The sequence below is a fragment of the Mycolicibacterium komossense genome (assembly GCF_025822605.1).
Lineage (GTDB): Bacteria > Actinomycetota > Actinomycetes > Mycobacteriales > Mycobacteriaceae > Mycobacterium > Mycobacterium komossense.
Genome location: NZ_JACKTY010000040.1, coordinates 1 through 115,343 on the forward strand (window position 1 = coordinate 1; position 115,343 = coordinate 115,343).

Consider the following 115,343-nt stretch of genomic DNA (forward strand, 5'->3'; position numbering starts at 1 on the left):
GTCGTGGGACGAGTTGACCGGTCCTGACGTGGTGCAGGTGTTGGTGCGGTTGGACACGCTGACGCGGTGTCAGCCGGTGATCGAACACCGCTTGATCGGGACAATGGTGCGCGACGGGTCGGCGAAAGAGTTGGGTGCGAAGAATTTCAGCGATGTGTTGACCACCGCACTACGCATCAGCCCCANAGACGCCAAGCGGCGGCTCAGGGATGCCGAGGAGTTGGGTGAGCGTAGGTCGTTGACTGGTGAGCTGTTGGCGCCGCGGATGCCGCACGTCGCGGCCGGCCAAGCTGCCGGGGTTATCGGTGGCGAGCATAGTGCGATCATTCGGGGATTCTTCACGGATCTGCCGGTGTGGGTGGATACGCCGATCCGGGAGAAAGCCGAAGCCGAGTTGGCTGAGGTGGCCGCCGAGTTCGGGCCTGAGGAGTTGCGTAAAGCAGCAGCGTTGATTGCTGCGCTGGTCAATCCCGATGGGGAGTTCTCCGATGCGGACCGGGCCCGTAAACGCGGGGTCACCATCGGCCGGCAGGGCCCGGATGCGATGTCCACCATCTCCGGGCAGATCACCCCGGGAGTTGCGGGCCACGGCCCGTAAACGCGGGGTCACCATCGGCCGGCAGGGCCCGGATGCGATGTCCACCATCTCCGGGCAGATCACCCCGGGAGTTGCGGGCCACGGTGGAGGCGGTGTCCTCGAAATGGGCCGCGCCGGGCATGTGCAACCCGGACGACGAGTCGCCCTGTGTCAAAGGCCGACCCAGCCAGGAACAGGTTCAGACTGATCGCCGCACCCCGGCGCAGCGCCAGCATGATGCACTGACGGCGATGGGCCGCGTACTGGACCTGGGTCGCAGCAAGCGGATCGCCTCGGCCGATCAACGGATCGTCCTGCACGCCAAAGACCGCGGCTGCACATTCCCCGGCTGCACCGTCCCCGGGTTTCTCACCGAAGTCCACCACGCCGAATGCGACTGGGCCGATGACGGCCACACCAACATCAACGACCTCACCCTGGCCTGCGGCCCCCACAACCGCCTCGTCGAATGCGACTGGGCCGATGACGGCCACACCAACATCAACGACCTCACCCTGGCCTGCGGCCCCCACAACCGCCTCGTCACACCCGGCGGCTGGCGCACCCGCAAACGCAAAGACGGCCGCACCGAATGGATCCCACCACCACACCTCGACACCGGCCACGGCCGCATCAACAAACACCACCACCCCGAGGAACTCCTCCACCCCGAGACAGACGACGACGCGCCGAACTGATCACAGTGTCTCGGCCAGTCGCAGCCGCAGACCGGTGGCCCGAACCACCCGGCGGTCAAGGGCGGCGCGGACCTCGGCCTCGGTGCCGACCACCCGGATCTTCGTCTTGGCCCGGGTGACGGCGGTATAGAACAATTCTCGTGACAGCAACCGCGAATCCTGCGGCGGCAGAAGCACAGTGACCTCGGTGGCCTGACTGCCCTGGCTCTTGTGGATCGTCATCGCATGCATGGTCTCGACGTCCGCGAGACGGCTGGTCGCGAAATCCAACGGTCCGGCCGCCGCGGAGATCGCCACCCGCAACGCACCGTCGGACAGCACCGTCACACCGGTGTCGCCGTTATACAGCCGCAGGCCATAGTCGTTGGCAGTGACCAGGATCGGCCTGCCGACATACCATTGCGTCCACAACCCTTCGCCGGTCTCCTCGGTCAGCCAGCGTTCCACCTGACGGTTCCAATGCCGGACACCCCACGGGCCTTCACGGTGCGCACACAGCAGGCGGTGCTCGTCGAGCGCAGCCAGTGCACCGGCGGTGTCCCCGGCGGTGGCCGCCGACCGGACGGCCAGGGCGTGCGGGACGAGGACCTGCCGTAACCGCTCGGCCGGGTTGTCGTCCTCGACGTACTCGATGTGCTCACCGCCGGCGCGCAACAGATCGAGCACCATGTCACCCTCGCCGCGCCGGATAGCCTCGGCGAGCCGACCGATCGACTCGCCGAACCGGTGCGAAGTGGTCAACGCCGCGACGCGAATATCGTTGCGCGTGCCGAGACCCTCGACCAGGTCGGCCAGTACTGCGCCCGCCTCCACCGAGGCCAGCTGATCAGGATCACCGACCAGGATCAGCCGCGTCGCCGGGCGTACGGCTTCCAGCAGCCGGGCCATCATCGTCAGCGGCACCATCGAGGTCTCGTCCACGACGATGACGTCGTAGGGCAACCGGTTAGCGCGGTGGTGCCTGAATCGCGCCGACGTATCGGGTCGGGACCCGAGCAACCGGTGCAACGTCACGGCCTGCAGACCCGACAGCCGAGCCTGGTCGGCCGCCCCGAGGTTGTCGATCTCGGACTGTACGGCCTGCTGTAGCCGGGCCGACGCCTTCCCAGTCGGCGCAGCCAGGGCAATCCGGGGCCGGGTGCGCCCGGCCAGCGCGGCCTGTTCGGCAAGCAGAGCCAACAGACCCGCAACCGTGGTGGTCTTTCCGGTGCCGGGGCCGCCGGTCAGCACAGTCGTCCACTGCGACAACGCAATCTGTGCCGCCGCGCGTTGCTCGGTGAACCTCGGCGCGGGGAACACCCGGTCCAGGCCGGCGGCCAGGGCATCCGGGTCCACCGGCACGTCGACGCCGCCCACTGCCAACAGGTCTGCGCAGACCTGCTCCTCCTCCCGGTAGTACCGGTCGAGATAGAGCAGCCGATCGGCGTACAGCCGCAACGCTGGCGGGGTCCCCAGTAGGGGGCTGGCCCGAACCACTGCCAACCATTGCGCGGGGTCCGGCCACGGCAGCTCGAGACCGATCTCCTGCGCGACGGTCATCAGGTCGACGCAAACCGACCCGGCGCGCAGTGCACGCACCGCCAGCGCAGTGGCCAGCAGCACCCGCTCGTCCGCCTCAGCGGTCAGCGCCGCCAGGCGGGTCGCGACATGCACATCGGCCGCTTCCAGCACTCCGGCTTCGTTGAAGGTGCGCAGCAGACCCGTCGCTCCGCGCACCCGCCGCCAGTCCTGCGGATCCGTCACCTCGACACTGGTCACCGGACCCCTTCGTCGAGCAGATCGGACAGCGCGGTGACCAGGGCCGCCGGCGGCTGCCAGCTGAACACTCCGGCCGGGTGCCCGTCGGTCAACGGCGTCGCCGGCCCGCACATGCCCCGCAAAAACAGGTACTGCACGCCGCCGAGGTGGACCGCCGGCCGGTAACCGGGTTGGCGCCAGCGCAGGAATCTATGCAGCACAACGCAATACAACAACGCCTGCAACGGATAGTCGGAGTGCAGCATCGCCTGGGCCAGCTGCGGCGGACCGTAGTCGGCGGCACTGAGCGGGCGACCCGGCTCGCCGAGTCGGTTCGTCTTGTAGTCGACGACGACATAGCGATGGGCAGTCCCGTCCGGGATGCGCAGCACCACGTCGATCGAGCCGGTCAGATAGCCACGCAGAGACTGACTCCCGAGGACCGGGCCGACCAGCCGGTCGGCATACCCAGCCAGGGGGTCATCAGCAGGCAGGTGCCTCCGCAGCAGCTCACCGACATCGGCCAGGGTGGTCTCTGTCGCCGACTGATCCGCCAGATCGCCACCAGCCAATGGGATTTCGAAATCCAGTTCGCGCAGTCGATCACGCTGGGCGATATCGCGCAACGTCAGACCGGGTGCCAACGGTCCCAGCGGGGTGTCGTGCACGGCCAGCAGCGCCGCCGCGAGCTCATCGGGATCGGCCGCCACCGACCACCAACCGGCGTGCCGGCGGATCTGCTCGGCCAGCTCGGCGGTCAGATCCGCCGCCGCGGGATCGGCCGTCTCGAGCACTGCGTGGACCAACGACCCGAAATCGGTGCCGCCGGGAAGGTTGCTCATCGGTGACTCCACCTGTGCGCCCGGCGAATCGGGCGCGGCGGGGACCGGAACATCCTCTACTTCGTCGTCCTTACCCGCGGTTTCCGGTTCGCTGGTTACGCCGGGCGATGCCGCCTCGATAACGGCGGAACCGGTCGACCCGGCAGCCCGGATCAGCCCCGAGTACGACGTGCGGCGCCACCGCGTGTCGATACCGCGATGGAAGTGGCGCACCGCCAGCCCGGTCGGCGGGGACACCGCGGGTACCTCGGGCACTTCGCCGGTGACGGCCCGCTCGATCACCGGTCCACCCTCGGCGGACCAGGCTTCGAAACAGGCAAGAGCATCGGCATCGGTTATCCCCCTGCGACATTCGTCGAGGACATCGGCATCACCTCTGGCCCGGCCCCGTAACAATCGCGACAGTCCACCGTTGATCTCATCCTTGGTCGGCGCCCACCACGCGACAACCTGCGACTGGGCCCGGGTCAACGCGACATAGGCCAGCCGGAGTCGTTCCCTGGCATCTTCGGTACGCCCAGCCCTGGCGGCGTCGTCGAAGTCGACCGCCGTCTGGCCGCCGATGTGCAGGCAGCGCCGGCCCCGGGCGTCGTGGTAGGAGATCACTTCGCTGCCACCGACGTACCGGTTGAAATTGAAGGGCAGGTAGACAATCGGATATTGCAGTCCCTTGCTCGCCCATACCGTCATCACTTGCACACCGGCCGCGTCACTGTCCAGGCGCCGGTTGCGCTCCGCTCGCCGCTGCTCGATGCAACGCTCGCGCAGCCAGTCCCGCAACGCGGGCACCCCGAGGCGCTCCCGGTGCGCAACCTCCTGCAGGAGCTGACCGATGTGCGCGAGATCGGTCATCAATCGCTGACCGCCGCGGTCGGCGAGTATCCGCCGACTCATCCCGGCGACGTTGGCAACTTCGAAGACGGCGGCAACCCCTCGCTCCCGCGCGTAATCCGCCCACTGCCGCAGTGTGTCGGCCACAGCGTCGGTCAGCGAGTCACCTTGTCGAACAACCTCTTCGACAGTGTATCCGAAGAATGCCGTGGTGGCTACGGCCCGCACCAGAGTGCTGCGATGGGTTTGGTCGAAACCGTCGAGCAGACAGAGCCATTCGGCGGCCGCCGCCGAGGAGAAGATATTCGAGTCACCGGTGTACACCGCGGGCACACCCACCGCGACCAGTGCGTCGTAACATCGGCGCGCATCGGCATGACTCTCGACGATGACGGCGATATCTCCGGCACCGAGGGCTCTGTCGCCGAACGTGACGTCCGCCGCCAGCGTGCCGGCGATATCGGCAGCCAGGTCGCGGGCTATGTGGGCGCGGACCTCGTCGATCGGAATACTCTGGGTACGTTGGTAACCCATCATCGCCCGGTCGACCACCCGCAGCCGAAACGGCACGTTGCGAGGTGCGCCGGCCAGCCGGTGACCCTGGTGGGCGGCGTCCACGTCGTGCACGACGATGGCTGGATCACCCAGCGCAGCTCCCCCCAGCACGCTGTGCAGGCTGTGCACCAGGGCACTGTCGCTGCGCCAGTTCGTCCCCAGGGTGAAGCGGGTGCCAGCGGTACGCGCGGCATCGAGGTAGGCGTCGATGTCGCCGCCACGAAACGCATAGATGGCCTGCTTGGGGTCGCCGATCAGGATGAGGGTCGAGTGCCCGCGAAACGCCCGGTCAACCACCTGCCACTGGACCGGGTCGGTGTCCTGGAATTCGTCGATCATCACGATGCTCCAGCGGCTGCGCATCCGGACGCGCGCCGGCGAATCCTCCGGTTCCAGGGCCTCGGCGAGCCGAGACAGCAGGTCGTCGAAGTGCAGGATGCCGAGACGTCTTTTTCGGATATCCATCTCCGCCAGCACATCCCGCGCGAACCCGATCCGCTCCGCAGCCATCGTGCCGGTCGGCGGGTCGATGGGCCGCAACTCAGTCCCGGCCTTGTCGACCACCGCGTTGGCCAGCGCCAGCGCTGCGGCCCGATCGAACACCGGCACCTCCGGCCGGCCGCCGAACCGGCGCAGATAGACGTCGTCGACGATTTCACGCACCAGATCGCCGAGATCCTCCACCAGGGTCACCCCGGCATCGCTATCTCCGGCCACACCAAGCGATTTCAGCACCAGCTGGCAGAACTCGTGGGTGGTGGTGATCGTGGCGGCGTCGAACTCGGCGAGCGCATCACGCAACCGGGTGTGCCGGGCCGCCCGGTCGGCGTCGGTGCCGGAGAGCAGATAGTCGATCAGCTCATTGCCCTCGGGCGGACTGCCAACCCCAAAAGCGGCGACCGCCTCGACGATCTGATGGCGCACCCGCTCGCGCAATTCGGCCGTGGCGGCGCGGCTGAAGGTGATGAGCAGCATGTCGTCGAGCGTCGCCGCGCCGTCGGCGAGATAGCGGGTGACCAGCCCCGCCAGCACGAACGTCTTACCGGTACCGGCGCTGGCCTCCAGCACCGTTGTCGACCCCGGTGCAGGCAGCGGCCCGAGCAGATTGAATCGGTCCATCAGCGTGCCCGCTTCTCGGCACGCAGCAACGGCAACCACAACCGGGCCGCGAACGCCCCCAGTCTGGTGTCCTCACCCGCCACCTCTTCGCCCGCGCGCGGCGGGATCAGGAGTGCCTCGAACGGCGCCGGTGGCCCGCCCCACACCCGGACATGCGCCGGTTCGCTGTTATCGCCACCGTATTTGCTTGTCCAGGTGCGACGCGCGGGTACCTCGGGGTCGCGGCCCCGCAGCCGGGTGCTCGCCCAGGTGTAGGACGTCTTGACCGGCAACGGAATCGGCTCGGCGCATCCCGCGTCATACAGTGCGATCAGATCCCGCAATACGACGGCAGCACCCCCGGTGGGCAGGCCCAACGTCCTGGTCAACGCGGGTTCGTCACCGTCGCGGCCGATGCAGACCGCCGACCAGTCGAGACCAGGTTCGGTGACGGCCAGGGCGAGCAGCCTTACCCACGGGTCGAGTAGGTGCCTGCCGTCGAGCCGGGAAAAGGTCACCGACACCACCCGGTCGCCGTAGACCGGTGTCACGGTCCCCGTCAGCCGGCGGTCACCGCCAAGGTCGATATCGATGTCGACCGCACGGGGTGCGGAGTCGCGATACGGTGCCTCTGCGTTGGCGAGTTCCTCGGCGCCATCCCGGATCGCCTTGGCCTGGCGCCAGCCGAGCTGACCGGGCGGCATTGTGCCGCGGCGCCATTCGGCGTCGAGCACCCAGCGCCGGTCCTTCCCGCGGCGCAGATCACCGAGCATCTGCTCGCCCACCTGCCAGCGCGCCAACCCGTCGAGCTCGATGGGCATCGCATCGTCGATCCCCTCGACATCGCGCGGCAGCGCCATATCGACCATACGGAAGAAGTGCCGGACCGGGTTCTTGACGAAGGCGATGAGATCGGCGAGCGCGATATCGCCGGCCGGCCGCACCAGCAGCGGGCCCTGCGGAAAGGCTTGCGGTTCGCGCAGCTCCCCCGCCGCGGCCCTGGCCGCGGTGAGGACCGTCGGATCGAAGGTGAACGGTGCAGGCACCCCGAGCGCCCCCGGGGTCACATTGCGAATATCGAAGGGCTGCAACGGGTGTTCGACGAGGATTTCCGGCCGCACTGGCGCCTCCGTAGTCTGGTCCAGCGCGTCGAGCAATTCCGCCAGCGGTACCGCCGGCGGCCTGCGGTGTCCGCTGTATTCGTCGGCGCCGGTGTAGGTGATCACCAGCTTGTCGGTCGCCGACATCACCGCGTCCAACAGCAATTGGCGGTCCTCGGAACGGATATCGCGTTCGCCGGTCATCGGCCGCCGGGCCAGCACGTCGTCGCCGTCGACCGCATCGAGGCGTGGGAACACGCCGTCGTCGAGACCGACCAGACACACCACCCGGTGCGGGATGGACCGCATCGGCACCATCGTGCAGACCGTCAGGGTCCCGGTCCGGAAGTTGGCCCGGGTCGGGCGCCCGGCCAGCTGGCGATTCAGCAGAGCTCGAATATCGTTGAGCCGCATCGGCATATCCCCGTGTGCACCGGCTCGTTCGATGGTATCGGCGAACTCACGGTACAGCTGTGCGGTCTGCCAGCCGTCGGGGCCGTCGGCGCGGGTCAGCAGACCGACGCCGTCGCGCAGGGTGTCGATCCAGTCGCGCAGCGGCCGGGTGCCCGACAGCGCATCGATCACCGCGGTCAGCCGGTCGACGTATTCGGCCACGCGGCCGGCGAGTTCCACCTTGTTGCTGCCCACATCGTCGAGAGGCAGCGTGGCATCAAGCCAGGCCTGGGCATCGTCGGACATCGCAACGCCCGACAACACCCGGTCCAGCCCGAAGCGCCAGGTGTTCTGGACATAAGTGTCGAGCTGATAGCGCGCACGGTGGGCATTGTCGATCCCCCAGCGGATGCCCGCGTCACGCACCCAGCCGGTGAGGGCTTCGAGATCGTCGTCGGTGAAGCCGAACCTGGCCCGGACCGGTGCGGCTTCAGCGAGGTTCAGCACCTGGCTCGCGGTGGCTCTGCCGTCCGCGAGGGCGAGTACCTGAGCCGCCACCCCGAGCAGCGGGTTGGTCTGCACCAGTGAGCGATCGGCCAGACGCACCCGCAGCCGGTGCGCCGGATGCTGTTCGCCCACCACATCACCGAGCCCGAACCCGGCGACGATCAACGGCGCGTAGGTCTCGATATCGGGGCACATCACCAGGATGTCGCGGGGTTCCAGTGACGGGTCGTCGGCGAGCAGACCGAGCAGCACCTCGCGGAGGACGTCGATCTGGCGCACCGGCCCGTGGCCACTGTGCACCTGTACGGACCGGTCATCCGGAACCAGCCGGCGGCCGGCCGGCCGCACGGTGTCGGCGCCGATATCGGTTTGCAGCCAGCCCAGCAGGCTGTCGGGCCGGGCGGGTGCACCGCCGACATATTCGTCGAGCACACCCGAGGTCGGCAGGCTGCGTCGCAGTTCGCGAAGGTCGCGGCCGAGGGTCGCGAGCAGCGGATGTCCGACGTGCTGGCGGTCGCCGTCCTCGGCGCGCGGGATCGGCCCGGCCTGCCCCGGCAGGCAGCGCCACAACCGGTCGCTGGAATGCGGAAGCCAGACGTGCAGATCGTGGTGGGCGGACAACGCCTCCAGCAGACCGATGTCGGTGCTCGACAGCCGGGTGTGGCCGAACAGTGACAGCCGGGCCGGCAGGTCCGTCGGTCCGGCCAGCAGCCGGTCGACGGTCTTGGCGTGGCGCTCGGCCGGAGTGTCCACGGCCAACCGCGTGCTGACCGCCCGCCACAGGTGTGGTTGCCAGCCCAAGTCCGGATCCAGGTCGCCGCCCGCCCCGTCGGTGGCGGCGCCGGCGCTCCAATCGGCCAGCAGCTGCGGGCGCTGGACAGCGTAGGAAGCGAACAGCCCGGCGATGCGGCGGGCAGTGGCGAACCGCCTCCCCTGCCGCAGCACCGCTTCCTCACCGGTGTCGAAATGACCAAGGTGCGCAGCCAATGTCGTACACCACGGCTCGTCCAAGCTGTCGTCGACGACGTCGAGCACCGGCCACACCAGAGCGTCAGGAGACCACGGATCTTCCGCCCCATCCGTCCCGCGGGACATGGTCAGCTCGGCGATCAACGACCCTGGCGAACGGAACGCCACACCCGCGCACACTCCGTCGGCCCCGCCGGTGGCTCCCCGGCCCAGGACATGAGACAGCCGTTGACTCAGCCAGCGTTCGACACCCCGGGCAGGCACCAGGACGAGTTCCTCGGCGAAAGGGTCGGCCAGCGGGGTCGCGAGCAACGCGGCGAGGCCGTCGGCCAGCAGGTCGGTGCGCTCGGCGCGGTGGACGTGAAATGCCATCGGTGACCACCCTAGGGTCAGGGTCCGACGAGACAGACAGCAATGCTTGCGAAAGCTGACGGCCGCCTGACAGGCCCGGCCGATATCGTCTGCCCGTGTCCCGGTACGAGCCACCCGAAGACGACCGTTTCTATTCCGAGCAAACCCGTGGGGCGAACTACGGCGCCCCGCAGGGCCCCCCGCCCCAACCGTGGTACCGCAGCGCGCCGGTCCTGCTGGGTTTCGGCGCCCTGGCCGTTATTGTGCTGGGCGCGTTAGCCTTTGCCGTCGTGAAGCTGTCCTCTCCGGCGACGTCACCGACGGCGGCGACCTCAAGTCCGACCAGTTCGACGGTGGCGACCAGCAGCGCCGCCCCCACCAGCACCCATCACAGCGGTGGCGGTGGCGGTGGCGGCGGTGGCGGTAACGGGCAGACCATCATCACCGAAGCACCGCAGGCGCCGCAGACCGTGACGGCCACCGACACCCCGACGGCCACCGACGCCCCGGTGACCACCGACACGCCGGTCACCACGGCGGCGCCGAGCACCGAGACCAGTACGAGCACCAGCACCGTCACCCAGACGGTCACGGCAACGCCCACCCGGCAGAACTATGGCGACAACGGTGGCGGCTTCAACAACGGTGGCGGCTTCAACAACAACGGGGGCCGCAACAACAACGGCCACTGATCGGATCAGACGTGCGGCAGGCGGACTCCGGACGGTGGAGTCCACGCGACGGGTAGCCGCTTGATGCCGTGGATGAACGCCGACCGCAGGATGGCCGGCTCGTCGGTGGCCACCAGATCCGGTATGTGGCGATGCAGTTCCTCGAAGGCAAGCCGGATCTCGCGCCGGGCCAGGTTCGCGCCGAGGCAGAAGTGGGCACCACCACCGCCGTAGCCGAACTGCGGATTGGGGCTACGAGTGACGTCGAAGCGCCACGGGTTGTCGAATTTCTCCTCGTCGCGGTTGGCCGAGCAGTACCACAACGAAACCTTGTCCCCGGCTCTCATCTTCGTGCCGCGCAGCTCGACATCCTCGCTCAGCGTCCGGCGCATGAAGTTCAGCGGCGACGCCCAACGCACGATTTCCTCGACCGCGGTAGGGGCGATGCCGTCGAAATCCGCCCACCACCTCTGGCGCTCGTCAGGGAAGTGAGTCAACGCAACCATGCCGTGGCTGATGGCGTTGCGCGTCGTCTCGTTACCTGCCGCGGTCAGCAGGATGAAGAACGAGGCGATCTCACTTGAGCTCAACCGTTCGCCGTCGACCTCGGCGTGCACCAGCGCGGTGGTGAGGTCGTCGCCTGGGGTCTCCCGCCGGCTCTCGGCGAGCTGGAGTCCGTATGTGGCGAGATCTGTTGTCACCGCCACGAGTTCGTCGTGCTGAACGGACACCTCGTCGTCACCGACACCCAACAACACGGTGGTCCAGTGAAAGACCTTCGCGCGGTCTTCCTCCGGGATGCCCATCATGTCGCAGATGATCGCCAGCGGCAGCGGCGCTGCCAATTCCGCGACGAAGTCGCACTGGCCGTCGGGATGGGCGGCGATCATCGCGTTGACCAGCCCGCGCGCCTGGTCGCGAACACTCGACTCGATTCGGGCCAGCACCTTCGGCGTGAAGGCGCGGTTAACGATGGTGCGCAGGCGCAGGTGCCTCGGGTCGTCGATCGAGATCATCGAACCGAGGAACTCGGCGATCTCGGGCGCGACATCCATCAGCGATGTGCTGGTGGGCTCCGAACTGAAGATCTGCGGGTGCCGGCTGGCGAAGTGCACGTCCTCATGAGTGGTCAGCGCCCAGTGTCCCGCCCCGGCCTCGAAGCCCGGGAATTCCGGGGTGGCCCAGAACGAGACGGGTGCCTCGCGGCGCAGCGCGGCGAAGCACCCGTCGCGCATGTCCTCGCTCTGATCCCAGAACTCCAGCGACTCCAGGTGGACATCCGAGATCGGCACGCGCGGCGGCGGTGCGCCGTTCTCCCGCGGTGCGATACCCGTCCTGCCGACAGTCACAGTCATCGTTGACCTCTCCAGGGAAAAGTGTGACATCTGTCACGTCGTGGGTCCAGGGTTTTCCCGTCCGCCCCGCTGAGAGTGTTTTCGGACGAAATGACAGCCGTGTAATCCCAGCCGCATTATCATCCGGGGGTCGAATTACGCTGCAGACACGCCGCAGGTAGTCGACAATCTGGTAACAATGGCCACTTTCGCACCATCTCCCAGCCGGCCACCCGCCCGGCGCCGCTGGCTGATCATTGCCCTGACGGTTGTCGCTGTCGTCGTCGCAATCGTCGCCGTCACCGGCATCAACCGCGCCCGGATGTCGTTCGAAGAGCGCACCGCCCAGGCCTTCACGGTCGGTGACTGCGTGGTGGTGCCGTCAGCGGCACCGAACGTGGTGCGGGCCGCCCGGGCATCGTGTGCGGTCGACCCGAGCTATACGATCGGCGCCACCACCACCGCGTCCGGCTCCTGCCCCAGCGCCGAATACCAGCAGTTCCCCGCCTCGGCCGCCGACGCCCCCACCGCGACACTGTGCCTGGTGCCCAACCTGGTCGCCGACCACTGCTACCAACTCGAGATGCCGGTCGGCGTGGTCAAACGCGCCGATTGCGCTGCAGCCCCGAAGGGCTCCGCTGCCGGCGTACTGGTTCAGGTCACCCAGCGGCTCGACGTCCGAGACCAGGGTGCGTGCCCGACCGAGAGCGGCCATTTCGCCTGGCCCTACCCCGCGCCCGCCCGGACCTACTGCACGCAGACGCTGTCCTAGCTACCCCGGCAACCGGCGGTTGATCAGCAGCCCCGCGAACGCGGCAAGTGCGACCAGGACGACACCGATGCGCAGCCATCCCGCGGTCGCCTCACCCGGGATGGTCTCGTAGCCGATCTGCTCCTGCAGTGTGGAGTAGACGCTGTTGAGCTGGTCCAGGCTGGACGCGCGGAACGCTTCTCCGCCGGACAGATCGGCTACCTGTTTGAGGTCCTCGTCGTCGACCGGCACCGGCTGTGCCACATTCTCGATCTCGACCGTGCCGCTGGCCGTGCCGAAGGAGATCGTCGAGATCGGCACACCCTGCCCCTTGGCAGTGCGAGCCGCGGTGAACGCCCCCTTGGGATCGTCGGGATTCGTCGGCACCGTCTCCTTGCCGTCGGATTCCAGCACGATCCGCGCCGGCGGAGGCTGATCCCCACCGCCCATCATCGCGCCGACGGTCGCGATCGCCTGCAGGGCGGTGAAGATCGCCTCGCCGGTGGCGGTCCGATCCTCGGGCTGGAGTTTGTCGATCGCCGCCTTCATCAGCGCGCGGTTCGTCGTCGGCGACACCAGCACAGTCGCGGTGCCGCCATAGGCGATCAGCCCCAGATTGATACCCGGCGTCAATTCGTCGACGAACTTCTTCCCCGCCGCCTCTGCCGCCAGTAGTCGAGTCGGCGCCACATCGGTGGCCCGCATGGACTCGGACACATCGATGACGAGCATGACCACCGCGCGGTTGCGTGGGATGCGGATATCGCGGGTCGGGCCCGCCATCGCCACCGTCAGGACCAACAGCGCGCAGACGATCAGGATCGCGGGCAGATGCCGCCACCGGCCGTGGCGCGTGGGCGCGACCGAGACCAACAGGTCCATGTTCGCGAACCGCAATGCGCGGTGGCGGCGCCGGCGCTGCACCACGACGTAGAGCGCTGCGACACCGACCGCCGCCAAGGCGAAAAGGAAGAACCAGGCGTGCGCGAAATTCGACAGTGTCATCGGCCCCAGTAAGGGCAAGGTCACAGGGCCACTCCGTCGCAGGTCATTTCCTCGAAACTAGAAAGTGGAGCTGGGAAAAGGGCGTCCATCAGGTGCCAACCTGCTGTGCATCGCCTGCGCGCGGCAGGGATGGCGGCAGCACGGCTCCATACTGGCGCCATGCATCCGGCGACAACGCCGCTGACGCTGGCCACCGCGCTGAGTTCGTGGCGCCTCGACGTGTCATCGGCCGTAGCAATTCTGTTGATCGGCGGTTTCTACCTCTGGGGAACGCGGGTCCAACGCCGGCGCGGGGTCACTGTCGCCGCCGCTCCGCTGTGGTGCTTCGGGATCGGGTGCAGCCTGTGGGCCCTGGCGACGATGAGCATGATCGGCGTCTACGCGGGCGTGCTGTTCTGGGTCCGAGCCCTACAAGTGCTGACGCTGTTGTTCCTGGTTCCGTTCTTCCTCGCGATGGGCCGGCCGCTGACCCTGCTGCGAGACGTGCTGACCGCCCAGGGGCGCGCCCGCCTCGATGCCGTCCTCGCCGGGCCCGCGGCCCGCGTGGTGGCGCACCCGGTTTCGACGTCCATCGCGATGCTCGGAACGCCGTGGCTGCTCTACCTCACGCCGTGGTATCGCACCGCACTGGAAAGCGCGCCAGTCGGGGCGGCCACCAACGCGGCGCTCGTCCTGATCGGTTTCGGCTACTTCTATGCCCGCCTGCAGACCGATCCCGTGCCGAGGCGGTACTCGCAGTTGATCTCTGTGGTCATCAGCATCGTCGAAACGATCGGGGACGGCCTGCTGGGGCTGGTCCTGTGGCTCGGACCGGTGATCGCCGTCGGCTACTACGACGGGCTGCAGCGCACCTGGGGACCCAGCCAGCGCCTCGACCAGACGATCGGCGCCGGCGTGCTGTGGATCCTCGGCGACGTGCTGGGGGTGCCATTCCTGATCATGCTGATGCACGGGCTGTCGGTCGACGAGCGGGCCCGGTCCGTCGAGGTCGACGCGGCCCTCGACGACGAAGAGTCGGCCCGCGCCGATCCCCAGCCGGAGGCGGCCACGTCGCGGTTGTGGTGGGAGGACGACCCGCAACTCAGGGACCGGTTCAACCGTCTCAGTTGACGCAGGGGATGCCGCCGCCGTCCACCGGCGGACCGTTGTCCGGCGTCGCGCTCGTGGTCGTCGCTGACGTCTTCGAGGTCGTGGTGGTGGTCGGGGTGGCATAGCCGATGTCGTCGGGCACTTCCGACATGGTCGTCGCGCTCACCTCGAGATCGGTGGGCATGGTGAAGCCGGTACCCAGCACCACGCGGATCTGCCCGGCCGGCAGTGCCGAATTGGGATCGGCGGGAATGTTGTCGAGCAGGGTGCTGATGTCTTCGGCCTCGGACTCCGATCCCGAGCCGTACTCGATGGCCGTTGTCGTCGCCTCCTCTGATGTCGCGTCGCGCACCTCCATCATCGAGTAGCCGTGGCTGGCGAGTCCGCGGGAAATCTTGGATGCCACCCCAGCGCCCTGGCCGGCGTTGACCACTTCGACCATGCTCGACGGCCGACTCGCTGCGCTGGAGGTCTCCTCGCCGTCAGAGCCGTCGGAGAAGGCCGCGCGGACCTGGGCCTTGATCTGCTCAGGATCGACGATGTTCACGTCGCCCCCGTTGACGACGTCATAGCGGACCACCGGCAGCGTCTGGAACTGAGCCTCGCCATCGGCCAGCGCACCCAGCCGTTTGAACTGGTCCACATCCCAGCCCGCCGAGAACACGATGTCCTTGCGGGCGATGTCCATCAAGTTGTTCAACTTGGTCAGGTCGGAGAACGTGCCCGCATCCTGCAGCTGGTGCACCACCGAAACCAGGAAAGCCTGCTGGCGGTGCGTGCGATCGAGGTCGCCGTTGTCCAGCCCATGTCGTTGCCGGACGAAGGCCAACGCTTGCGACGCGTTGAGCCACTGTCGGCCAGCGGGCAGGTCAACACCCGAATAACTGTCCTGCACAGGATGATTGAGGCACACCTCGACACCACCGAGCGCTTTCGCCAGATCGTAGAAGCCCGCCAAGTTGACTTCGGCGAACGCGTCGATCGGCACGCCGACCAGGTTGCGCACCGCACTGAGCGTCGCCGCCCGGCCCGCTTCCCTGCCCTGCTTCTCCAGCACGGCCTGATCGGCTTCGCCCTCATCGGCGAGCTTCTGTTCGGTGAAGAACTTGGTGAGCCCGTAGGCCTCTTTGATCTTGATGTGGTGGTAGCCGGGGACCCGGTTGAAGCTGACCCAGTCATCGCGCGGAATCGAGAACGCGCTGACGGCGTTGTCGGCGCTGATGTGCACCAGGATGAGAGTGTTGGTGTTGTAGCCGCCCGAGTCCGAATCGCCGGCATGCAACTGGTCGAGGATCTCCTGCGGCAGCTCGTTACCCTCTTGATCCTTCCTCGAGTCCAACCCGATGAGCAGGATGTTCATGGCACCGCCGCCGGAGCGCTCGGCGTTGACGGGCAGTGCATCGGAGACGGTGAAACCGCCGAGTACATCGCGAGTGGTCCACCACGTCGTCCCAGTCACCGCCACCGCCACCGCCGACGCCAACCCGATCAGCACTCTGCCCGCCCGCAACGCCCACGACGGACCCGTTCGAGGCATCCGGTGACTGACCGGGGCGTGTTGGGTCACGGTCGGGCCGGTGGCCCCATTGGCGTCGCCCTCGGGCCTGTCCGCGTCCAACACGCACCCACTACAGCAGGCGAACGCCCGCTGAGCCAGTCCGGGGAGATCAGGCCGCTTCGACCACAGCCTTGATCCGCTTCAGAGTCTTAGTCATATCCCGGACATTGCGACGGGTGCGCAGCTGGCCGCCGAAGAGCCCGAAGATGGTCGTCATCAGCCCTTCCGTCATCCGGAATGACTCGGTGACATCGGTTCCGTCACCCGCGGGCACGAAGGCGTAATGCCAATTGTTGACCGGCTTGCCACCGAGGATCACCTCGAAGCCGAACTCGCGGCCTGGGTCACACGCGGTGACCCGGCAGGTGGTCCAGTAGACCGGCCCGATCTCGTTGCGCTTGACGTGGCCCCGGAAGGTGGCGCCCAGTGCCGGGCCGGTGGCGCCGTCCAGCCATTCGGCTTCGAACGTCTCCGGCGAGAACCGGCCGGTGTTTCGGATGTCGGCGACGAGGTTCCAGATAACGTCGGCGGTCGCGGCCATGTGGACTGTCACCGAGGCGTGCATGTGGCGATCATAGGCATCGCCTCACAGCAACTGCTCCAGAACTGTTCCAGCGTGATGGGCAGGTCGGTACTGCCGGCGAGGCGCACAGGTCAGGACACGCGGACCGGCCTCAACTGAGCAGTCGGGCGATCGAGCGCAGCGGAATGGGAAGCCAGGCAGGACGGTGCCGAGCTTCGTACCCCGCCTCGTAGACCGCCTTGTCGAGCTCGTAGGCCACCAGCAGGACGTGCGCAGCGCGCGGATCGCGACCTGAGGCCGCCGCGTAACCGTCACAGAACGCCGTCGTATTGCGGTCGATCCATTCGCCGGCGGCGGCCAGCTGTTTATCGTCCGGCTCTTCGTTCTTCCCTGAGCCCTGCCCGATCAACGGCTGATACGCCGCGTACTCATACGATCTGAGCATCCCGGCGACGTCGCGCAGCGTCGAGTCCGGCCGGCGCCGGTCCTCCAGCGGCGTCCCCGGCTCGCCTTCGAAGTCGATGAGCAGCCACGTCTCGGACGTCCGCAACACCTGGCCCAGATGCAGGTCGCCGTGGACGCGCTGCACCGTCGTCGGCTCGCCCGCGAGGGCGTTGAACCGGGCCTCGATCGCAGGAACCAACGGCGCCAGATCCGGCGCGGAGGCGGCGGCGACCGCGAGCCGGGCCAGCGCACTGTCCACCGGAAACTCCCCAGCGGTCGAACCCAGCTGGTCAGCCAGGACGGCGTGTACCGACGCGACGGCTTGACCGAGCCGATAGGACTCCCCGCAGAAGTCGCTGTCGCCCTCCGAATACAGCTCGCGCGCGCTGGCAGTGGCCATATCCCAGCCTTCGGCGGAGTTCGGCGCGAAGGCGGCCATCATGCCCAGCGGACATGGCCGCCCGTCCCAGGTGGTGGAGTAGGAGCCCATCAGGCGCGCAACATTGGGGTTGCCGGCCCGGCCGAGGACCCGGTTCAATTCGATGTCGGGGTTGATCCCGGCGCTGATTCGCCGGAACGCCTTGAACATCGCGGCCTGCCCGAAGATGACGCTGGTGTTGCTCTGTTCGGCGCCGGACACCCGCGGCGAGGCGTCGACGGGCAACTGGACCCCGGGCTCCTTGGTGAAGACCACCTGCCCGCGCGTCGCCGACGAATCGAAGAGCGCCATCAGGTGCCGCGCAGCCGACGGATCGTGCAGGGCGTCGTAGCCGAACCGGCCGGCGTCCTCGCCGATTGCCGCAATCGGATTGCCATCGGTAACCGGTTCCGACGTCCACTTCACGAGCACCTGGTACCGCTCGGACGAACCGTCGGCGTATGTCGTGTCGACCAGGATCAGGTCAATGTCCTCGTGCAATGTCACGTCGACAGCGGGTCGGGCCGATATCAGCTTCTTGCTCCGGCCCGCGTACCACCTCTGCTTCGGCAGCCACTCGATGAACGGCAAGGTCACGTCATCTTCTCCCGATCTTCAGCAGGACTGGTCAGTTCGGCCCGATCAGTCCTTGGTCCCGTACCCGAAGACGTGGGTCCCCAACCTAGCCGCGCGCCAACACCAGTACCGGGGTCGGATCGATACCGACAGCGACCTGCGCACCCGGACTGAACGCGGTGGCTCGCGCGCTCGCCATCTGCGCGGAGACCAGCGTGCCGTCGGCCAGCGTCGCGGTGACCGTGGAGACCGGACCGAGGAAGGCCACCGCGGCAACCGTCGCGGTGCCGCCGGCATCCGCGGTGATCGTCACGGATTCCGGCCGGACCATGGCCAGGCCCGCTCCCCTCGCGATCGAGCCCGACAGGACGGGAACCGAAACGCCGAACACCCGAGCCGAGCCGTCGGCGACGTCGGCGGGCACCTTGTTGCTCAGACCGACGAACTCCGCGACGAACGGGGTCGCGGGATTGCCGTACAAGTCTGCCGGCGCTGCGATCTGCTCGAGTCGGCCCTGGCTCATCACCCCCACCCGGTCGGCGACGGCAAGCGCCTCCTCCTGGTCATGGGTGACGAAAAGCGTGGTGGTGCCGACTTCCAGCTGAACCCGCCGGATTTCGTCACGCAGTGCGACCCGGACCTTCGCGTCCAGTGCCGACAGTGGCTCGTCGAGCAGCAGCACCTGCGGTTCGATGGCCAGGGCGCGCGCCAGCGCCACGCGCTGCTGCTGACCGCCGGACAGCTGGTTGGCGTACTTCTGCTTGTGTTCAGTGAGCCCGACCAGCTCCAGCATGTCCGCGGCCCGCGCGGTGCGCTGCGCCTTGGCCGTTCCGCGCAACTTCAGTCCGAAGGCGACGTTGTCGAGCACGGTCAGATGCGGGAACAGGCTGTACGCCTGGAAAACCATGCCCATATCGCGTTTGTTGGCGGGCACCCTGGTGATATCGCGGCCCCCGACCGCGACGGTGCCCGACGTCGGGTCATCCAGCCCGGCCAGGATGCGCAGCGCGGTGGTCTTACCGCAGCCCGACGGGCCGAGCAGGGCTACCAGTTCACCCGGCTCGAGATCGAGAGTGAGGCCGTCGAGTGCTTTCACCGTCCCGTACACGCGGGTGAGGTCGGTCAGGGCGACGGCCACCCCGGTGCGGGTGGGTGCGGTCATGTCGATACTCCAGACGGGGTGGCGGGTGCGATCGGATCGGAGTCGGTGGCGCCTCGGCGGCCCCGCCGTGTCAGCAGCGACAGCGCCAGCAGCAGCACGAAGCCGAAGAGCAGCACTGCCAAGGATGCCGCCACCGAGGTGGGCCCGTCACTCTTGCCGATCAGGACGATCTGCACCTGGAGGGTCTCGAACCCGCTGAGGGAGGCGATCGTGTACTCGCCGAGGACGACGGCGATGGAGATGAAGGACGCCGACAAGATGCCCGACCAGATGTTCGGCACGATGACCCGAAGGATGGTGCTCGCCCAGCCCGCGCCCAGTGATCGGGCCGCTTCCGAAAGTGTCTGCAGGTCAATCGAAGACAGTGCGCCGTCGAGCGCCCGGTACGCGAACGGCAGGACGATGACGACGTAGACGAACGTCAGGGTCAACGCCGATTCACCCAGCAGATAGGTCACCCACAGATACACGTTGCGCAACCCCACGACGATGACCAGGGCGGGGATGGTCAGCGGTAGCAGGCAGAGGAATTCGATCAGCCCCTTGGCCCACGGCGCGCGCAACCGCACCCAGATCAGCGTCGGCACCAGGATCGCCAGCATCGCCAGCACGGTGAAAGCGGCCAGCCCCAACGAGATCAGGATGGACTGATACAGCGCGTCGTCCTCAATGAGGTTGAGCCACGGCTGCAGGGTGCGCCCGCCGCGCAGTAGATCGCGGGTGCTGAAATCGGCCATTGCGTACAGCGGAAAGAGAAAGAACACTCCGAACAATCCCAGCAGTGCGCCGCGGAAGACCTTGCCGCCGAGCGTGTTTTGCTTCACTGCAACCACCGCGAGGTACGCCGGACCAGGATGTTGTAGGACACCATCACGATCGCGACGACGACGATCATCTCGCACGCCAGCGCATACGCGAAACCGGCCTGCCCGAGCACCACCTCGCTGGTCAGCGCCGACCGGATCAACAGCGGCAGAATCGGACTGCCCTGACTGACCAGCGCCGCGGCGGTCGCGTACGCCGCAAAGCCATTGGCGAACAACAGCAGCACCGAACCGAGGAACGCCGGCGTCAGCAGCGGGAAGGCCACCTGACGCCAGTACTGCCAGGTCGATGCACCGAGGCTGACCGCCGCCTCCCGCCACCGCTCGCGCAGGCCCTCGAGGGCGGGCAGGAACACGATCACCATCAACGGGATCTGGAAGTAGGTGTAGACAAGTACGAGCCCAGGCAGCCCGTACAGCCAGCCGTTGCCTGCCAGATTCCAGCCGAAGTGCTCCTGAACCCACAGCGTCAGCACACCGTTGAGGCCGATCGTCGCCAGGAATGCGAAAGCCAATGCCACACCGCCGAATTGGGCAAGAACGCTACACAGCGACAGGGCCGCCCGGCGAAACACCGACGATGGCGGGCGATTCACGATCAACCAGGCGAGCACGGCGCCGAGGAACGCACCGAGAATAGCGGTGATACCCGAGAGCAGCACGCTGCGCCACAGCGCGGTCAGTGCGGTGTCCGAGAACAGCGCACCGATCCGCTCGAACGAGAAGGTCCCGTCCAGATAGAACGCGCTCACGAGCACCGTCACGGTCGGGATGATCAGGAATACGACAACGAACACCAGAAACGGGAGCAGCGGCAGACCGTCACGCAGTCGCTTACTCAATCCGGAACCTCCTGCCGAGATCAGCCGATCGCCTTGGCCCAATTATCGGCCAGATACTTGGCGGCGGTGTCGCTCTGGGCCTGGGTCAGGATCGTGGTCGGCCCGTCGATGGCGGGCAGTTCGCGCGCCGCGGCCGCATCGATACTGCCCGACTGGATCATCGCGTCCGCCCGCACCGGGCGCACACCGCCGGCGGCATAGAGGTTCTGGCCTTCGTCGCTGAACAGGAACTCCTGCCAGAGCCGGGCCGCCGCGGGATGCGGAGCGTCGGAATTGATGGCCTGGCTGTAGTACCCGGCGACGGCGGCGTTCTCCGGCACGAGAACCTGCCAGGTGGGGACCTTCTTCGTCGCCCCCGCGTTGAGGTAGTTCCAGTCGATGACGACCGGCGTCTGACCTGATTCGATGGTCGCCGGGGTCGGATCGACGGGCACGAAGTTGCCCGCCTGCTTGAGCTTGGCGAAGAAGTCGACACCGGGGGCGATGTTGTCGGCCGAGCCGCCCTGGGTCAGCGCCATCATCACGACGCCCGAGAACGCCGCACCGGCCTGCGTCGGGTCACCGTTGAGCGCGACCTTGCCCCGGTATTCGGGTTTGAGCAGATCGTCGACATCGGTGACGGGCGGCACCTTCGCGGAATCGAAGCCAATGGACATGTAGCCGCCGTAGTCGTTGACCCAGGCGCCTGTTGCGTCCTTCATCTTGGCCGGCACGTCGTCGAACGTCGCCACCTTGTAGGGCGCGAACTTTGCGGCGTTGGCCAGCGCAACGGACTGACCGAGGTCGAAGACGTCGGGCGCGGTGCTCTTGCCCTTCTGCTGGGTGGCAGCGTTGATTTCGTCCTGACTGGACGCCTCGGGCTGCGCAGAGGTCACCTTGATGCCGTACTTGTCCCCGAACGCCTTGATGACGGCCCCGTAGTTGGCCCAGTCCGGCGGCAGGGCGATGACGTTGAGCTGCCCCTCCTTCTTGGCGGCCGCGACGAGACCGTCCATCCCGCCGAAGTCAGCCGCCGAGGTCGCCTGTCCGGCTTTGACACCGGATGAGGTGTCCGCACCCGAGTTGTCCTTGGCCGGCGGCGCACAGGCGGCGAGTGCGGCGACGAGGAGCAAGCTGGTGGTTGCCGCGATAGCTCTGTTCATGGGCCGAACCTTCCGGTGGGCAGACGACGCGGGCGTGACGAGCAGGTGGCCGGGCGGCCAAATAACGGCGACGCGCCGGGGTGAAGCTATCCGCTGTGGCCAGTCAACAGGCCGGAAAGCACGAAATCCCCCAACTCAGGTTGGGGGATTTCGTGGTGGTCACACCGATCAGAGCAGGTGAGCGATCAGATCGGGCTTCATCTGCTGCAGTTGCTGGCCCCAGTAGGCCCAGTTGTGCGTGCCGTTGTCCGGGAAGTTGAAGACGCCGTTCTTGCCGCCCGCGGCGATGTAGTTGTCGCGGAAGGTCTCGTTGGTGCGGATGGTCAGGCCTTCGAGGAAGGTGGCGGGCAGGTCGCCGCCGCCGAGCTCGTTGGGCTGGCCGTTACCGCAGTAGATCCAGATGCGGGTGCCGTTGGCGACGATGGTCGGGATCTGCACCATCGGGTCGTTGCGCTTCCACCCGCTGTTCGGGTCTTCCGTCGGACCCCACATGTCGTTGGCCTTGAAGCCGCCCGCGTCGCCCATCGAGATATTGATCAGGAACGGCCACGAGCCCTCGGAGGGGTTCAGGAAGCCGGACAGCGACGCCGCGTAGGTGAACTGCTCCGGGTGGTACACCGACAGGATCAGCGAGGCCGAGCCGGCCATCGACAGACCGACCGCGGCGCTGCCCGTGGACTTGACGTTGCGGTTGGCGGCGAGCCAGTTGGGGAGCTCGGACGTCAGGAACGTCTCCCACTTGTAGGTCTGGCAGCCGGCTTTACCGCAGGCCGGTGAGTACCAGTCGGCGTAGAAGCTGGACTGGCCGCCGACCGGCATGACGATCGACAGGCCGGACTGGTAGTACCACTCGAACGCCTGGGTGTTGATGTCCCAGCCGTTGAAGTCGTCCTGCGCGCGCAGGCCGTCGAGCAGGTAGACGGCCGGTGAGCCGTCGCCGCCGCTCTGGAACTGGACCTTGATGTCGTGGCCCATCGAGGGCGAAGGGACCATCAGGTATTCGACGGGCAGACCGGGACGGGAGAAGGCTCCCGCGGTCGCTGCTTGGCCGGTGAGGCCGATCAGTCCGGGCAGGGCGAGCGATGCCACCGCGGCAACTCCGAGTCGGCGGGCCCACTTGCCTCGCAACTTGTCAACCAGTTTCATGCATTCCAGCCAATCTGTGATTGCGACGCCCACGCCGTCGCGACTTAGTATCCGCTGGGCTATACCCAGCGGACGCCATGTTCAAGCGCATATTTCTCAGCACGTAGAGCTCCCCTGAAGGGTGACCCTACATTGCGACACGGAGGACACGGTAGTGGAACACCCGTGCGGAAGCTGGTAAGTACCGCGACACCCACGACTCCCCGACGTGCAGGTTTTGTCAATCATGACGTTCTGCGCATGCGCACAGGGGTGGCAGTACCGTGTACCGAATGGCTCGAGCTGCGCAAACAGCCCGCAGTGAGCGCACCAGGGAGGCGCTCCGGCAGGCCGCACTGGTGCGGTTCCTGGCACAGGGCGTCGAGGACACGTCGGCTGAACAGATCGCCGCCGACGCGGGCGTGTCGCTGCGGACCTTCTACCGGCATTTCACCTCCAAGCACGATCTGTTGTTCGCGGACTACGACGCCGGCCTGCACTGGTTCCGGACCGCGCTGGAGGCCCGCCCCGCCGGTGAGCCCCTGATCGCGTCGGTTCAGGCAGCCATCTTCGCGTTTCCGTATGACGTCAGCGCCGTCGCGAAAATTGCCACCCTGCGTTCCAGCGAGCTCGATCCGGAGCGGATCGTCCGGCATATCCGGCAGGTAGAGGCTGATTTCGCGGCTGCCGTCGAGGCCCGCATCACTGGCGAGAACACCCCCGCTTCGGCCGGGCTCGGTTCGGTGGACCACCGCCTGGGAGTCAAAGTCACCGCACGCTGCATCGCCGCGGCGGTCTTCGGCGCGATGGAAGTCTGGATGCTCAGCGCAGACCGGTCACTGGCCGAACTTGCGCGGTTGTGCCGCGCCGCCCTGGCGTCTCTGGAATCCGGTCTCGAAACCGGTCCGGCAGACTCCAATGTTTTGTCATAATTGACAAAACATTGCGGCTGCGCCGAAAGGGCGACTATGTCACATTCAGGTTCCAACGCCGGTCCGGTCAGCAGCTTCGACGCCATCGTGATCGGTGCCGGACACAACGGCCTGACCGCAGCAGCCATGATGCAGAAGGCCGGTCTGCGGACGGTCTGCCTCGACGCCAAGCTCTACGCCGGCGGGATGGCGTCGACAGTGGAGCTGTTCAAGGACGGCGACGCCGGCTACCACTTCGAGATCGCGGGCTCGGTGCAAGTCCCCACGTCGGCGGTGGTGAGCCGTGAGCTCGGACTCGACACCCTGCCGACCGTCGACCTCGACGTCATGTCGGTATCCCTGCGCGGCGTCGGCGACGAACCCGTCATCTACTACACCGATCCGATGAAACTGCTGACCCACCTCAACGACGTGCACGGTGCCGAGGCGGTCACCGGGATGGCGGGGCTGATGGCCTGGTGCCAGGCACCGACGCGGGCACTGGGCCGCTTCGAAGCCGGCCGGCCGCCCAAGACTCTGGACGAGATGTATGCCTGCGCAACCAACGAGTTCGAGCGGTCGACGATCACCGACCTGCTGTTCGGATCGGTCACCGACGTCCTGGACCGGTACCTGCCCGATCGCGAGAAGCACGGTGCGCTGCGGGGAATGCTCTCACTGCTGGCCGTCAACACCACGTACCGCGGTCCTGCGACGCCGGGCACCGCGGCCGCCCTGGCGTACGGGTTCGCGGTTCCCGACGAGAACACGGTCCTGGTGAAGAAACTGCGCGGCGGTATCGGCGCGCTCACCACGCACCTCCTTGAGCTGTTCACCACGAGCGGCGGCGAACTGCGACTGCGCAGCAAGGTCGGCGCGATCACGGTCGCCGACGGCCGGGTCACCGGAGTCCGCCTGGACGACGGCACAACGCTCAGCGCGCCGATCGTCGTCTCCAGCCTGGCGCCCGACCTCACCGTCAACGGTCTGGTGGACGCCGCGGCGCTGCCTGCGCAGGTGCGCGAACGCTTCACCAGGATCGACCACCGCGGGAGTTACCTGCAGATGCACTTCGCGCTGGACGGTGTACCGGAATTCGCGGCGCCGTATGAGATTCTCAACGATCCCGCCATGCAGTCGAACATCGGCATTTTCAGTACGCCGGAGGAGCTACAGCAGCAGTGGGAGGACTGTCGGCGCGGGATCGTGCCCGCCGACCCGGCCATCGCCCTACAGATTCCCTCGGTGAACGATCCGGGCCTGGCACCGGCAGGCAAGCATGCCGCGTCGGCGTTTTCGCTGTGGTTCCCCATCGAGCAATCCGAGTCGAGCTACGGCGAGATGAAAACCGAGATGGGTCAACGGGTTATCGACAAGATCACCCGGCTGGCGCCGAACTTCGAAAGCCTGATCTCCCGGCATACGACGTTCACACCCAAGCACATGGGCACCATGTTCGGCGCTCCCGGCGGTGACTACTGTCATGGTCTGCTGCACTCCGACCAGATCGGACCCAACCGGCCCGGCCCCACGGGGTACATCGACCAGCCGCTGCCGATCGACGGCCTGTACCTGGCGAGCGCGGGCTGCCACGGCGGACCGGGAATCACCTTCATCCCCGGCTACAACGCCGCCCAGCAGGCGCTGGCCGACCACGGGTAGGGATTTCGGCGTGCCAATCGCCGGTCACCGCTAATGAGCACACCGAAATCACGGGGTAGTGTCCGGCGAGTGGCAGCACGCGATCACGGCGACCCCGGTGACGCCCCGTCGGTTCCCCCACCACTGACCCAGGTGGCCAACCCGGTCCGGCCGTCGGCAGCCGAAGAGGCGCGCACCATCGCCGCGTCGACCAACACCGCGACGCTGGCCAGCCTCACCGGCGACGGCGATCCCTGGGCGTCCTTCATCACCTACGGACTACTCGACGGCGCGCCGGTGCTGTGTGTCTCGCAGATGGCCGAGCACGGCCGCAACCTCGCCGGCGACCCGCGCGCCAGCATCGCGATCGTCGCGCCCGCCACCGACTCCGACCCCTTGGCGAACGGCCGCATCACCCTGGCCGGGGTGGTCGAACATCCCGCAGGCGACGAGCTGGCCGCCGCCAGGGCCGCCCACATCGCCGCGGTCCCCGCCGCCAAGTACTACGTGGACTACAGCGACTTCGCGCTGTGGGTGCTGCGCGTGCAGCGAGTGCGCTGGGTCGGCGGCTATGGCCGCATGGATTCCGCGACGGCCGAAGCGTATTCGGCGGCCGCCCCCGATCCGGTCCAGCCGCAGGCCGCCGGCGCGATCGACCACCTCAATGCCGACCACGCCGATTCACTGGCGTTGATGGCCCGCGCACTCGGCGGTTTCCCCGACACGGTGTCGGCGGTCTGCACCGGTGCCGACCGCTACGGGCTCGACCTCAAAGTCAACACCGAACGCGGTATCGCCTACACCCGCGTCGGCTATCCAGAGCCGATCCACTCGATCGGCGATTTGCGTTCCGCCACAGTCCAATTGGTCGAACTCGCACGAACATGATGCTCAGCCGACAGATGCAGGGCAGGTTCGCGGATGCACCCGTGGCCAGACTCGCCACGGCTACCCCCGACGGGGTCCCACATCTGGTGCCGATCGTGTTCGCGGTATTCGGCGACACGCTCTACACCGCCGTCGACGGGAAGCCGAAATCGACGCACCGGCTACGCCGGCTGGCCAATATCGAGCAGAACCCCCGGGTGAGTGTGCTCGTGGACCACTACGGGCCGGACTGGAGCCGACTGTGGTGGGTCCGAGCCGACGGTATCGCCCGCGTGCATCGCGACGGCACTGCCGTGGAGGTCGGAACCAGTATGTTGCGGGCCAAGTACCCGCAGTACCAATCAGTTCCGCTCGACGGCCCGGTGATCGCCATCGAGGTGACCCGTTGGTCGTCGTGGTCGGGGGGACCGCGCGGCTAGCCTGTTTGGCATGTACACGCCCGCCTTCAACAGCGTCGAGGAAGAGACCGCCATCCGGGCGATGGTCTCCGCTATCGGGTCGGCGCAGTTCGTCACGGTCGACGATGACGGCTTCCCCACCGCGACACTGCTTCCCATCATCTGGGAACGCGACACCGTGATCGCGCATATCGCCCGCGCCAATCCGCAATGGGGCACCGTCGCCGACGGCAGCCCGGCGTTGCTGATCTGCGCTGGGCCGCAGGCCTACATCAGCCCGTCGTGGTACGCCGCGAAATACGAGCACGGCCGGGTGGTGCCGACCTGGAACTACACCGCGGTGCACCTGACGGGCACGGTGCGCGTCCACCACGACGCGGACTGGCTACACCAGGCGGTGGATCGGCTGACCATCACACACGAAGGCCCACGCGAGCTGCCCTGGCAGGTCACCGACGCGCCGGAGGCCTTCATCCAGGGCCAGCTGCGCGGCATCGTCGGCCTGGAGATCACGGTGACACGTGTCGAGGGCAAGGCGAAGCTCAGCCAGAACCGGTCAGCGGCAGATCGTCGCGGTGTCGTCGAGGGGCTGCGCGGGGAGGCTGCGGTGGGCGCCGAGGCGGTCGCCTCCGAAATGGAAAGGGCCATGGCGACCGGCCTGAGCGAGTGAGTCGGAAGCGTGTGATCTGATGGCGCAATGGCCCCGACGGGATGCAGTATCCGAGGCCGCGTATGGCGCGCCGGCCAGCCGCAGGACGATTTCGACTTCGACCGCATCTCCGACTATCTCCTCGAGGATGGCGCGCTGTTCTGGGTCGACATGTACGACCCGGACCATGACGCACTCTCGGCGCTGGCCGGCGAACTCGGCCTCAACATCTGGGCTGTCGAGGATGCCGTCGCACCGTCGGAGCGCGTGAAGGCGACGGTCTACGGCAGCCACACATTCTTCACCGTGTACGCCGTCGACGTGGTGAACGCGGACGCGGCGGGCGACGCTCAGTCCACGCTGACCAAACACCGCATCTCGGCGTTCGTCCTGCCGCACGGCCTGGTCACCGTCCGATTGCGGCCGGACTGGGACATCGACCAGGTGTCGCAGCGCTGGGATGAGCTCGGCGGGCAGCAGTACGGCGTGGGTGCGCTGGTACACGGGCTGCTCGACGTCGTGGTCGACGGGCATTTCGACGCCATCCAGATTCTCGACGACTCCATCGAGGCGATCGAGGACGAGCTGTTCGACCCGCCCTCACAGAAAGCCGGCATCCAGCGCCGCACCTTCACCCTGCGCAAAGATCTGGTCGCCCTGCGACGCGTGGTCCTGCCGATGCGTGAGGTGGTCAACGCCATCCAGCATCACCGGCTCGACTCCAACAAGGCCCCCGAACTAGACCCGCTCTACGTGGATCTCTATGACCACGTGCTGCGCGTCTCGGAGTGGACCGAATCGGTGCGCGACATGGTGACCACCGTGTTCGAGACCAACCTGTCGCTGCAGGACGCACGGCTCAACACCGTAATGAAGAAGCTGACGGGGTGGGCGGCCATCATCGCCGTCCCGACGGCGATCACCGGGTTCTACGGCCAGAATGTGCCCTATCCGGGTTTCGGTGCGACCTGGGGTTTCGTCGTCAGCAGCGCGTTGATGGTGGTCATCGTGGTCGTCCTCTACGTCAGCTTCCGCCGCCGCGACTGGTTGTGACCCGGCCCGCTAAAGTCCCGCTCATGGCTTTCTCCCGCTACGTCGCGATCGGCGACAGCCAGACCGAGGGGCTCTGGGACGGCGCCGATTCCACCCTGGTGGGATTCGCGGACCGGCTCGCCATCCGGCTCGACGAGCTTTACCCGGGACTGCTGTACGCGAACCTCGCCGTCCGCGGCCGCCGTGTCGGTGATGTGCTCAACCACCAACTGCCACAGGCATTGTCGATGGAAGCCGATCTGATCACAGTCTGCGTCGGCATGAACGACGCGACTCTGCCCGGGCGCTCCTTCGAACGCGCCCTGCTTCAACTGGACGTCTTGCACGAACGACTCGCCGCCTCCGGCGCCGCGGTGGTGACCACGACGTTTCCGAATGTGGCCAAGACGCTGCCGGTGGGCCGGCTGCTGGCGGCGAGAATCATCCGCATCAACACCGCTATCCGCAGCGCCGCAACGCAATACGGGTTCCACCTGGTGGACCTCTACACCGCACCGTCGATGATCGAGCGCGACACCTGGAGCACCGACCGGATGCATGCATCGACCAAAGGCCACATCCTGTTCGCGGCAGCTGCCGCCGAGGCTCTCGGACTGCCCGGCAGCAGCCACGACTGGGCGCAGGCCGCCGGCGCCGGTGCAGCGCCGGGCCCAGGGGCCCGCGCGTTCGCTCAGCTGCAGTGGACGCGAAACATGCTGGCGCCGTGGATCTGGCGGCACCTGCGCGGGCGCTCCGCGGGCGACGGCCGGGCACCGAAACGGCCTGTCCTGCACGGCGTGAGATGAGTCGGGTGAACCAGACGCTGGAAGTAGTCGACAAGGGCGAGGCCGGCGATCGGCATCGGACGCCGCTGTTGTTCGTCCATGGCGCCTTTCACAGTGCCTGGTGCTGGGACGAACACTTCCTCGATTTCTTCGCCGATCGCGGGTACCGCGCGGTGGCCCTGAACCTGCGGGGCCACGCAAACAGCCCGTCGCCGACACCGTTGAGCCGGTGCACGGTTGCCGACTACGTCGACGACGTGCACGCCGTAGCCCAGGGCCTGCCGACACCGCCGGTGGTGATCGGCCACTCGATGGGCGGATTCGTCGTGCAGAAGTACCTTGCCGCGCATGTCGCCCCCGCCGGAGTCCTGGTCGCTTCCGCCCCGCCGCGCGGCCTGGTGCCCGCCGTCGCCCGCATCATCCGGACGCACCCGCGGCACTCCGCGCGAACCAGGTCGCTGGACAAGCCGCTGGAATTCTTCGGTACCCCGCAGATCGCCCGGGCGTTGTTCTACAGCCCTGGCACTCCCGACGAGCTCGTCGACCGCTACGTCGGCCGGCTGCAGGACGAGAGCACCCGGGTGCTCTACCGCGACCTGACGTTCGGCGACTTGGCCCAGCCGAGGCGGGTAAGCGCGCCCATGCTGGTTCTCGGCGCCGAGCTGGACGGGTTCTTCAGCATGCGGGAAGTACGGGCGACGGCACGGGCGTACCGGACCGTGGCCGAGTTCTTCCCCGCGATGGGCCACAACATGATGCTGGAACCGGGTTGGGCGGCGGTCGCCGAACACATCGATACCTGGCTTACCGGCCAAGGCCTGTAACGGAACCGCCGCAACCTGCGACTCTTCTGGTAGCAACGGGCTGTTAGCTGTGCAAACGAACGGTGCCCACTAGGATTCGGTGGTCGGGTTTGGTTTGCCAGTTTTGTCTTTGAAGGGATGGTTCCGAGGATGATCAAGGCACCGCGAGCTCTACGATCTGCCCTCGTCGTGTTGGGGGCCAGCACCATCGCCCTGGCTTTGACCACCGGGCTGACGACCGGTACCGGCCAGGCGGCCGTCCCGACCCCGCTTCCCGGGGTGGCCGCGGTGAGCCCGTCCGCGGGCGAACGTGTCGGTGTCGGCATGCCGGTGACCGTGACCTTTGCCGGACCCGTCGCCGACCGCGCCGCCGCCGAACAGTCGATCCATTTCGTCTCGCCGAAGGACGTCACCGGGCGCTTCGCGTGGACCAGCCCGACCAGCGTCCAGTTCACCCCGGACACGTTCTGGCCGGCGCACTCGGAGATCAAAATGCTCGCGGGCGGAATTCCGATGAGCTTCGGCACCAACGCCGCGGTGGTCGGTGTCGCCGACCTGTCGGCCCACACCTTCACCGTCAGCATCGACGGTGTGGTCGCCAGGGATATGCCGGCGTCGATGGGCAAACCCGCGCACCCCACCCCGATCGGATCCTTCACCGCGCTGGAGAAGCAGTCCCCGGTCGTCATGGACTCCCGCACCATCGGCATCCCGCTCAGCGACCCGGAGGGCTACAAGCTCACCGTGTACGACGCGGTCCGGGTCACCTGGGGTGGCGTCTACGTCCACGCGGCCCCATGGTCGGTGGCCTCACAGGGCAACTCGAACGTCAGCCACGGCTGTATCAACCTCAGCAACGACAACGCCGCCTGGTACTACAACACCGTCAGCATCGGCGACCCGATCATCGTCCAGGCCTGATCAGCGCTGCGACCGATGCGGAGCGAGAACAGTGCGATGAGGCGGAGCCGCGCAATCGGGCTCAGGTTTCTTTGATCGCGTGTTCCGGGCAGGCCCCGATCGCCTCCCGGACCGCGCCCTCGAAATCCGTGGGGATCTCGTCGGTGATCGCCTCTGCGTAGCCGTCGTCGGTCAGGGTGAAGACCTCCGGGCAGACGCCGACGCACACCCCGTGCCCGCCGCAGCGATCGTCGTCGATGACGACTTTCATCAAGCCCGGCCGTCCACCGGGATGACGTCCAGGTTCAGTTCGGTGAGGCCGCGCAGGATGAAGGTCGGCACATAGCTGAACCGGCGCGCGTCGGCGGGGCCGTGGTGCTCCTCGGAGATGGTGATCTCACTGGTCCGGGCGAGCAGCCGTTCGATGCTGACCCTGGCTTCGGCGCGGGCCAGCGGCGCGCCGGGGCAGGTGTGCACACCGCGGCCGAAAGCGATGTGGCGGCGGGCATTTGAGCGCGCGACGTCGAACGTGTCCGGATCCTCGAACTGGCGCGGATCGCGGTTGGCCGCACCGTTCATCACCATCACCGTGGTGCCCGCCGGGATGTCCACCCCGCCGATGGTGATCGATCGCCGCGCCAACCGGAAGTCACCCTTGACCGGGCTCTCCAGCCGCAACATCTCTTCGACGAAATTCGACACCCGGTCCGGCTCGCTACGCAGCAGTTGTTGCAGGTCCGGTCGCTCGGCGAGCATCAGCAGGGCACCGCTGAGCAGTCGGACGGTGGTCTCCTGGCCGGCGGTGTAGAGGTTGGCCGCGATCCGTACGACGTCCATCACCTCAGGCGTCGAGCCGTCGGGGAAGGTGGCCGCAGCCATCTCGGTGAGTGCGTCGGCGCGCGGCTCGCGCCGGCGATCCTCGATGTAACCGGAGAACTTCGCGTACAGGTACTCCAGCGGGCTGTGCGTCATCGAGGCCGAACCGGTGGCGCCGACGCCGCCCTGGCGATGGTCCATCCGGGTGGCGAACTCGGCACGATCCTCTTCGGGCACCCCGAGCAGGTCGGCGATCACCGCGAGGGTGAACGGAGCGGCGAACCCGCGGATGTAGTCACCGCCGCCGGCGGCCAGATACGGATCCAGATAGCGGTCGGCGTGGTTCCACATGAACTCTTCGTTCAGCTTGAGTCGCTTGGGGGTGATGAGCCCCATCAGCAACGCCCGGTGCGCGGTGTGCGTCGGCGGATCCATCACCGTGACCTGATCGCTGAACGGCAGCTCGCTGCGGTGCTTGTCGATGAGTTCGGAGACCTCGTCGTCGGAGCGGCCTTCGAGCGGCACCGGAAATCCGGGGAACGGACCGGTGACCGCCGAGCAGGACGAGAAGTTCTCCGAATCGCCGAAAACTGCGAGGGCCTCCTCGTAACCGGTCACCATCATGACGTTCTTGTGGGGTTCGCGCCGCACCGGGCAGCCCGACCGCATGGCCTCCATATAGGGGTACGGGTCGGCGACCAGGGTCTGGTCGGTGAAGAAATCAAGCTGCTCAAGTTCGCTCATCGTCATTCACTTCCACGTCGTTGGGCCGGTGTCGTTGGGCCGGGCACTCCTCGTTCACTCGCTTGAGGCTAGCCGATCGTAAAGCATAAGACTTTACGATCGGCTAGTCCGCTACTATACGATCGACAAGTGATAACGAGGAGGACGGGATGGCTACCGCTGCAGCACTGGCGACCGACGGCGTGACCGACACGCGGCAGCGTCTCATCGATGTCGCCGTCGACCTGTTCACCCGCCACAGCTTTGCGGGAACGTCGTTGCAGATGATCGCCGACGAGCTGGGATTCACGAAAGCCGCTATTTACCACCACTTTCGGACTCGCGAGCAGCTTCTCGACGCGGTGGTCGAGCCGATCCTGGAGCGGCTGCGGGTGATCATCGGCGAAGCCGAGGAACTCCGCGGTGTCCATGCCCGCGCCGATCACATGCTCACCGGCTTCGCCGCGCTGGCAGTCGAGAACCGGGTGGTGGCGGTCCTCGCCGCCGACCCGGCGGTCTCCGAGATGCTGCGCTCACGCCGGGTCTGGGACGAACTGATCGACCGGCAGATGGCACTGCTCGCCGATGTCGAGGGCGGACCGGCCGGCATGGTCAAGGCCGCCGTGGTGCTGGCCGGCATCTCGGGCGCATCCGGACCGAACTTCGCCGGAATCGAGCGAGCCGATCTCCACCGCTATCTCGTCGAAACCGGCAGGCGCGCACTGGGGTTGCGCGCGCCTCGCAGTAGTCGCACCACCGCATCCGAAGAGTCGTAACGGGCCAGTCCGCCCTGAGGGAAGGAAGTGTTTCATGTCGAAGTCCAGCGCTGCCGAGAAGGTCGCCGTGGTGACCGGAGGCGCGTCAGGTATCGGGAAAGCCGTTGCCGAACGACTGAGCAAGGACGGCTATCGCGTCGCCGTCTTCGACCTGAATCCCGGCGACATCCCGCACTCCTACGCCGTGGACGTCACCGACCGCGCACAGATCGACACGGCACTGAAAAGCATCCACGAGGAGCTCGGCCCGGTTGCGATTCTGGTCAATGCTGCCGGGCTGGACGGTTTCACCCCCTTCCTCAAGATCTCGTTCGAGGAATGGCAGAAGGTGGTCAACGTCAATCTGCACGGCGTCTTCCACGTCATCCAGGCGGTGCTGCCGGACATGATCGACGCGGGCTGGGGTCGCATCGTCAACATCTCGTCGTCGAGTACGCACTCGGGCACGCCGTTCATGACGCACTACGTCTCGGCGAAGTCCGCCGTCAACGGGCTGACCAAATCCCTGGCCCTGGAGTACGGGCCGAAGGGCATCACGGTCAACGCGGTGCCGCCGGGCTTCATCGACACCCCGATGCTGCGCAAAGCCGAAGAGCGCGGCAACCTCGGCGATATCGAGAAGACCATCGCCGCAACGCCGGTGCGGCGCATCGGCAAGCCCGAGGACATCGCGGCGACGTGTGCGTTCCTGATCTCCGAGGAGGCCGGTTACATCACCGGCCAGATCGTCGGCGTCAACGGCGGCCGGAATACCTAGCGCCTCGGCGTGCGCCGAGCACGCGGGGTGCCGGAGTGACGCAATCAGCGTTCAGAAGCCGCTGAAGATCATCAGCTGACAGTCGGCGGCGGCCTGCCGCAGCGGGACGGCCTTTTGGTAGTCCTCGGAGAAGTACCAGGCCTTGGCGGCTTCCAGAGACTCGAACTCCATCAGCACCACCTGCCCCTTGCCGTCGCCTTCGGCGAACTCGGCGCCGGGGTCGATGGCCAGAATTTTGATGCCGGGGGTGACCGACTTCGCAACCTCGGCCATGTAGGCCTGCATGCCCTGGGGATCCTTGATGTCTTCGGTGACGACGACGTAACCCTTGGCCATGACTCTCCTGACGCTTGACGCGGGTCTCCGGAATGAGAATTCCGCTCTCATAGTTGCAACATGAGGTTCTCAGAAGGGTGCGCGATCGTCAACGGTGGGCAATGCCTGAAAGGAATCCTCGGCCAGCCATTACCTATCCGGAACCACGCCGGGCTGATTTGTGTAAACGGGGCCGCTCGACTGGGTGACAGACAGACCATCTGCCGTGCACAGGTGCGAGCACAGTGGAAACATCTCAGGACGTGTCCACCGACCCAGCACAGACGATCGCTTACCCAGCACCGGGCGCCCGGCCCTCCAGACGCGATGAGGAGAGCCTCGAGCCGCACGTCATCGTGCTGTTCGGCGCTACCGGTGACCTTGCCAAGCGCAAGCTACTGCCCGGAATGGCCTACCTGGTCCAGTCCGCGCTGGCGCCGGCGATCAGGGTGGTCGGCACGTCGCTGGAGAATTTCACTGACGACGAGTTCCGCGCGCTCACCAAGCAGGCCGTCGACTCCTTCGGCACGCACAAGCTGACCGACGAGCAATGGGCCGCGTTCGCCAGCCGGATCACTTACGTGCCGCAGGGCGAAGGTCCGGAGGCGCTGGCGGCGGCAGTGGCCGAAGCCGAGGCCGAACTGGGCCCGAAAGCCCGGCGATTGCACTACTTGTCGGTGCCCCCGAAAGCCGCGAAGGCCGTCATCACCATGCTCAAGGAGGCCGATCTCGTCGAGCGGTCCAGGGTGGTGATGGAGAAACCGTTCGGCACCGACCTCGCCAGCGCGATCGAGCTCAACGATTTCGTGCACGAGACCTTCCGCGAGCGGCAGATCTTCCGCATCGACCACTTCCTCGGCAAGGAAGCCGCCCAGAACATCCTGGCCTTCCGCTTCGCGAACGGGCTGTTCGAGCCGATCTGGAACCGCAACTTCATCGACCACATCCAGATCGATATCCCCGAGACCCTCGGCCTTGACCAGCGGGCGAATTTCTACGAGAGCACCGGTGCGTTCAAGGACATGGTGGTCACCCACCTGCTCCAGGTGATGGCGTTCGTGGTGATGGAGCCGCCGACGGCGCTGGAACCGCGCGCGATCAGCGAAGAGAAGAACAAGGTCTTCCGCTCCATGCTGCCGATCCAGTGCGACCACGTGGTCCGCGGGCAGTACGCCGGCTATCGCGAAGAGGCGGGCGTCGCAAAGGATTCCGATACCGAGACGTTCATCGCAATGAAGGTCGGCATCGACAACTGGCGCTGGGCGGGTGTGCCGATCTACCTGCGCACCGGCAAGCGGATGGCCGAAGGGCTGCGCATCATCTCGATCGCCTTCAAGGAGGCGCCGCGCACGATGTTCCCCGCCGGCTCCGGCGTCGGGTCACAAGGCCCCGACCACCTCACCTTCGACCTGGCCGACAGTTCGAAGGTCTCGCTGTCGTTCTACGGCAAGCGGCCGGGGCCCGGCATGAAGCTCGACAAGCTCTCGATGCAGTTCTCCACCCAGGAGACCGACTCCCAAGGCGATGTGCTCGAGGCGTACGAGCGATTGATCCTCGACGCGATGCGCGGTGACCACACCCTGTTCACCACCGCTGAAGGCATCGAGTCGCTATGGGAGCGGTCCGCGCAACTGCTGGACGATCCACCCCCGGTGAAGGTCTACCCGACAGGCACCTGGGGCCCCAATGCCATCCACCAGCTGATCGCCCCGAACGCGTGGCGGCTGCCGTTCGAGCGGGCGTGGCGCGAGAAGAAGGACGAGAAGAAGGAGTAGCCCGCCAGGCCGACGGGGAGACACTGCCGCTGCTGCGAAGCAGCGCTGGACGCCAAACTAGAACGCGTTCTAGATTTGGGATAGGGATTCGGCTAGCCTGCGACGAACCCCGGAATCCAGGAGCGCAATGACCGTCAGCTTCAATCTGTCGACCGTCTTTTCGACCGTCGCCAACGCCATCCCGGACCAACCGTTCCTGATCTGGCGCGACAAACGACTGAGCTACGCGCAGGTCGATGCCCGCATCGACGGGGTCGCGCACTATCTGGCGGCAGCGGGCCTGGGCTGTCACACCGAACGGACCGAGTTGGCCGGGCATGAGTCGGGCCAGGACCATCTGGGCCTGTACCTGCGCAACGGCAACGAGTACCTCGAAGCGATGATCGGCAGCTACCGCGCCCGGGTCGCCCCCTTCAACGTCAGCTACCGCTATGTCGAAGAAGAGCTCCTCTACCTGCTCAACGATTCCAAGGCGAAGGCGCTGATCTACAACGCGGAGTTCGCGCCCCGGGTCGCCGCCATCCGCGACAAGCTGCCGCACCTGCGGGTGCTGATCCAGGTCGCCGACCAATCAGACAAAGAGTCCGGCACCGCGCTGCTGCCGGGCGCGGTCGATTACGAGTCGATCACCACGACGCCGGCTCCGGCGACCGGTCTGCCCACTCCCAGCGGCGACGATCTGTACCTGCTCTACACGGGCGGGACCACCGGCATGCCCAAAGGGGTGCTGTGGCGCCAGCACGACATCTTCATCTCGGCGATGGGCGGCAAGCCCTTCGGCAGCGATACCCCGCACAGCTCGTACGACGCGATCGGTGTGCAGGCGCAGCAGGCCGCCGGGGCGATGTCCATGTTGATGATTCCGCCGTTCATGCACGGGGCGGCGCAGTGGGCGGCGTTCCACGCCGTCACCATGGGTGGCCGGCTGGTCATTCCCGACGACGTCGACCGCCTGCGCCCCGATGCCGCGCTGCGGCTGGCCGAACGGGAGCGCGTGCTGAGCATCCCGGTGGTCGGTGATGCGATCGCCAGACCGCTACTCGACGAGATCGAGAGAGGCGACTACGACCTGTCCGGGTTGGTCACCTTCAGCAACGGCGGAGCGCCGCTGTCTCCGACTGTGCGGCAACGCATCCTGGCCGCGCTGCCGCACATCATGTTGCTCGACGCCGTCGGATCCTCGGAGTCCGGCATGCAGATGACGACGATGGCCGCCGCCGGCGCCGACTCCCGGACCGCGACGTTCACCCCACAGGGTGACACCACCGTCATCGCCACCGACTACAGCCGCGTCCTCGATCCGGGCGACGGCGAGGGCTGGCTGGCGCGGCGCGACCTCATCCCGTTGGGATACCTCGGCGACGAAGCCAAGACCGCCCGCACCTTCCCCACCATCGACGGTGTGCGCTGGTCGGTGCCCGGCGACAAAGCCGTCATCCTCGACGACGGCCGCGTCGAACTGCTCGGACGAGATTCGGTCACCATCAACTCCGGTGGCGAGAAAGTGTTCGCCGAAGAAGTCGAACGCGCGGTGGCCGCGCACCCGAACGTGTACGACGTCGTCGTGGTCGGCCGGCCCTCCGAACGCTGGGGCAGCGAGGTGGTGGCGATCGTGCAGTTCGCCGAGGGCACCTCGGCTGCCGACGACGAACTCGTCGAGGTGTGCACGCGCACCATCGCCCGCTACAAGATCCCGAAGGCATTCATCCACACCGACACCGTGGTGCGCTCCCCCGCCGGGAAGGCGGATTACCGCTGGGCGAAAGCCGTTGCGGCCGAGAGTCTTCAGACCAGCGAGCCGGTAGCCTGATGCCCGCGCAGCGCTACACCGACCGCCGGGTCCTGATCACCGGCGGCGGGTCGGGCATCGGCCAGGCCACCGTCCTGCGCATCCTCGACGAAGGCGGCCGGGTGGTCGCCGCCGACATCAGCGAGTCGGGATTGGCCGACACCGTCAGCAAGGCGCAGGCTCACGGTGACCGCTTGAGCACCGTCGTGATGGACGTCGGCGGCGAGCAGTCGGTACGCGACGGGGTCGCGTCCGCCATCGCGAGCCTCGGCGGGCTGGACACCCTGGTCAACGTTGCCGGGATCCTGCGCTCGTCACACTTCCTGGACACCACTCTGGCCGATTTTGAACAGGTGCTGCGGATCAACCTGATCGGTACGTTCCTGGTGACCCGCGAGGCGCTGCCGGCGCTGCGCACCGGGGTCGGGCCCGCGGTGGTCAATTTCAGCTCCACCTCGGCGGCGTTCTCCCACCCCTACATGTCGGCCTACGCCGCGTCCAAGGGCGGCATCCAGGCCATGACACACGCCCTCGCGCTGGAGTTCAGCAAGGACGGCATCCGCTTCAATTCCGTTCAGCCAGGGTCGATTTCGTCGGGCATGACCGACGGCACCGGCGAATCCAAGCAGAGCGTCGGTCCTGGCCTGCCCGAGGACGCCGACTACACGCTGTTCGGCAAGATCATGCCGGTGCTGCCGCAGCCCGACGGTGCGATGTTCGCCAAACCCGACGCGGTGGCCGCCGTCGTGGCCATGCTCGGCTCCCCCGACGCCTACTTCGTCACCGGAACCGAGGTGCGCGTCGACGGCGGAACGCATATGTAGTCGGCGGCGTAGGTTGGGGCCATGGCCCTTGCTCCACCGTTGTCCCGCGAGCTGACCGCCATCAGGACGGCCCTGGGGCGTGGCCTGTTCGGGCTGGTGGCGGGCCCGGACGGCCCCGCGAATCGGGCTCGCATCCACGGCGCCCCGGGAGAGCGCTGGTTCGCCGAGGATCGGCCGATCCGGCAGGTGCACGGCGATGCGTCGATGTTCGTCGGGGGTCTGCGCGCACTGCTGTTCCAGTCACTGCACCCGCTGGCGATGGCCGGCGTGGCCGAGCATTCGGACTACCGGGGCGACCCGTGGGGCCGCCTGCAGCGCACCAGCACGTTCCTTGCCATCACCACCTACGGCCCGGCCCTGGAGGCTGCGCGGGCCGTCGACAAGGTGCGCGGTATCCACAACCGAGTGCGCGGCGTCGCACCTGACGGCCGGGCGTATGCGGCGTCCGACCCACATCTGCTGGAATGGGTGCACATCGCCGAAGTGGACAGCTTTCTCCTGGCGTATCAACGCTACGGCTCAGGCCATCTCGACCAGCAGGGCCGCGACGATTACGTGGCAGATACCGCCGTAGTCGCGGAAGCGCTCGGCGTCCCAGCTCCCCCGCGCACGGAAAGGGAACTACGGGAACGTATTTCCGCCTACCGACCTGAACTGCGCGGCACTGCCGCCGCTCGCGACGCGGCACGATTCCTGCTTCTGACCCCGCCACTTCCCGTGCTGGCCCGCGCGCCCTACGCGCTGGTTTCCGCCACTGCGGTGTCGATGCTGCCCGCATGGGCACGGCTGCCCTTGCGGCTGCCTTATCTCCCGCTCACCGAGGCGACCGGAATCCGCCTGGCCGGCGGCACTCTCGTCGGCGGCATCCGCTGGGCGATGACAGCCGGGCCAGACGAGTGAGCTGACGTCACAGTCCGACCATCGCCATCATGGCCGGGGTGTAACGGTCGCCCTGCACCCCGACGCGGGAGGCCAGCGCATCGAGATCGGCGACCTCGTCCGCTGACAGTGCCACTGCCGTTGCGCCGGCGTTCTCGTCGACCCGGTCGCGCCTGCGGGTCCCCGGGATCGACACGATCCACGGTGCCTTCGCGAGCAACCACGCCAGCGCGACCTGACCAGGGGTGGCGCCCTTGGCGTCGGCGAGGGTCCGCACCTGGTTCACCAAAGCCTGGTTCGCGCCGATGTTTTCGGCGGTGAACCGCGGCAGCGTCGTCCGGATGTCGCCGGCACCGAACTCCGTGGACGCCGCGACGGTTCCGGTCAGGAACCCTTTTCCGAGCGGGCTGAAGGGCACGAACCCGATGCCGAGCTCAGCGCAGGCGGGCAGGACCTCGGGTTCGGGGTCGCGGGTCCACAGGGAGTACTCGCTCTGCACGGCGGTCACCGGGAAGACCGCGTGGGCCCGCCGAATGGTGTCTGCCCCGGCCTCGGACAACCCGAAATACCGGACCTTGCCCTGGGCTACCAGCTCTGCGACGGTGCCGGCGACATCTTCGATCGGGACGTCGGGGTCGACGCGGTGCTGGTAGAACAGGTCGATCACGTCGGTGCGCAATCGCTTCAACGACGCGTCCGCCACCCGCTTGATCTGCTCCGGCCGCGAATTGGTGCCGGCCATCTTGCCCTCGACGATGTTCCAGCCGAACTTGGTGGCGATCACCACCTGGTCGCGCACCGGTTCGAGTGCTTCGCCGACCAGTTCCTCGTTGACGTAGGGACCGTAGACCTCGGCGGTGTCGAAGAACGTGATCCCGGCCTCGTCGACGCTGTGGCGGATCACGCCGATCATATCGTCGCGGTCACCGGGATTCGGGCCGTAACCCATGGACATTCCCATGCAGCCAAGGCCGATCGCAGAAACCTGCAGGCCTTGACCGAGAGTGCGTGTGTGCATGAATCCTCCTCAGGATTAAATGATTTCGATGCCTTCGGCAATCAGCTTCTCGACTGTGGGTAGGGGTCCGTGTCGATCGTCTCCTCGGGCGGCGTCTGGATGACGCCGAAGCCGAGCACGGGCATCTCGGCGCCGTTGGTCAAGGCTTCAAGGCTTGAGGGCTTGAGGGCTTGAGGGCTTAGGCGGGGATGCTCATGTGCTCCACGCTAGGCCCGATCACGCCGACGCGGGGGTGCCTGCCGTACCAGGTACCCGCAGTCCCTCCCACATCGCGGCCGGCGCCTCTACCGTGGACGGGTATGGGCACGATGGACTCGCGTGGCGAGATTCGCGAATTCCTCAGCTCGCGGCGCGCCCGGATCAATCCGGAGCAGGCCGGGCTTCCCGCCTACGGCGGCAACCGCCGGGTGAAAGGTCTGCGGCGCGAGGAAGTGGCACTGCTCGCCGGCGTCTCGGTCGACTACTACGTCCGCATGGAGCGGGGCAGCCTCGGGGGTGCCTCCGACGGTGTTCTCGAGGCCGTGGCGTCAGCGCTGCAACTCGACGAAGCTGAACGGGAGCACCTCTATGCCTTGGCCAGGGCGGCGGGGACCGGCAGCAGCCGGCGCCGGCGCCGGCCGTCGACGACCATTCGGCCGGTCCTGCAGCAGGTCCTCGATGCCGTCACCGAAGCGCCGGCGTGGATCCGCAACGGTCGCCACGACGTGCTCGCGATGAATCGACTCGCCCGGGCGCTCTATTCGCCCGTCCTGGCCGACCCGCGCCGCCCTGCCAACACGACACGTTTCGTCTACCTGAACCCCGAGGCCGCCGAGCGGTTCTTCGTCGACTACGACCAGATCACCCGCGACGCCGCAGCCATGTTGCGCCTCGAAGCGGGACGCAATCCGCATGATGAGGAGCTGATCGCGTTGATCGGCGAATTGTCGACGCGCAGTGAGCTTTTCCGGCAACGATGGGCATCGCAGGACGTCCGGTTCCACCGCTCGGGCCGCAAGCGGTTGTGCCACCCTGTCGTCGGCCAGCTCGATCTCGACTTCGAGGCCATGGAGGTCCCCTCCGAGCCCGGCCTGCAGCTCAACATCTATACCGCTGCTGCGGGAACACCGACATCCGACGGCCTGAAGCTGCTGGCGTCCTGGGCGGCGAGTAACGAGAATCTGCCGTCGGAGCAGCAGGTGCCGTTGCGCTGACGCCGTTACGGACTCGAGTGCGGCGGACCCAGGTATGGAAACCCGGTCAACGTGTCGGTATGCGGTGAAAGTCCACTGGGCGGGATATCGCCCTTCGACAGAAATGCCAGGCGATAGTCGATGACGTCGTCGGTGAACACCCGCCCGTTCGGATACTTGGCCGGCTCGGAGGGGTTGAAGCGCAGCATGTCGGGCAGGGTGCCCTCGTGGTCGATGGCAGCTTCGGCTTCTTCGTCGGTGTAACCACCGGTGTGGCCCATCAGGTGTACGAACTGGGCAGTCCAGCGCTGCTTGTCGTTGACGGGCTCGCTGGCGTTGTACTCCAGCTTCGTCTCGTCGGTGTTGAAAAAGCTGCTGACCGACGGGTGTCCGGCCCGGTCGACGTGTTCGAGTTCACCGTCGTGGTGCAGGCTGCACCGACCCCAGATCCGGATGTCCGGGTGCGCCCCGAGGAGGCTGGTCGGCACTTCGATGACGGTCGAGAACACGTTGGCCTCGGTATTGGAATCCGTTCCCGTCCAAGGAGATTCACCCGGCAAGGTCAGCGCGGTGAAATTGCGGCCGCCGGAGGTGTCGAACAGGTTCTTCACACCGTCGAAATCGAAGAAGAAGGCGTCGCTGCGAGCGCCGGCGAAGAAGGTCAGGTCACCGGAGGTGGCGATATTCGGCTCCGGGCCGAACGACACCTCGACGCCTTCGAAAACCTTGTCGCCGACGGCTTCGACGTCGCGGGCCTGCTCACCGGTCGCCAGGTACACATCAACGGTCTGCCGGCCGTCGACGGGAGTGGAGAACACGTAGCTGAACGCGATGTCGTTGAGGAGGTCCCCGTCGTTGTCGACGGCCAGTCGGTAGATCGCATCGGGATGCAACGGCCCCGCGGTGGGGTTGGCGTTGAGGATCAGCACCGTCCGGCCCGGATCGCTCGGCGACTGGAAGGCGTAAAGGTCGCACAGGTCCAGGCGCTGATCGCCCAGCGGCGGACCCAGGTTCAGCCCGGTGAAGTGATTCGACATGAGGACCCTTTCCCTGACCGACCGACGGCGCCGTCAGGATATCCGGCTCCGGTGTACTGGGGACGACGTTTACGAGGCGTGATAACCGATGTTTACGAGGCGCAGTAACACCGGCGAACCGACCGGCGACAAGCCCTGTGACAGCTGTGTCCAGTGTTACCCACGGGACACTTGACAGGAGGTCGGGGTATGACCGCTAAGAGTAGGTACCTGGCAACGTTCGGCCGGACGCAGTGCTCACGCCTGCCCGCCGCCACCGAAGAGGCCTGGAACTGGCAGCTGCAGGGAAAGTGTCGCGGCGAATCGCCCGAGATCTTCTTCCCTGACGACAACGGCCGCGCGGATCGGCGCAGGCAGGAGAACATCGCCAAGTCGATCTGCCGACAGTGCCCCGTTCTACAGCAGTGCCGCGAGCACGCCCTGCGCACCCCTGAGCCGCACGGTATCTGGGGCGGGATGACGGCCTCCGAGCGCACCAGGATCGGCGGCCGTCAAGAGACCGCGTGCGCGGGCACCCCGGCCACCAGCGGCCGGCCCGCGGTCTCGCGCACCGTCAGGATCGTCGGTAGCGAAATGCCCTCTGCGTCCGCACGCTGATCCGCGTCAGGGTAGGGCCCTATCCGGGGTGCGGTAGGTGCCGGCGCCGGTGACGAACGGCAGGCTCAGCGTCGTGCTGATACCCGCGGGTGCTTCGAGCACCGCCGGGATCGCGTTCACGATGCGACCGGCCGCGGCCAGGATCGCCGCATAGGGGGCGCCGCCGTTTTTGCTGGTCGGGACGATATCGACGAAATACGACGGTTCGCCGGTGATCTCGACCCGGTACGAGCCGCCCGGGTGAGCGGGCTGCGCCCAGTCTGGCCGCAGGTCCGCACGCAGACGCGTGACGTGCTCGACGACGATGGCCGGATGCCCGTCGACCAGCCCTTCGATCTGGAAGCGCAAGGCCGCGACGGTGCCTTTCGCGATCCGCCCGACGGCGACGTCGAAGTCCTCCGGCGCCGGCTCTTGTTCGACCGAGTCCCTGATCTCGTCGACCTCGATGCCCAGGCCTGCGGCGAGCTGACGGATTGCGGTACCCCAGGCGATGCTCAGCACGCCGGGCTGGAACAGGATCGGAAAGTCGCCGATCGCGTTGCCGAAGCCCATCACGTCGAACATCACCGTGGCACCGTCATAGGTGGCGTAGTCGGCGATCTCCATGGTGCGCACCTGCTCGATGCGCTGGCAGGTGCTGGCGATCGCCAGCGGAAGTAGGTCGGTACCGAACCCGGGATCGACACCGGTGATGAAGATGGTCGAATTACCCTGCCGCGCCGCATCTTCGACGCGATCGATGTATTTGTCCGGGATTACTCCCCAGGGGTACTGCAACACCCCAGGCGCCGATCCGACGACGTTGATCCCGGCGGCGAGTGCGCGCATGACTTCGGCCATCGCCTCGGGCATCCGGGTGTCGCCGTCGGCGGTGTAGACCAGGCAGTCCGGCGCGGTGTCCAGCGCGGCGTCGACGCCCTTGGTGGCGATGATTCCGGTGGCGACGTCCATCCCGGCAAGCTCACCGGCATCCGTGCCGACCTTGGCCTCGGCCGACACGCCGACCGCTGTCAGCTCGAACCGGGGGTCCTCGATGAGTTGCGCCAGCGCAAGGCTGCCGCAGTTACCGGGACCGATTAACGCAACACGGATGGCCATGGAACGAAGTATGCGTGTCCCGCCGCAAAATTGGAACAAGTTCTAGTTCGGATTTCGGCTTGCGGTAGCCTGACCCGTCATGGGACGCGTGGACGGAAAAGTCGTACTGATCAGCGGCGGTGCACAGGGGATGGGCGCCTCGCATGCACAGATGCTCGTCGCCGAGGGCGCCAAGGTCGTGATCGGCGACATTCTCGATGACAAGGGGCAGGCGCTGGCCGACGAGATCGGCGATTCCGCGCGATATGTCCACCTCGACGTCACGCAGGCTGATCAGTGGGATGCCGCGGTGGCCCTGGCCAACAGCGAGTTCGGCAGCCTGACTGGGCTGGTCAACAACGCAGGCATCGTCGCGCTGGGCAAGATCGGCAAGTTCGACATGGCCAAATGGCAACAGGTCATCGACGTCAACCTCACCGGCACCTTTCTGGGCATGCAGGCGACCGTCGACTCGATGAAGGCTGCGGGCAACGGGTCGATCATCAACGTGTCCTCGATCGAAGGCCTGCGCGGCGCCCCGATGGTGCACCCGTACGTGGCGTCGAAGTGGGCCGTGCGCGGTCTGTCCAAGTCGGCGGCAATCGAGTTGGGCAAGTTCAACATCCGGGTCAACTCGATCCACCCCGGTTTCATCCGGACCCCGATGACCAAGCACTTCCCCGAGGACATGGTGACCACTCCTCTCGGCCGCCCGGGGCAGTCCCCCGAGGTGTCGACGTTCGTGGTCTTCCTGATCAGTGACGAGTCCTCCTATGCCACCGGCAGCGAGTTCGTGATGGACGGTGGTCTGGTGACCGACGTGCCGCACAAGGACCTCTTCTGACCGTTCGCACCGGAATTCAGCGATAGCGCTGGGCAAGTCGTCTGCGGTGTGCGGCGGGTGAGCCGAACAACGCGCGGTTCAGTGCTGCACGTTTGAGGTAGACGTGCACACCGCTTTCCCAGGTGTACCCGATGCCGCCGTGCAATTGCATCGCCTTGCCGACCACCTCGACGGCAGCGCTGCACGCGTAGGACTTCGCCATCGACACCGCGGTCCCGGCATCGGGCCGGCCGTCGGTCACGGCGTCCACCGCGGCGCCGACCAGTTGCCGCGACATCGCGATCTGCACCATCATGGCCGCACACGCGTGCTTGACGGCCTGGAATGAGCCGATCGGCCGGCCGAACTGTTGCCGCACAGCGGTATACGACACGGTTGCGGCCAGCATCGCCTCGCTCAAGCCGAGGCTGTCGCAGGCGATCGCCAGTGCCGCCCGGTCCGTCAACGCACCAACCGCGGTGTGGGCATCCCCCTCGAACGCCCACACCGACGATTCGGTGACCGACACGTCCGCCGCGGCCACCGCGGCAAAGCTGCGGGTGTCGTCGAGCACCGGCTGGGCCGTGACATCGAGCTCCGCGACATCGGCGGCGACGATCACCGGTATTCCCGAGGGGTCCCCCGCGAGCAGTAACAGGCGCTCGGCCTCGCCGGCGTCCGGCACGAACTCCGCCCGTCCGGACAGCTTCAGCCCGCCTGCGGAGGTGGTGATCTCGAAACCCGGATCGACCACCACCGCCAACCGGGCCGTGCCGACGGCCACCTGCTCAAGCAGTTCGTCGCGGAACACAGTGGGCTGCAGCAGGTTCAGCGCGCTCACCCCGAGCACCGCACCACCGACATAGGAGGTGCTGGCCGCGGCGCGTCCCAACTGTTCCAGGATGACGGCCACTTCGGCGAACGTCGCACCCGCACCACCGAGGGTGTCGGGCACCTCCAGTCCGGTCCAGCCCAGCTGAGCCAGGACTGGCCAGGCGACGTGCGAGCCGGCGTCCCCCTTGGCGAGCAGATCGACTGCCACCGCCCGGAGTTCGTCGTGGAGTTCGCCGAACTCCGAGGATTCGCCCGCCATCAGACGGGGATCGGCTCTCGTGGCATCCCGAGTCCGCGCTCGGCAATGATGGTCCGCTGAATTTCGCTCGCCCCGCCGGGGATGGTCCACTCCCAGGATCCGATGAAATCCAACACCCACGCACCGGACTCCCAGCCGCTCGACATCGGCTTGGTCAGAACCGTGTGGGCGGCCAACCCACCCACCTCGGCACCGAAATCGGTCAGGCGTTGCAGTAATTCGCTGTAGCAGAGTTTGACGATCGACGCATCCGCCGGGCCGGCCGTGCCTGTGTGGCTGTGCTCGACGAGCTCACGGCACAACCCACGCAGGCCGGCGATCTCGATCTCGAACTGCGCCAGTCGGTCCGCCACCGCGGCATCGTCGATCGGGCGACAGGTTTCGACCAGCCACCGGAAGCCCGCGTTACCGAGACGCTCAGCCAGTTCCAGCATCGTCATACCACGCTCGGCGCCCAAGGTGGCCTGCGCGACCTGCCAGCCGGCGTTCTCGGCGCCGACCAGGTTCGCCGCCGGTATTTCCACGTCATTGAGGAAGATCTCGCAGAAGTGCGAATCCCCGACCGCGTTGCGGATCGGCCGGACGTCGACACCAGGTACGCTCATATCCATCAAGAAGTAGGAAATACCTTTGCGTTTCGGGGCCGCCGGGTCGGTGCGGGCCAGGAGCAGACACCAGTCTGCGTGCATTCCGCCACTGGCCCACAGCTTCTGGCCGTTGACGATGAACCGGTCGCCATCCCGACGCGCAGTGGTCCGCAGTGCGGCGAGGTCGGATCCGGCCTCCGGCTCGGAAAAACCCTGCACCCAGATCTCACCGTCGCGGATGGCCGGCAGATGCCGTCGGCGTTGCTCGTCGGTACCGGCCACCAACAGCGTCGAGGCCGCGTGGTGGATGCCGACGAACGCCAACACCAAGCGGGGCGCGTCATGGGCGGCCAGTTCCTGATACAGCACGACCTGTTCATCGACGGACATGCCGCCGCCCCATTCACTCGGCCAGTGCGGCACTGCGTAACCCGCCGCGTTCAGTTCGGCGAACCACGATTTTTGGAACGCGACGAACTCCTCGCCGCTGACTCCGCTCTGCGTCCGGCGCCAGTCTGCCGGGGTATGCGCCCGGCACCAGTCCCGTACCTGGGCCCGGAACTCGCCGAGATCCGTGGCGGTCACGCCATCACTCCCACATCGCTGAACAGGCCGGTCAGGCCCCGCCGTCCGGCACGCTCGGTCAATCGGTCCTTGGTGGCAGACAAGCCGAACGGCAGCCGCCGCAACGGCTGGCTGTACCGCGACAGCCACGACAGCGCGGTCTCGTCGCAGAAGCCGACCGCACCGTGCAGTTGATGGCAGACGCGGAAGACGATCTCGGCGGCTTCGATCGCGGCCAGCCGCAGCGCAAGCGCATCCTCGACCGCCTCCGGCCGGTCGGTCCCGATGCTCCACAACGAATATTTGGCCAGCATTTCCAGTCCGCTGCGCTCCACCTCGGCGTCGGTCAGCTGGAACTGAACACCCTGAAATCCCGACAGCGGCTGGCCGAACTGTTGGCGCAGCCGGATGTGGTTGATTGTGAGGTGCATTGCCCGGTCGAGCATCCCGAGCAGCGTCCAGCACGGCAGCACCAACCCGAGGGCGATGTCGCCGGTTCCTGCGTCGTCGAGCGGAGTCAGCTCCACCGAGCTGACGAAACCGGCTCTCTGCGTTCCCAACCCGGTGACTGAACTGCGCACACCAGCGAGTGTCACTGCAGCCCAGCGAAATTCAAGACCGTAGAGCGGAGCGGACGGCGCGTTATCGGCGACGACGATCAACCCATCTACGTCGAGGCCGGCGGGACGAGCCAGCCGCTCGGCCACCGGATAGGGCAACGCCCAGTACCCGGAGCTACGGCACAGCGCCGCGGCGGCTTCCAGTGCGTCGTTGTCGGTGCGAGGGTCGAGGTCCCAGGCACCGAGGCCGGCGAGCGCCGGCCCGACGAGCGCCGCCCTGGTCTCGGGCCGGGCCTGCGCCCGCTGGATCAGGCTGTCGCCGCCGGCCGCTTCGAATGCCCGCAGCGCCTCGCGGCCGTAGTCGGTCGCCTCGTCACTCAGGTCGAGTTTCACGATGCCGCCAGCAGCGCGCGTGATAGCAGAATACGTTGCATCTCAATGCTTCCCGAGGAAACAGTGGAGGCCTGCGAGTACTTCCAATGGTCCTGCACCTCGCCACGGAACCACTGCGCGACGGCGGTCCCGGCGTGCTCAGAGGGGATCTCGGCGAGGATTTCCATCAGTACCTCGGCGCTGTCCTGATCGAGTTTGGTCACGGCGATCCGGTAGCTTGCCGCGTCGCCGGGGGCCACCCGGCCCGAGCTTTGCAGCGATACCAGCCGGTAGGCGAGCAGCCGGGCGCGGCGGCAGTGCAGCAGCATTCGAGACCAGCGGGCGCGCAGTTCCGCCGGCAACAGCTCCCACCCCTCACCGAGTGCCTTCGGGGCGGCCTGCAGCAGTCGTTCACATCGTGCGTACCGTGCGATCCCCACCCGTTCGAAGGCCAGCACGTCCTGCACGATCGACCAGCCGTCGCCGATGGTGCCGAGGACATCGGCGTCAGTGACCCGCAGATCGTCGAAGAAGACTTCGTTGAGATGGTGCGGGCCCATCATGCAGTCGATCGGCCGCACCGTGATCGCCGGATCCGACATCGGCACCAGGAAGATGGTCAGGCCCTGTTGTTTCTTCTCACCTCTGCTCGTCCGTGCCAGCAGAAAGCACCACTGGGCCATGGTGGCGTACGACGTCCAGATCTTCTGGCCGCTGACCAGCCAGCCGTCTCCGTCGCGGCGCGCCGTCGTACGCAGCGACGCCAGATCCGAACCCGCCTCCGGTTCCGAGAAGCCCTGGCACCAGATGACCTCACCACGTCCGATCGGTGGTAGGTGCTGCCGCTGCTGGCCCTCGGTGCCGTGGCGCATGATGGTCGGGCCGACCCAGTTGACACCCATGTACTGCGCGCCGCGCGGCTCGTGGTGTGCCCACATCTCCTCGCGAACCACTGTCTGCTCCCAGGCTGACGCACCGCCGCCGCCGAACTCCGCGGGCCAGGACAGGCACAGCAGCCCTTTGTCGGCGAGTAGTCGGCAGAACTGTTGGGCCACTTCGAGATCCGCAGGGTCATCGGTGAAGGCGCCCAGATAGTCAGCGGGCACGTGGGCGTGCACCAGATCGCGTAGTTCGCGGCGCAGCTCCGCAGCCCCATCGCCCATATCGAAATCCACCGTGATCCTCTATCCCGAGCCCACGACGGGCTCGACCCCGCCGGCCTGCCCTAGTTCGTCGAGCACGGCAGCGGTGTCGGCACCCAGCTCGGGGGCCGGTCCGGCGACGTGTCCCGGGGTTCGCGAAAACCAGTTCGGCACACCGGGAAAGCGCACCGGGCCATACCGTGTCTGTACCGTCTCGAACAGCCCGACCGCGTTGAGGTGTTCGTTGTCGAAGAGGTCGTCGGGCGTGTTCAGCGCGGCGGCAGGGATCTGCAGTTCACCGAACAGCGCCAGCCATTCTGCAGTGGTCCGCTCCTTGAGGGTCTGCGCCACCAACCCGTAGACCGTGTCGATGTGGCGGGCGCGGCGCTCCAGGGTGGCGTACAACTCCCCCGCCCACGGCGGTCGGACGGCGTTCACGAAGGCGTTCCAGTGCTTGTCGTTATAGATCAGCACCGCGACATATCCGTCACTGGTCTCGTACGGCCGCCGGTTCGGCGCCACCGTCCGCGGATAGATCGCCGGACCGAGCGGCGGGTCGAACATGGCACCGTTGGCGTGTTCGACGAGCATGAACGACGCCATGGTCTCGAACATGCTGACCTCGACCTCTTGGCCCTCCCCGGCCCGTTCCCGGTGGAACAGCGCCATCATGGTGGCGTACAGCGCGGTCAGCCCGCCAACCTTGTCGGCCATGATGGTGCCGACGTAGTTGGCCTCCCCGGTGAGTTGCTTCTGCACAGCCGGCAATCCGCATTCGGCCTGGATGGTGTCGTCGTAGGCGGGCCGGTCCGCTTCGGGTCCGCGGCGGCCGTAGCCGTAGCAGTTGGTGTAGACGATCCCGGGGTTGATGGCTGCGACGTCGTCATAGCCGAAGCCGAGTTTGACCACGGCCTTGGACCGCATGGAGTGGATGAACACGTCGGCGGTCTCGATGAGCGCGCGCAGGGCCGCCGCGCCGTCCTCAGTCCGTAGATCCAGCACCACACCGCGTTTTCCGCGGTTGACATTCTGGAAGACGCCGCTCATTCCCGGCGCGGGACCGACCGAGATGTAGCGGGTGTTGTCGCCCGCCGGCGTCTCGACCTTGATCACGTCGGCGCCCATATCGGCCATGATCTGGGTGCAATACGGTCCCATCACCATCGCGGTGAGGTCGATGACTCGCACGCCGCGCAGCGGGCCTGCGGCGTTGGCGCGGCTATCCATGCGAAACCTCTCTGGCGGCCATCGCGAAGCTGTACCGGATGTGATCGCCGTGCCCGCTTGGCACTACCGGGAAGATGATCGGGGTGGCGGTATCACGTACGGCGGCCATCTGTTCGGCCACCTCCTCGATCGACCAGGACGGCCGGTAGACACCGGGTGTTTCCGCGATCACCGCCCGTGCCACCCGCCCGGCGATCGCGATCAGCATCTCGCCGGTGATCGAGCACGATTCGTGGGCCAGCCACCCGACCACGGGTGCCACCAGTTGCGGGTCCATCGGCGGATAGGCCGAGATGTCGATGCCGTCAGCCATTCTGGTGACTGCGCTCGGGACGATAACGTTGCATCTGACGCCGTGTTCGGCGCCCTCGAGCGCCACCACGTTGGACAGCCCGATCAGCCCGGCCTTCGCGACGGCATAGTTGGCCACCTCGTGGTTGCCGTAGAGGCCGCCGATCGACGATGTCAATACCACTCGGCCGTAGCCGTTTTCGCACATCAACGGGAACGCGGGCCGCACCACGTGGAACGCACCACGCAGGTGGACGTCCAGGACGGCGTCGAAATCGTCGTAGCTCATCGCCGCCAGCGATCCGCGCCGGACGTTACCCGCGTTGTGGATCAGGATGTCGATGCGGCCGAATGCGTCGAGCGCGGTATCGACGATGGCCTGCCCGCCGCCCGGTGTCGTCACCGAGTCCGTGTTGGCGACGGCCTGGCCGCCCGCCGCCGCGATCTCGTCGACCACCTGATGGGCGGGGCTCACGTCAGAGCCGTCTCCGGTCAGGCTGGCACCGGGATCGTTGACGACCACCCTGGCGCCGCGGGACGCCAGCAACAGGGCGTAGGCGCGGCCGAGTCCGCGTCCCGCGCCGGTGATCACCGCGACGCGGTCGGTGAATTTCACGTGCCGAGTTCCAGTCCGTCCAGATCACCCTGATCACGCCAGCCCGCCAACAGATCGCCGAAGGCGTAGAAGCCTGGGCCGTAGGGCTCACCGAGATGTGATCGAATACCTTCGCTTTCGGCGCCGCTGCCGCCTCCTTCGTTGTTGTAGTAGCCCGGTGTGCACTCGGAGTCGAACGCCGAGTTGTCGATCAGATTCTCCCTGATCGTCGCGCACCAGGCGTCCTGCGCATCCTGCGTCGGCTCCACCGTGGTGGCCCCGCGCTTGAGTGCTTCGGCGATGACGTAGGCGATATGTTCGCCCTGCAGTTCGTAATTCGCGGCGATATTCGCCGAGATGCCCACCTGGGTGAACCCGGTGAAGAACTGGTTGGGAAAGCCGCGACTGGTCAGGCCGTGCAGCGTCTTGTAGCCCTCGGCCCAGTGGTCGTACAGCGACAACCCGTCCCGGCCGGTGATCGCGTCGATGGCGTACCGCCGGCTGATCTCGGTGGTGATCTCGAAACCACTGGCGAAGATGATGCAGTCGACCTCGTACTCCGTGCCGCCTGCGACGATGCCATTGACGGTGATCTTCTCCACACCCTTGGCGTCGGAGACGTCGACCAGGGTGACGTTCGGCCGGTTGAACGTCGAAAGATAGTCGTCATTGGAACACGGCCGCTTACAGAGGAATCGGTAGAACGGCTTGAGCGCCTCGGCGGTCTCGGGGTCGTCGACCAGGCCGTCGATGCGGCGGCGCAGCCGTTCCATCAGTTTGTAGTCCTCCTCCTCACGCAGACCCATGAACTGCTCGGGGGTCATGGAGGCGGGGTCCTCCAGCGCGAGGACGCGCGCGGCAGTGTTGCGGCCGAGTTCGGTCCAGAAGTCGCAGACGTAGTCCGGCTGGCCCAGGGCCATGCCCTCGAAGGTCCAGGCATGAAAGTTGCGTTGCCGCTCCTTCTGCCAGCCGGGCCGCAGCGTCTTGACCCAGCTAGGGTCGGTGGGGGTGTTGTTGCGCTCGTCGACGGTCGACGGGGTGCGCTGAAAGACGTACAGGTGCTGGGCATCCCGGCCGAGGAAGGGCACCAGCTGAACGCCCGTGGCGCCCGTGCCGATCAGCGCAACTTTCTTGTCGGCCAGCTTGTCCAATCCGCCGGTCGCATCGCCTCCGGTGTAGTCGTAATCCCAACGCGAGGAGTGGAAGAGGTGGCCGCCGAAGTCTTTGATGCCCGGGATCCCCGGCAGTTTCGGCCGGTTGAACGAACCCGATCCCAACACCACGAAGCGAGCCCGGATATCGTCGCCGCGATTGGTGCTGATCCGCCAGCGCGCGATGTCGTCGTCCCAGTTCAGCTCGCGCACCTGGGTGGAGAAGACGGCGCCGTCGTAGAGGCCGAAGTGCTTGCCGATATTGCGGCAATGCTGGTAGATCTCGGCCCCGTCCGCGAACTTCTTACTCGGGATGAAGCTCAGCTCTTCGAGTAGCGGTATATAGCAATATGATTCGTTATCACACTGGATGCCCGGGTAGCGGTTCCAGTACCAGACGCCACCGAAGTCGCCGCCCTGTTCGATGATGTGCACATCCTCGACGCCGGCCTTCTTCAGCGCCGCCCCGCACAGCAGGCCGGCGAACCCGCCGCCGAGAACAGCCACGTCGATATCGGTGTCGAGCGGGTCCCGTTCGACATACGCTGTGTGTGGATCGATTTCGGCGAAGCCGGCGAATTCGTGCTCAGTCTCGACGTACTGCCGGGAGCCTTCCTTGCGTAGCCGCTTCTCGCGCTCGATGCGGTACTTCTCGCGCAGCGTCGGAATGTCGACATCGGTCGGGGTATCGGTGGGGCCGCAGGTCATGCCAGCGCCTCCGCGGGCAGTGCGGCCTCGTGCAGGGGGGCGGCCATCGCGTGCACCGCGGGCAGGACCTCTCGGGCGAAGAGCTTCACGCTCTCGATGCCGTCGGCATAGGACATGGTGCCGAACTGCGGGACGATGGTCACCTCGGAAAATGAGCAGGCCTCCTGGGCTGCCTTGAGCTTCTCGAAAATGGTGTCCGGCGTACCGATCAGCAGATTCGAGGCGTGATAGCCGGGGAGCTTCTTGGTGCCGGGTTCGGGCTGCTTGCCCTGTACACCCTCGGCGAGGATCGCGGTCGCCGTGGCTTCGCGGTCGGCGTAGGCCTCATACCCCTTGATGCCCTTGAAGTTCGACGCATCGGCGAAGCCGTAGTGCACGTTGACGTCCCGGTTGGCGGTCCAGATCCATTCGTCGGTCTGCGCCGCTAGATCTTCTTCCGGTACCGATCCGTCTGTGCAGTACATGAACATCACGTTTTTGGGCTGGCAGGGCTCGAAGCCCTCCTCCTTGCGGAAGGTGTTCACCTTCTGTACCTCGGCGCCGGCATCCCAGATCGGCTTGTTGCCGACGAACAGCGGGACCATGCCGCGCCGCGACAGGATCTCCAGCGACTCGGCCGTCGAGGAGGAGCTGTAGATCCGGGAGAACAGGTCCGTGCTGTACGGCTCGGGGCGCAGCGACATCTCCGGGAACGAGAAGATCTCGCCGTCGTAGGAGAACCGCTCACCGCTGAACGCGAGTTCGAGGACGTCCAGACACTCGTTGAACCGCTCGCGGCTTTCCTCCCGCGGCACGCCGACGGCGTCGAATTCGGACTTCGACACGCCCCGGCCGATGCCGATGGTGTTGTAGCGCCCCTTGGAAAGGATATCGAGATAGGCGATCTGGTGCGCCAGTCGGACCGGATTCCACCAGGGCGCGACGGCGACGAACGTGCCGAGGCCGACCCGTTCGGTGCGACCGGCGAAGTAGGTCAGCGCCTGGATCGGGTTGGGCGTCATGCCATACGGGGTGCCGCAGTGCTCGGGGAACCAGATCCCGTCGAAACCCAGCGGCTCGGCGAGGTCGCCGAGGGCGAGGGCACCTTCGACGCACTGCCAGTCGGGGGTCTCCGGTGGACTGCTGAAGTTGCCGGCCAGCACGCGATCCCAGTCGTGCGAGTTCTGCGCCCCGGTCCCTAGATTAACTTTCACAGCTATTCCTTTCCGATTTCGGCGTGCTCAGTCGCGCTGAGCGCAACTGAGCACGCCGAAATCACGTCAGATCGTGGGGTTCGCCGGTGCCCATGTATTTGGACAGCTGGTAGTGCAGGTTGACGGTGCTGCGTTCGCGATACGGGTTGGGCTTGGTGCCGGGGAAGCCGAGGGATTTCATGCCCTGCTGGACTGCGGCCATATTGGAGAAGTCCTGCGGCAGCACCGAGAGCCAGTTGGGGTCGCCGACCGGGGTGTACACCCATTCCGTCTGCGGCTCTTCGCCTTTCGGGTACAACTCGAACACCGCGACCTCGAAGATGCACTTGTCCGGGTGGTAGCTGGGGTCGGGGCGGGCGCTGTAGCACAGCGCACTGGTCAGCCCCTGACCGATCTGGAAGTTCGGGAAGATCTGCCACGCGGTACCACTTTGACCGAGGATGTCCGCGGGAATGGTGGGCCAGATGACGCCACGCGCCGCATCGTCGTTGCGGGCCGAGGTCAGCCAGTGCTCGAGGACCTTGTCGGCCGGGGTGCCCTCGGGTAGCTCCTCGACGAGGCGCTTGGCGGCATTCACCAGGGTCGCCGTGGTGGTGGCGTTGGTCTCCTCCATGGTGTACACCTGCATCTCCGCTGTCGAGATACGGGGATCTCCGGAACCCAGCCGGATCTTGGATTTCGTCTCGTCCAAGCCTTTTGGTGCGTCGTAGCCGATATTGCTGTGCCTGCCCTGCGCCTTGGCCCAGCCCTTGAACTCACCGAACTTGTTGAACTCCGGGTGCGTGGTGAACACGTGGTAAGTCTCGTTGAAGGCCTCCAGCGCGACCTTCCAGTTGCAGTCGAAGTTCAGCCACTTGCGCCATTTGAAGCGCATGTTCTCCAAGCCGAACGGATCGAGGATCTTCGCGGCCGGAAAAAGGTAGTCGGCCAGGGGTTCCGGGTCGGTATCCATGTTGATGAACAGCCAGCCGCCCCAGGTGTCGACGTTGACATGCGCCAGGTGCGTGTTCGCCGGGGTCAGTGCGCCCTGCCAGTCGTCCTGCTCGCGGATATGCGTGCACGCGCCGTCCAGACCGTAGGTCCAGCCGTGGAATCCGCACACGAACGACTTTCGCGTGCGATCGCAGGCGTTCTTGGCCCCCGGCGGAACGTCGACCAGGCGCCGGCCGCGGTGCATGCAGACGTTGTGGTGGGCAGTGAAGTTGTCCGCCGCCGGGCCGGTCCCGGTGCGGACCACGATGATCGAGTCGTCGAGGATGTCGTAGGTCAGGTAGCTGCCGACCTCGGGGATCTCTTCGACGCGGCCGACCTGCTGCCAGACCTTGCGCCACAACTTGTCTCGCTCGGCGCGGGCATATGCCTCTGAGATGTAGGCCTGTACCGGAATCGTCGTCGGTGCCGAAAGTTCCTCGACCGCCTCGGCGACCACATCGTCTTTCGCGTCTTTGATGTCCGTCGTGTCTGTCATCAGGTCCTCCTGATCTCCGCGCGGAAGGTCTCGTCTTTCAAGAACAGAGACGTGTGGTCGGGAGCCAGGTGGCTCCACTTGAGGTTCATGCCGCCGTCGACCAGCAGCGTCTGCCCGGTGATATAGCTCGACAGGTCCGAGAGCAGAAAGAGAACGGCGCCCGCCTGCTCCTCGGGGCGCCCGCGGCGGCCCATCGCGATCGCCGCGCGGTCCCGGTCGGGGTCGGGGTCGACGTAGGTGGCCGACGCAGCGGTCTCCGTCACGCCGGGCGCGATCGCGTTGACCCGGATGCCGTCGGTGGCCAGCTCGAGAGCCATCGTGCGGGTCATCGCGACCACTGCGGCTTTGGCTGCGCCATAGGCAATGTGGAACGGTGCGGTGTTCATCCCGCTGATCGATGAGATCGACACGATCGACCCCGGGTTTCCCTGCGCCCTGATCTCGGCCGCGACGGCCTGACTGGTGAAAAACGTCGTTTCGAGATTCGCGGTGAACAGATCGCGCCAGTCGGACCGCGACACTCTGGTGGCGGGCATCCACGTGGCCGGTGCCGCCCCGCCAGCCACGTTCACCAGCCCGTAGAGCTCTCCCTCGGCCTCCCGGGCCCGGTCCATGATCGTCGCGATGCCGTCATCGGTGCGGGCGTCGGCCGCAACCGGCACCACCGGCAGACCGCGCCGCGCGAGCGGGCCCACATGCTCGTCGAGATTGTCCTGCGAGCGGCTGACTGCGATCACGGTGGCACCGGCTTCGGCTGCCAGCGCGGTGATCGTCGTACCGATCCCCCCGCCTCCCGCGCCGGACACCACGACGACGCGACCGGACAAGTCGAGCAGGCCTTCCAGCACAGCCACGTCTCACTTTCTATTTGTCCGGACAACATACGCTGTTCTACCAATTGAAGAACACTATTCCGCAGCGGCGATAGACCCGTCAAGGGTTCTAACGGCCGCTGCCCTGTCTATTGTCTGGACTACTTCGAGTTGATATCGTCCGACGCGTGACCGGCGGACCGAAGACTCGTTACGCTGCCCCGCTGTCGCCGACGCTCGCGCCAGGGTGGCGCCTCGACCGCCTCGTCCCGCCGAGCCGACTGTTCGGCGCCAACGGTCTGCGGACCGGCCCGGACGGCCGGATCTACATCGCGCAGGTGACCGGGAGCCAGATCAGCGCGCTCAACCTGGCCACCGGGGAGCTGGAAACCGTCAGCGCCAAGGGCGGCGAGATCATCGCGCCCGACGACGTCGCATTCGACGCCCAGGGCAATCTGTTCGCCACCGAGGTGATGGATGGCCGGGTCAGCGTGCGCGACACCGACGGCACCACCCGCGTGCTGCGCGACGACATCCCCTCGGCGAACGGCATCACCTTCCACCGCGGGCGGCTGTTCATCGGTGAGTGCCGCGAGGGCGGCCGCCTGATGGAGTTCGACCTGACCGGTGGTGCACCGCGCGTGCTCCTGGAGAACGTGCCGTCGCCCAACGCCATGGAGGTCGGACCCGACGGGCTGCTGTACTTCCCCGTGATGGGGGCCAACGAGATCTGGCGCATCGACCCGGACGGGCAGCGGGACCTTCGCCCAGAAGTGATAGCGACCGGGCTCGGCGTGCCCGACTCGGTCAAGTTCGACGCCGACGGCTGCATAGTGTCGACTCAGGTGGCCAGCGGCCAGGTCCTGCGCATCGACCCGCGCACCGGTGGGCAGACCGTGCTCGCCCAGCTGACTCCCGGCCTTGACAACTGCACCATCGCCGACGGCAGGCTGTTCGCGTCGAACTTCACCGGCGAGATCACCGAGATCCTCGGCGACGGCACCACCAGAACCACGCTGCCCGGCGCCCTGAACTGGCCGCTGGATCTCGCCGTCGGCGCCGACGGCCGCGTCTACGTCGCCGACGGGACGTACTTCTACGTGCTACTGCCCGACGGATCCATGCAGACGGTGGGAATGCTCTTCTCCCCAGGGTATCCGGGGTTCCTGCGTGGATTGGTCGCCTCGGGGCCCGGCGAGTTCACGGTCACCACCTCGGGCGGGCAGATCGCGCGCTACCGCCCGGCGACCCACGAATGCGACTACCTGGCAGACGGTTTCGAACAGCTTTATGGCGTGGGGCTGTTGCCGGGCGCGGTAGTGGCGGTCGAACAGGGCTCCGGGCGGGTGGTGGCGGTCGACGCCAAGGGCTCCGGCGGGGTGGAGGTGCTGGCATCGGGGCTGGACGAGCCGGTCGGTATCACCGTGACAGCAGACGGCTCCGTCCTGGTCGCGGAATCCGGTCGGGTGGTACGGGTTTCGGGTGGCAGCGTCGAGGCCGTCGTCGACGGTCTGCAACGGCCCCAGGGTCTGCTCGCCGCCGATGACGAGCTGTTCGTCGTGGACGCGGGCGAACAGGCGGTGCTCGCGATTGACCTGGCCACCGGTACCCGCACGACGATCGCGGCGGGCCTGCCCATCGGGCCGCCGCCCGGAGTGCACCCCAAGCCCCTCAACGGCATGCCGCCGTTCTCCGGGCCGCAGGGCCCGTTCGCCGGGATCGCCGCAGGCCCGGACGGCACGCTGTATGTGTCGGCCGACGGAGAGGGCAGCGTGCTCGCGCTGCGCCGGAGCCGATCGAGATGACCGTCACCCCAGCCGATCACCGCTATCTTCAGGTAGCCCGCACCCTACGCAAGGAGATCGTGGACGGGGTGTATCCGGTGGGTTCCCAGCTGCCCACCGAACACGAACTGTGTGAGCGTTTCGAGGTCAGCCGATACACGGTGCGGGAGGCACTGCGGCGTCTCCGGGAGGACAACCTGGTGTCCTCCCGCCCGCGGGCCGGCACGATGGTGGTACCGCGCGTCACCGTGAGCTCGTATGCGCAGGACAACATGACGATCAACGACCTACTGGCCTTCGCCAGCGGTGCCGGGCTCGATATCGAAGCCACCCGGATGGTCACTCTCGACGCGGAACTCGCCTCGCGCACCGGACTTCCCGAGGGGCAGGAATGGCTGACCGTCCTCGGTTTCCGCCAGGCCGTCGGTGCCGAATACACCCATTGCTGGACCGAGTACTACATCAACCGCGCCTACGCCGCGGTCGGGCGCATGCTCCAGCGGCACAGCGGTCCGATCTTCCCCCTGATCGAAGACTTGTTCGGGATCAGCGTCGTCGAGGTCTATCAGGAGATCGGTGCCGTACTGGTCACCCAGGAACTCGCCGAACGCCTTCAGGTGCCGGCCGGTTCGCCCGCCGTGGAGGTGCACCGCACCTACAAAACCTCCGACGGCGATATTGCGCAGGTCACCATCAACACCCACCCCGCCTCCCGCTTCCGCCACTCGATGACGTTGCGGCGGGTGAGGGACGAGCAGTGACCGATCCCTACACCCGCGGACTGTGGGTGACATCGACCCTGGCCGATTCGTTGCGCGACGCCGCCCGTGAGACGCCGCTGCGTGAAGTCCTCGTCGACGGTGACCACCGGCTCGACTGCAGCACGTTAGAGGCCCGAGCGACCGGCCTGGCTCACGCCCTGTCACAGCGGATGGCACCGGGCAGCGTGGTGTCGTTCATGCTGCCGAACTGGCACGAGGCAGCGGTCATCTATCTGGGTGCCACCCTCGCGGGGATGGCAGTGAATCCGATCCTGCCGTCGCTACGCGATCACGAGTTGCGGTTCATCCTCGGCGACGCCGACAGCCGGATGATCTTCGCGCCCGGCATTTTCCGCGGCCACGACTACGGGGCGATGCTCGCCAGGGTGACAGCCTCGTCGACTTCTCCACCCGAGGTGGTCGTCGTGCGTGGCGGCACCGATCGCCACACCCCCTACGAGTCGTTGTTCGACGGCCCGGCGTACGCGCTGCCCGCCCTGCACCCCGACGACGTCCGGATGATCATGTACACCTCGGGCACCACCGGGAAACCGAAAGGTGTTCTGCACAGTCACAATTCCATCCATGCGCTGATCTGCCAGATCCGTGACCATTGGCTGGTGGAGCGCGGCGACAGGTTCCTGGTCCCCTCCCCCATCGCCCATATCGGGGGCTCGATCTACGCGTTCGAGTGCCCGCTGCTGCTGGGCACCACCGCCGTGCTGATGGAACGTTGGGACGCCGCAGACGCCGTCGACTTGATGGTCGATGAGTGCTGCACCCACATAGCCGGTGCCACCCCCTTCCTCGACCAGCTGCTCACGGCCGCCTCCGGTGCCGGCACCCGGCTGCCGGATCTCAAGGTGTTCGTCTGCGGTGGCGCCTCGGTCGCTCCGACGCTGATCCGCAGGGCAACAGCATATTTCGAGAAGGCCGTGGTCACCCGGGTCTATGGCTCGACCGAGGTCCCGGTCACGACCGTGGGCTGCACGACGGTCGACGACGCCGACCATGCCGCCGACACCGACGGCAAGCCGGGCATCGCCGACATCCGATTGTCGGCCTCCGGGGAGATCTGCGCGCGCGGACCTCAGATGCTGCGCGGTTACCTGCACCCCGAGGACGGCTCTGCCGCCTTCGACGCCGACGGCTATTTCCGCACCGGCGACCTGGCGCAGTGGGTCGACGACGACTACCTGGTGGTCACCGGACGGGCCAAGGACATCATCATCCGCAACGGCGAAAACATCTCGCCCAAGGAAGTCGAGGACATCCTTCTCGGGCATCCCGATATCGTGGAGATCGCGATCGTCGGCCTGCCCGACGCGCGCACCGGCGAGCGAGCGTGCGCGGTCATCGTGCCCGCGCCGTCCACCTCCGGCCCCGGGCTGACCGAGCTACACGACCTGCTGATGGCTCATGGCGTCGCAACCTTCAAAGTTCCTGAACAAGTGGCGATCTGGGATGCACTACCGAAAAACGATGCGGGCAAGGTGCTCAAGCATCAGATCCGCGCGGTGCTGTCCGAGAACTCGACCAAGGTGGGTGGCTGAGCATGCAGGTGGCCGTTGTGACGGGGGCGAGCAGCGGTATCGGCTTCGGCTGCGCCACCAAGCTCGCCGAGCTGGGCATGGCGGTCGTCGGGGCCGGCCGCGACGCTGAGCGGTTGGCCGATCTCGAGCGGGCGGTCGGCGATGCGGACCGCATCGCAACCGTCGCTGTCGATCTCACCGAAGACGACGCGCCGCAACGGATCGTCTCGGCGGCCGTCGAACGTTGGGGGCACATCGATTTTCTGGTCAACAACGCCGGCGTCGGCAGTCCCAAGCCGCTGCACGAGACCGATGACGACACCCTGGACTACTTTCTGTCGCTGATGCTGCGGGCGCCGTTCCGGCTGGCCCGCGACGTGCTGCCGCATATGCCGCCGGGGTCGGCGATCATCAACGTGACGTCGACTTTCGCTGTCGTCGGCGGCCTGCGCGGCGGGGCCTACTCGGCAGCCAAAGGCGGGTTGACAGCCCTGACCACACATATCGCCTGCCAGTACGGCGCGCAGGGAATCCGTTGCAACGCAGTCGCTCCCGGCGTCACGCTGACGCCGATGGTGGTCCAGCGACTGGACGACGAACGGTTCCGCAAGGTCAACACCGAGATGACACCGCATCAGCGGCTGGGCTCGGTCGACGATATCGCCAGTACCGTGGCGTTCCTGTGCTCGCCAGGGGGAAGTTTCATCAACGGGCAGACCATCGTGGTCGACGGCGGCTGGAGTTCCACCAAGTTCCTGTCGGATTTCGCCTTGACCTCGGAGTGGCGAGCTCGGGAAGGTCAGCAGTGAACCTCTTCACGCTGCTCGACCAGGCTGCCGCCCGGTTCGGTGACCGCGGCGCGGTATTCCACGGCCGGCGCCAGGTCTGCACCTGGAGCGAACTGCGGGAGCGGGCGCTGCGGCTCGCCGCATCGATCCGGCAGTCCGTCCCCGCGGGCGCGCGGATCGCGATCGCCAGCGAGAACCGGCCGGAGATCGTGGAGCTGATGTTCGCAATCTGGGCCGCCGAGTGCGTCGTCGTGCCGGTCAACTTCAAACTCCACGTCCGGGAGATGCTCCAGATTCTCGACGATGCCGGCGCGGCGCTGGTCTTCACCTCAGCCAAGATCGGGGCCGCGCTCGCACCGGCCACCGAGATGCCGGTGGAGGTGGTCACCGGTGCGAGTTACCAAAATCGTTTCACCACAGCGCCTTCGGACCCACCCGACACCGATCCCGCGGCACTGGCGTGGTTGTTCTACACCAGCGGCACCACCGGCCGCTCGAAAGGTGCGATGCTCTCGCATCGCAATCTGATCGCGATGACGGTGGCGCACCTGGCCGATTTCGATGCGGCCGACCAGAACTGCAGCCTGGTCCACGGGGCACCGATGTCACACGGCTCCGGTCTGTACATCGCCCCCTACGTGTTGCGGGGAGCCAGACAGGTCGTTCCGGAGTCCGGCGCTTTCGAGCCCGAGGAGTTTCTCGACCTCTGCGACCACCACCCGGGGTGCGCCACATTCCTGGCACCCACGATGGTCCAGCGTCTCGTCCAGACCGGCCGGCCGCGGCCCCGGCAGCTCCGCACGATCGTCTACGGCGGCGGTCCGATGTACGTCGACAGCCTGAAAAGAGCACTCGCGGCATTCGGTCCGATCTTCACCCAGCTCTACGGCCAGGGTGAGGCACCGATGACGATCACCGGACTGCGGCAGGCCGATCACCTCGGCGCCGACGACGTCGTCCTGGGTTCGGTCGGATACGCACGCTCCGGCGTGGACGTCGCCGTGCGGCGGCCCGACGGAACCCTGGCGGAAATCGGCGAGATCGGCGAGATCGTCTGCCGCGGCGATGTGGTGATGGCCGGTTACTGGAACAACCCCGATGCCACGGCCGCCACCCTGCACGACGGCTGGCTACGCACCGGCGATATGGGTTGTTTCGACACCCGCGGTTACCTGACCCTGCGAGACCGCTCCAAGGACGTGGTGATCAGTGGCGGCAGCAACATCTATCCGCGGGAGGTCGAGGAGGTGCTGCTCGAGCATCCGGCCGTGCTTGAGGCCTGCGTGGTTGGCGCTCCCGATGCCGACTGGGGTGAGGTGGTGGTCGCATTCGTCGTCGGCCAGGTCGAGCCCGCCGACCTCGACGCCCACCTGCTGCAGCGGATCGCCCGATTCAAACGGCCCAAACGGTACGAATTCGTCGACGAACTGCCGAAGAACAGCTACGGCAAGATTCTGAAGCGGGAACTGCGTGACAGGCTTGCCGACCAGCTGACCTGAGTCCAGGCCGAGTGTGCGCCCAGGCAAGCCTTCCGCGACAGGAGGACCTGGACGCACACTCGACGGTTCTGGGGCCTCACATTCCCGATCGCCCATTTCAGAGGGGCCAATCAGATGGACTAGCAGGTTTTACCCCACCCAGCTCCGTCAGCGCTCTCGACGTTGACGAAGGTTGGAGTTGGACTATATAGTTCAGTTTATCTCTGGCACGAAATCCCGTCAACCGCGCGATCGAAGAGGACACACCATGAAGTCACGTCGCCTGGCGGCTGCCGCCGGGGCAATTGCCATTGTCGGACTGGGCACGCTGACCGCAGCGTGCGGTAGCAACAGCAGTGAAAGCCCTTCTACCTCAACGACTACCACCACTACCACCACCGCGCCGTCGGCCACCCCGACCGAGAAGGGGCTCGACCCCAACGGCGGCAACAAGTTCACCCCGACAGTGAAGGCGCCGACGCCGGCGACCGCCATCCCCGGCGACCACTAACGCGACGTCCCGGCTGTCTGGCCCGACAGGTCCAGACAGCTGGGGACCGCGCTCGCTCAGGCCACCGATTCGGCCACTCGGAATGATCCGATGTGGTCGATTGCCATGTTCAGTGCCGTCTGCATCGGGCGCGGATCATGCGCGGTCTGCGACAAGAGATAGCCGCCCTCGACGGCGGCGAGCAGACCCGTGGCCAGCGCCGATGCATTGATCTCGGCGCTCAGCACACCGCCGTCACGCATCCGCTCGAGGGCCTCGGCCAGCATCTGGCGCCACTGCTCGAAGTGTTCGTTGAGCGAGGCTCTGGCCCGGTCATCGGTATCGGACAGCTCAGCGGCCAGCGAGCCCAACTCGCAACCCCACAGTCCGCGCCGCAGCACGCAGCGCTGCACCATCGCGTCGCGCCACTGATAGAGCCCACGGAATGAGTCGACCTTCTCCAGCCGCAACCGCTGCCAGTCCAGGATCTCATCGGCGCGCACCGTGATCACCTCGTAGACCAGTTCGGTCTTATCGTCAAAGTGTTGGTAGAACTGCGATTTGCTGGTCGCACTGGCCGCCAGCACGTCGTCGATGGTGGTCGCCGCAACGCCCTGCACATGCATCAGCTCGGCAGCGGCACCGACGATCCGAGCACGAGTGGCCGCGCCCCGTGAGGTGAGTCTGGGCCGCGGCGGCTGTTCTTCGGGCGCCGGCACTCATCAACTGTAACGCCAATTCTGGAATACCTCGTCCACTTACTCACCGACGGCGTCGCCCGCGAAGGACCCGGTCGGGTATCCCACCGCAAGCCCATCGGGGCACCTGGATTTCATCGGGCTCCTCGCGCGAACTCGCGCGCCGCCTCAGCCGTTGCCCGTTCGTCTCCGAAACAGCTGAAGAGCCTGGCGAAAGTGCGTGCGGCCGCCGCGAGGTCAGCAAGGGTGACGTACTCATCGCTGCTGTGGGCAACAGTCATCGACCCGGGACCATAGACGACAGTGGGAATTCCCAGTTCGTTACGGAGGAATCGGGCATCAGTACCCAGGTACAGGCCGCGCACCGGAGGTTGGTTCTCTGCGGCGGCCCGCACCAGGCCGACGAACGGATGGTCGACAGCCAGTTCCGAACCGGCTGCGAAGGCAAGGACGTCCACCGTCCGCTCGATATCTGGCGCAGCACCATCCATCAGCCTGATCAAGCCGGCCAGCGCCTGCTCCTCGGTGGCCCCGGGGAGGACGCGCCGGTCCACCCGCAGCACACACGAGCTGGCGACGATATTGGGTGCCGTGCCGCCGTCGATCACCCCGACGTTGCACGTCGGGGTGCCAAGCAACGGGTGCGGCGGATCGCCGAACTCGGCCTGATGCAGTATCCCTACCAATCGGGCCGCATCGGCAACCGCGGACCGGCCCACCCCGGGGTCGCTGCCATGGGCCGCGCGCCCGGTCACGGTGATCTCGGCCATCAGCACTCCGCGTTCGGCCACACAGACGTGAAGCTCGCTGGGCTCTGGGACCACGGCCGCATCCGCCGCTATCCGGCCGGCCTTGAGAAGGGCTTCGGTGCCCCACTGTCCGCCGGTCTCCTCATCGGCCACCAGATGGAACACGACGTCACACGGGATCGCCACACCCGCGTCGGCACAAGCGCGCAGGCCCTCGATGGCTGCTGCGATCCCGCCCTTCATATCGCAGGCCCCGCGCCCGTAGAGCCGCCCGTCCCGGATGACACCGTCGAACGGCGGTGTCATCCACTCGCTTTCGACCACCGGTACGACGTCGATGTGGCCGTTGATCAACAATGTCAGTCGGCGCTCGGCGCCCGGCTCACTGGCTCCGGCCACCATCGCCAGCACCGAAAGGCGACCCGGTGCCGCTTCGAAAACCTCGACCTGCGCGCCGAGTCCCGTCAGGGCATCGGACAGGAGCGAAATGATCGCGGTCTCGTCTCCTGGCGGGTTTCGCGTATCACAGCGCACCATCGCGGCGGCCAATTCGGCGCAGCGCCGCATATCCACGGCCGATGCCGCCGCCCCGACAGCACTCACAGGTACTCCGTCACGTCGTCAAGGAATCCGAGCGGCGCGATCCCGGTGAGGAACTCCCGCAGCGCCGGGCGATGGGCGAACAGTTCGGCGAACGCGGACCGTGCCCCGTCGCGGTCCCCGCTGCGCGCCAACAGCAGCGCGCGCCAGAACTGCGCTTCGCGGTTCTCGTCACCGAGCACCTCCGCCGCCTCAGCGAGGCGGGTCAGCTTGTCGCGCAGCACTTCCGGGGGCACGTTCCGGTACGGGCCGATCATCAGGTCCGCAGCGAAGATGACCTCGCCGATCACGTCGAAGGCGCGTTGCCGCGGTAGTAGCCGGGTGAGCTCTCCCACCGGGTCCGGATGATCGTCCACCCGGATATCGACGACGACATGCTTCCATGGGGTGTCCGACCGGTCCGCGCCGAACACTGTGAGCACCGCGGACTGCGACCCCCGGATGTCGCCGCCGGCCTTTTCGGCTGCCGCCATGGCGGCCACGAGCCGATCCGCCAGCGACCCGGTGGCGCTGCGATAAGCAGCCAACATGTCGCGGCACACGTGCGTGCTGGCCAACATATTGCCTTGCACCGCGACACCGTCACCGACCAGTCCGCCCGCCGCAGGGGCGCACCGCGCTCCGGTGAAGGACACGGCTCTGCCCGCCGCATCGACCACCCCCAGTTGGCGGTAGGCGCTGAGGGGATCGGATGCGGTGACGTTGTCGACGGCATCCTGGGCCGAGCCACCGGCTTTCATGACGGCGACGGCCTGTGGACCGTAGTCGACATTGACGAATGCCTGGGTGGCGACCGCCCCGACGCCAGTCTCACCCCAACCGACCAACCGTCCCACCCCGAAGAAATGCGACTGCGAGCCGATGCCCAGTTCCCCGGTCACCGGGTCCCGGGCCACGATCGAGTACGTCACGGTGCACCTGTCCCTGCGTTGCTGTGCTGGTTGATCAAGTCGGCCACCACCTGGGGAACCTCCACCATCGGCAGATGACCGACGCCGTCGAGAATGACGGGTACGCCGCCGGTGGCGGTGGCGATCTCCTCGGTCATCGAAGGCGGACAGGTCGGGTCAGCCGTACCGCCCACAGCTAGTACCGGTGCGCGCACCTGGCCGACCAGGTGCCGAATATCCGCAGCGAAGGCGGCCCGCAGTATCGCGGCGACCACGGACTCTGGGCGACCACCCGCCGCCCGGACGGTATCCAACAGCCGCGCCTCGTCCTGATACTGCGGCCCAACGACTTTGGGTACCAGCTCGGCGAAGTACCGGTCGGCTCCGGCGGCTTCCAGCTCGGCGATCATCGACTCTATCGCCGCTGCCGCCACGCCGGTGCCGAGCGTCGAGCCGAACGTGGTCACGCTCAGAACCCGGTCCGGGTGAAGCGACGCCAACGCCAGGGCGATCGCACCGCCGAGCGAGCCTCCGACGAGATGGACTGCCTCGCAATCGAGTTCGTCGAGCACCGCGAGTACGTCCGGAACGTAACCGTCCTCGACGGTGAAGGGCCCCTGCGGGCCGGACCGACCGTGTCCGCGGAGATCCAGTGCGACAGCCGGTTGGGCCAGTAAGGGCAGCACGGGATGCCATACCACAGCACCGGTGTTGATGGGATGGACGAGCACCGTCGTAGCGCGCGCGGACGGCTCCCCGTAGCAGCTGACGGCAAGCAGACCGCCCGGCCCGGTCACGTCCCGGGAGCCGAACGTGGCGGTCATTCGGTGACGTACTTCAGTGCGCCTTCGGCGGCTGCCTCGCTGACGTGCATATGCCAGATCCGCCAGTCCGGTGCACCGGTACCGTCGTCGCGGCGGTAGAACTCGGTGTTGCGGAACCGCACGCCGGATCGCTCCAGTGCGCCTGTCGAATTGGGAATGACGAGCTCGCACTCCCCTACCGAGGTGAGCAGCGCGACATCGCCGAAGATCTCTACATTCGGCTCATCCATGTCACGGATACTGATGATGTTGGCTCCCACCGCCTTCAGGTTGCGCCACAGCCGGGCCTTGTCCTGCGCGCCACGGTAGGTCGACCCGTTGAGGTTGAACTGCAGGTACCCATCACCTGCTGGGAAGAAACCGAGCATGGACTCTGCGATCAGGTCCACATTGGCGGCCAACCATCCGTTGTGCACCGCAAGCACCGCGGCACTGTCCGAGTCAGTCATGTCGGCTCCCGTCAATAGAGTTGAAACTGGGCAACACTGAGGCGATCGAGTCCAAGGACTCCTGACCGTTGGACTCCACCAGGGGCACCACCACCACCTTGTCGGCGCCGGCGTCGAAGAGACGCTGCAGCGACACTGCGGCTTGCTCCGGCGTGCCGGTGGCCGACAGCGCGTCCACCCAATGGTCAGGCATCTCGGCGAGCACCACGTCCGCGCCACCGCGGGAGAGCATCTCGGCGAGCGGCTCGTTGCCGCCAATTGCGTTGAGTAGCGGGTTCGGTCCCGCCGCCGCGAGATAGAAGGCCAACGCCGGCTTGATCTGGTCGCGGGTCTGACGAGCCAGCGCGGGATCCCGTGCGACGTTGATCGCACACAGCACAACGAGTTCGGGATTCGCGCTGCGGCCGGCCGCCGCCGCTGCTTCGTCAAGCTTGGCCCGGGTGGCGGCGACATACTCCGGGGTGGCCAGGACGCTGACCACAAGGCCGTCGGCCAACTCACCGGTGAGCGCGATCCCCTTGTCACCGAGCACACCGGTGTAGAGCGGCACCGTGTCTGCCGGTGGATGGGTGAGGGCCACCTCCGAGAACGTGTAGACGGCACCGTCGTTCGTGACGGTCTTCCCCGCGAGTAGGTCCCGCACTCCGGTCAGGGTCTCGCGCAAGGCGCTCATCGGTGAACGCTTGGTCAGTCCCATCTGCGCCGTCCAGGCCGGCACTCCGTGCCCGATACCGGGAGCGAAGCGCCCGGGATACGCCCGAGCCAGCGTCGCGACTTCCATACTCAGCAGCGCCGGGTGACGAACCACCGACGAAACCACCGCGATGCCGACCCGGATCCGTTCGGTGGCACCCAGCGCGATGGCCGACGCGGCAATCCCACCGTGGAAGAAGTAGTCCTCGGGAATCCACAGCTCACCGAATCCGGACGACTCCACCCAGTGCGCCAGCGACGCAATCTCCTCCGGCGGTGTGGCGCTGCCCAGCAGAACCCCCAACCGCGCACCGTCACCGGTGCTTCCAGTACTCAACATGAACCTCTTCTAGGAAAACGGATATTCATTGATGCTGTCCGCCAACAGTTCTCGGATCGACGTCGACATCACTGATCGGCGTCATCGATGACGTCGATCGCCGCGACCGGACAGGATTCAGCCGCTCGGACCACCGCGGTCCTGATGTCGGGCCGAGGCCGCTCCTCCAACAGCGTGACCCACCCCTCGGGTGTGCTGCCGAACACCTCGGGTGCCGCCCGTCGGCAGCTGCCGCTTGCCATGCAATGTTCGGAGCGAACAATCACCTGCATAACCGTTGCCTCCTCATAACTTCACGGGGCGGCTGTGCCAACCCCGCGCCAGGACATTGTTGGTGCGGCGGACCGGGGGCTCGCTTCCGGCGGTAAAGTCCGGGAAACGCTCGAGGATCTTCCGCAGGACCACTGCACCCTCCATGCGAGCCAGCGGCGCACCGACACAGAAGTGGATGCCATGGCTGAAGGCCAGATGCCTTGACGTGTCGCGAGTGACGTTGAAGACGCCAGGATTGGCGAACACCCGCGGGTCGCGATTCGCCGCGGCGATCACCTGAAAGCACATCTGACCGCTTTTGATCTGCTGCCCGCCGTACTCCGTGTCGTGGACGGCCTTACGGAAGTTCAGGTGGAACGGCGGGTCGAACCGCAGCATTTCCTCGATCGCCACGGGAATGAGCGACGGATCCTCCTGCAGTTGATGTTTGACCTCGGGCTCATCGATGAGGATTGTGACGGCGCTACCGATCAACGAGGTGGTGGTGTCGTTGCCGGCCGCCAACAGAAGGGTCACCTGCGACACCGCCTCGGTGTGAGTCAGCGTTTCGCCGACATCCGTCTTCGTGGTGGCGATCAGCGTGATCAGATCGTCCTGAGGGTCGGCTCTCCGTTGAGTCACCAGATCGCCCAGATAATCCATCATCTCCAGGGACCTGCGGATCGACTGATCACGAAGCTGCCCGTGCACGCCCGGGTCGAATGTCCGCCCGAATGCCTCGGACCACTCCCGCAACTGAACCCACTTGTCCTTCGGTACCCCGAGGATCGAAGCGATCACCGCGACGGGGATATCGGCCGCGAGGTGGGGCATCACATCCACCTCCTGCCCGGGCCGAAACCTGTCGAGCACCTCGTCGGCGGCATCTTCCATCGCAGATCGCCACTTGTTTATCGACTGTTTGGTGAACGCGCTCCGAAAGATCGAGCGAATTCTGGTGTGCACGGGGGGATCCTGGAAGATGAGTTGGGGCGAACTCATCGAGATGAACCGACGGTGTTCTGGATCCTGCGGATCGTGCAGCCCGGGAGCGCCGTCGAAAAACGTTGCGTTGGAGAAGGCGTCGTGCCGGGACACCATGGATCGGACGTCGTCGTAGCGGCACACTATCCAACCACCGAGCACATCCGACCAATGCACCCCGGAACCCATCTCGCGCAGCTGTTCGTAGAGCGGGAAGGGGTCGGCGACGCCGCCCAGAACCAAATCTCGAACGATGTCCGCAGCATCGTTGTCCTCAGCCGGATGTGCCATATGTACCTCCACGCCAGTGCTTTTCATTGTTGATTCCGTTTGAGTTCTGCCAAGAATCTCGCCCATCGGTGCTGCCGCACATCCGTAGCACCCGCGCATTCGTTACGTAGATGCGCTATGTCGGCGGAGCGAGAGCGCGTTTTCATTGCCCACCCGGCGGCACCAGCATCGATTGCCAAGTCGGGTTCTTCGGCGCGTCCTGGGCAAGGTTGGCCTGGCTGTACGTCTTGCCGTCCGGCCCGACGTAGGTGCCGGTGGCCGGGTCGTACTGTGCCGCCGCAATCGCGGGCGGCGGCTGCGCCTCCGGGGCCGGCAGAGCTTGCGCGGCGTCCGCGGTCGGGTTGCGCGGCTGCGGCAGATCCTGCCCGGACAGCGTGGCGTTGGGGTCACCCTTCCAGATATCGCCGTTGTTCAGCGGAACGTACTGTTCGTCGCTCTCACACATCTTCGCGGTAGGCGCACGCTTGCCGGGCTTGGTCGGGCACGGGGTGTTACGGACTCCGCGGACCCCGATCATCGAATCCTGGGGGACGCGGCAATACATGTCACCGGGTTGCCGTTCTGGGTAGTCGACCTGATCGGGAGTGCGCTGTTGTTGGGTGGGCAGGTAGCCCGTGACGCAGGGCGCCGGCAGATTGAGATTGAGGTTGAAGCTCAGGTACAGGCCGCGCACATCTTGTCGGGTATGGGCGTTGGGGACTGCCAGCGCGCCCTCGATCGCCACGCCTTGCGGTACCAGTACCAACAGTTGTTCGACGCTGGCGTTGTAGGTGACTGCCACGTCCGCGACGCCGGAGAGGTTGGCCAGGATGATGGGAAGAGTGGGGCTGATCCTGTCGATCAGTTCACGGGCTCGGTCGGCGGCGACTCCGCCGTTCTGCAAGATACCGGCCACCGCCGCGTCGTTCGTCTTCAGCTGTGTCGAGATGGTGGCGACCTGACCGGCCCACGCCTTTATCGAGCGGGCGCTGTCGGTCTGGCTGTTCAGCACGGGCCCGGCCCCATCGATGAGGGTGGTCAACGAGTCCAGATTCTCGCGGGCGTCGATCGCGAGCGCGGTCGATCCCTTCACCAGGCGCGCCAGGTCCGGGCCCAGTCCTCCGACAGCGGTGTAGCTCTCGTTGACGAGTGTGCTCAGCTGGTCGTTCGGGATGGCTTCCAGACCGGTGTTGGCCGCGTCCAGCAGCGAATTGATATCCGGTGGCACTGAGGTGTCTACCGCCGCGATGACGTCGCCGTCCTTCAACGGCGCCGAATGTTCGCCGCGCGGAAGCAGTTCGACGTATTGTTCGCCGACCGCCGACATACTGTGCACCTCAGCCTTGACGTCGGACGGTATATCGATATCTGACGTCAGCGAAAGGGTGGCCACCACACCGGTGGGAGAGAGCTTCACCTTCTGCACCCGACCCACCTCGACCCCGCGGTAGGTGACGTTGCCGCTTGCGTACAGTCCGCCCGAGGTCGGCAGATCGAGTGTCACCGTGTACCGGCCGACACCGAAGAGCATTACGGGCAGTTTGACGTAGCCGAAGATCATGATCGCCCCGGCGGCCACGCTGACGACCGTGAAGATGATCAGCTGCAACCTGATTCGTCTGCTCAGGCGCATCTACGGTCCCTGGTCGAAGTGGTAGGGCGCCACCAGCGGGTTGCCGGCGGTGTACGGGCTGGGCATCTGCCCGATGGTGCGACCCCACTGCATCTCGAGCTCGGTGAGTTTGCCCTCCCAGCGGGTACCGGTGAAGATCGATGAATCGAGACGGCTGAGAGTCAGATCGAAGATGGCGGTGAGGTTGCTGTAGTCACCCCGCATCCAGTTCAGCAACGTCTCTTTGGGCCATGGGAATGTCGAGAGCAGACTCAGTGACCGCGTCATGTCCGGGCCGGCGTCGGCCAACGCCTTCAGCACCGGGCCGAGATTGCGCAGGTTGGCCACCAGTGTGTCTCGCGTCTGGTTGGTCGCCTGGGCGGCCAATGCACTGAACTTGCCCAACTTGTCCAGGGCCTCGGTCAGGTTGTCCCGCTGGCGACTCAGCACCGCGAGTGCATCCGGGATCGTGCGTAAAGCGTTGTCGAGCACGGGTTTCTGGTCGGCGATCTGCCCGACGAGGCTGTTCAGACTGGTGTTCGCGCTGATGATGTCGTCGGTCTGGGCGTTGAGTTTGCCCATGAAGATGTCGAGTTGGGAGATGAAACTGCGCAAATCCTGTTCTCGGCCGGCGAACGCGGTGGCGAATGCCTCGGTGATGTCTTGGAGCTGCCCGATGCCGCCGCCGTTGAGCAACAGTGACAGTGCCCCCAGCGTCTGCTCGGTGGTCGGGTAGCTGCTCGAACGGGACAGCGGGATCAGGGAACCATCGCGTAAACGGCCGACCGGCGGTTCGGTGGTCGGCGGCGCCAGTTCGATGTGCAAGGTGCCGAGCAGGCTGGTTTGGCCGACCTCGGCCGTCGCGTTCCCGGGCAGGTCGACATCTCCGTTGATCCGCATGGTCACCAGCGCATTCCAGCCCTGCCGTTCGATTCTGGTGATATGGCCGACGGTGACGTCTCCGACGCGAACCCGCTGGTTCTGTTGGATGTTGGTGACGTCCGGCATCTGCGCCTCGACCTCGAATGACCCCGGCCCATTGCCCTCGCTACCGGGCAGCGGCAACGAGTTGGCACCTTGCCAACGGGCACAACCGGGCAGCAGGGCGATTGTCGCGACGGCTACGGGCACGACCACCGGGGCGATGAGCCGCATCGACCTCGTCGTCATGACCCACCTGCCGTTGGCACCATCATTCCGCTCAGCCCCTGGCCGGGGTCGGTGGCGGTGGGCTGGGGTGCGGGTTCGGGTGCAGGTGCAGGTGCGAGCTCGACCGGCGCCGGGCTCGCCGGCGGCGGGTCCGGCCGCAACCAGTCCTCGCTGTAGGTGACCTCGTTCGGCCGCGCCTGCGCACCGACAAAAGGGTTGAGACCCACCGGCGGGAAGTTGAACTGACGGTTCTTCACGATCGGGGCCAGGTATTGCGCACACAGTTTGGCCGACTGTTGCGCGTTCAGCCGCGACGCGGCCTGGACTGCGCCACACAACCACGACACCGGATTGGCGAAGTTGTTCAGAGCGAGTGCGCCGGTGAGCGCGTTCTGCGCAGGCTGGTAGACGTTGACGAAGTTCTGAAATGTGGTGGGGGCGATGTGCAGCAACTGCTCGATGTCATCCTTGCTCTGGCCCAGGGCGGTCGCGATCGACGCGAGCTTGTCCGAGGTGGCACCCATCGTCTCGGTGTTATCGGCCAGGAAGCCGCTGACGTCGGTCACGGCCGTGTTGAGATCGCTGACGGCCCGACCGACCTCGTTGGGCGCATTGGCGAAAAGCAGGCTCACGGAGTCGAGATTCCCGTTGAGCGCACGCATGACGTCGGTACTGGCCTCGAGCGCGGACACCAGCGTCGAGAGGTTCGCGACCGTGCCGAAGATATCGCGGCTGTGGTCGCCGAGCGCCGAAAAGGCTTGTGACATCTTGATGATCGCGTCACGGATGTTGCCGCCCTGCCCCCGTAGGTTGTCGGCTGCGGTATCGACGAAGGCGCCGAGCGGGCTGACCCCACCCGGCTCGGTGGGCTGCATTGTCTCGGTCAGCTTCTGTAACTGTTCCCGGAAGTCGTCCCACTCCACCGGCACGACGGTCCGATTCTGTGGGATCACACCACCCGATGGCAGCTGCGGTCCGCCGGTATAGGCGGGCGTCAGCTGTATCGCCCTGGCGCTGACCAGCGACGGCGACAGAATCGCCGCGTGCACCTCGGCAGGTACCTGGTATTTCTTGCTGACCCAGAAGGTGACCTTGACACGCTCGGGCTGGGGCTCGATGGCGTCAATCCTGCCGACCGGAACACCCAGGATGCGGATATCGTCGCCCGGGAAGATGCCGATGCTGTTGTCGAAATACGCAGTGAGGTCGGTGCGGTTCCCGACGCTGTCGGTGCGCACCACTAACGCGATACCGGCGATCAAGAGCAGGGCCAGCGCTGCCGCGCAGCCCGACCTCAGCGTTCGGCGGTTGATCACTGCCCCGCCTCACTGGGTGCGGGGTCTGCAGTGACGGGCTCCGGGGTGGGAGCCGGACCGATGACAGCCGGCGGCCCTGGCGGCGGTCCCCCTGGCTGCGGAGCAGGCACGGGCTCGCGGTAGGGGTAACGCGCGTCACCTGGTCTTCCCGTAATCGCCTCGGGGACCGACAGATTCGATTCACCACCCTGACCCGTTCGTGGGAACGGAACGGGCAGCGCCGGAGTGGCCCGCTGACCTACCTGAGGATCGCCGAGTTGGGATGGCAGAAGCACATTGGGGTCAAGCCCCAGATCGGAGAAGGCGGCGTCGATGAAGGGCTGGACGAACTGGCCGGGTAGGAGATTCGCCAGATACGCTTTGAAGAACGGACCTGATGAGAGTGCCTCACCGAACGACATCGCATAGGAATTGAGCATCTTGATCGATTTCTGCGCGTTTTCCTTGTACTTGTCAACGATCGCGAGCACCCCGTTCAGTTTGTCCAGGGCCGGTCGCAGAGTGCCGCGATTGTCGTCGACGAATCCGGATAGCTGAGTCGACAGCGCAGACAGGTGCCCGGCGATCGTGTCCAGTGCACCGCTCTGGGTCTGCAGAGTGACCAGCAGCGAGTTGGTGCTCTGGATCAAGCTCGCGACGTCACCACTACGTTGCGCCAGAACGGTCGTCGCCTTCTCCGCATTGCTCAGCAGACTCCGCAACTGTTCGTCGCGCCTGCCCAGCGTGTCGGAGAAGCGCGCGACACCGGCTACTGCGGACTGCAGGTCGGCCGGCGTGTTCTTGAAGGTATCTGCAAGCGTGCCAAGCGAATTCGATAGCTTCTCAGTGTTGAGCCCGTCGATGACAGTGGCCAAATCACCGAGGGCGTCGGGAAGCTGATACGGCGGACGGGTCCGATCCAACGGAATCGGCGCGCTCAGCTGACCTGATCCGCGCGGAGAGAGCTCCATCACCTTGGATCCCAGCAGCGTTCGCACTGTGATGGCAGCCTCCGTGCGGTCGCCCAGCGGCATACTCTTGTCGACTTGGAACGTGACGATCACCCGGTCGCGGTCGAGCTCGACATCGGTGACCTGGCCGACCTTGAATCCGGACACCGAGACCGGAGCGCCGGTCGAGATCCCACCGGTCTCGCTGAAATACGCCGAGTAGGTGCGGTCGTCGTCGAAGAAAGGCAGCTTCTTGTATTGCAGCGCGCCGATGAGTAGTGCGACGGCCACCGCGGTACCGACCACCCCGACGACGGCGGGGTTGCGCTCAGAGAACAGCTTCACTTCGGCGCGCACCTCCCGGTGGCCTGCCCGGCGATCTTCACATACACCGGCTGGCCGCCTTTGCCATTGACCTTCAGAAACAGGTCGCACAGGTAGAAGCTGAAGAAGTCGCCGTAGAGTCCCTGACGGGCGAGCCCCCGGTAAGCGTCTGGCAGGGTGTCCAAGAGATGGTCGAGATAGTCCCGGTCGGCCATGCCCAGTGTTGCGACCCGATCGGTCTGGTCGACGACGGTCTTGACCGGTGGGCGGGCCTGGCGCATCAGTTCGGCGACGGATGATGCGGCGGCATCGGTGTACGCGATGCCCGCGGTGATGTCGTTCTGATGCGCGGACAGACCTTTGACGAGGTCCGACACCGAAGTCCACGCCTTGTCGAACTGCCTGTTCTGGTCGGCGAGCGACCCGAGTACCACGTTCAGGTTGTGGATCACCTGGCCGATCAGGTCATCCCGATCGGCCAGTGTTCCGGTCAACTGGGCGGTCTGCGCGAGAAAGGAGCCGATGGTGGATCCCTGGCCCTGAAAGACCTGAATCAGTTTCCCCGTAAGAGCATTGACCTGTTCTGGGTCCAGCGCCCGGAACAACGGGCGGAAGCCACCGATGAGCGCGTCGAGATCCACCGACGGTTCGGTATTGGCCAGCGGAATGGTGTGCCCGGGTTCGATTCTCTGCAGCGCGCCGGCACCCGCCCTCAGCTCCAGATACCGGTCGCCGAGTGGGTTGTCCCACCGGATCAGCGCCCTCGACCCCTGGGTGAGCACGACGGACTCTTCTGCACCGAACTCGACGGTGACGATGGTGTCGGGACGGATGGAGATGTGTTTGACCTTGCCGACTTCCACGCCGGCGATCCGGACGAAGTCACCCGTCTTGAGTCCGGTGACATTGCTGAACTCGGCCCGGTAGACGTTCTCCTGCTGGAAGCGGAGTTGGGCGAAGATCGCGAAGATCGCGAACGTGCCAACCAGACACACCGCTACGAACACTGCGAAACGCCACACGGCGCCTGACAGGTTGTTTCTCACGGCTGCTCCTCGTCGGTGGGGTTGCGGGCGAACGGCGATCAGGGCGGAGGCGGTGTCCCGTCCGGGCCGAATGTCGACGCTCCATAGGGCGGCGCGCCCGGATACGGGATCGGCCCGACGGCGGGGGGACCGCCGCCATGAACCCGCGGTGGCTCCGGATTGCCCTTGGTGATCGGCAGCCAGTTGACCAACCACGGATGCCCGATACCGGGATTGGGCCGGATGTCCACACCGGTCCCCCACCCGGTGTCGGTCACGATCTGTCGAACCGGGAAGCTCTTACTCGGGTCAGGCAGCGATCCGCACCCCGGCTGGCCGCCCGGACCGCCCCTGGCCGCAACGATCGGCAGGTTGTCGGGATATCGGTAGGCGTCGTCTCCGGGCAGCAACGCAGCGTCGAGGATGATGGATCTGCCATTGCCGCCGGCCCCGGCGTACCCCCCGTTCTTGAGGAACCACACTGCTCCCTGCAGCGTGCAGGTGATCTCGGGGCCGTATTTCAGCAACAGACCGGTAGTCGGCACCAGGGCGTCGGAGAGGTGCGTCAGGCCGTCGGTATTGGCACCGAGCAGCTCGGTGCCGCTGCGCGAGAACCCGATACTGCTGAGCAACAATGCATTCAGCGAATCGGCATGTCTCGTGATCGTCGAACCGGTGGTACTGGCGGAGTCGAGAATCTTCATGATGTCCTGTGCCACAGCGCTGTAGGCATCGCTGAAGCCGCCTAGTGCCCGCCAGTCGGTGGCGACGGTGTCCATTCTCGGATTGATCGCCAGCAGGACCTGGTTGGCGTCGGTGGTGGCCACTCCGATGCGCTCGCCCTGGCCCCGGACTGCATCGGCGAGTGCAGTCAACGTGGCGTTGAGCTTCGTCGGGTCGAGTTTGGCGATGAGGTTGTGGAGGTTCTCGAACACAGTGTTGACCTCGGTGCTCACATTTCGCGACGTGAGCACGGTGCCGGCCGAGAGACGTTGCGGGCTGGGATCATCCGGGTAGATCAAGTCGACATACTTGGCGCCGAAAGCGGTGGTGGCTTTGATCTGTGCGCCCACGTTGGCCGGGATGTCCGCAACCGCGTCAGACGAAAGGTCCAGCCGGATGGTGACATTGCGGCCGGTACCGGAGACCGAGGCGACGCGCCCCACCTGAACGCCGCGCATCTTGACCTTGCCACCCGACTCCAAGACAAGTCCGGACCGGTCCGATGTCAGTGTGACGGGCACAAAGGTGCGGAGTGCACCGGTGAACAGCACGACAGTCATCAAGACCAACGCCACGACCAGCACCAGGAGAATCACCGTCCACCAGGCCGGCTTGATACGCATGACTTCTCGATCGTCGAACACGGGCATCACCCGGCCAGGTCGAAGTTGCCGGACTGGCCGTACACCGACAGGGTGATGACGACAGAGACGAATGCCGTGGCGATCAGTGATGTGCGCACCGCCCGTCCGACCGCCTCACCCACGCCTGCCGGACCGCCGCTGGCGGTGAATCCGTAGTAGGTGTGGACCAGCATGACGACGATCCCGACGACGACCGACTGGAGAAGCGACCAGAGAATGTCGGTGGAGTGCAGGAAGGTGGTGAAGTAGTGGTCGTACACGCCGGTGGACTGGCCGTATCCGAAGGTCGTTCCGGTGCGGGCAGCGAAGAACGATGCCAACACCGCTATGCAGTACAGGGGGATGACGACGATGACGCCGGCGATCACCCGGGTGGATGCCAGGTAGGCGATCGACCGGATGCCCATCACCTCGAGGGCATCGATCTCCTCACTGATCCGCATGGCGCCCAGCTGGGCCGTCGCGCCCGCACCGATGGTCGCGGCCAGGCCGATCCCCGCGACAACGGGGGCGATGATGCGGACGTTGGCGTAGGCCGAGATGAAGCCGGTCAGGGCTTCGACTCCGATTCCCGCCAGTGAGTTGTAGCCCTGGACCGCGATGATCGCCCCGGCCGACAAGGTGAGAAACGCGATGATGACGACCGTTCCGCCGATGACGGCCAGCGCACCCGTGCCCAGACTCATCTGCGCGATGAGGCGAACGATCTCGAGTTTGTAATGTGCGAACGCGTTTCGGATCTCGCCGATGGTTCTGGCATAGAACGCCATCTGCCATCCGACGCCTTCCCATCCGTCGTGCAGTGTGCTCCGGAAGCGCCGCAGCAGGGACCAACCCCGGCTCGCACCGGTACTGGTCATTGGGCAGCCTGCACGCCGACGGCGGTCGCGACGACATTGATGAAGAACAGCGCCATGAACGACAGCACGACGGTTTCGTTGACCGCGTTTCCGACACCGGCAGGTCCCCCGCCCACGGAGATGCCCTTGTAACAGGCGATGAGGCTGGCGGCCAGTCCGAACAGCGCGGCCTTGCACAGCGCAACGATGACCTCGACGGGCCCCGTGAGGATCGTCATCCCTGCGGCGAAAGCTCCGGGTGTAACGTGCTGCACGTATACCGAGAACACGAAGCCACCGGACAGACCGATCACCGACACAGTCGAATTGAGCAGCAGCGCAACAAGTGTCGCAGCCAGTACGCGTGGGACGACGAGGGTCTGAATCGGATTGATCCCCAGCACCCGCAACGCGTCCAGTTCCTCCCGAATCGTCCTGGCACCGAGGTCGGCGCACATCGCCGTCGCACCCGCGCCGGCGACGACGAGCACGGTGACGATGGGTCCGATCTGGGTGATGGCACCCAACGCGGCGCCGGTACCCGAGTAGTCGGCGGCGCCGAACTCGATCAGCAGGATGTTGAGGACGAACACGGTCAGCACCGTGAACGGAACCGCCAGCATGATCGTCGGCACGATCGACACCCGCGCCACGAACCAGCTCTGCAGCAGGAACTCCCGCCAGGCGAACGGCGACCTGAACATCAGCAGGAAGGTGTCCAGGCACATCGCAACGAAGCCGCCGACGGCACGCGCAGGCTTGCACAGTGCCCCAGCCCCGCTCGGAACGCGGTTCAGTGCGAATCGCAAGGTAGCCAACGCTTGTGACCTCCGCTGTTCGCTATCCGTGTGGGGGATTCACTACAGAATGCGGCTCCCGCTCTGGCCACACATCCGTAGGATCCGCCGACTTTGCACGTAGATAGGTACTGTCGACGCTGCCAGCGGCGGTCTCTGCAGCGCTGACGGGTTGGTCGTCAACTGCCCGACAGCCACGCTCAGGATTGTCCGGCTACCCGGGCCAGAATCGGCCGTGCGCTCGATACCCGGCCCGGCGAGGATGGGGCTCGCGTCATCGCGGCCGATGTCAGCCCCACCGCGTTGACACACACCGGATCGCTGCGCCGGCGTCGTCGATCGCAGATGTACTCGCCGGACAATCTATTTCGCGAACGAACGCGTGCCGCCGGGCCTGTTCAGACCAGCACGTCTTTCGGTTCATCCGCGTGGGGCGGTTGGCGGTCCACGGCGGCGGCGTTCTGGTAGGCGATCCACGCCGCGACTTGGCTGCGTGAACTGAACCCGAGCTTGGCGAGAAGATGCTGCACATGGGCTTCAACGGTCCGACGGGACAGGACCAGCTCATCGGCAATATCCTGGTTACTGCGACCGAGTGCGACCAGTTGGGCGATTTCCCGCTCCCGCTTGGTCGGTTTGGCGGCATCCCCCGCACAACCGCTCGGCGCGGATTCTCTCAGCGCGAAGGCAATCGACTCGTCCAATGACATCGTCCGACCCTCGCGGCACGCGGCCTCAAACGGGCGCTTCCCCATCCGCTGTGCGAGCTTGACGCTCTCCTCACGGTGGCGATGGAAACCCGGCACCGTCCCGGCGGACATCCCCATGCCGTGCCACAGGCTGTCGGCAGCGCCCTGCAAGACCGCCGCCCGACGCAGTTCGCCACTCGTCGCGGTGACCCAGGCGATTCCCTCAAGGCATTCCGCGATTCCGAGGTGATCATCCAACGGTCGTTTCAACCGCAACGCGGTATTGAGCAATTCGATCGCATCGGTCAAATCCCCGCGATTCCAGGCGTCCATTCCCGAAACCCACAGCGAGAACGACCAGATCCACGACTCACCGTACGGAACCGTCATCGCCTGACATCGCTGGTGAGCGGCGGCGACCTGATCGGACTCCCCCCGCAACATCGACACGATGCCGTACAGCACGGTCGTGAACGCCGCCGCCGCGTTGTCGTCAACCGACTCGAATTGCCTCATCGCATCCGCCAGCAGCTTCGATGCCTGCTCGGTGTCATCGACGACCAACGCCATCAAGCCACGGCCCTGCATCGTGTACGCGCGTCCCGCATCGTCGCCGAGTAGATCGCACAGCGACGACGCCTCGTCCAGCATTCGGTCGGCCGACGTCACGTCGCCGCGCAATGCCGACAGGCTGGCCGCCGCATACAGTCCGCGGATGCGTTCGGGTCCAGACTCTGCCGACACCGCCAACATCCGATCGATCCAGTAGGCGCCCTCGCCGAGGAGTCCGGTCAACAACCAGTAGTGGTACAACGAGCTGGCCATGCGCAGTCCAGCCGCCGACTCACCAGGATTGTCCAGGCAAAACTCCAGCGCTGCACGGAGATTCGCGACATCGTCCTTGAGCATGCCGAGCCGGTCCGCTTGCCCTGCGGGGCGCCAGTCGGACAGCGTCCGGTCGACGAGGTCGAGATACCAGTCACGGTGCCGTCGCCGCCACCGGCCCACCTCGTCAGCGTCGGCGCCGAGCACAGCCAGTCCGAACTGACGAACGATCTGCAGCAGCCGATACCGGACTCGGCCGCCACGCTCTTCTCGAATCAATATCGATTTGTCCACCAACGACGTCAACAACGGCAGCACCTCGGCCGGCGACAGCTGCTCGTCAGAGCAGATGCCTTCAGCGGCCTGTAGCTCCACTCCGCCGGAAAATACCGACATCCGAGTCCACAGGAGCTGCTCGGGCGCCGAACACAGGTCATAACTCCACCCCATCGACGCGCTCAGCGTCCGCTGGCGTGCCGGGCCACCCCGGCGCCCGACGTCGAGGAGTTCCGGCCGGGCCGCCACCAGCTCGGCTATCTGCTGCAGCGACAGTGCACGCAGGCGCACCGCGGCCAGTTCGAGCGCAAGCGGCAACCCGTCTAGCATGCGGCAGAGTTCGGCTACCGACTCGTAGTTCTGTTCACGTAGTTCAAAGGACGGCACTACTGCCTGGGCGCGCTCGACAAACAGGCCGACGGCATCGAATTGCGCGAACGCATCCAGCGGACAGTCCGAGCCGGGTACCTCCATGGGCAGCACGGGAAATGTACTCTCGCCGGCCACCGCAAAGGGTTCTCGGCTTGTCGCCAACACGGTCAGCGCCGGGCAGGAGCTCAGTAGCACGTCGATGAGTTCGGCGCAGGCGCCGACCACCTGTTCGCAATTGTCGAAGACGAGCAGTCCTCGGGAATCCCCCAGATGCTCGGCAAGTGCCTCCGCTGTCCAGCGGCGGACCGCACCACGGAGACCGAGGGCATCGGCCACCAGTTGGCCGACCAGCTCGCCATCCTGCAAATCGCCCAGCCCGATGTAGGTGATTCCATCGGGGAACTCACCGCGTAGTCGGCGGGCAACTTGGAGCGCGAGTCGCGTCTTGCCCGTCCCACCGACGCCGGTCAGCGTGACCAGTCGGACGCGAGTCAGCAGCTTCGTGAGTAGTTTCAGTTCGCGCGAACGACCGACAAATCGGTTCGCCTCTGCGGGAAGTCCAGCCAGACGGATATCGGTTTCGGGCAGTCCCACGTCGGCGACTCTAGTGCCGAGGCTGCCGGTACGCTGGCTATCGGGCAAGGACAGTGCTGCGGAGCCCCACGCCGGGTTGACGAAGATCATTACGTCGCGCTGAGCCCGACAGGCCGGTCGCCGAGCACGGCCGCTATCGCCGGAAAACACGAAAAGATATACCGGCCAAGCAATTACCGAATCGCGGGAGAACGCCGGCGGGTGTGCGATCGCCCGACCGATACAGCCGTCGATACCCGCCTCGACAGGGTCGAGGTGGGCGACATCCTTTATGCACCAACGAGTCTCATCGGGCACCACCGATCGCCCAACTCTGAAATTCATCGACGTCACCGGGATCTACCACCGCCAGGTGCAGCTCGGCTCCCCTGCACATGTCGTGGCGATGCGCTGATGTCCATGGACGACTACCTGGGCTACCGCATCGTCGCGCGCGACCCGCTGGGCGTAGCCAAATCCCCTCCGGGCAAAGAACGAGCGCGACGCGTCGAAAGAAGACGACTTTCCCATCGTCAGGCGGGCGAATTTGCATCCGAAATCGGTGCCGACCAATTCACGGCAAGATCACGAGATTCTCTCAGCTTCGCCGCCTACCGATATACGCAACGGTTGGTATCGTTTCGCCCATTGGGGGGCTCCTGGGTGTCGCGCTGGAGCAATACCGCAGATCACATGCCTACTCGGGAGGAAAATATGGCAAAGGCTCTGCGTGACTGGTGGCAGCAGCCTGGCCATTTCTATTGGATCACCGCATTCCTCGCGGCCCGCGGCGCGCAGGTTTTCACCTGCCGTGCAGTAGCGCTCTACACACTCGGAATTGGCGCCATTAGTTTGGCCATGTTGTGGAGCCCGAACGGCCCGGACGGAATACTCGCCCAGTCACTCGTGATCGGTGTCGCGGTCTGCTGCACGCTCAAAGCGCTGGTGTGGATGCGGAACAAGTGGCCCACCCGCGGTTGGTCCGGTGCCTACGCGGTGACCACCAGTGTCTGCATCGCCGTTTCCTGCCTGGCCCAGTCGAATCCGGTCGCCGGACTGCTTGGCACCACGACGTTCGCCGCGTTGGCCGGCTTCATCGCGTTTTTCCACACCGCCCGCTTCCTGGCGTTCAACCTCATCGTGACGGCCGCGACCGCCGTTTTCCTGGCGGTGCGGGTGGCCGAGCAGAACGACGCGGTCTGGGCCGCCTGCGCGTTGGCGCTCGTCGCCGTGGCTAATCTCGCGGTGCCATTCGGCTGCCAGGCCGTCGTACACCTTCTCGACATCGACGTCCTCAACACCGAGATCGACCCGCTGACCGGCCTGTTGAACCGCGAGGCCTTCTATCGCACGACGGGTGAGTTCGTGGCGGCCAGGGCCCGGATCGATGACCGCTACCTGGTGATCGTGTTGGTCAGCCTCGACAACTTCACCCTGTTGACCGGTACCGACGGCAAGGTTTCCGGTGACCGGGCCGAGGTGGCGGTCGCCCAGACCCTACGGGAGACCACCAGAAGCAACGCCATCGTCGCGCATGTCGGTGAAGCGGAATTCCTGATCGCGGACACCTTCGCCACCACCGATGCCAGCCCGCTCGTGGAACGGGTCCGCGGCGCCATCGCCACGACCCCGCCACGGCTGACCGCCAGCATCGGCGTGGTGGCCACGCCGATGCGCGGCCTGGCGGACTGCCCGCCGCATGAGTTGATGGACGAACTGGTCGTCTTCGCCGAGGAAGCGATGGCCGACGCCCGGCGGGCCGGGGGCAATATGGCCTGCACCGTCGTGTGCTCGATGCCCACGGTGCTCGCCGAGAAGAACACCTGGGACCGGTTCGACGACGAACCACGGTGACCACCGCTAGCCCTGGAGTCATGCGCGAACCGCGTCATAGGTCGTCCTTCGATACGCTCTCCGTATCATCGACCTCGTGGATCTCGATGAACTGCGCTGGTTCGTCGTCCTCGCCGAGACCGAGCACGTCACCGATGCCGCCGCGCAACTGAAGGTCACCCAGCCCACGTTGTCCCGCGCACTGGGCCGACTCGAGCGACAGACCGGCGCCCCGCTGTTCGATCGCATCAACCGCCGGCTACGCCTCAATGCCTACGGTCAGATCATGCTGGAGCATGCCCGCCGCAGTGTCGCCGAGATGGACTCGGCCGCTGAACGGATCGCCGCGCTGCGGGACCCCGACAGCGGCACGGTCCGACTCACATTCCTGCATTCCCTTGCGAGTTGGCTGGTGCCAGAACTCTTGCGGCAGTTCCGGATTGATGCACCGAACGTCGAGTTCGATCTTCACCAGGGCGCCTCGTACGAACTCTTGGAGCAACTCCTCAGCGGTCGGGCAGACCTGGCGATCCTCTCTCCCGAACCCGAGAGCCCGGCATTCGCCTGGCACCAGCTCCACGTCGAACGCCTGTGCCTGGCGGTACCGCGTGGGCACCGATTCGCGTCCAGGGCCACACTGCGCCTCGCCGAGACCGCCGACGAACCGTTCATCGCACTGGGTGACGGCTTCGGTCTGCGACAGCTCACCGACGAACTGTGGTCGGATGCCGGTATCGAGCCCCAGATCGTGTTCGAAGCCATGGAGATCCCGACGATGGAGGGTCTGGTGGCCGCCGGGTTCGGCGTCGCGGTGGTGCCAGTGCCCCAGCCGGATCGCGGCGAACCGATGTGCGTCTACATCCCCCTGTCGCATTCCGGCGCCAAACGGAGCGTCGGGATCGCCTGGATTCGCGAGCGCCCCCTGCCGCCCGCGGCAGAACGGTTCCGGAGCTTCGTCACAGCGACCAGCTCCTGATCCGGCCGACCAGCTCTCATGCGTATGGCGTATGAAGATGTCCACAGCGATGCATTGGACACATCACCCATCGCTACCTAGCGTCGAGTGCATGTCCATCGCATCCCCGGCCGGGGCCACGTCCACCTGGGCCGGCCATCCGCGGGGGTCAGTCCAATACCGTCGTCTGCTCGCAGCGTTGTTCTGTGCAGGTGTCGCCACCTTCGCTCAGCTGTACTCGCCGCAGGCGGTGCTCCCCCAGATCTCCGCAAGCCTCGGGATCGGCGCCGCCGACGCAGCGTTGATGGTGTCCGCAGCGACCGTCGGCTTGGCGCTCGGCGTGCTCCCATGGTCGATGGTCGCCGACCGCATCGGACGGGTGCGCGCGATTTCGATCTCGGTCACCGTGGCCACGTCCCTCGGCCTGTTGGTACCGTTCCTGCCCGGCTACGAGCTGCTGCTGATCGGACGCGCGCTGGAGGGCTTCGCCCTGGCCGGAGTACCCGCCATCGCAGTCGCCTATCTGACCGAAGAAGTCGAGGCCAAGCACGCCGCCCGGGCGGCGGGCACCTACGTCGGCGGCACCACCATCGGCGGTCTGCTCGGCCGACTGGTGGCTGGACCAATCGCCGAGATCGTGGACTGGCGCGCCGGTGTCTTCACCGTCGCGGTCCTGTGCGGTATCGCCGCGGTGGGCTTCGTCAAACTGGCCCCGACCCCGCAGGGTTTCGCCCCTACCAGGGGTCGCAGCGTCCGCGGGGTGTTCCGGCCGCTGGTCGTCAACCTGCGGTCACCGCGCCAGTTGGCGATCTACGCGCAGGCATTCCTACTGATGGGCGGCTTCGTCGCCATGTACAACTTCCTCGGCTTCCGGCTGACGGCCGCGCCGTTCCACCTGCCGCAGACAGTGGTCAGCCTGGTCTTTCTGGCCTACCTGGCCGGAACTTGGTCCTCGTCGCGCGCCGGCGCGGAGGCCACCCGGTTCGGCCGCAAACCGGTTCTGCTGACCTCGATCACGATCATGATCTTCGGCGTCGCCATCACGATGAGCTCGAATGCCGTCGTCGTCCTGGTTGGCCTGGTGATCGCGACGGCCGGGTTCTTCGGCGCACACGCGATCGCATCGGGTTGGGCGGGTAGCCAGGCCAGTGAGGGCAAAGCGCAGGCCTCCTCGCTCTACAACCTGTTCTACTACGGCGGTTCCAGCGTGTTCGGCTGGTTCGGGGGCGTCGCGTTCGACGGCTACGGCTGGTCAGGGGTCGCCGTGACGATCATTGTCCTGGCCGTCGTGGCGACGGCCGTGGCGGCGGTGATACTTCGCCGCAACTGACTACCGCTTCCCGGACCCCGGAAGAAAGTCTCTGTCGGACCGGCCATCTCCCCTGCGGCGGCGGCGCAGAGCGCATGGGACTTGAACACCTTCGCCGCAGAGGTCAGCGGATACTCGACCGTGGTGACCGTCCGATCCACTCCGGCCGGCGTACCCGGTCCCCAGAAACTGACCTCGGCTACCCCTCTGCGCATCGCCAGGAGCACGGCCTGGCGGACCCGATCGTCGTTGTCGAAGACCTCGTTGGCCACGGCCGGCGCGTGCGCCTGCGGACTCTTCCTCAGCGATCCGAGCGCAGCGTCGAGTTCGAAGCACTGCGCGCCCAGGATCTCCAGTGGGCGTACCTCGGCGCATTCGGCGAGCAGGACGTTGACCTCCCAGCCAGCCATACCTCGGTCGAACAGCCAGCCGCCGACCGAGGTCACCGCATCGGTGACGGTCGATCCCACGACAGTCAGCTGATACCTCAACGGCCGACCTGCGTGCACCTGCATACCGCCCGGACGCAACCCATTCGGCTCGTGCAAAACAGATGCGTCAGACAATTGCAGGGTCAGGACCCTCCCGCCCGATGCTGGAGTCCGAGCGTGACACTTCACGATCGATATGTAAAGTACGAATCAGACTGCCGCACATCGTCGGCCCTAGCCCTCGGACAGCGCGACATCTCCACCACCTTGTGCAACGTGTGGTGGTACAGCTACGCGAAAGCTGAGTTCCCACAATGACGCTCATGTTCGGACGCGGTCCGCTCAGCGACGACCCGGCCGGCTGGTTCTCGCCGCCGATCCCCGCAGATGTGGTCTTCGTCGAACCACACCACCGACGAGTACAGGCCCTGCTCGACGGCCACGCCGTGATCGACACAGAGAACGCGCTGTTGGTGCATCGAAAGGGCGAACCGCTGCGCTTCGCATTTCCCGCCGGTGAGGTCGGTGCGCTACCGGCCGAACCCGTCGCCGCCGCGCCCGGATACGTCACTGTGCCGTGGGAGGCCGTCGACACCTGGCTGGAGGAGGGGCGTGCACTCGTGCACTACCCGCCGAACCCGTACCACCGCGTCGACTGCCGCCCCACCCGGCGAGGCCTACGGGTGGCTGTCGACGGCGCCGTTCTCGTCGACACAACCGACACGACGATCGTTTTCGAGACCTCACTGCCGCCGCGCCTCTACGTCGCCCCGGCGCTGGTACGCACCGCTCTCCTCCGCCGAACCGAGACCACCAGCTACTGCAATTACAAGGGCAGTGCGACGTACTTGGCGGTGACGATCGGCAGCACTGTGATCGAAGACGCCGCCTGGAGCTACCAGAATCCACTACCCGAGAGTTCACCCATCGCAGGGTTGCTGACATTCGACGAGACTCGGGTGGACGTGCTCGCCGAGCTGCCGGAAGCGCCTGCCGGCGCAGCCGACTGCGACTGTCGGAGCTGACCGACGCAATCAGCATCCTCGGATATCGCCCCGGAGGGCCTGGTCGGCACCGGAGAGCCCGACTCGGGCGAAGACCGTCGCCTGGCAGTTGACAATCGCCCTGTGCCCCAAGTTCTTTGTGTTCGCTTCCGGCGGACCGCTGGGGCACTCCAGCCGTCGAAACTCCGACACGCTCTGGTCCAGCATGCGCAAACCCGCAGCAGAACAATGGCTTACGTCCTGCCGTATTCGTTCCCGGTCGGTCTCGGGCCGGTCCTGCCCGATGATCTCCACCTGGGCGTCATGCAGCACTTCGGCTGCGTCCGCGGCGACGGATTCACATCCGACCGTACTCGTCGCCCGCGGCGAACGGACCGAGTTCGGCCGGAGCTCTACCATTTGTCTGGACACTGCAGAACTTCGTGAGGTCGTGAACGTGAACGAACCATCGCCCCTCTCTCGTGACAGCGAGCGTGACGGGTTGTCCACAGTCGATGACACATCGACACGGCGTCGCATTCTGGCCGCCACGGCCGAAGTGCTGGCCCGTAACGGTCAGACGAAGCTGAGCCTGTCCGAGGTCGCGCTGCAGGCCGGGGTCTCCCGGCCGACGCTGTATCGCTGGTTCGCCTCCAAGGAAGAACTTCTCGACGCGTTCAGCCGCTACGAGCGCGATATGTTCGACTCGGGGGTCAGCGCTGCGACGGCGGGTCTACGGGGCACCGAGCGACTCGATGCCGCGTTGCGGTTCATCGTCGAATACCAACAGTCCTATTCGGGTGTCCGGCTGGTGGATGTCGAGCCGGGTGTGGTGATCATGCAACTCGCCCACGTGATCCCATTGATGCGCGCCCGGTTGCAGAAGCTCCTTCCCGGACCCAACGGCGCGGTCAAGGCGGCGACCGCGATCCGGGTCGCGGTATCGCACTACATCGTGCGCAGCGACGACGACGACCAGTTCCTCGCTCAGCTCCGGCACGCGGTGGGACTCAGGCCCGATCACGGCTAGCCGCTCAGAAGACTCCCCGCTCACGCAGAGTGCCTGCGAAGGCGGCCAGGTCGGCGGCGAACAGTTCCGGCTGCTCGAAGGCGGCGAAGTGGCCGCCACGGTCCTGCTCGCAGTAGTGCACCAGGTTGTAACGCTTCTGCGCCCAGGCCTTCGGCGTTTGCAGCAGCTCATACGGGTACTTCGCGAATCCCGTAGGGACACTGACATATCCGTGCCAGTCACTGAGCGCTCCGGTGCCGGCACGAGCCGACTCGTAGTAGAGCCGGGCGGCGGAGGTGCCCGTGCCGGTCAGCCAGTACAGCATCAGATTATCGATCAGTCGGTCAATGCTGATCGGCATGCCGTCGCGGGTGTCGGTCCAGGCGTGGAACTTCTCCAGGATCCAGGCGGCCAGCCCCAGCGGGGAGTCGTCGAGACCGAACCCGAGTGAATGCGGCCGCGTCGACTGCTGTTCCATGTATGCAGTGCCGTCGGTGATCCGCTCCGCCGAGGCGACGATCGCGGCCAGTTCCGCCTCCGAGACTCCCGTCATCACATCGGGGTCATCATGGGCGAGCATGGCGAACAACATATTGCAGTGGATGGCAGCCACATTCGGTGCGTAATGTTCGCCGAGGTGCCGGGTCACGATGCCGCCCCAATCGCCGCCCTGCGCAACGTAGCGCTCGTAGCCGAGTTGAGCCATCACGTCGGCGACCGCGGCGGCCACCCGTGCCGAATCGATGCCCCGCTCCGAGGTCGGACCGGAGAACCCGTATCCCGGCATCGATACCGCGACCACGTGGAAGTTCTTCCGCAGCAGAGGTATTACATCGAGGAACTCGACGATCGAGCCGGGCCACCCGTGGGTCAGCACCAGCGGGATGGCGTCGGCCGCGGCGGAACGGGCATGCAGCAGGTGGACCTGCTGCCCGGCGGCCTCGGTGCGCATCGAACCCAGCTCGTTGAGTTCCGCCTCGGTGATCCGCCAGTCGTAGCCGCCCACCCAGCGCTGCACCACCGATCGCAGGAAATCCTGGTCGGTTCCGTAATCCCATCCGGCACCGGTGATTTCAGCGGGCCAGCGGGCGGATTCCAGCCGGTGTCTGAGGTCGACCAGCTGGGCATCGTCGATCGCGATCGGGTAGGGCTCGATCATCTCCTCACACCTCCGCGATGATCTGCCGGCCGAAACCGTCGATGGTCTCGAGCAGGTCCCCAAGGCTGTCGCCCGGCATGGATACCTGCACCCACGTGACGCCGACCTTGGCGAGATCGTCCAGACCGGCCAGGTAGGCGTCGGCGTTGAAATCGGGGGTACCGGGACTGCCGCCGGTGAATGTGCTGAAGCTGATATCGATCGCCGACGAGTCCCGCCCGGCGGCATCGAGACGCCGCCGAAGGTCGTCCGCGCCGGCCGCCAGGTGCTCGATGCTGTCCATCGTCGCGGTACCGGCGGTGGCGGCCAGGCCCGGCGGGGCGGCGAACGGCGCCCAGCCGTCACCGTGGGTCACGACCCGCTGGCGGGCCGCTGCGGTATTGCCGCCGATCCAGATCGGCGGGTGCGGCAGGCTGACCGGTCGGGGGTGGGCGGTGATGCCTTTGGCGGTGAAGTTCTGCCCCGCGAAGGACAGGTCGTCACCGGTCCAGACCGCCCTGATCACCTGCAGGGCTTCATCGAAAAGCGCCGCCCTGCCATCGAAATCGACACCGAGCGCGGCAAACTCCTTCCTGAGGTAGCCCAGCCCGACGGCCAGGGTGAAGCGGCCCTCCGACATCAGATCCAGCGTCGCACCGGCCTTCGCGACGACGAACGGGTTGCGATAGGGCAGTACGACCACATTGGGGATCAAGCGGATCGATGACGTGGACGCGGCTGCGAAGCCCATCGCAACAAAGGGGTCCAGGCTGTCATGGCCGCCGGCGTCGAGCCAGCGCTGCGTGGGAGCGGGGTGATCGGTGAATCCCAGGCCGCCGAATCCGGCGGCCTCCGCGGCGACCGCGACCTGGGTGACACTGCTGCCGCGGACCAGTTCGCGATTGCTCGGATGGGCGATGATCGGATACGTGAAGACGAAGCGCATCGTCGAGCGGTCCTTTGCTTGCAACTACCGTAAGTTCTCCGGTACTTACTACCGTATCGACCCGCGCGATATGTGGCCCAGGCAACACAAATGGGGATTCCCCGCCTCCGGATGGCCCGAAGTCCTATATTCAGCCCATCTATCTGTCATCGAATGACCAGGGGGCACCGTGAGCGCGTTGGTGAAGGCGGGCGCACTGAGTTTTGCGCTCGGGGTGGCGGTGGCATGTGCACCGGCGGCCAGCGCGGCATCGGGATACGGCAACTTCGATCTGCAGATTCAGCGGGGCACCGACTACCACACCTATATCTGGGTCGTGAGCTCCTGCGCCAATCCCGCGCCGGACTGCGAATTGATCACGGCTATCCACCGGCCGATCGCGGGCAATGTGTCCTACACGGGCGAAGCACACCTGTTCGACGGGCAGTGGGTGCTGGCCGTCGACATCGGCGAAGGCCTGATCTGCGGCGGCTACTACGGGCAGAACATCCCCACCCACGATGTCTTCACCTGGGACCCGAACACCCTGGCCGGCAACGCCGCCTCGGCATCCGACATCGGTTGCGGCGGCGCCCCGGGCGGCGTGATCAACTATCCGTTCGTGTTGACCCGCCTCTAGCCGCCAGCAGTTCCCGGATGTCGTCGTCGAGGTCGATATCGAACGAGCGCAACATCCACGCCAGGTTCTGATAGCACCCGACGGTGTAGATCACATCCAGGATCTGTTGGGTGTCGAGGTTCTCCCTGAGCACCTCCAGTGTGGGTGGGGCGATTGCGCCGTCGCCGACCAGTTCGTCCACTGCCCGCAGGAGCGCGGCATCGAGCGCATCCCACAACGGGCCGTCGGCACCCCAGCCGATCCAGGCGATCTCGTCGTCGCTGAGACCGACGTCGCGGGCCAGGAACAGGTGCTGAGCCCATTCGTAACTCGACTTGGACACCGCGGCCACGCGCATCACCAGGAGCTCGCGCTGGCGTTCTGTCAGTGTGGTCGCCAGCAGGAGATGGCCGTTGAACGTCAGGAATGCGCGGGCGAGCGCCGGATGGTGCGCAAGTGTGCCAAGGATGTTGGCGCCCTTGGGTCTTCCCTCCCGGTGAAGTCGCGGATGGCGTGGCTGGGGCGGCACCATCGCTGCCAACGCGTCTCGCATCTCCGGTGGCCACTGCTTGGTCGTCAGCGGTTCGATATGCGCCATGACAGTCCCTTGTCTCCTTACGTGTTGACACCGAGCAACGTGTTGACACCGAGCACCACCGCCTCCCGACCGACCAGTGATGCCGCGTCGCGGTGCAACACCATCAGGGCCTCCTCGTCGCGCTGGGCACTCGCTCAACTTAGCGCAGAGCCCGGCGCCCGAATTGGCCCAGGCGTTGTACCGTTTTCACGCAATTCCGCTACGTAAATTCTGTATTACGCTCCTGTTACCGCTAAAGTCGGAACATGCGCGAGAAGTCGGTATATATCGAGGTCGAGACGTTGCGCGGGCGCACCGCCGGCCCGGCCGTTTCGGCAGTCGCTTTGGAGATTCACGTCCGGGTGGTACACCACACCGTACAAACGGCATTTCCGGCATTCATCTCAGATGAGGACCTTGACGCCATTGCGCCGGGTCCGGTCACGACGATCGTGGCGCTCGAGCTGTGCCTGGCCGGGATGTGGCACCGAGCCAAAGACGGGTACGTCATCTCGGATTTCGACTTCATCGACCACATGTCGGCGAGCGTGGCCAGGCGCAGAATGAAGGCCGCGCAGACGCGTTGGACCCGCAAGACCGTCGATGCGTGCCGCACTGCCTGGCGCGTGTTGAACCGGGAGAACTTCGTTTCGTTCTGAGGTCCCGCTCTGACGGGCTGATTGCCTCGCTGCGCGGTCGAGTGGTCAGGAGAATCACCAGCCCGGCGCCCGCGGCCAGCACGCAGCCGGCGACGCCGGAGCCGAGCGCCGCCCGGCCACCGAAGTGGTGCGCGATGACCCCGATCAGCACGGCTCCGATCGGGGTGGAACCGACGAACAACGTGGTCCACAGGGCAGTGACCCGACCCCGCAGCTGCGGCGGCGCGGACAGCTGGATGGTGCTGTTGCCGGTGGTGAGGAACGCGATGGAGGCCGCACCCACCACCACCGCCGTGAGCACGCCCACGTGCACTGTGGGGCTGACGGTCAGCAGCGCCATGGCCACCGCGTAGGCGATGGCGACGAACACCATCCGCCGCAGTCCGGTCACCGGCCAGCGCAGCAGGATCAGTCCCATGGCGACCGATCCGATCCCGAACGCGGTGGTCAGCCAGCTGTAGCCGTCGACACCGGCACTCAGGGTCTGTTCGGCGAAAACCGGTAGGCTGGTTTCGAATTCGTAGGCCAGGGTCCCGACGAAGGCCATCATCACCAGGGGGCCGGCCAGCTCACGGTCGGTGCGCGCGACGGCCAGCCCCTGCCGCAGCTGCCCGCGCGCCCGTGCGACAACGCGGGTCGGTTGCAGCGCGCTGGTGTGCAGTGCGAGCAGAGCGATGATCACCAACGCGAAGCTGGCGGCGTTGAACACGAAACACCAACCGAGACCGTAGGAATGCGCCAGGAACGCAGCGACTGCAGGACCAAGAGTGCGTCCCACATTGGCCAGGATGCTGTTGGTGGTGATCGCGGGGCGCAGCAGTTCGGGCCCGACGAGTTCCGGGACGAACGCCATCCGGGCCGGGTTGTCCAGGCAGGTCATCAGGCCGAAAACCGCGGCGGCGACGAAGATCTGCCACAGCGCGATGGTGTGCGTGAGGACCGTGAGACCGACCGCGAGCGTGGTCGCACCGAGGACGCCGGAGGTGAGGAACAGCAGGTGGCGCTTGTCGTTGCGGTCGACGAGCACCCCGGCGTACGAAGTGCAGATCAGCACCGGCAGGTACCGGGTGGCCATCACCAGTCCCAGCGTGACGGACGAGTGGGTCATGTCGAGCACGAGCAGCGCCAGGGCGATCGTCTCGGTCCACGAGCCGACCAGGCTGACGGATTGACCGGCGACGAACCGTCGATAGTTCGGCACCGCCAACACCGCCCGCACAGTGCCCACGCCGCGGTCAGTCGGCCCGTGCATCCCGGTTGTGCCCATCGGGCCGAGTCTGCTCGTCATCTCTCAACCCTGGCCGAGACGACCTCCGATGTCGGCAGTGCTGACCACACAACGCATTACCGGCTAGCTGGCGTGTCTCCTCAATGGCGTGTCCAGCATGTGCCGAGGACAACGGCGGCGCGGTAGACGACGGCGAGTTTGTCGTAGGGGGTGTCCAGGCCGCGCCATTGTTTGACAAGCGCGAAGGATCGTTCGACGAGATTGGCTTACTTGTAGCGGGTTTCGTCAAATGCTGGCGGTCGCCCGCCCCGGTGTCCGCGGCGTGGCCGGGCGTCGATCATCACCGAACATGTGACCTCCGAATGATCACTGTGCCCTCGGCTCGCGCAACCGTGGACCAACAACACGGGCACAGATCAGCTGGTCTCAATCATGGGGGACACGCCAATGCCGTCCATCCGCAGGTCCGCGAACTCCCCGTGGGCGCGTTTGAGTTGACGCCGAGGATAATTTCTCGAAATCCACCTTACGCGCGAGTAAGTTCGCGTAACTTCGCTGCGGGAAAGCGACTTCGAGGGGGAAGCAATGCACACCGTGATCCGTCCGTACGCTACTGCCGGTGTTGCGCTGATCGGCGCGGCCGTCATCGCAGTGACCCCGGTGGCGCCGCCGGTGCCCGATTTGCACAGCCCGGCGTTCAGCCACGCTGCGGTAGGGCTTGCGGCGTCGGTCAATCCAATTGCCACCTGGGCTGAGACGGTTCAGCAGGCAATCGAGAATTCAGTGGGACTGGGCGCCATGGTGTGGAACAACCCAGCACCAATTCTGTCGCAGATCATCGCTAACCAGGTAGACACAGCAACCGCGCTAGGCGCAGCACTGCAGACGGCCGCACAGGGACTGGCCGAACAATTGTCGCCCGACAACCCGGACGGCGCGCCCGCCCTCCTTCGGACGGCGATCGAACAATTCCGAAATGGTCAGATCTCCGATGGTGTACAGAGCCTGTGGTACGCATTCACAGCCCCGCTGCTCGGTGCAGTCTTCCCGCTGCTGAGCGAGGCCGTGCCGCTGCTCGCTAACTCCTTCGACAACCTGGCCAAAGCGGCTCGGGCTCTTACCGATATCGGCACCACCGCAGCCCTGAGCCTCTCCTTGCTCAATGCCCCCTACGCTGTGCTCTCCGCCGCCGGCAGCGCGTTGCAGGACATCTTCGACTCGATCAGAGCCGGCAACGTAGCCGACACCGTCCTCCATATCCTCGACGTACCCGGCAAGTTGACCGGTGCCCTGCTCAACGGCTTCAACGGCACCGCAGGACTGCTCAGCCCCGGTACCGGCCCGGTCGACTCCGGCCCGATCGGCGCTCTCCTGCGTCTGCGCAACATCATTGCTGAGGCAATCGCGCCGCAGACCTCCCCGACACCGTCCATTCTCACGACGCGAACCGAATCAACTGCCATGACGTTCACGCTTGCCACGACGCAGGTTCAGGGCTCCGCAGCGACTCCAGCCAATGCAACGGAGCCGGCGACCGCGGCACCCTCAACGTCGCCCGACAGCATGACCGTCCACAGTCCAGCGGCCGCATCGGAACTCGTGCCCACAGAACCCGCCACCGGAATCGAAACCACCGAGGCTGTCACGACCGCGCCGAAGAAGCCCACGTTCACACTCCCGACCGTCGCGCAACCGAAGTCGACCCGACCGACCCCGAGACTTCCCGCGCCGAAAACGACAACCCCGTCAGGCATCAAGTCGGCTACTCCTGCTTCGAACCTGCCAGCAGGCTCCGATACAGCTACGTCCTCACCGAAACCTCACCGCGCCAAAGTATCTGAACCTGGCAGTAACGCGGACGGCACCGCCGCTTAGCCACGATCCGTGGATCGGGGGACTGTGAATTCAACGGTGTTTCCGGGCTGACACGGTGAGCGACGCTCGGCGAGAAAGGTCGCCGTGGCGACGACGCTGGATGATGCGACCAAGAAGAAGGCCGAGCAGTCCGCCGAGCAGAAGGCCGCGGTCGAGTTGGTCCGGCTGGCCCAAGAACAAGGACTGCCGCTGACAGGACCCGACGGGCTGCTCAAACAGCCGGGATGTGTCTCCCCGATGACGGTGGGTTTTGAGGCGACGCTGTTGTGGTGGCGACGTCTTCACCGTATCGGCATTCTCACCCTAGCCAGCGACGCGCCCGGCGCTCCCGGCCGCCTTCGTCAGCGCACGCACCACGCTGTGCAGTCCGAGATCGACCTTGAAAGCGTTCTGGCTCAGCGGTTGCGCGCCCGCCATCACCAGCCGGGCGGCCGCCCGGAACGCGTCGAGCGACGGAACCTGCCCGATCAGACTGTGTTCGGCTTCGGCCACCCGCCACGGCTTGGCCGCCACGCCGCCCAGCCCGATGGCAGCGGCTCGGATCCGGCCTTCCTCGATCTCCAGCCCGGCCGCCACCGACACCAGGGCGAACGCATAGCTGTGCCGGTCACGGACCTTGAGATACCAGGAGTGCTCGGCGAACGGCGACGGTGGCAGTTCGATACCGGTGATGAGTTCCGCAGTGCGCAGGGTGTTGTCCCGCTGCGGTTCCTCGCCGGGGAGCCGGAAGAAGTCCGCGATGGGGACGGTGCGGCGGCCCTCGGGTCCGTGGACATGCACGCCGGCATCCAGAATCGCCAGTGCGACAGCCATATCGGAGGGATGGATCGCCACGCACGCATCGCTCGCTCCAAAAATGGCGTGCTCGCGATTGAAGCTGTCGGTGGCGGCACAGCCCGATCCGGGTATTCGTTTGTTGCACTGCGCGAAGGCGGCTTCCATGAAATAGGGACAGCGGGTGCGTTGCAAGAGGTTGCCGCCCGCGGTGGCCATATTGCGCAGTTGCGTTGTCGCGCCGGACAGAATGGCCTGCGAGAGCACCGGGTACTGCGACCGGATCAGTGGATGGTTGGCGATGGCGCTGTTGGTGACACCGGATTCGATGTGGACCCCGCCGGACTCCGTCGCAGCCACGTTCCGCAGGTCGAGGCGTCGGACATCGACGAGCGCCGGCGGCGCCTCGACGCCACCTTTCATCAGGTCCAACAAGTTGGTTCCGCCGGCGTAGTACTTGCCACCGGTGGCGACGACGCTGGCGATGGCACCTTCCACCGAGGTGGCGTGCTCGAATGCGAAGGTCTTCATGCGCGCTGCTCCCCCGCCACGGCGCTGATGGCGTCGACGATATTGGCATAGGCACCGCAGCGGCAGATATTGCCTGCCATCCGCTCACGGATCTCGTTGTTGGTCAACATGATCCGGCCGGCACAGGTGTCAGGGCGTGGCCCATCGAACGAGACGGCGGACAGGTCGCCGCGGGCGTGCTCGCGCAGCATCGCGTGTGCCGACGAGATCTGCCCGGACGTGCAATAGCCGCACTGGAATCCGTCGTGCTCGACGAACGCCTTCTGCAGCGGGTCCAGTCCCTCAGGACCACCGATCCCCTCGATCGTCTCGACGGCACTGCCGTCGATCGAGACCGCCAGGGTCAGGCAGCTGACCACGCGTTCGTCGTCGACGGTGACCGTGCAGGCGCCGCACAACCCGTGATCGCAGCCCTTCTTGGTGCCGGTCAGGTGCAGCCGCTCCCGGAGCAGATCCAGCAGCGTCGATCGGACGTCGATCGCCACCGTCTGCGGCATTCCGTTGATAGTCAAGGCGATCACGTGCTCACTCATCGGGGACCTCCAGACGCGGGACTGTCGTCGAACGGCTTCATCAGGCTCTCCAGCGTGATCGGTAGGTCCCGCAACCGCTTCCCGGTCGCGTGGAAGATCGCATTGGCAATGGCCGCAGGCACCCCGCACGTGCCGATCTCGCCGATGCCGCGGACGCCGATCGGGTCGAGTTCGAAATCCGGCACATCGACGAAGCTGATCTCGAATTCCGGCCGATCGGCGTGAGTCGGCAGGTAGTACTCGCCGATCAGCTGGGCAGTGTGCGAATCGTAGGGCACCTGTTCGAGCAGCGCCATGCCGAGACCGAAAGTGATACCGCCCATCACCTGATTGCGGGCCAGCTTCGGGTTCAGGACCCGCCCGCAGTCCAGCACCGCCACCCACCGCGACACGCTGGCCCGCCCGATCTCCTCATCGACCTCGACCTCACAGAAGTGCGCGCCGAACGACTGGGACACCGGCCCGTCTTCGTCGGCGCCGCCGCTGGTGGCGGTGAAGTTCAGCGTCTCCAGGTCCTGCGGCTTTCGGCGCGCCAACCAGTCGGCGACGGCCATCGCCGGACCTGTGCCGTCGATGCGGGCGACGATCCCGTCGCGCACCGTCAAGGACGATGAATCGCATTGCCCGAATACCGATTCCGGATCCCTTACGACGAGTTCGAGAAGCCGGGACCGCCACTGGACAGCCGCGGCGAACACCGCAGAGCCGACCGTGGCCGTGGTCTGTGAGGCGCCGCTGTACGGCGCGTCCGGGAAATACGAGTCACCCGAGGCGAAGTCGACCTGGTCGAGCACCAGACCGGCCGCATCGGCAGCCACCTGGGTCATCACGGTGCGCACTCCGTTGCCGACCTCGTGAGTCGCGGAGGCGAACCGAACCGGTCCGGAGGTGTCGGTGCCGACGCGGCACCCGGCGGCCATCCGGCGGCCGGGATAGGTGGCCGTCGCCATCCCCCATCCGATCCGGACCCCGTCGCGGGTCAGTGACCGTGGCGCCATCGGTCGCTCGGCCCAGCCGAAGCGTTCGGCACCCTGCAGATAGCACTCACGCAGATGCTTACCCGACCAGGCCCGGCCACTGGCCTGGTCGCGGTCGGTGTCGTTGCGCAGCCGGAGCTCCAGCGGATCGATGCCCGCCGCGTAGGCCAGTTCGTCCATCGCGACTTCGAGGGCGAACAGACCCGGCGCCTCACCGGGACCGCGCATGAAACACGGTGTCGGCGCATTGATCCTGGCGACAGTGTGGGAGACCACCAGTCGTGGCGACTCGTACAGGAAGCGGGCCGACAGTCCCGTGGGTTCACAGAAATGGGCGACCGTGGAGGTCTCGGTCAGCGTGTGCTGCTCCGTGCTCTCGATGCGCGCCTTTTCATCGGCCACCAGACTCAGCTGCTGCTCGGTGCGGGGCCGGTGCCCGGTCGAGGAGAACATCTGGTCGCGGGTGAGGACCAGTTTGACCGGGCGACGCACCTGCCTGGCGGCCACCGCGCAGAGCGCCACGTGCATCCAGAGGAAGCTCTTGGAGCCGAACGCTCCGCCCACGAGGGGTGCCAGGATTCGGATGTCGGTTTCCGGGATGTCCAGGTAGGCAGCCAATGCCGTGCGCTCACCGGTGATCCAGCGGGTGGTGTCGTGCACGGTCAGAACGTCGCCGTCCCACCGGCAGATCGCCGCGGACAGTTCGATCGGGTAGTGCGCGTTGACCGCTGTGGTGTAACGCGCGGACACGGAGAACGCACCCGCAGGCACGTCGCCGCCGCCGCGGTGGTCCTGCAGTTTCTCTTCCTCGAGCTTGACGAAGTGATCCGGCCGGTAGGCACCGTGGCGGATCTGGCCGTCCTTCTCGTCGGGCGGGACCGGTTGGGACAGCACGTCCCCGGCCGAAAGCTGTGGCGCCGCAGGCTCATACGTCAGCTCGAACAGGGTGGCCGCGAACGCGGCGTTCTCCATCGTGTCGGCCACCACCAGCGCCATATGCTGCCCGACGTGCTGGACGGTGAGATCCGACAGCGGTGGCCGGCGTTCCACTGGCAGGTCATAGGTCAGTGACCGCGGTGGGGGCTGCAGCGGTGGGCAGTTCAGTGGGGTCAGCACCGTCAGCACTCCGGGTGCGGCGGCAGCGGCTTCGGTACCGGCGATCAGCGATTCCCGGGTGACGCGTCCGTGCGGGATCTCCGACTGCACCAGCGCGGCATAGGACAGGCCCGGCAGGTCCACGTCGGCGGTGTAGACCGCGCGCCCGGTCACCTTGTCCACGCCCTCGACGCGGTTGACCGGCTTGCCGACCGCATCGGCGCGTTGCGTCATCGACGTCATCGCACCACCTTCGTCCATGCCGAGACCCGGTGTCGACACTGCTGACCGCCAGCACCACTACCTGCCAGCACTACTACCTGCCAGCACTACGACCTGCCAGCCGGAAGTGCCAGCCGGGTGAGGAAGTCCGGTCCGGTGTTACCGAGCCGGGACTGGGCCGCCATCCTGACCCCCGAACGGGCCACCCCGATCAGGTGGCTCAGCCGCTGGTGCTCGAAGTGCTCCAGCAGTCGCACCGGGAGGTCGTCGCCCGGCGACCAACGCGCCAACGCGTGTGCCAGGGCGGCGGCGTCCCCGAGTGCTTTCGAAGTCCCCGACGCGGTATGGGGCCGGACGGTGCCTGCCGCATCCCCGATCAGGGCGGCCCGGCCGGCGACCATCGCCGCCGGTGCGCGGTCGAAGACCGGCTGCAGGAACACCGTCGAATGCTGTACCAGGGCCCCGAATTGGGGAGGCAACGCCTCCCGCGCCAAGTCAACCAGAGCAGAACTGTTCTCCGCCGTGAGCTCACCGGGCGGCAGGAAGTTCTCGAACTGTCGCCCCGACGTACCGGTCAGCAACGTCGCGACGGCGCTGGCAGGGGTATTGACGTACCAGACCCAGTTCACCCGACGGGCGCCCCGGTCGAGTTGGCCGTCCGCACCGGGAACGAGATAGCAGAGCATCTGCATCCCCGGCACACCGAAGAGGGTGAACCGCTCGGCCAGCAGCTCGCGGAGCTCGTCAGGCAGCCCCGATTCGGGCTCGAGTCCACGGAATGCGACGTAACCGCTGTAGGTGATGTACCCCGGGATGCCCAACAGTGTCCTGGTGGTGGACCCCACGCCGTCCGCACCCACCAGGAAGTCACCGCGTGCGCTGGAACCATCCGCGAACGTGGCGGTCACGTGGTCGCTGTCGACCACCACCTGCTGCAGCGAGCTGTCGAGCCGATAGCAGGCGTCGGACAGCGGCGTGCGAAACGCGTGAAACAGCGTGTCCCATGCGGTCATCCACTGCGGGGCCCGATAGCGGGTGGTCCTGCCGTCGTGGTGCAGTTGTTGCCGCTCCTGCAGTTCGACGCTGACCGATGGGACCGAGATACCCAGGCGGGCGAGGAGTTCCTCGACCTCGGGCTGCATGACGATCCCCGCGCCGCGCGGTTGGGTGCGGTCGACGGAGCGCTCGTAGACCGCGACGTCGGCGCCGATGGTCCGGAGTTCGTGGGCGGCCGCGAGACCGCCCACCGAACCGCCGATCACCAGTGCTTTGGTCACGCTGCCGCCGCTTCCAGGGTTTCGAAGCGGGCCAGCACCTCCGCCTGCATCAGCGCGACATCGGGGTCGGATGCGCGCCGCGGCCGGGGCAGGTCCACCTCGATGGTTTCGTGGATGCGCCCGCCAGGGGCCAGCACCACGATCCGGTCGGACAGCTGGACAGCCTCGGTGACATCGTGTGTCACGAACATCACGGTGCGGCGGGACTCCAGCCAGATCCGCTCCAGATGCTCGCGCAGGTTGCGTGACGTCATGGCGTCGAGGTGGCTGAAGGGCTCGTCCATCAGCAGTACGTCGGGTTCGACGGCGAAGGCACGCGCGATGCCGATCCGCTGCTGCTGTCCACCGGAGAGCTGCGACGGGTACCGGTCCCCGACATGCGCCAGCCCGACCAGATCCAGGTAGTGCCTGGCCCGTGCCTCCCAGCCGCTGCGCTCGCGCTGGACAAACCCGAGATTCTGCATCACGGTGCGCCACGGCAACAGCCGGGGATCCTGAAACACATAACCCACGTGCGCTTTTGGTCCGGCCGGGTCATCGCCGCGAAGTGCAACGGAGCCGCCGGAATGCGGTTCGATACCCGCGACGATGTTGAGCAGTGTGCTTTTGCCGCTGCCCGATGGGCCGACGATGGACACGAACTGCTCACCTTCGATGGTGAGGTCGATCCCGTCGAGCACCCGAGTCTGGTTACCCCGGGCGTCGTGATAGGTCTTGACGAGTCCGTCGATGACAATGGAGGCCATGGTGGAATCCTTTCAGTAGATGGGGTTCGGCGCAGGGATCAGGCTTGACGCCAACGGGTTACGTGCTTCTCCAGCAGGCCGAGCGCCTGGTTGACGATGATCAGGAACGCGATGAACAGCAGTACCCAGGCGAGGAAGCCGTCGAGTTGGTTGGCGTCATACCAGTACCGTGCCCGCCAGCCGACTCCGGAGGTGGAGCCGAACCATTCGGCCAGCAGTAGCCCGTTCCAGGCACTCATGATCGCGAACCGCACCGCGGCGATCGTCGAGCCGGCCACCGCGGGGGCGATGATCTGTCTCAGCACCCCGAGCCGACCGACGCCGAAGGCGCGGGCCATCAGGATGGTTTCCGCTGGAATCGCGCGGACCGCCTTCGCGATGTTGACGATGACGAACGGCACACCGGACAGGAACACCGTTGTCACCGGAGTGAGCCAGCCGAAGCCAAACCACATGGTGGTCAACAACGCCCAGATGACGGCCGGGATCGCCAGGCCCGCCATCGTCAGGTCGGTCAGCGCGTAGTCCGCCACGTGGGACAGGCCCATCGCCACCCCGAGGACCGCACCGACCACCAGCGCGGCCACCAGGCCGAGCACGAACCGGTTCATGCTGACAGCCAGGTTGGGCAGGAGTTCGCCGTTCGCACTCTCCGATCCCAGCCGGCCGAAGGTGTCGGCCAGCGAGGGCACCCGGTGCCCGAACACCACGGCGAGTTGCCACAGCGCCAGCATCGTCACCACCGATGTCGACCAGGCCACGCCGGAGGTGAGCATGGCCGTGCTCCGACGGCGGGTAGCGATGATTGTCATACCAGTTCCTTTCTCCACGCGAAGAGACGGTGTTCAAGGGAGACCAACCCGCGCTCGATCAGGATCATCACGACCACGAAGAGCAAGGTCCACGCGAGCATGTCGTCGACCTGGAACTCCTGATAGGCCTTGCGGATCATGAAGCCGACGCCGTTCTGCGCGCCGAACACCTCGGTCAGCGCCTCGACCTTCCAGGCCATCGCGAATCCGTACCGGACACCGACCAGGACGAACGCGCTCACCGCGGGGAGATACACGTGGCGCAACACGTCGCGCGGCGTCCGTTCGAAGGCCGTGCACATCCGCAGCAGGCCGCCGTCGACCGATCGCACTCCTTCGGCCACGTTGATCGCGATGAACGGAACCGCGACCAGCGCCGAGACCACAATCGGTCCGGCTGGACCGACCCCGAAGATCACCAGCGCGAAGACGGCGTAGGTGAGGCCGGGCACGTTGCCGAGGACGAACATGGGCAGCGAAAGGTACGAATTCATGAAATCGCTTCGGCCCATCAAGAATCCGAACGGCAGCCCGGCGAGCACCGCGATGGCGAAACCGGCTCCGATCTTGGCCAGGGTGGTGGCAAAGTTACCGACCGCCTCCCCGGTCATGACGATGTCGACGACCCGGGTGAAGACCTCCAGCGGTCGGGGCACGATGTTGTCGTCGACGATGGCGGCGGCCGCGGCCCACGCCAGCACGGCCGCTGTCAGTGCGGCCAGCGAGACCACCCGCCGGACCGCATGTTCGTTACGCCGCTTCGGCGACGGAACAGGCTGCGGTGCAGCAACTTCGGAGGGCAGCGTGCCCGTACTCATCAGTTGGTCCTCTCGGTGGGCAGGAATCGTGGGTCGGCCACGCCGTCGCCGATGACGTGGGTCTGCCGCATCAGGTCGAAGATGGAGGCCTCGTCGTCGGCCCACTTCCGGTCGAAACGCACTTCGTCGACCACCCAGTCGTGCTCGTCGATATAGGACTTGATGAAAGCGACGTCCTCGTCGGTGGCGACGGCGAAGTGTTGCGGGTAACGCTCGATGATCTCGTCGCGGTGAGCCTGCCACTCGGCCAGGCCGCGATCCCACAGGTCGAGGAACGCCGACACCTCACGCGGGTGAGTCTCGGCCCAATCCTTGCGAGCCACAAAGACATTGCCCATCGGACCGTCATGGCCCGGTGCGTTGTACTCAGCGAACAGGTCGGCCGAGGATTTACCGTCGTAGAGCGGTCGGACGCTGCCCTGACGCAGTTCGTTCACCGACAGGTCCGGGTAGCAGATGCAGGCATCGATCTCGCCGCGCGCCAACAGCCCGGACAGATTCTGAATATCGGCCACCACCAGGTCGACGTCGCCGCCGGTGAGATCCATCTCGTGCATCTGCTTGACCAGTGCGCTCCAGACCAGCGTTCCGGAGACGGTCGTGAAGACCCCGAGCTTCTTGCCCTTGAGGTCGGCGGCCGAGGTCGCCGGGTCACCGGCCCGGACCATGATCCGGCTGCGCTCGGTGTTGTAGCGGCCGATGATGACCGTCTCCCGTTCGGTCTGCTCCTCCAGACCGGGCACCTCGAACGATGCCGTGGAGATGATGTCGGCGTGCCCGCCGGCGAAAAGCCCGAATTCGTCCCAGGTGGCGGACGTCTCGATGGTGATCCCCGTGTCGCGTTCGAAGTCCTCGACGATGCCTTCGTCGTTCATGAAGTCCCAGATCGGGTCGGGCGCGAAGGTGAACCGGATGACCCCGTCCCTGGCGGCCCGGGACGAGGCGGGGCCACCAAGCCCGGCGCTGCACCCTGTCGTACCGGCGATGAGGGCGACCAGTGTCACCACCGACATCACCGCCTTGAACAGGTAATTTGGTTGCCTGAAACGCACGAGGCCGCTCCCGCTTTCATCGCAGTTGTGATCGCTGTCACTGATGCGGATCACCTTGCGCCGCCGGGGACGCAACCACAATGTTCGCCGAGACATACATCTGCGTCGTGAATGTTCGGCTGAACACCGGAGCTCGATTGGCCTAGTTCAGCGAAGCGACATCCTGCACCGTCAGGGCCGCGCTGAACTGCAGCGTCACCGCGGGATCGGCCAGATCTGCGGAGCAGAGTTGTTCGATGCGGCGCAACCGTTGCGTGACGGTGTTCGGGTGGATGTGCAGCCTGCCCGCCGCCCGATTCCGGTCGTGCCGCGACGCGAAGTAGGTCCGTAAGGTCTGCACGAGGTCGGTGTGATGCAGGTCGTCGTAGTCGAGCACCGGACCGAGGGTGCGCCGGGCGAAGGCCACCAGTTGGGCCGGGTCCTCGAGTTGCAACAGCAGCCCGAGCACCCCCAGATCACCCAGCTCCACAACGGTATTCGTGCGACCGGCCCGCACGGCGATGTCGAGCGCGCCCTTCGCGGTCCGGTACACCTCACCGTAGGAGGTCGCCGTATCCGCCGCCTGCGCCGAAACGGCCACCGTGGCATCGACCGTCCTGGACACCGCGCCGATCGCGCGTTGCACCAGATCGGCTGCGGCAGAACCTGATTCGTGCGACTCGTCGGTGATCGGCCACAGCGTGACGATATTGCCGCGGTGCATCGCGGCCAGCGGGCGCGGCTGGTAGGGCGCCACCAGGTCACCGACCAGGGACAGCGACCGTTGGTAGAGCCGGGTCTCGGCCGGTTCGCCGGACACGCTCAGCGCCCCGACGATCGCGACGTGCGGTCGGCTCAGATCGTGTCCGAGGCGGTGCGCGCGCTGCAGTACTTGTTCGGAGATCACCGCGCCGCTACCGAGCAGATCGGCCAACAGTTCACCGCGTAACCGATGCTCGACTTCGACGGCGGTCCCGATCCGGAGCAATTCCAGCGATATCACGATGGATGCATGCTCGACGGCCCGCACCGCCACCGGATCGAGGTCAGTATCCCTGGCGGGGAACCAGATTCGAGCGGCGACATCATCGCTGAGCTTGGCGATCGCCACGCTGAACCGCCGGGTGGGGTCGGCGGCGCTGCCCACCGGGACCGGCGCCGAGGACTGCGGCGCGGCGATGTTCGCCGCCGCCCGCCACGCCGCATCGGGCAGTTCGCCGTCATTGCCGGCCTTGGCGAGAACAACGTTGCGGGAATCGTCGATGAGGACGGGCCTGCCGATCAGCTCGGCCAAGACCGCCGCGATACCGTCGAGACCGCCCGAACGGAGCGTCACCCCGAGTAGACGTTCGTGAATCTGCTCGGACCGCGTCAACGCGTCCCGCTGTTCGCGCAGCGACTCGTTGAGCTGGCGGAGTTGGTCGAGCCGGTGCGCCGATGTCAGGGCGATGGCCGCGTGGTTCGCCAGCAGGGTCAACCGTTCGATCTCATAACCGGTGAACGTGTGCACCGGCGAGTAGTAGCCGTTGAGCGTGCCCAGGATCTCGTCGCCGGCGACCAGTGGCACGCAGACGATCGCGCGGTACCCCTGCTCGCGCGCGACACCACCCCATGGGGTGAACTCGGGCTCGGCGGTGATGTCACGGAAGGCGACCGGCTTGCCGCTGTGGAACGCCTGGCTCGACGGCGACCCGCTGTCCAGACGGACTGGCCGGTCGGTGTTCACCCGGTCTACGTACAGGGCGGACAGCCCGCTCCAACCCGTGATCACCAGGCTCTCGCCGGCCGCATCGGGGGTCAGCACCCCGCAGAAATCGAATCCCAGCAGTGTCCTGGCGGTATCGGCCACCAGGTCGAGTACCTGTTGCAGGTCGTTCTCCGAGGTGGCCGCGGCGCTGAGGGCACGCAGCGCAGTCAGCCATGTCAGCAGCTCCGCACCCGGCTGCCGGCCGGTATCCACTGAGGTCACCTACTCACTCTTCCACGCCACATGTCAGCAGATACATGGTTATGGGATAACAGTGGTTGTTCAGACATTGAACGTCGCTGTGGGTGTGACGACACTCATAGCTATGACACAGGTCGCCAACGGTGCCGAACTGCACGCACCCACCGAAACCCGGAGCATCATCAACCCCGCCACCGGTGCGGAAATCGCCGTCGTTCCCGAACTGGGTGCCGATGCCGTCGACGCCGCCGTGGCCGGCGCACTCACCGCCTTCGAAAGTGGCCCCTGGCCGGCGATGGTCCGCAGCGAGCGGGCGCGGCTGCTGCTGCGGATCGCAGACGCCATCGAAGGAGCGTCGGAAAAGCTGTACACGCTCGAAGCGCTCAACAACGGCAGGCCGATCACCGAAACCCGCGCCCAGCTGTCCCGGGTGCCCGAGTGGTTCCGCTACAACGCCGGCCTGCTGGCCGCCCAGCGCCAGGCGGTCCTGCCCGGCGACGGCCCCTACTTGACGTACCAGCAGCGGTTGCCGCTGGGCGTGTGCGGCATCATCACGCCGTTCAACCATCCGCTGCTGATCCTCGCGCGCAGCCTGTCCGCGGCACTGGCCAACGGCAACACCGTCGTCGTCAAGCCCTCCGAGATGACTCCGCTGACCACGCTCGCACTGCTCGACATCATGACCGAAGCCGGCCTGCCCGACGGTGTCGTCCACGTGGTCACCGGCGGCCGCGACGCCGGGATCCGACTCACCCAGCACCCGGACATCGCCAAGATCACCCTGACCGGCGGCACCGAGGCCGGCCGCGCCGCCGCGCTGGCCACTGCGGCCCGATTCGCCAGGGTGACAGCCGAACTCGGCGGTAAGACTCCGGTCGTCGTCTTCGACGATGTCGACCCCACCGCCGCCGCCGAGGGCGCCGCCTTCGCTGCATTCGTCGCCGCAGGCCAATCCTGTGTGGCCGGGTCCCGCTTCCTGGTGCAGCGCGGGATCTACGACGCCTTCGTCGCCGCGCTCACCGTTCGCGCCACCGCAATCCGGGTCGGTGACCCAACCCGGCCCGACACCCAGATGGGCCCTTTGATCAGCGCCCGCCAGCGCGACAAAGTACGCGATCTCATCGAGACCGGAGTCGCCGAAGGCGCGCGACTGGCCGCCGGCGGCGGGATTCCCGAACTCCCGGATACGTTGCAGGACGGCTTCTTTCTCGAGCCGACCGTCCTCGCCGATGCCGATATGCAAATGACCGTTGCGCTGCAGGAGATCTTCGGCCCGGTCGCAGTCGTCATCCCGTTTGACGATGAACACGACGCCGTGCGGATGGCCAACGACAACCGGTACGGCCTCGGCGCCGGCGTCTGGACCACCGATGTCGGCCGGGCGCACCGGGTGGCGTCCCGCATCGTCGCCGGGATGGTCTGGATCAACGACCACCACCGGCTCGAGCCGTCGCTGCCGTGGGGCGGGGTGAAGGAATCCGGGATCGGTAAAGACGCCGGTACCGAGTCCTTCGACGACTTCTCGTGGATCAAGACCATCGTCGTGCGCACGGCCGCCGAACCCGTCGACTGGTACGGCGGCGCGGGCCAAGGCCGACTGAACTGACCCAGTTGTCCAGAAAGGGATTTCGCATGACACTCAGAACACCGGTCACCGGGGGCCGCACCGGCTGGCGCGGCGAGATCAGCCGGGTCCAGTGGCTCGTCCTGGCCGGCACCACCCTGGGCTGGGGGCTCGACGGCTTCGCCGGCAGCCTCTACACCCTGGTCCTCGGACCCGCGATGGGTGAACTGCTGCCCAACAGCGGCATACAGGCCGAGCCCGCGACGATCGGCTTCTACGGCGGCCTGACGGTCGCGCTGTTCCTGATCGGCTGGGCTACCGGCGGAATCCTGTTCGGCGTACTCGCCGACTATTTCGGCCGCACCAGAGTGCTCTCCGTCGGCATCCTGACCTACGCGGTGTTCAGCGCACTCGCAGCCTTCGCCGACACGTGGTGGCAGCTGGGCATTCTGCGGTTCATCGCCGGCCTCGGCTCCGGTGTCGAAGCGCCCGTCGGCGCGGCGTTGATCGCCGAAACCTGGCGCAACCGGTTCCGGGCCAGGGCGGGCGGGATCATGATGTCGGGTTACGCCGCCGGTTTCTTCGCCGCGGCCGCGGTGTACGCCCTGCTCGGCAGCCACGGCTGGCGCATCATGCTGGCGCTGGCCGGCCTGCCCGCGCTGCTGGTCTGGTTCATCCGCCGCTACGTCCCCGAGCCACCCGAGATCGGCGCCCACATGGAGGCACGCCGGGAGCGGAAACGATTGGGCACCAGTGGCTCTCAAGATCGCTTCGTCCTGCGGCGGCTGATCGAACCACCACTGCTTCGCCCGATGTTGGTCTGCACCGCACTGGCCACCGGCGCGCTGATCGCCTTCTGGAGCGTCACCACCTGGTACCCCCAGATCCTGCGCCAGATCACCGCAGGCGAACAACTCCCCCACGCCGTCGCCGATCACCGGGTGGCGATGGCCGCGATGCTGTTCAACGCGGGCGGCATCATCGGGTATGCCTCGTGGGGCTTCCTGGCCGACGCGATCGGCCGGCGCAAGTCCTTCCTGCTGAGCTTCGCGGTGTCCGCCGCCGCGATCGCCTGGACCTTCCCGTTCGATCGTGGCTATGCCGAATTCCTGATCGCCATGCCGTTCCTTGGCTTCGGGTTGTTCGGCGCGCTGTCGGGGACGTTCATCTACGCCCCGGAACTGTTTCCGCCCAGCGTCCGGGCCACCGCGCTGGCGGTCTGCAACAGCGTCGGCCGCTACGTGACCGCGATGGGGCCGCTGGCCGCCGCCGCAATCGCCACCTCGTGGTTCGACGGCAACCTCGGCCTGGCCACCGCGTCGATCGCGGCGCTCGGCCTGATCGCCGCCGTCGGGCTGGCCTTCGCCAAAGAGACCCGCGGTGAACCACTTCCGTCCGACCCCACCATCGAGAAGAGCCCCTCATGAGCGACTACTCCCACGCCAGCGCGATCGTCGTCGGCGGTTCCATCGGCGGCCTGACCGCGGCACTGTTGTTGCGCGAGCTCGGATTCACCGTCGACGTCTACGAACGCACACCGAACGCACTCGACGGCCGGGGCAGCGGGATCGTCCTGCAACCCGATACCGTCCGTTGGTTCAGCGAGCGCAGCACCCAGGACCTCGCCGACCTCAGCACCTCCACCAAGTACGTCCAGTACCTCGACCGGTCCGGTGATCTGGTCTACCGCGAGGAATGCACCTGGACCTACACCTCGTGGGGCACGTTCTATCGCGCACTGTTGGCCGATTTCGGGACCGAGCACTACCACTACGGCGAATACGCCTGCGGTTTCAGCCAGGACGCCGACCGCGCCACGGTCCGGTTCGTCAGCGGCCGAACGGAATCCGCCGACCTGGTGGTATTCGCCGACGGTGTGACGTCGGTGGTCCGAGAACGGTTCGACGCCGACGCCGGTCTGCGGTACGCCGGCTACATCGGCTGGCGCGGCACGTTCCCGCTGCGCGATCTCGATCCGGCCACCCAGGACATCCTGCACGATGCAATCACCTACGACGTCATCCCGAACTCCCACATCACCATGTACCCGATCCCCGGTGAAACCGGCCTCGAGCTGCAGGACCGGCTGATGAACTACGTCTGGTACCGCAATGTGCCCGCCGGGCCGGAGCTCACCGAGATGCTCATCGACAAGCGCGGCTTTCCCGGTGCGGTGTCCGTGCACCCCGGACAGGTCCAGGATCGCTATGTGGCCGAGATGAAGGCCGCCGCGGCCGAGTTGCTCGCTCCTGCGGTGGCCGAGGTGGTCACCGCGACCGAAAAGCCCTATCTACAGGTGCTGGCCGATGTCCGATCCTCGAAGATGGCGGTGGGCCGCGTCGCGTTGATCGGTGACGCCGCCTGCGCCGCCCGGCCGCACGCGGCGGCGGGGACGGCCAAGGCCGCCGCCGACGGCTGGGCGCTGGCCGCCGCACTGCAGGAGGCCGGCGGGGATATCGCGGCCGCCCTGACCAAATGGGAACCGGCGCAGTTGCAACTGAGCGATTCGCTGCTGCGGCGCGTCGTCGCGATGGGCGAGCGGTCCCAGTTCACCAACACCTGGACACCGGGTGATCCCGACCTCCGGTTCGGCCTGTACGGGCCAGGCCACTAGTCAACCTCTCCGCACCGAAAGGAAACATCATGACCGACAACAGCTTTCTGACCGATCTTCCACTCGCAGGTGAACTGGTCGCCTCCGATTTCGAGACCTGGCCGGAGTGGCTCAAGACGGAGTTCGCCGAGCACGCCCACGACGGCGAGGTCGGCTCCCGGCTGCTCAGCGAGAATTCCCGGGTCAGGGTCTGGGAGATCCGGTTGGCTCCCGGCGAACGCTGGCACGCCCACCGCCATGTACTCGATTACTTCTGGACCGCGATCAACGCCGGCAGCAGCCGTCAGCACACGCATGACGGTACCGTGCGTGAGGTGTCCTATCAGGCCGGCGAGACCCGCCACTTCCATTTCGGGCCAGGCGAATACCTGCTGCACGATATCGAGAACATCGGAGACAACGAGCTCGTCTTCACCACGGTGGAGCACCTCGACAGCCCGAACTCCCCCCTGCCGATCGACGGGAACCGAGCTTCGTGATCACCGAAAACCTCAATCCCGGCGTGATCGACGTGCACGCGCACTGGTTACCTCGGGAGCTGTTCGATCTTCCCGGCACGGGACCGCACGGCGTCATGCACGACCGCGACGGCGAGCTCTACCTGGGGGATATCCCGCTGTCGATCACCACCAGTTCGATGAGCGATGTGCCGGCGATCCTCGACGACATGCGCCGCGCCGACGTCGGGGTCCGGGTCCTCTCGGCGCCGCCGTTCGCATTTCCGCTGGAGTCCGGCACCGAGGCCGACTCGTATGTCGCGGAGTTCAATAGCGCCCTGAGCACGGTGGTGGCCGGCGCCGACGGCGCGCTGCTCGGGCTGGGGATGGTCACTCTGTCCGACCAGGCATCGGTCACCGCGCAGATGACGGCGCTGGCCGGGACCGAGGGGATCGCCGGCGTGGCGATACCACCGCTGGCCAACGGGCAGACCCTCGACGGACCGGCGTTACGCCATGTCCTCACCGAGGCCGCACGGCTCGACCTGGCGGTACTGGTGCACCCGATGCAACTCCCCCGCCCGGAATGGTCGCAGTACTACCTGACCAATCTCATCGGCAACCCGGTCGAGTCGACGACGGCCATCGCCTCGCTGATACTGAGCGGTATCAAGGATTCCCTGCCAGGTCTGCGGATCTGCTTCGTACACGGTGGCGGTTGTGCGCCAGGACTTCTGGGGCGCTGGACCCACGGCTGGACCATGCGCAAGGATGTCCGGCGTGCCACCACCCGGCCACCGCAGGAAATATTCGCCGAACTGTATTTCGACACCGTCACCCACGGGTCGGATCAGCTCAAGCTGCTCTGCGAGGTGGCGGGCACAGGAAAGGTGGTCTGCGGCAGCGATTACCCGTTCGACATGGCCGAGACGGAACCCGCCCGCTTCGCCGTCGAACATGGTCCTGGCCGGGATGCGCTGATCGCTGCAGCTCGCGCTTACCTCGGGAAGGAAAGCTAGCGATGGCACACCTGTTCACTCCGTTGACCCTGCGTGAGGTCACCTTCGCCCATCGCGCGTGGATGTCACCGATGATGCAGTTCGCGGCGGTACCCGATGGCGACGACGCCGGGTCGCCCACCGACTGGCACGTGCAGCACCTGGGTTCGCGGGCGGTCGCCGGCGCTGCCCTGGTGATGACCGAGGCCACCGCCGTCGACCCGGTCGGCCGCAGCAGTGTCTACGATCTGGGACTATGGAATGACCAGCAGGCAAACGCTTTTCGCCGGATCACCGAATTCATCGCCGGCCAGGGGTCGGTGCCGGGCATCCAGCTCGTGCACGCTGGCCGCAAGGGCTCGACGGGCCGGCCGTGGGCGGAAGCGGGCGACCGCTGGGCGACCGTCGGAGCCAGCGCGGTGCCGTTCGGCCGGTTACCCAGCCCGGTCGAGCTGAGCGCCACCGAAATCGCGGCCATCGTCGAATCCTTCGCCGAGTCGGCCCGGCTGGCTGCGGCAGCCGGCTTCAAGGTGCTCGAATTACACGGTGCGCATGGATATCTCATCCACCAGTTCCTCTCGCCGCACTCCAACACCCGCACGGATGCCTACGGCGGCTCGCAGGAGAACCGATTCCGGTTCGCCCTCGACGTCGTCACCGCCGTGCGCCGGAGCTGGCCGGCGGAGCTGCCGCTGTTCTTCCGTGTCTCGGCCACCGACTGGCTCGGCGGTGACACCGACGATGCCCGACCCGGCTGGACCGTCGACGACACGGTGGAACTGGCGGTGCGCCTGAAAACACTCGGAGTCGACTTGATGGACGTCTCGACCGGCGGTTCCGCGCCCGACGCGAAGATTCCGGTCGGACCCGGTTACCAGGTCCCGTTCGCGGCGCGGGTCCGCAAGGAGGCCGAGATCCCGACCGCTGCGGTCGGGATGATCACCGAACCCGACCAGGCCGAGGACATCATCGTCGGCGAACAGGCCGACGCGGTGTTCCTGGCCAGGGAACTGCTTCGCAACCCGTCGTGGTTCCGGCAGGCCGCCGACCACCTCGGCGCGACACTGCAGCACCCACCGCAGTACACCCGGGCATTCAGGTAGCGTCTCCGCAATGACTGACCCGGTCCGGGTGGTGATCGCCGACGACGACGTCCTGCTTCGGGAAGGCCTGGCAAGCCTGCTCGGGCGATCCGGTTTCGAGGTCGTCGGGCAGGCCGGGGATGCCACCGAGCTGCTCGCCCTCGCCCGTGAACTGACCCCGCAAATGGTGGTGGTCGATATCCGGATGCCACCGGATCACAGCACCGAAGGCCTCGACGCCGCCAAGGTGATCAGGCAGGAACTGCCCGATATCGCCATCCTGGTGCTGTCGAGCCATATCGACGTCGATCACGCGATGGAACTGCTGGCCGGCGGCCGGTCCATCGGTTATCTCCTGAAGAATCGGGTCACCGACGTCACGGATTTCGTCGACACCCTGACGCGGATCGCAGGTGGTGCATCGGTGGTCGATCCAGCGCTGGTCCAGGAACTGGTCTCGGCCCGCAGGCGCGACGATCCGCTGGCGGCGCTGAGCACCCGCGAGAGCGAGGTCCTCACGCTGATGGCGGAAGGCCTGTCCAACGCGGGTATCGGCAAACGCATCTGGGTCACCGAAGGCACCGTCGAGAAGCATGTCCGCAGCATCCTGACGAAACTCAATCTCCCGGAGGCCGGCGACGATCACCGACGCGTCCGAGCGGTGATCATGTACCTCGAGAGCCGCTGACCAGAGCGCGGATCGCGTCAGGCGACAGCGCGAATTTGGGCAGGAAGCCCAACGCGGAACTGGCCGAGATCATGTCGACCAGATCGTCTTCATCGTGGGTCGAGATGAGGATGACCGGTGGAGCGGGCGTGCCGGCCAGGTGGAGTTCCTCCGCGACATCGAAACCGCTTTCAGCGCCGAGGTCGATATCCACCAGGGTCACATCGGGCCGCAGATCGCGAACGCAGTCCAACGCCTCCGCGGTGTTGCAGGCCATTCCGACCACCGAGATCCCCGCGCGCTCGAGCATGGTGCTCGCGGCGTCGCGGAACGCGGCGCTGTCATCGACGATCAGGCAGCGCATCGGAACACCTCGGAACTGAACACTCTTCGAGCTTGGCAGAGCGGCCAGGCCCTTGGCATTACCGCTAGCCGGAACTTTCCCCCGATTGGACGTGCGCCCGTGCCCCGAAGCCCCCGATCGCTCTACCATCAGCGCGTGCCCGAACTGTCCAACCGATTTCTGGCGCTGTTGTTGCGGCCGACCGCCCGGCCGGTCGGGTGGGGCATCGTCGTGGCGATCTCGTTCATCGCCGCCGAAGTCGTGATCGTCCACCAGCTCAAGCGCGTCGCCCCCGACAATGCGTTCGGCGCCATCTTCTTGTTGGGTGTGCTGGTCATCTCGGCCGGCTGGGGTTTCGGGTTGGCCGTCGCCACCTCGATCGCCAGCG

General features: G+C 66.4%; 104 protein-coding genes and 2 pseudogenes (1 of these 106 running past the window's edge). 45 read left to right on the top strand and 61 right to left on the bottom strand.

Annotated features, from left to right (window positions below):
* Window positions 1-1,275: pseudogene (locus H7J73_RS34030) on the top strand (HNH endonuclease signature motif containing protein); the annotation flags it as partial.
* Here H7J73_RS34030 and recD read toward each other — a convergent pair.
* The 3 genes from recD to recC are packed head-to-tail and all read right to left on the bottom strand — an operon-like array spanning window position 1,276 to window position 9,679.
* The gene (recD, locus tag H7J73_RS24570; protein WP_264070341.1) at window positions 1,276-3,033 is read right to left on the bottom strand and encodes an exodeoxyribonuclease V subunit alpha; all 1,758 of its coding nucleotides are present in this window, start codon (window positions 3,031-3,033) and stop codon (window positions 1,276-1,278) included.
* Complete coding sequence (locus H7J73_RS24575) at window positions 3,030-6,359, bottom strand: UvrD-helicase domain-containing protein (protein WP_264070342.1); 3,330 nt, start codon at window positions 6,357-6,359, stop codon at window positions 3,030-3,032. The genes recD and H7J73_RS24575 overlap by 4 nt, the downstream gene beginning before the upstream one ends.
* Window positions 6,359-9,679 (bottom strand): exodeoxyribonuclease V subunit gamma, encoded by a 3,321-nt coding sequence (gene recC / locus H7J73_RS24580; protein WP_264070344.1) that lies wholly within the window; start codon window positions 9,677-9,679, stop codon window positions 6,359-6,361. Before recC ends, H7J73_RS24575 begins: the two co-directional genes overlap by 1 nt.
* 95 nt (window positions 9,680-9,774) lie before the next feature.
* Here recC and H7J73_RS24585 point away from each other — a divergent pair, with 95 nt between their 5' ends.
* Complete coding sequence (locus H7J73_RS24585; protein ID WP_264070345.1) at window positions 9,775-10,350, top strand: hypothetical protein; 576 nt, start codon at window positions 9,775-9,777, stop codon at window positions 10,348-10,350.
* Between the two features lie 5 nt (window positions 10,351-10,355).
* Here the strand turns inward: H7J73_RS24585 and H7J73_RS24590 are convergent, their stop codons facing one another.
* On the bottom strand, window positions 10,356-11,684 hold the full coding sequence (locus tag H7J73_RS24590; protein ID WP_264070346.1) for a cytochrome P450: 1,329 nt from the start codon (window positions 11,682-11,684) through the stop codon (window positions 10,356-10,358).
* A gap of 178 nt (window positions 11,685-11,862) precedes the next feature.
* Here H7J73_RS24590 and H7J73_RS24595 point away from each other — a divergent pair, with 178 nt between their 5' ends.
* A complete protein-coding gene (locus H7J73_RS24595) occupies window positions 11,863-12,435 on the top strand; it encodes a hypothetical protein (RefSeq protein WP_264070347.1) in 573 nt (190 codons plus the stop codon).
* Here the strand turns inward: H7J73_RS24595 and H7J73_RS24600 are convergent, their stop codons facing one another.
* Window positions 12,436-13,443, bottom strand: a complete 1,008-nt coding sequence (locus H7J73_RS24600) for a VWA domain-containing protein (RefSeq protein ID WP_264070348.1) — start codon at window positions 13,441-13,443, stop codon at window positions 12,436-12,438. It lies immediately after the preceding gene.
* A gap of 135 nt (window positions 13,444-13,578) precedes the next feature.
* Between H7J73_RS24600 and H7J73_RS24605 the strand changes: the two genes are divergently transcribed.
* Window positions 13,579-14,529, top strand: a complete 951-nt coding sequence (locus H7J73_RS24605; protein ID WP_264070349.1) for a cytochrome c oxidase assembly protein — start codon at window positions 13,579-13,581, stop codon at window positions 14,527-14,529.
* On the opposite strand, the gene H7J73_RS24610 is transcribed toward H7J73_RS24605, so the two are convergent.
* From H7J73_RS24610 to H7J73_RS24645, 8 genes are all read right to left on the bottom strand, one after another.
* Window positions 14,522-16,045 carry an LCP family protein gene (locus H7J73_RS24610; RefSeq protein WP_264070498.1) on the bottom strand — a complete coding sequence of 508 codons (1,524 nt, stop codon included), beginning with the start codon at window positions 16,043-16,045 and terminating at the stop codon, window positions 14,522-14,524. The genes H7J73_RS24605 and H7J73_RS24610 overlap by 8 nt on opposite strands.
* Window positions 16,046-16,175: 130 nt before the next feature.
* Window positions 16,176-16,631 carry an SRPBCC family protein gene (locus H7J73_RS24615; protein WP_264070350.1) on the bottom strand — a complete coding sequence of 152 codons (456 nt, stop codon included), beginning with the start codon at window positions 16,629-16,631 and terminating at the stop codon, window positions 16,176-16,178.
* Between the two features lie 109 nt (window positions 16,632-16,740).
* Window positions 16,741-18,048 carry a maltokinase N-terminal cap-like domain-containing protein gene (locus H7J73_RS24620; protein ID WP_264070351.1) on the bottom strand — a complete coding sequence of 436 codons (1,308 nt, stop codon included), beginning with the start codon at window positions 18,046-18,048 and terminating at the stop codon, window positions 16,741-16,743.
* 85 nt (window positions 18,049-18,133) lie between these two features.
* Entirely contained in the window at window positions 18,134-19,189 is a 1,056-nt protein-coding gene (locus H7J73_RS24625; RefSeq protein WP_264070352.1) for an ABC transporter ATP-binding protein, read from the bottom strand.
* Window positions 19,186-20,013 (bottom strand): ABC transporter permease, encoded by an 828-nt coding sequence (locus H7J73_RS24630; RefSeq protein WP_435405573.1) that lies wholly within the window; start codon window positions 20,011-20,013, stop codon window positions 19,186-19,188. Before H7J73_RS24630 ends, H7J73_RS24625 begins: the two co-directional genes overlap by 4 nt.
* Window positions 20,010-20,855 carry an ABC transporter permease gene (locus tag H7J73_RS24635; RefSeq protein WP_264070353.1) on the bottom strand — a complete coding sequence of 282 codons (846 nt, stop codon included), beginning with the start codon at window positions 20,853-20,855 and terminating at the stop codon, window positions 20,010-20,012. The genes H7J73_RS24630 and H7J73_RS24635 overlap by 4 nt, the downstream gene beginning before the upstream one ends.
* A 20-nt stretch (window positions 20,856-20,875) precedes the next feature.
* Window positions 20,876-21,997 carry an ABC transporter substrate-binding protein gene (locus H7J73_RS24640; RefSeq protein WP_264070354.1) on the bottom strand — a complete coding sequence of 374 codons (1,122 nt, stop codon included), beginning with the start codon at window positions 21,995-21,997 and terminating at the stop codon, window positions 20,876-20,878.
* Between the two features lie 168 nt (window positions 21,998-22,165).
* Window positions 22,166-23,143: an esterase family protein gene (locus H7J73_RS24645; protein ID WP_264070355.1), complete on the bottom strand. Its 978-nt coding sequence runs from the start codon at window positions 23,141-23,143 to the stop codon at window positions 22,166-22,168.
* A 272-nt stretch (window positions 23,144-23,415) separates the two neighbouring features.
* On the opposite strand from H7J73_RS24645, the gene H7J73_RS24650 reads away from it, so the two are divergent.
* The 9 genes from H7J73_RS24650 to H7J73_RS24690 all read left to right on the top strand — a co-directional run bounded on the left by H7J73_RS24650 (window position 23,416) and on the right by H7J73_RS24690 (window position 31,150).
* Entirely contained in the window at window positions 23,416-24,054 is a 639-nt protein-coding gene (locus H7J73_RS24650; RefSeq protein ID WP_264070356.1) for a TetR/AcrR family transcriptional regulator, read from the top strand.
* A 36-nt stretch (window positions 24,055-24,090) separates the two neighbouring features.
* Window positions 24,091-25,695 (top strand): phytoene desaturase family protein, encoded by a 1,605-nt coding sequence (locus tag H7J73_RS24655; protein ID WP_264070357.1) that lies wholly within the window; start codon window positions 24,091-24,093, stop codon window positions 25,693-25,695.
* Window positions 25,696-25,764: 69 nt separating this feature from the next.
* Window positions 25,765-26,562: a HugZ family pyridoxamine 5'-phosphate oxidase gene (locus tag H7J73_RS24660; protein ID WP_264070358.1), complete on the top strand. Its 798-nt coding sequence runs from the start codon at window positions 25,765-25,767 to the stop codon at window positions 26,560-26,562.
* On the top strand, window positions 26,562-26,981 hold the full coding sequence (locus tag H7J73_RS24665; protein WP_264070500.1) for a TIGR03668 family PPOX class F420-dependent oxidoreductase: 420 nt from the start codon (window positions 26,562-26,564) through the stop codon (window positions 26,979-26,981). Before H7J73_RS24660 ends, H7J73_RS24665 begins: the two co-directional genes overlap by 1 nt.
* 10 nt (window positions 26,982-26,991) lie before the next feature.
* Window positions 26,992-27,630 carry an FMN-binding negative transcriptional regulator gene (locus H7J73_RS24670; RefSeq protein ID WP_264070359.1) on the top strand — a complete coding sequence of 213 codons (639 nt, stop codon included), beginning with the start codon at window positions 26,992-26,994 and terminating at the stop codon, window positions 27,628-27,630.
* Window positions 27,631-27,657: 27 nt separating this feature from the next.
* Window positions 27,658-28,662 carry a magnesium transporter CorA family protein gene (locus H7J73_RS24675; RefSeq protein WP_264070360.1) on the top strand — a complete coding sequence of 335 codons (1,005 nt, stop codon included), beginning with the start codon at window positions 27,658-27,660 and terminating at the stop codon, window positions 28,660-28,662.
* 23 nt (window positions 28,663-28,685) lie between these two features.
* Window positions 28,686-29,447, top strand: coding sequence for an SGNH/GDSL hydrolase family protein (locus H7J73_RS24680; RefSeq protein WP_264070361.1), 762 nt, complete (start codon window positions 28,686-28,688; stop codon window positions 29,445-29,447).
* A 5-nt stretch (window positions 29,448-29,452) separates the two neighbouring features.
* Window positions 29,453-30,250 carry an alpha/beta hydrolase gene (locus H7J73_RS24685; protein WP_435405574.1) on the top strand — a complete coding sequence of 266 codons (798 nt, stop codon included), beginning with the start codon at window positions 29,453-29,455 and terminating at the stop codon, window positions 30,248-30,250.
* Window positions 30,251-30,379: 129 nt separating this feature from the next.
* Window positions 30,380-31,150: a L,D-transpeptidase gene (locus H7J73_RS24690; RefSeq protein WP_264070363.1), complete on the top strand. Its 771-nt coding sequence runs from the start codon at window positions 30,380-30,382 to the stop codon at window positions 31,148-31,150.
* A 61-nt stretch (window positions 31,151-31,211) separates the two neighbouring features.
* On the opposite strand, the gene H7J73_RS24695 is transcribed toward H7J73_RS24690, so the two are convergent.
* Window positions 31,212-31,400: a ferredoxin gene (locus H7J73_RS24695; RefSeq protein WP_264070364.1), complete on the bottom strand. Its 189-nt coding sequence runs from the start codon at window positions 31,398-31,400 to the stop codon at window positions 31,212-31,214.
* Window positions 31,400-32,689 (bottom strand): cytochrome P450, encoded by a 1,290-nt coding sequence (locus tag H7J73_RS24700; protein WP_435405575.1) that lies wholly within the window; start codon window positions 32,687-32,689, stop codon window positions 31,400-31,402. The genes H7J73_RS24695 and H7J73_RS24700 overlap by 1 nt, the downstream gene beginning before the upstream one ends.
* A 149-nt stretch (window positions 32,690-32,838) precedes the next feature.
* Between H7J73_RS24700 and H7J73_RS24705 the strand changes: the two genes are divergently transcribed.
* On the top strand, window positions 32,839-33,444 hold the full coding sequence (locus H7J73_RS24705; protein WP_264070366.1) for a TetR/AcrR family transcriptional regulator: 606 nt from the start codon (window positions 32,839-32,841) through the stop codon (window positions 33,442-33,444).
* A 34-nt stretch (window positions 33,445-33,478) separates the two neighbouring features.
* Window positions 33,479-34,201 (top strand): SDR family NAD(P)-dependent oxidoreductase, encoded by a 723-nt coding sequence (locus H7J73_RS24710; RefSeq protein WP_264070367.1) that lies wholly within the window; start codon window positions 33,479-33,481, stop codon window positions 34,199-34,201.
* A gap of 51 nt (window positions 34,202-34,252) precedes the next feature.
* Here the strand turns inward: H7J73_RS24710 and H7J73_RS24715 are convergent, their stop codons facing one another.
* Window positions 34,253-34,537, bottom strand: a complete 285-nt coding sequence (locus H7J73_RS24715) for a DUF1330 domain-containing protein (RefSeq protein WP_264070368.1) — start codon at window positions 34,535-34,537, stop codon at window positions 34,253-34,255.
* Window positions 34,538-34,761: 224 nt separating this feature from the next.
* Here H7J73_RS24715 and zwf point away from each other — a divergent pair, with 224 nt between their 5' ends.
* The 4 genes from zwf (at window position 34,762) to H7J73_RS24735 (ending at window position 39,804) form a co-directional block, all read left to right on the top strand.
* Window positions 34,762-36,291, top strand: a complete 1,530-nt coding sequence (gene zwf, locus H7J73_RS24720; RefSeq protein ID WP_435405576.1) for a glucose-6-phosphate dehydrogenase — start codon at window positions 34,762-34,764, stop codon at window positions 36,289-36,291.
* 127 nt (window positions 36,292-36,418) lie between these two features.
* The gene (locus H7J73_RS24725; RefSeq protein ID WP_264070369.1) at window positions 36,419-38,101 is read left to right on the top strand and encodes an acyl-CoA synthetase; all 1,683 of its coding nucleotides are present in this window, start codon (window positions 36,419-36,421) and stop codon (window positions 38,099-38,101) included.
* The gene (locus H7J73_RS24730; protein ID WP_264070371.1) at window positions 38,101-38,904 is read left to right on the top strand and encodes an SDR family NAD(P)-dependent oxidoreductase; all 804 of its coding nucleotides are present in this window, start codon (window positions 38,101-38,103) and stop codon (window positions 38,902-38,904) included. The genes H7J73_RS24725 and H7J73_RS24730 overlap by 1 nt, the downstream gene beginning before the upstream one ends.
* 21 nt (window positions 38,905-38,925) lie before the next feature.
* On the top strand, window positions 38,926-39,804 hold the full coding sequence (locus H7J73_RS24735; RefSeq protein ID WP_264070373.1) for an oxygenase MpaB family protein: 879 nt from the start codon (window positions 38,926-38,928) through the stop codon (window positions 39,802-39,804).
* A gap of 7 nt (window positions 39,805-39,811) precedes the next feature.
* Here H7J73_RS24735 and H7J73_RS24740 read toward each other — a convergent pair whose 3' ends face one another.
* A complete protein-coding gene (locus H7J73_RS24740; protein WP_264070374.1) occupies window positions 39,812-40,801 on the bottom strand; it encodes an aldo/keto reductase in 990 nt (329 codons plus the stop codon).
* A gap of 299 nt (window positions 40,802-41,100) precedes the next feature.
* Here H7J73_RS24740 and H7J73_RS24745 point away from each other — a divergent pair, with 299 nt between their 5' ends.
* A complete protein-coding gene (locus H7J73_RS24745) occupies window positions 41,101-41,994 on the top strand; it encodes a helix-turn-helix transcriptional regulator (RefSeq protein WP_264070375.1) in 894 nt (297 codons plus the stop codon).
* 5 nt (window positions 41,995-41,999) lie between these two features.
* Here H7J73_RS24745 and H7J73_RS24750 read toward each other — a convergent pair whose 3' ends face one another.
* Window positions 42,000-43,010, bottom strand: coding sequence for a DUF4331 family protein (locus tag H7J73_RS24750; RefSeq protein WP_264070376.1), 1,011 nt, complete (start codon window positions 43,008-43,010; stop codon window positions 42,000-42,002).
* A 189-nt stretch (window positions 43,011-43,199) separates the two neighbouring features.
* On the opposite strand from H7J73_RS24750, the gene H7J73_RS24755 reads away from it, so the two are divergent.
* Window positions 43,200-43,607 (top strand): WhiB family transcriptional regulator, encoded by a 408-nt coding sequence (locus H7J73_RS24755; RefSeq protein WP_264070377.1) that lies wholly within the window; start codon window positions 43,200-43,202, stop codon window positions 43,605-43,607.
* 6 nt (window positions 43,608-43,613) lie between these two features.
* Here H7J73_RS24755 and H7J73_RS24760 read toward each other — a convergent pair whose 3' ends face one another.
* Window positions 43,614-44,705: an NAD(P)H-dependent amine dehydrogenase family protein gene (locus tag H7J73_RS24760; RefSeq protein WP_264070378.1), complete on the bottom strand. Its 1,092-nt coding sequence runs from the start codon at window positions 44,703-44,705 to the stop codon at window positions 43,614-43,616.
* A 79-nt stretch (window positions 44,706-44,784) separates the two neighbouring features.
* On the opposite strand from H7J73_RS24760, the gene H7J73_RS24765 reads away from it, so the two are divergent.
* Window positions 44,785-45,528, top strand: a complete 744-nt coding sequence (locus H7J73_RS24765) for an SDR family oxidoreductase (protein ID WP_264070379.1) — start codon at window positions 44,785-44,787, stop codon at window positions 45,526-45,528.
* A gap of 16 nt (window positions 45,529-45,544) precedes the next feature.
* On the opposite strand, the gene H7J73_RS24770 is transcribed toward H7J73_RS24765, so the two are convergent.
* The 10 genes from H7J73_RS24770 to H7J73_RS24815 form a co-directional block, all read right to left on the bottom strand.
* The gene (locus H7J73_RS24770; RefSeq protein WP_264070380.1) at window positions 45,545-46,600 is read right to left on the bottom strand and encodes an acyl-CoA dehydrogenase family protein; all 1,056 of its coding nucleotides are present in this window, start codon (window positions 46,598-46,600) and stop codon (window positions 45,545-45,547) included.
* Window positions 46,600-47,772 carry an acyl-CoA dehydrogenase family protein gene (locus tag H7J73_RS24775; protein WP_264070381.1) on the bottom strand — a complete coding sequence of 391 codons (1,173 nt, stop codon included), beginning with the start codon at window positions 47,770-47,772 and terminating at the stop codon, window positions 46,600-46,602. Before H7J73_RS24775 ends, H7J73_RS24770 begins: the two co-directional genes overlap by 1 nt.
* Window positions 47,769-48,704, bottom strand: a complete 936-nt coding sequence (locus H7J73_RS24780) for an acyl-CoA dehydrogenase family protein (protein ID WP_264070382.1) — start codon at window positions 48,702-48,704, stop codon at window positions 47,769-47,771. Before H7J73_RS24780 ends, H7J73_RS24775 begins: the two co-directional genes overlap by 4 nt.
* Window positions 48,701-49,858, bottom strand: coding sequence for an acyl-CoA dehydrogenase family protein (locus H7J73_RS24785; protein ID WP_264070383.1), 1,158 nt, complete (start codon window positions 49,856-49,858; stop codon window positions 48,701-48,703). The genes H7J73_RS24780 and H7J73_RS24785 overlap by 4 nt, the downstream gene beginning before the upstream one ends.
* 9 nt (window positions 49,859-49,867) lie before the next feature.
* The gene (locus H7J73_RS24790; protein WP_264070385.1) at window positions 49,868-51,052 is read right to left on the bottom strand and encodes a CaiB/BaiF CoA transferase family protein; all 1,185 of its coding nucleotides are present in this window, start codon (window positions 51,050-51,052) and stop codon (window positions 49,868-49,870) included.
* Complete coding sequence (locus tag H7J73_RS24795) at window positions 51,045-51,959, bottom strand: SDR family NAD(P)-dependent oxidoreductase (RefSeq protein WP_264070387.1); 915 nt, start codon at window positions 51,957-51,959, stop codon at window positions 51,045-51,047. The genes H7J73_RS24790 and H7J73_RS24795 overlap by 8 nt, the downstream gene beginning before the upstream one ends.
* Window positions 51,956-53,797 carry a flavin-containing monooxygenase gene (locus H7J73_RS24800; protein ID WP_264070389.1) on the bottom strand — a complete coding sequence of 614 codons (1,842 nt, stop codon included), beginning with the start codon at window positions 53,795-53,797 and terminating at the stop codon, window positions 51,956-51,958. The genes H7J73_RS24795 and H7J73_RS24800 overlap by 4 nt, the downstream gene beginning before the upstream one ends.
* A complete protein-coding gene (locus H7J73_RS24805; RefSeq protein WP_264070390.1) occupies window positions 53,794-54,990 on the bottom strand; it encodes an LLM class flavin-dependent oxidoreductase in 1,197 nt (398 codons plus the stop codon). The genes H7J73_RS24800 and H7J73_RS24805 overlap by 4 nt, the downstream gene beginning before the upstream one ends.
* 61 nt (window positions 54,991-55,051) lie before the next feature.
* Window positions 55,052-56,458, bottom strand: coding sequence for an aromatic ring-hydroxylating oxygenase subunit alpha (locus tag H7J73_RS24810; protein ID WP_264070391.1), 1,407 nt, complete (start codon window positions 56,456-56,458; stop codon window positions 55,052-55,054).
* A complete protein-coding gene (locus tag H7J73_RS24815) occupies window positions 56,458-57,303 on the bottom strand; it encodes an SDR family NAD(P)-dependent oxidoreductase (RefSeq protein WP_264070502.1) in 846 nt (281 codons plus the stop codon). Before H7J73_RS24815 ends, H7J73_RS24810 begins: the two co-directional genes overlap by 1 nt.
* Before the next feature lie 155 nt (window positions 57,304-57,458).
* On the opposite strand from H7J73_RS24815, the gene H7J73_RS24820 reads away from it, so the two are divergent.
* The 6 genes from H7J73_RS24820 to H7J73_RS24845 all read left to right on the top strand — a co-directional run bounded on the left by H7J73_RS24820 (window position 57,459) and on the right by H7J73_RS24845 (window position 64,124).
* A complete protein-coding gene (locus tag H7J73_RS24820; protein ID WP_264070392.1) occupies window positions 57,459-59,075 on the top strand; it encodes an SMP-30/gluconolactonase/LRE family protein in 1,617 nt (538 codons plus the stop codon).
* Window positions 59,072-59,815: a GntR family transcriptional regulator gene (locus tag H7J73_RS24825; protein WP_264070393.1), complete on the top strand. Its 744-nt coding sequence runs from the start codon at window positions 59,072-59,074 to the stop codon at window positions 59,813-59,815. Before H7J73_RS24820 ends, H7J73_RS24825 begins: the two co-directional genes overlap by 4 nt.
* A complete protein-coding gene (locus H7J73_RS24830; protein ID WP_264070394.1) occupies window positions 59,812-61,368 on the top strand; it encodes an AMP-binding protein in 1,557 nt (518 codons plus the stop codon). Before H7J73_RS24825 ends, H7J73_RS24830 begins: the two co-directional genes overlap by 4 nt.
* Before the next feature lie 2 nt (window positions 61,369-61,370).
* Entirely contained in the window at window positions 61,371-62,156 is a 786-nt protein-coding gene (locus H7J73_RS24835; protein ID WP_264070395.1) for an SDR family NAD(P)-dependent oxidoreductase, read from the top strand.
* The gene (locus H7J73_RS24840; protein ID WP_264070396.1) at window positions 62,153-63,634 is read left to right on the top strand and encodes an AMP-binding protein; all 1,482 of its coding nucleotides are present in this window, start codon (window positions 62,153-62,155) and stop codon (window positions 63,632-63,634) included. Before H7J73_RS24835 ends, H7J73_RS24840 begins: the two co-directional genes overlap by 4 nt.
* A gap of 247 nt (window positions 63,635-63,881) precedes the next feature.
* The gene (locus H7J73_RS24845) at window positions 63,882-64,124 is read left to right on the top strand and encodes a hypothetical protein (protein ID WP_264070397.1); all 243 of its coding nucleotides are present in this window, start codon (window positions 63,882-63,884) and stop codon (window positions 64,122-64,124) included.
* A gap of 56 nt (window positions 64,125-64,180) precedes the next feature.
* On the opposite strand, the gene H7J73_RS33745 is transcribed toward H7J73_RS24845, so the two are convergent.
* The 17 genes from H7J73_RS33745 to H7J73_RS24930 form a co-directional block, all read right to left on the bottom strand.
* Complete coding sequence (locus tag H7J73_RS33745; RefSeq protein ID WP_264070398.1) at window positions 64,181-64,822, bottom strand: TetR/AcrR family transcriptional regulator; 642 nt, start codon at window positions 64,820-64,822, stop codon at window positions 64,181-64,183.
* Window positions 64,823-64,935: 113 nt separating this feature from the next.
* Entirely contained in the window at window positions 64,936-66,153 is a 1,218-nt protein-coding gene (locus H7J73_RS24855) for a M20 family metallopeptidase (protein WP_264070399.1), read from the bottom strand.
* The gene (locus H7J73_RS24860; protein ID WP_264070400.1) at window positions 66,150-67,061 is read right to left on the bottom strand and encodes a DUF1028 domain-containing protein; all 912 of its coding nucleotides are present in this window, start codon (window positions 67,059-67,061) and stop codon (window positions 66,150-66,152) included. The genes H7J73_RS24855 and H7J73_RS24860 overlap by 4 nt, the downstream gene beginning before the upstream one ends.
* Window positions 67,058-67,864: an alpha/beta fold hydrolase gene (locus tag H7J73_RS24865; protein ID WP_264070401.1), complete on the bottom strand. Its 807-nt coding sequence runs from the start codon at window positions 67,862-67,864 to the stop codon at window positions 67,058-67,060. The genes H7J73_RS24860 and H7J73_RS24865 overlap by 4 nt, the downstream gene beginning before the upstream one ends.
* Window positions 67,861-68,313 carry a nuclear transport factor 2 family protein gene (locus H7J73_RS24870; protein WP_264070402.1) on the bottom strand — a complete coding sequence of 151 codons (453 nt, stop codon included), beginning with the start codon at window positions 68,311-68,313 and terminating at the stop codon, window positions 67,861-67,863. The genes H7J73_RS24865 and H7J73_RS24870 overlap by 4 nt, the downstream gene beginning before the upstream one ends.
* Complete coding sequence (locus tag H7J73_RS24875) at window positions 68,306-69,346, bottom strand: LLM class flavin-dependent oxidoreductase (protein ID WP_264070403.1); 1,041 nt, start codon at window positions 69,344-69,346, stop codon at window positions 68,306-68,308. The genes H7J73_RS24870 and H7J73_RS24875 overlap by 8 nt, the downstream gene beginning before the upstream one ends.
* Before the next feature lie 68 nt (window positions 69,347-69,414).
* Window positions 69,415-69,618, bottom strand: a complete 204-nt coding sequence (locus tag H7J73_RS24880) for a ferredoxin (RefSeq protein WP_264070404.1) — start codon at window positions 69,616-69,618, stop codon at window positions 69,415-69,417.
* A 13-nt stretch (window positions 69,619-69,631) separates the two neighbouring features.
* Entirely contained in the window at window positions 69,632-70,873 is a 1,242-nt protein-coding gene (locus H7J73_RS24885; RefSeq protein WP_264070405.1) for a cytochrome P450, read from the bottom strand.
* Between the two features lie 142 nt (window positions 70,874-71,015).
* Window positions 71,016-72,485, bottom strand: coding sequence for an MCE family protein (locus tag H7J73_RS24890; protein WP_264070406.1), 1,470 nt, complete (start codon window positions 72,483-72,485; stop codon window positions 71,016-71,018).
* Window positions 72,486-73,634 (bottom strand): virulence factor Mce family protein, encoded by a 1,149-nt coding sequence (locus tag H7J73_RS24895; protein WP_264070408.1) that lies wholly within the window; start codon window positions 73,632-73,634, stop codon window positions 72,486-72,488.
* Window positions 73,631-74,929 (bottom strand): MCE family protein, encoded by a 1,299-nt coding sequence (locus tag H7J73_RS24900; RefSeq protein WP_264070409.1) that lies wholly within the window; start codon window positions 74,927-74,929, stop codon window positions 73,631-73,633. The genes H7J73_RS24895 and H7J73_RS24900 overlap by 4 nt, the downstream gene beginning before the upstream one ends.
* Window positions 74,926-76,203 (bottom strand): MCE family protein, encoded by a 1,278-nt coding sequence (locus H7J73_RS24905; RefSeq protein ID WP_264070410.1) that lies wholly within the window; start codon window positions 76,201-76,203, stop codon window positions 74,926-74,928. Before H7J73_RS24905 ends, H7J73_RS24900 begins: the two co-directional genes overlap by 4 nt.
* Window positions 76,200-77,228, bottom strand: a complete 1,029-nt coding sequence (locus H7J73_RS24910) for an MCE family protein (protein WP_264070411.1) — start codon at window positions 77,226-77,228, stop codon at window positions 76,200-76,202. Before H7J73_RS24910 ends, H7J73_RS24905 begins: the two co-directional genes overlap by 4 nt.
* Before the next feature lie 38 nt (window positions 77,229-77,266).
* Entirely contained in the window at window positions 77,267-78,553 is a 1,287-nt protein-coding gene (locus tag H7J73_RS24915; protein WP_264070412.1) for an MCE family protein, read from the bottom strand.
* A gap of 26 nt (window positions 78,554-78,579) precedes the next feature.
* Window positions 78,580-79,434, bottom strand: a complete 855-nt coding sequence (locus tag H7J73_RS24920; RefSeq protein ID WP_435405577.1) for an ABC transporter permease — start codon at window positions 79,432-79,434, stop codon at window positions 78,580-78,582.
* Window positions 79,431-80,141, bottom strand: a complete 711-nt coding sequence (locus H7J73_RS24925; protein WP_264070504.1) for an MlaE family ABC transporter permease — start codon at window positions 80,139-80,141, stop codon at window positions 79,431-79,433. The genes H7J73_RS24920 and H7J73_RS24925 overlap by 4 nt, the downstream gene beginning before the upstream one ends.
* A 467-nt stretch (window positions 80,142-80,608) precedes the next feature.
* Window positions 80,609-83,056, bottom strand: a complete 2,448-nt coding sequence (locus H7J73_RS24930; RefSeq protein WP_264070413.1) for an ATP-binding protein — start codon at window positions 83,054-83,056, stop codon at window positions 80,609-80,611.
* 181 nt (window positions 83,057-83,237) lie between these two features.
* Between H7J73_RS24930 and H7J73_RS24935 the strand changes: the two genes are divergently transcribed.
* The 4 genes from H7J73_RS24935 to H7J73_RS24950 all read left to right on the top strand — a co-directional run bounded on the left by H7J73_RS24935 (window position 83,238) and on the right by H7J73_RS24950 (window position 87,063).
* A complete protein-coding gene (locus H7J73_RS24935; protein WP_264070414.1) occupies window positions 83,238-83,360 on the top strand; it encodes a hypothetical protein in 123 nt (40 codons plus the stop codon).
* Between the two features lie 299 nt (window positions 83,361-83,659).
* Window positions 83,660-84,799 carry a GGDEF domain-containing protein gene (locus H7J73_RS24940; RefSeq protein WP_264070415.1) on the top strand — a complete coding sequence of 380 codons (1,140 nt, stop codon included), beginning with the start codon at window positions 83,660-83,662 and terminating at the stop codon, window positions 84,797-84,799.
* Window positions 84,800-84,875: 76 nt separating this feature from the next.
* On the top strand, window positions 84,876-85,754 hold the full coding sequence (locus H7J73_RS24945; protein WP_264070417.1) for a LysR family transcriptional regulator: 879 nt from the start codon (window positions 84,876-84,878) through the stop codon (window positions 85,752-85,754).
* Window positions 85,755-85,845: 91 nt separating this feature from the next.
* Window positions 85,846-87,063, top strand: a complete 1,218-nt coding sequence (locus tag H7J73_RS24950) for an MFS transporter (RefSeq protein ID WP_264070419.1) — start codon at window positions 85,846-85,848, stop codon at window positions 87,061-87,063.
* On the opposite strand, the gene H7J73_RS24955 is transcribed toward H7J73_RS24950, so the two are convergent.
* The gene (locus H7J73_RS24955) at window positions 86,976-87,512 is read right to left on the bottom strand and encodes a hypothetical protein (RefSeq protein ID WP_264070420.1); all 537 of its coding nucleotides are present in this window, start codon (window positions 87,510-87,512) and stop codon (window positions 86,976-86,978) included. The genes H7J73_RS24950 and H7J73_RS24955 overlap by 88 nt on opposite strands.
* Window positions 87,513-87,787: 275 nt before the next feature.
* Here H7J73_RS24955 and H7J73_RS24960 point away from each other — a divergent pair, with 275 nt between their 5' ends.
* Window positions 87,788-88,498, top strand: coding sequence for a DUF427 domain-containing protein (locus H7J73_RS24960; protein ID WP_264070422.1), 711 nt, complete (start codon window positions 87,788-87,790; stop codon window positions 88,496-88,498).
* Between the two features lie 415 nt (window positions 88,499-88,913).
* Window positions 88,914-89,486 (top strand): TetR/AcrR family transcriptional regulator, encoded by a 573-nt coding sequence (locus H7J73_RS24970; RefSeq protein WP_264070424.1) that lies wholly within the window; start codon window positions 88,914-88,916, stop codon window positions 89,484-89,486.
* 4 nt (window positions 89,487-89,490) lie between these two features.
* On the opposite strand, the gene H7J73_RS24975 is transcribed toward H7J73_RS24970, so the two are convergent.
* Window positions 89,491-90,624 carry an epoxide hydrolase family protein gene (locus H7J73_RS24975; protein WP_264070425.1) on the bottom strand — a complete coding sequence of 378 codons (1,134 nt, stop codon included), beginning with the start codon at window positions 90,622-90,624 and terminating at the stop codon, window positions 89,491-89,493.
* A gap of 4 nt (window positions 90,625-90,628) precedes the next feature.
* Window positions 90,629-91,549 carry an LLM class F420-dependent oxidoreductase gene (locus tag H7J73_RS24980; RefSeq protein WP_264070426.1) on the bottom strand — a complete coding sequence of 307 codons (921 nt, stop codon included), beginning with the start codon at window positions 91,547-91,549 and terminating at the stop codon, window positions 90,629-90,631.
* Window positions 91,550-91,718: 169 nt separating this feature from the next.
* Here H7J73_RS24980 and H7J73_RS24985 point away from each other — a divergent pair, with 169 nt between their 5' ends.
* Window positions 91,719-92,168: a hypothetical protein gene (locus H7J73_RS24985; protein WP_264070427.1), complete on the top strand. Its 450-nt coding sequence runs from the start codon at window positions 91,719-91,721 to the stop codon at window positions 92,166-92,168.
* Here the strand turns inward: H7J73_RS24985 and H7J73_RS24990 are convergent.
* On the bottom strand, window positions 92,137-92,745 hold the full coding sequence (locus tag H7J73_RS24990) for a carboxymuconolactone decarboxylase family protein (protein WP_264070428.1): 609 nt from the start codon (window positions 92,743-92,745) through the stop codon (window positions 92,137-92,139). The genes H7J73_RS24985 and H7J73_RS24990 overlap by 32 nt on opposite strands.
* Before the next feature lie 504 nt (window positions 92,746-93,249).
* Window positions 93,250-94,671 (bottom strand): MFS transporter, encoded by a 1,422-nt coding sequence (locus H7J73_RS24995; RefSeq protein ID WP_264070429.1) that lies wholly within the window; start codon window positions 94,669-94,671, stop codon window positions 93,250-93,252.
* A 525-nt stretch (window positions 94,672-95,196) separates the two neighbouring features.
* Here H7J73_RS24995 and H7J73_RS25000 point away from each other — a divergent pair.
* Together H7J73_RS25000 and H7J73_RS34035 are read left to right on the top strand one after the other, a co-directional pair.
* A complete protein-coding gene (locus tag H7J73_RS25000) occupies window positions 95,197-96,486 on the top strand; it encodes a hypothetical protein (RefSeq protein WP_264070431.1) in 1,290 nt (429 codons plus the stop codon).
* An 84-nt stretch (window positions 96,487-96,570) separates the two neighbouring features.
* A pseudogene (locus H7J73_RS34035) lies at window positions 96,571-96,705 on the top strand (IS256 family transposase); the annotation flags it as partial.
* Window positions 96,706-96,789: 84 nt separating this feature from the next.
* On the opposite strand, the gene H7J73_RS25005 reads toward H7J73_RS34035, so the two are convergent.
* The 9 genes from H7J73_RS25005 to H7J73_RS25045 form a co-directional block, all read right to left on the bottom strand.
* The gene (locus H7J73_RS25005) at window positions 96,790-97,791 is read right to left on the bottom strand and encodes an FAD binding domain-containing protein (protein ID WP_264070433.1); all 1,002 of its coding nucleotides are present in this window, start codon (window positions 97,789-97,791) and stop codon (window positions 96,790-96,792) included.
* A complete protein-coding gene (locus H7J73_RS25010) occupies window positions 97,788-98,324 on the bottom strand; it encodes a 2Fe-2S iron-sulfur cluster-binding protein (RefSeq protein WP_264070434.1) in 537 nt (178 codons plus the stop codon). Before H7J73_RS25010 ends, H7J73_RS25005 begins: the two co-directional genes overlap by 4 nt.
* Window positions 98,321-100,639, bottom strand: coding sequence for a xanthine dehydrogenase family protein molybdopterin-binding subunit (locus H7J73_RS25015; protein ID WP_264070435.1), 2,319 nt, complete (start codon window positions 100,637-100,639; stop codon window positions 98,321-98,323). The genes H7J73_RS25010 and H7J73_RS25015 overlap by 4 nt, the downstream gene beginning before the upstream one ends.
* Before the next feature lie 86 nt (window positions 100,640-100,725).
* Window positions 100,726-101,895 carry an FAD binding domain-containing protein gene (locus H7J73_RS25020; protein WP_264070436.1) on the bottom strand — a complete coding sequence of 390 codons (1,170 nt, stop codon included), beginning with the start codon at window positions 101,893-101,895 and terminating at the stop codon, window positions 100,726-100,728.
* Entirely contained in the window at window positions 101,892-102,641 is a 750-nt protein-coding gene (locus H7J73_RS25025; protein WP_264070437.1) for an ABC transporter ATP-binding protein, read from the bottom strand. Before H7J73_RS25025 ends, H7J73_RS25020 begins: the two co-directional genes overlap by 4 nt.
* A gap of 38 nt (window positions 102,642-102,679) precedes the next feature.
* A complete protein-coding gene (locus tag H7J73_RS25030) occupies window positions 102,680-103,453 on the bottom strand; it encodes an ABC transporter permease (RefSeq protein ID WP_264070438.1) in 774 nt (257 codons plus the stop codon).
* Window positions 103,450-104,271, bottom strand: a complete 822-nt coding sequence (locus H7J73_RS25035) for an ABC transporter permease (protein ID WP_264070439.1) — start codon at window positions 104,269-104,271, stop codon at window positions 103,450-103,452. Before H7J73_RS25035 ends, H7J73_RS25030 begins: the two co-directional genes overlap by 4 nt.
* Window positions 104,271-105,323, bottom strand: a complete 1,053-nt coding sequence (locus tag H7J73_RS25040; RefSeq protein WP_264070440.1) for an ABC transporter substrate-binding protein — start codon at window positions 105,321-105,323, stop codon at window positions 104,271-104,273. Before H7J73_RS25040 ends, H7J73_RS25035 begins: the two co-directional genes overlap by 1 nt.
* A 142-nt stretch (window positions 105,324-105,465) precedes the next feature.
* Entirely contained in the window at window positions 105,466-107,271 is a 1,806-nt protein-coding gene (locus tag H7J73_RS25045) for a helix-turn-helix domain-containing protein (RefSeq protein ID WP_264070441.1), read from the bottom strand.
* A 103-nt stretch (window positions 107,272-107,374) separates the two neighbouring features.
* Here H7J73_RS25045 and H7J73_RS25050 point away from each other — a divergent pair, with 103 nt between their 5' ends.
* Genes H7J73_RS25050 through H7J73_RS25080 form a run of 7 tightly spaced genes read left to right on the top strand, consistent with a single transcriptional unit; the run spans window position 107,375 to window position 114,633 of the window.
* Window positions 107,375-108,856, top strand: a complete 1,482-nt coding sequence (locus H7J73_RS25050) for an aldehyde dehydrogenase family protein (RefSeq protein WP_264070442.1) — start codon at window positions 107,375-107,377, stop codon at window positions 108,854-108,856.
* Between the two features lie 26 nt (window positions 108,857-108,882).
* Window positions 108,883-110,241: an MFS transporter gene (locus H7J73_RS25055; protein ID WP_264070443.1), complete on the top strand. Its 1,359-nt coding sequence runs from the start codon at window positions 108,883-108,885 to the stop codon at window positions 110,239-110,241.
* Window positions 110,238-111,428, top strand: a complete 1,191-nt coding sequence (locus tag H7J73_RS25060; protein ID WP_264070444.1) for an FAD binding domain-containing protein — start codon at window positions 110,238-110,240, stop codon at window positions 111,426-111,428. The genes H7J73_RS25055 and H7J73_RS25060 overlap by 4 nt, the downstream gene beginning before the upstream one ends.
* Before the next feature lie 29 nt (window positions 111,429-111,457).
* Window positions 111,458-111,907 carry a cupin domain-containing protein gene (locus H7J73_RS25065; protein ID WP_264070445.1) on the top strand — a complete coding sequence of 150 codons (450 nt, stop codon included), beginning with the start codon at window positions 111,458-111,460 and terminating at the stop codon, window positions 111,905-111,907.
* Entirely contained in the window at window positions 111,904-112,884 is a 981-nt protein-coding gene (locus H7J73_RS25070; protein ID WP_264070446.1) for an amidohydrolase family protein, read from the top strand. The genes H7J73_RS25065 and H7J73_RS25070 overlap by 4 nt, the downstream gene beginning before the upstream one ends.
* 2 nt (window positions 112,885-112,886) lie before the next feature.
* Window positions 112,887-113,966 carry an NADH:flavin oxidoreductase/NADH oxidase gene (locus H7J73_RS25075; protein ID WP_264070447.1) on the top strand — a complete coding sequence of 360 codons (1,080 nt, stop codon included), beginning with the start codon at window positions 112,887-112,889 and terminating at the stop codon, window positions 113,964-113,966.
* Window positions 113,967-113,976: 10 nt separating this feature from the next.
* Window positions 113,977-114,633, top strand: a complete 657-nt coding sequence (locus H7J73_RS25080) for a response regulator (protein WP_264070448.1) — start codon at window positions 113,977-113,979, stop codon at window positions 114,631-114,633.
* On the opposite strand, the gene H7J73_RS25085 is transcribed toward H7J73_RS25080, so the two are convergent.
* A complete protein-coding gene (locus tag H7J73_RS25085; RefSeq protein ID WP_264070449.1) occupies window positions 114,611-114,976 on the bottom strand; it encodes a response regulator in 366 nt (121 codons plus the stop codon). The genes H7J73_RS25080 and H7J73_RS25085 overlap by 23 nt on opposite strands.
* A 135-nt stretch (window positions 114,977-115,111) precedes the next feature.
* Between H7J73_RS25085 and H7J73_RS25090 the strand changes: the two genes are divergently transcribed.
* On the top strand, window positions 115,112-115,343 hold the 5' portion of the coding sequence (locus tag H7J73_RS25090; RefSeq protein WP_435405578.1) for a GAF domain-containing sensor histidine kinase. 1,616 nt of this gene lie beyond the right edge of the window; the window shows 232 of its 1,848 coding nt (coding positions 1-232); its start codon is at window positions 115,112-115,114; its stop codon lies off the right edge, out of view.

Excerpts from the sequence above, each read along its gene's own strand:
- H7J73_RS24935 (WP_264070414.1), top strand. The coding sequence starts at position 83,238 with ATGCACCAACGAGTCTCATCGGGCACCACCGATCGCCCAACTCTGAAA.
- H7J73_RS24760 (WP_264070378.1), bottom strand. The coding sequence starts at position 44,705 with ATGGCCATCCGTGTTGCGTTAATCGGTCCCGGTAACTGCGGCAGCCTT.
- H7J73_RS24670 (WP_264070359.1), top strand. The coding sequence starts at position 26,992 with ATGTACACGCCCGCCTTCAACAGCGTCGAGGAAGAGACCGCCATCCGG.
- H7J73_RS24835 (WP_264070395.1), top strand. The coding sequence starts at position 61,371 with ATGCAGGTGGCCGTTGTGACGGGGGCGAGCAGCGGTATCGGCTTCGGC.
- H7J73_RS25035 (WP_264070439.1), bottom strand. The coding sequence starts at position 104,271 with ATGAGTACGGGCACGCTGCCCTCCGAAGTTGCTGCACCGCAGCCTGTT.
- H7J73_RS24645 (WP_264070355.1), bottom strand. The coding sequence starts at position 23,143 with ATGAAACTGGTTGACAAGTTGCGAGGCAAGTGGGCCCGCCGACTCGGA.
- H7J73_RS24800 (WP_264070389.1), bottom strand. The coding sequence starts at position 53,797 with ATGACCTGCGGCCCCACCGATACCCCGACCGATGTCGACATTCCGACG.
- H7J73_RS24665 (WP_264070500.1), top strand. The coding sequence starts at position 26,562 with ATGCTCAGCCGACAGATGCAGGGCAGGTTCGCGGATGCACCCGTGGCC.
- H7J73_RS25000 (WP_264070431.1), top strand. The coding sequence starts at position 95,197 with ATGCACACCGTGATCCGTCCGTACGCTACTGCCGGTGTTGCGCTGATC.
- H7J73_RS24725 (WP_264070369.1), top strand. The coding sequence starts at position 36,419 with ATGACCGTCAGCTTCAATCTGTCGACCGTCTTTTCGACCGTCGCCAAC.
- H7J73_RS25025 (WP_264070437.1), bottom strand. The coding sequence starts at position 102,641 with ATGGCCTCCATTGTCATCGACGGACTCGTCAAGACCTATCACGACGCC.
- H7J73_RS24590 (WP_264070346.1), bottom strand. The coding sequence starts at position 11,684 with ATGACTGTGACTGTCGGCAGGACGGGTATCGCACCGCGGGAGAACGGC.
- H7J73_RS24920 (WP_435405577.1), bottom strand. The coding sequence starts at position 79,434 with ATGACCAGTACCGGTGCGAGCCGGGGTTGGTCCCTGCTGCGGCGCTTC.
- H7J73_RS25085 (WP_264070449.1), bottom strand. The coding sequence starts at position 114,976 with ATGCGCTGCCTGATCGTCGATGACAGCGCCGCGTTCCGCGACGCCGCG.
- H7J73_RS24890 (WP_264070406.1), bottom strand. The coding sequence starts at position 72,485 with ATGCGCCTGAGCAGACGAATCAGGTTGCAGCTGATCATCTTCACGGTC.
- H7J73_RS24605 (WP_264070349.1), top strand. The coding sequence starts at position 13,579 with ATGCATCCGGCGACAACGCCGCTGACGCTGGCCACCGCGCTGAGTTCG.
- H7J73_RS24745 (WP_264070375.1), top strand. The coding sequence starts at position 41,101 with ATGGGCACGATGGACTCGCGTGGCGAGATTCGCGAATTCCTCAGCTCG.
- H7J73_RS25075 (WP_264070447.1), top strand. The coding sequence starts at position 112,887 with ATGGCACACCTGTTCACTCCGTTGACCCTGCGTGAGGTCACCTTCGCC.
- H7J73_RS24825 (WP_264070393.1), top strand. The coding sequence starts at position 59,072 with ATGACCGTCACCCCAGCCGATCACCGCTATCTTCAGGTAGCCCGCACC.
- H7J73_RS24770 (WP_264070380.1), bottom strand. The coding sequence starts at position 46,600 with ATGGCGGGCGAATCCTCGGAGTTCGGCGAACTCCACGACGAACTCCGG.
- H7J73_RS24865 (WP_264070401.1), bottom strand. The coding sequence starts at position 67,864 with ATGACCGCCACGTTCGGCTCCCGGGACGTGACCGGGCCGGGCGGTCTG.
- H7J73_RS24930 (WP_264070413.1), bottom strand. The coding sequence starts at position 83,056 with ATGATCTTCGTCAACCCGGCGTGGGGCTCCGCAGCACTGTCCTTGCCC.
- H7J73_RS24885 (WP_264070405.1), bottom strand. The coding sequence starts at position 70,873 with ATGGCACATCCGGCTGAGGACAACGATGCTGCGGACATCGTTCGAGAT.
- H7J73_RS24625 (WP_264070352.1), bottom strand. The coding sequence starts at position 19,189 with ATGACCGCACCCACCCGCACCGGGGTGGCCGTCGCCCTGACCGACCTC.
- H7J73_RS24845 (WP_264070397.1), top strand. The coding sequence starts at position 63,882 with ATGAAGTCACGTCGCCTGGCGGCTGCCGCCGGGGCAATTGCCATTGTC.
- H7J73_RS24610 (WP_264070498.1), bottom strand. The coding sequence starts at position 16,045 with ATGCCTCGAACGGGTCCGTCGTGGGCGTTGCGGGCGGGCAGAGTGCTG.
- H7J73_RS24980 (WP_264070426.1), bottom strand. The coding sequence starts at position 91,549 with ATGCGCTTCGTCTTCACGTATCCGATCATCGCCCATCCGAGCAATCGC.
- H7J73_RS24650 (WP_264070356.1), top strand. The coding sequence starts at position 23,416 with ATGGCTCGAGCTGCGCAAACAGCCCGCAGTGAGCGCACCAGGGAGGCG.
- H7J73_RS24995 (WP_264070429.1), bottom strand. The coding sequence starts at position 94,671 with ATGACGAGCAGACTCGGCCCGATGGGCACAACCGGGATGCACGGGCCG.
- H7J73_RS24740 (WP_264070374.1), bottom strand. The coding sequence starts at position 40,801 with ATGCACACACGCACTCTCGGTCAAGGCCTGCAGGTTTCTGCGATCGGC.
- H7J73_RS24680 (WP_264070361.1), top strand. The coding sequence starts at position 28,686 with ATGGCTTTCTCCCGCTACGTCGCGATCGGCGACAGCCAGACCGAGGGG.
- H7J73_RS24640 (WP_264070354.1), bottom strand. The coding sequence starts at position 21,997 with ATGAACAGAGCTATCGCGGCAACCACCAGCTTGCTCCTCGTCGCCGCA.
- H7J73_RS24700 (WP_435405575.1), bottom strand. The coding sequence starts at position 32,689 with ATGAGCGAACTTGAGCAGCTTGATTTCTTCACCGACCAGACCCTGGTC.
- H7J73_RS24875 (WP_264070403.1), bottom strand. The coding sequence starts at position 69,346 with ATGTTGAGTACTGGAAGCACCGGTGACGGTGCGCGGTTGGGGGTTCTG.
- H7J73_RS24810 (WP_264070391.1), bottom strand. The coding sequence starts at position 56,458 with ATGACAGACACGACGGACATCAAAGACGCGAAAGACGATGTGGTCGCC.
- H7J73_RS24975 (WP_264070425.1), bottom strand. The coding sequence starts at position 90,624 with ATGATCGAGCCCTACCCGATCGCGATCGACGATGCCCAGCTGGTCGAC.
- H7J73_RS25060 (WP_264070444.1), top strand. The coding sequence starts at position 110,238 with ATGAGCGACTACTCCCACGCCAGCGCGATCGTCGTCGGCGGTTCCATC.
- H7J73_RS24925 (WP_264070504.1), bottom strand. The coding sequence starts at position 80,141 with ATGTGCCTGGACACCTTCCTGCTGATGTTCAGGTCGCCGTTCGCCTGG.
- H7J73_RS25005 (WP_264070433.1), bottom strand. The coding sequence starts at position 97,791 with ATGAAGACCTTCGCATTCGAGCACGCCACCTCGGTGGAAGGTGCCATC.
- H7J73_RS24870 (WP_264070402.1), bottom strand. The coding sequence starts at position 68,313 with ATGACTGACTCGGACAGTGCCGCGGTGCTTGCGGTGCACAACGGATGG.
- recC (WP_264070344.1), bottom strand. The coding sequence starts at position 9,679 with ATGGCATTTCACGTCCACCGCGCCGAGCGCACCGACCTGCTGGCCGAC.
- H7J73_RS24730 (WP_264070371.1), top strand. The coding sequence starts at position 38,101 with ATGCCCGCGCAGCGCTACACCGACCGCCGGGTCCTGATCACCGGCGGC.
- H7J73_RS24710 (WP_264070367.1), top strand. The coding sequence starts at position 33,479 with ATGTCGAAGTCCAGCGCTGCCGAGAAGGTCGCCGTGGTGACCGGAGGC.
- H7J73_RS24790 (WP_264070385.1), bottom strand. The coding sequence starts at position 51,052 with ATGGATAGCCGCGCCAACGCCGCAGGCCCGCTGCGCGGCGTGCGAGTC.
- H7J73_RS24940 (WP_264070415.1), top strand. The coding sequence starts at position 83,660 with ATGGCAAAGGCTCTGCGTGACTGGTGGCAGCAGCCTGGCCATTTCTAT.
- H7J73_RS24705 (WP_264070366.1), top strand. The coding sequence starts at position 32,839 with ATGGCTACCGCTGCAGCACTGGCGACCGACGGCGTGACCGACACGCGG.
- H7J73_RS24960 (WP_264070422.1), top strand. The coding sequence starts at position 87,788 with ATGACGCTCATGTTCGGACGCGGTCCGCTCAGCGACGACCCGGCCGGC.
- H7J73_RS24615 (WP_264070350.1), bottom strand. The coding sequence starts at position 16,631 with ATGCACGCCTCGGTGACAGTCCACATGGCCGCGACCGCCGACGTTATC.
- H7J73_RS25010 (WP_264070434.1), bottom strand. The coding sequence starts at position 98,324 with ATGAGTGAGCACGTGATCGCCTTGACTATCAACGGAATGCCGCAGACG.
- H7J73_RS24895 (WP_264070408.1), bottom strand. The coding sequence starts at position 73,634 with ATGACGACGAGGTCGATGCGGCTCATCGCCCCGGTGGTCGTGCCCGTA.
- H7J73_RS24715 (WP_264070368.1), bottom strand. The coding sequence starts at position 34,537 with ATGGCCAAGGGTTACGTCGTCGTCACCGAAGACATCAAGGATCCCCAG.
- H7J73_RS24755 (WP_264070377.1), top strand. The coding sequence starts at position 43,200 with ATGACCGCTAAGAGTAGGTACCTGGCAACGTTCGGCCGGACGCAGTGC.
- H7J73_RS24765 (WP_264070379.1), top strand. The coding sequence starts at position 44,785 with ATGGGACGCGTGGACGGAAAAGTCGTACTGATCAGCGGCGGTGCACAG.
- H7J73_RS25050 (WP_264070442.1), top strand. The coding sequence starts at position 107,375 with ATGACACAGGTCGCCAACGGTGCCGAACTGCACGCACCCACCGAAACC.
- H7J73_RS24595 (WP_264070347.1), top strand. The coding sequence starts at position 11,863 with ATGGCCACTTTCGCACCATCTCCCAGCCGGCCACCCGCCCGGCGCCGC.
- H7J73_RS25055 (WP_264070443.1), top strand. The coding sequence starts at position 108,883 with ATGACACTCAGAACACCGGTCACCGGGGGCCGCACCGGCTGGCGCGGC.
- H7J73_RS24690 (WP_264070363.1), top strand. The coding sequence starts at position 30,380 with ATGATCAAGGCACCGCGAGCTCTACGATCTGCCCTCGTCGTGTTGGGG.
- H7J73_RS25080 (WP_264070448.1), top strand. The coding sequence starts at position 113,977 with ATGACTGACCCGGTCCGGGTGGTGATCGCCGACGACGACGTCCTGCTT.
- H7J73_RS25030 (WP_264070438.1), bottom strand. The coding sequence starts at position 103,453 with ATGACAATCATCGCTACCCGCCGTCGGAGCACGGCCATGCTCACCTCC.
- H7J73_RS24990 (WP_264070428.1), bottom strand. The coding sequence starts at position 92,745 with ATGGCGCATATCGAACCGCTGACGACCAAGCAGTGGCCACCGGAGATG.
- H7J73_RS24735 (WP_264070373.1), top strand. The coding sequence starts at position 38,926 with ATGGCCCTTGCTCCACCGTTGTCCCGCGAGCTGACCGCCATCAGGACG.
- H7J73_RS24915 (WP_264070412.1), bottom strand. The coding sequence starts at position 78,553 with ATGCGTATCAAGCCGGCCTGGTGGACGGTGATTCTCCTGGTGCTGGTC.
- H7J73_RS24675 (WP_264070360.1), top strand. The coding sequence starts at position 27,658 with ATGGCCCCGACGGGATGCAGTATCCGAGGCCGCGTATGGCGCGCCGGC.
- H7J73_RS24950 (WP_264070419.1), top strand. The coding sequence starts at position 85,846 with ATGTCCATCGCATCCCCGGCCGGGGCCACGTCCACCTGGGCCGGCCAT.
- H7J73_RS24575 (WP_264070342.1), bottom strand. The coding sequence starts at position 6,359 with ATGGACCGATTCAATCTGCTCGGGCCGCTGCCTGCACCGGGGTCGACA.
- H7J73_RS25015 (WP_264070435.1), bottom strand. The coding sequence starts at position 100,639 with ATGACGTCGATGACGCAACGCGCCGATGCGGTCGGCAAGCCGGTCAAC.
- H7J73_RS25065 (WP_264070445.1), top strand. The coding sequence starts at position 111,458 with ATGACCGACAACAGCTTTCTGACCGATCTTCCACTCGCAGGTGAACTG.
- H7J73_RS24655 (WP_264070357.1), top strand. The coding sequence starts at position 24,091 with ATGTCACATTCAGGTTCCAACGCCGGTCCGGTCAGCAGCTTCGACGCC.
- H7J73_RS24750 (WP_264070376.1), bottom strand. The coding sequence starts at position 43,010 with ATGTCGAATCACTTCACCGGGCTGAACCTGGGTCCGCCGCTGGGCGAT.
- H7J73_RS24695 (WP_264070364.1), bottom strand. The coding sequence starts at position 31,400 with ATGAAAGTCGTCATCGACGACGATCGCTGCGGCGGGCACGGGGTGTGC.
- H7J73_RS24880 (WP_264070404.1), bottom strand. The coding sequence starts at position 69,618 with ATGCAGGTGATTGTTCGCTCCGAACATTGCATGGCAAGCGGCAGCTGC.